Here is a 113215-nt window from a genome sequence, read left to right as displayed (position 1 = left end):
GCCGAGGCGAAAATGGTCTCCTTACGCCGCCGGCGCTCCTCGCTGCGCTCCCAGGAGTCCTCACCGGCGGACCGTGCGGCCGCACGTTTCCCGCGCACCACCAGCGCCGCGGCCGCGAACACGCCGACGAGCAGCAGGGCGCCGGGAACCAGCCAGTCCAGCGGTATGTCGGTCATTCTCATTCTGGGATCCCTTTGGCTCGGATACGCGATTTCCGCGACATCCTGGCGGAAACCACAGCCGTAACCGAGGCATTCAGAACAAGAGGCCGCCAAGGGGTGCGAGGGAGTCACCCTGCCTTCGAACTGCCGCACGCAAAAGGAAAACAATTTCGAGGGAAATCGGCCCGTCGGGTGGCGTGGAAGGCCGAAGTGCAACGGGAGAGCCGAGACCTGTCCGTGTGGCGCCCCGTCGGCCGGTCTTGTCGCGAGCGACCGCACATCCCCTGCGCGGTCACCTCCGGGCGTCCTTGGCGGACCTCATGTCAACCTTCATGTTCGACCTGAGGGCCGCGTTGAAGCACTTTCGTGGTTTGCGCGATACCGGGACAGGTTGCGCTTCTCCGTACCCGTGCGGGCCGGCGGAGCGTCGACGAACTCCTATTTCGGTGGATCTCTGGACGTCAGCCGGGCAGCGGGATCTCGAAATGCACGGTGCCGAAGCCGGCTCCGTGTTCGCCGGTGGACCTGGCGTCGAAAACCTGCTTGGCGATGCTGTTCCAGAAGCCCTGTGCGCCGGGGATGTTGACGTTGGTGTGGAGGTAGACGCAGTCGTATCCCGCCGTGGCGGCGGCGAATTCGCAGGCCCTCCGCACCATGGCGCGGGCGAGTCCATGCCGCCTGTGCTCGGGACGGACGTAGACGCGTACGAGCTGCGCCGCGGAGGCGTAGCGCTCGGCCAGCCACCGGGGATGCGGCGGATGCGCCGGTCCGCGGGAGAGCAGTCCGGTGGTGGCCACCACCTCGCCTTCCGACAGGGCGACGATCAGCTGATGCCGCGGGTGGTCCAGGTAGGTGCCCTGGATGTCGATGACGTCGGGGTGCCATGCGGGCACATATCCGTAGTCGAATTCGCGGTAGAAGGTGTCCAGCATGACGCTGCGCGCGCCGTCGCAGTCCTGAAGTTCGGCCGGGCGGATCGTGTAGGTGCCGATCCCTTGCTGCTGTGGTCGTCGATCGTGCATACCTGTCCATGGGGGATTCGAGGCTCGGGTTTACGGCCTTGGGCGTGCGGGTGCAGGCGGTCGGCCGCTTGCCGACTGTCGCCCCGGGCTGCACGTCCAGGATACCGTAATGGAAATCATTTTCAAATGGGTCGGCGGTTCAAAGGGAGCGGAGGAGTCGGCCAACTCCCTGGTGCAGGGGGTCGGTTGGGTCCGCGTGGGCTGCCCTGAACGGGTGCGTCGCCGGTAACTTGGGGGTCAGGCGGTTGTCGTGAGGCGCTTGACGCGGTCCTCGTCGCGGGTGCGGGGGCAGGTGACGCAGGTGTCCTCGGGGCGCAGGGTGTAGAACATGCAGCAGCTGGCGCGGTCCCGGGTCGCCAGGGCCTCGCCGCAGGGGCCGGTCAGCGCACGGAATCCCGCGCTCCCGACGTAGGGAGCGGTGGCGCCCGGCAGCAGGCGCTCCAGCGCGGCCCTCGCACGCGGTTCCTCGCCCAGCAGCTGTGCCACGTACCAGAGGCCCTCGACGATCTCGTCGGACGCCATCCCCCACAGTGCCCGCGGCCCGCGCCGCATCCGGGTGCGGAAACCGTCCAGGACGGGCCCGAGATGTGCGGCCACCGCCGCCCGGACCTCCGCGCGCAGCGCCTCCTCGTCCGGGACGACCCGGGCGCCGGGCAGTGTTGCCGCCGGATCGTCCGGGAGGCAGGCGAACGAGCTGATGCGCACTGCCATGCGGCCCAGTTCGCGCTGGAACGAGACGTCCTGTACGGGCAGCAGCGGGACCCGGCGGTGCAGGAACCAGGGGACGGTGATCAGCAGGCAGGCGGGCCAGGCGTAGCGGTGCAGCGCGAAGCTCGCGACCACGTCCGGCCGGCCCCGCTGACCGTAGTCCCGGAGGATCTGTGCGTTGTCCCAGGAGAGAAAGGCGTCGAGGGCCTCGCCGCCGGCCGCGAGCCCGGCCGCGCACACCCAGCCGTCGCCGCTGGGTGGCGCCGCATGCCAGGTGGTCACCTGCAGACCGGGAAATGCCTCGGCGAGCCGGGCGTAGGCCTCGGCGACGGGGTGGGTCGCGGCCGGGGCGGCGAGAGCAGAAGTCATGGGAGACCACCGAATCGCGATCGTTGACAGGTAAGCCTTACCTTACTCGAAGACTTTACCCGCGCGCGATCGGCGCCAGTCCCGCCGGACCGGCGAGGTTCCGGGACCGGTGCACAGATTTGTACTGTGGCCCGCGCCGCCTATGGTGCTGGGATACGTCAGGAGGATCCGTCATGGAACAGGGCACAGCGGAACAGGAGCCGGTCGCGCGGGCGTGGGTGCCCGCGCAGCCCGGACCTGCCGGGCCCCGGCGGCACTCCGTCCGCGGCCAGGTGCTGGCCGCGCTGCGTCATGCGCTGGTCGGCGGGGAGCTGACCCCGGGCGAGGTCTACTCCGCCCCCGCGCTCGCCGAGCGCTACGGCGTCTCCGCGACCCCGGTCCGTGAGGCCATGCAGCAGCTCGCGGGCGAAGGCGCCGTCGAGGTCGTGCCCAACCGCGGCTTCCGGGTCGCCGAGTGCAGCTCCCGTGAACTCGCCGAGCTGGCCGAGGTCCGGGGGATGCTGGAGGTGCCCGCGATCATCCGGCTGGCGCGGGCGCTGGCCCCGGAGCGCTGGGAGGAGTTGCGCCCGCTCGCCGCGGCGGGTGTGGCGGCCGCCGCCCACGGGGACCGGGTCGGCTACGCCGAGGCCGACCACGCCTTCCACGTCGCCCTGATGTCGCTCACCGGCAACCGCCGGCTCACCGAGGTGGCCGGCGATCTGCTGCGCCGCACCCAGTGGCCGGCCGGCGGCTCCCGGTTGCGTACGGCCGAGCTGCTGGCCGACGCCTCCGAGCACACGGCGCTGCTCGACGCCCTGGTGGCCCAGGAGTACGCGGTCGTCGAGCGGATCGCGCGCGAGCATGTCTCGGCGGCGCGGCATCCCCACTAGGGGGTGTCTTCCCGATCAGGCCGGGCTCGCGGGGTGTGGCACGCACGCTCGCGGCGTTGTCGTCACTCGCCGACGCTCCGCGTCGACTCCCTCCTCCGCCTTGCGATCGCACGCACCACACCCCGCTCCCTGATCCGGCCTGATCGGGAAGACACCCCCTAACACCTGTCCGGCGGGTCATGGCCGGGGTCGCGGGACAGGCCCTGGGCCCTCGCGAGCGGCTCAGTCGGGGAGCAGTTCCTCCAGTGGCAGCGCCGCGACATCGGCGGCGGGCCGGGAGAGATAGAGCTCGGCGTGGTAGAAGCCGTCGGATTCCTTGCCTGCGGTGGACAGGCCGAGGCCGGCCAGGGCGTCGAAGGTCGCGCGCCGTTCGTCGCCGTCGGCGAACCGGCGCTGCCGGAACGTACGGGTGGTGAGCTTCTCCGTCACCAGCCCTGCCCGGGCCAGCAGTGCGGAGACGGGCTGGTAGGACACCGTACGCAGCACGAACGCGGCGACCCATGGCGGTGCGGACACATTGTCGACGAGGTGGCCGAAGGTGCGCGCGGTGATGTAGCCGACGCCGCCGGTGACGGTGATGAGATCGGTGCCGGCCAGGACCTGCCGTAGCTCCGGGCTCGGCTCGTCGAGTTCCAGGTTCTCCGCGAAGCCGTGGTCGAGGAGGCCGACGGATCGGGCATAGCCGACCGCGCGGTCCGCCGAGTCGATGCCGGTGATCCGGAAGGGTTCGGCGCGCCGGCGGGTGGCGAAGAACGTACGGTCCTCTTCGATGAGTTGGCCGGTGGTCGGCATGCCCGGACCGGGCGCGGCGTAGCGGCCGTAGAGGTCGGAGAGGGACAGCCGGTGGTTGAGCAGAGCGGCGTTGACCCCGTACGAGCAGCAGAGGTCGACGACGTTCAGTGGCGGGCGGTCGCTCCGGTGCCGCTGGAGGGTCTCGGCCACGGCGCGGAAGACCGCTTGGCCGTGGTGTGGAATTTGGTAGTCCAGGGGGTTCAGTGTGGTGAAGTACCGACGGGGATCCGGGCAGTTGTAAATCGCCTCGAAATCTGCCTTGCCCCAGTCGGTTCCAGCGGTTGTGTTCGTCACTCCTGCTGTCATCTATGGCCTCCTGTAAAGGCTGTGCCAGTGGGTGAGGGTCTCAGCTGGTCCCGGACCAGCATCCAAGTCCCTGCCGCCGCCTCACAGTGCGACTTGCGGCCATTCTCGGGGCCAGTGGGGCGTGATGGAACACCACTGCCCCCTGCCTCCGCCCATGGTCCCACCTCATGGTTCGCCCGGCTCGTCGACCGTTGGGGGGTACCGCAACCATCACGCCCCGGCCGATCCGCCGCGGGGACCGTCCAGATCCAGCCAATCGCAGCGCGGGCGGGCATGGCCGACGACGGGGGGTTGACGGGGAGGGGCGGGAGCGGCAAGGGAGGTGGCGGACGGGCGACGGCCAACCACCCGCAGCAGGCGGGTGGCTGGCCGTGGTGTACGAGCGGTTCCCAGGAGGAGAACCTCCCTAGGTCGCCGTGACGGCGGCGGACAGATGGTCGGCGAGCCAGGTGGGGACGCCGCCCATGAGGCGGAACAGCCGGGCGGCCTCGGCGCGCAGCCGGGGTGCGTCGGTGTCCGGGACGGCGTCGGCCAGCGCCGCGAGGGCCGGTGCCGTGCCGATGAGGAAGCCCAGCTCCTCGCGGATCCGCAGGGACTCGGCGAAACCGTGCCGGGCCTCCGCCAGTTCGCCGTCGCGCAGGGCCAGCCCGGCCAGATGGCGCCAGGTGAAGGACAGCAGCAGGGTGTCGCCGTGTGCGGTGGCGCCGGCGTGCGCACGGCGGTAGGCGGCGCGCGCCGCATCCGGGCTGTCGGCGACATGCTCGGCCATCAGCCCGCGGCGGAGGTCCAGCAGCGGGCGGCCGGGCGCGGCGGGCGCCAGCAGCGCGGCGGCCCGGCCGAGCGCCGAGCGCGCCTCATCGGCCCGGTCCCGGACGCCCAGGACCGTGGCGGCGTAGGCGAGATGGCCCCGCTCGCAGGCCGCGCCGCCCCGCTCGTCGTCGTCATGCGCCAACGCCTCGGCGGTGCGCAGCGCGTCCTCCGCCGCGGCCCAGCCGGTGGCCGTGAACATGCAGCGCTCCACCAGGAGCGCGGCGCGACGCAGCGCGGACGGGGCGTGATGGACGGAGTGTGGTTCCAGCAGCGCGGCCGCGTCGTCCCAGCAGCCGCGGGAGCGCAGACGCCAAACGGCACGGTCGAGGGGAGTGTCCCCCTCGACCGTGCCGTGTGCCGGTGCCTCCGGTGCGGATGCGGGTGCCGGTACCGCGAGCGGTACCGGATCCGCAGAACTGACGGGATCCACGGGATCCGCGGATCCTGACATGGCGGTATCCGCCACATTGCCCTCCCCGAGCGCGCCATTGAGCTGGAAATTGGAGACCGTGGGCGAATCTCAGCACGGATTCCGTAGCGGGGCCAAGGGGGCGGGTGAATGTTTTCACAATCGCTCGGGGCACGGTTCAGACAGGGGGCGCGGCGTTGATCGGGTGCGCCGTGGCGCGCCGCGCCCGGCCGGCGCCCGGACGCCGTGCACGCGATGCCGCCCGATCGGATGACCCCGAACGGCGCAGTCCGGGCGGGCCGAGTCGAATCCGCCCGGCGGAACCCGCGGGCGCACGCCTCCGACACCCGGGACGGGACCGGTGGCGCCCCGCCGTTGTCAGCTCATCCGCAGCGCGAGGAAGAAGTCGAGCTTGTCCTCCAGGCGGGCCAGATCGCGGCCGGTGAGCTGCTCGATCCGGCCCACCCGATAGCGGAGCGTGTTGACGTGCAGGTGGAGGCGGGTGGCGCAGCGGGTCCAGGAGCCGTCGCAGTCCAGGAACGCCTCCAGCGTGGGGATCAGCTCGGCGCGGTGGCGGCGGTCGTAGTCGCGCAGCGGGTCCAGGAGGCGGGCGGTGAAGGCCCGGCGGACGTCGTCCGGCACGAACGGCAGCAGCAGCACATGCGAGGCCAGCTCCTCGTGACCGGCGGCGCAGACCCGGCCAGGGCGGGCGGCGGCGACCCGGCGGGCGTGCCGGGCCTCCTCCAGCGCGCCGCGCAGCCCCTCCGCCGAGTGCACCGACGCGCTCACGCCGACCGTCAGCCGCCCGTCGTCCGCCAGACCGCGGCCGAGCGGCTCCTGGACGACGGAGAGCAGCTCATCGGCGTGCAGACCGGCCGCCGAGGCGTCCCCGGGCTCGTCCGGGACGGGCAGCGGCACCAGCGCCACCGCCTCGTCGCCGGTGTGGGCCACGGCGATCCGGTCGGAGGGCTCCGGCCCGAAGGTGCCCGGGTCGACCAGCATCTCCTCCAGCAGGCTCTGTGCCACCGGGCCGCCGGGGACGTCGCCGTCCTCCCACTCGACCCGGGCCACCACGATCTGCCAGTGCGGCGCGGTGCCCAGCCCGGGGAGCAGCACCGGGGCCGCCACCCGCAGCCGGGCGGCGATCTCGGCGGGCGGTGCGCCGGTCTGGACGAGCTCCAGCACCTCCTGGGCGAGCCGGCGGCGGACCGTACGGGCCGCATCGCGCCGGTCGCGTTCCACGGCGATCAGCTGGGTGACACCGTGCAGCAGGTCCAGGCGCTCCTCGGGCCAGTCGCCGGCGTCCGCCTCGACGGCCAGCAGCCAGTCGCTGAGCAGCGTCTGGCGCAGGTCACGGCCGTCGTGGCGGATCGGGAACAGCGAGAACGTGGCGCCTCCCGGTGCGCCGGCCGCCTCGATCGTGACCCGGTGCGGGCCGCGGCGGCCACTGCGGGCGGCCGCCAGATGCTCGCCCGCGAGCCGGGCGGCCGTCCCGGCGGACAGCTCGGGTCCGGCACCGGCCAGCGTCGAACCGGCGATCTGCCGGCCGGTGGGGGAGAGCACCCAGGCCCGCAGATCCAGATCGGAGCCGAGCAGGTCCAGGACCACCTCCGGGCCGCCGCCGGTGGGGCCGGAGGTCATCAGACGCCGGTGACGGTCCACCACGGCGGCGAGGTCACCGGCCCGTTCGCTGGAGACCTGGCGGACGACATGCTCGGTGATGGAGGCGAACGAGACGTCCTCGACGACCGAGAACAGCGGCAGCCGGTGCTGGGCACAGGCCGCCACCAGGTCGTCCGGGACCGAGCCCAGCTCCGCCTCGCCCGCGGCGAGCCCGGCGACCCCGGCGGCGGCCAGGATGCGGACGAACCGCTCGGAGTCCTCGGGCGCGCGGCGCCAGGCCAGCCCCGTCAGCACCAGTTCGCCGCCGGAGAGGTAGCGGCTGGGGTCGCGCAGGTCGGTGGTCATCACGCCGCGTACGGTGCGGTCCAGCTCGTCCTCGCCCCCGAGCAGCCGAAGGCCCAGGGATGGGGTGTCCAGGAGTGCGCGGAGCCGCATGACCTCGCCCGCCGTTCTTTGCTGTCTGGTATTGCCGGTGGAATGCCGCGAGGTTTCAGAGCCTCGTCTTTCGTTCGAATCTACAAGACAGGTGGCTTGGCCAGCCAACCGCTTCATGGTTTCGGTGACTGCACCGGGCGGGTCCGGGGCGCGTTCACTAAGCCTCAACCGTTAACGAGACATGAACGGCTCCATGGCGATGTGAGCGCAGCGTCCTCACCATGAGTAACGAACGACCGATTTCGTAGAAGAGGCCAACCATGGACTTCCTTCGCCCCGCCAGCTGGGAGGAGGCGCTCGCCGCCAAGGCCGAGCACCCTACCGCTGTGCCCATCGCGGGCGGCACGGATGTGATGGTCGAGATCAACTTCGACCACCGGCGCCCCGAGTACCTGCTCGACCTGAACCGCATCGGTGACCTGAGCGAGTGGGAGGTCGGCGAGAAGACCGTGCGCCTGGGTGCCTCCGTCCCCTACACCCAGATCATGGAGCATCTGCGGGCCGAACTCCCGGGCCTGGCCCTGGCGTCGCACACGGTCGCCTCCCCGCAGATCCGCAACCGCGGGGGCGTCGGCGGCAACCTGGGCACCGCCTCCCCGGCCGGTGACGCGCACCCCGCGCTGCTCGCCTCGGGCGGGGAGGTCGAGGTCGAGTCCGTACGCGGCCGCCGGATGATCCCGGTCGACGACTTCTACGTGGGCGTCAAGCGCAACGCCATGGAGCCCGACGAGCTGATCCGGTCGGTGCATCTGCCGAAGGCCGACGGGCCGCAGCAGTTCTCCAAGGTCGGCACCCGTAACGCCATGGTGATCGCGGTGTGCGCCTTCGGTATCGCGCTGCACCCCGCGACCCGCACGGTGCGCACCGGCATCGGCTCCGCCGCGCCCACCCCCGTACGGGCCCGCGAGGCCGAGGAGTTCCTCACCGCGGCGCTGGACGAGGGCGGCTTCTGGGAGTCCGGCAACCCCATCCCGCCGTCCGTCGCCAAGCAGTTCGCGCAGCTCGCCTCCGGCGCCTGCAACCCGATCGACGATGTGCGCGGCAGCGCCACCTACCGCCGGCACGCGGTCGGCATCATGGCGCGCCGCACCCTCGGCTGGACCTGGGAGTCCTACCGGGGCAACGAGAGGAGCGCACAGTGCGCGTGACATTCACCGTCAACGGCCGCCGCCAGGAGGCCGACGACGTCTGGGAAGGCGAGAGCCTGCTGTACGTCCTCCGGGAGCGGATGGGCCTTCCGGGCTCCAAGAACGCCTGTGAGCAGGGCGAGTGCGGTTCCTGCACGGTCCGGCTGGACGGCGTGCCGGTGTGCTCCTGTCTGGTCGCCGCCGGTCAGGTCGAGGGCCGCGAGGTGGTGACCGTCGAGGGCCTGGCGGACTTCGCCAAGCAGCGCGCCGAGGGCGGCTGTCCCTCCGGCGCCTGTGGCACCTCCCTGCAGGCCGCGCAGCAGTGGCAGGCCAAGGGCACCGACTCGCAGACCGGCGAGGGCGGTGAACTCTCCCCGATCCAGCAGGCGTTCATCGACGCGGGCGCCGTCCAGTGCGGCTTCTGCACGCCCGGCCTCCTGGTCGCCGCCGACGAGATGCTGGAGCACAACCCGCAGCCGACCGACGCGGACATCCGCGAGGCGCTCTCCGGCAACCTCTGCCGCTGCACCGGCTACGAGAAGATCCTGGACGCGGTACGGCTCGCGGCCGCCCGTCAGGGCCAGGAAGAGACGGTCTGACCATGGGAACCACCGGCACCCCCACCAAGATCACCCAGGGTTCGCAGACCAAGGGCGGCATCGGCGAGTCCACCCTGCGCCCCGACGGCACGCTGAAGGTCACCGGCGAGTTCGCGTACTCCTCGGACATGTGGCACGAGGACATGCTGTGGGGCTTCACGCTCCGCTCCACCGTCGCGCACGCCGAGATCGTCTCCATCGACACCTCCGAGGCGCTCGCACAGTCCGGCGTCTACGCCGTGCTGACCTACGACGACCTGCCCACGTCGATCAAGAACTACGGCCTGGAGATCCAGGACACCCCAGTCCTCGCGCACGGCAAGGTCCGCCACCACGGCGAGCCGGTGGCCCTGGTCGCCGCCGACCACCCGGAGACGGCGCGGCGCGCGGCCGCCAAGATCAAGATCGAGTACAGGGAACTGCCCGTCGTCACCGACGAGGCCTCCGCGACCGCCGACGGCGCGCCGCTGCTCCACGAGGGCCGCGACGACCACCACGCCGGGCACGTCGCGCACCCCAACATCGTCCACCGTCAGCCGATCGTCCGCGGCGATGCCGGCGCGGCCGCCAAGAGGGCCGATGTCATCGTCTCCGGCGAGTACGTCTTCGGCATGCAGGACCAGGCGTTCCTCGGCCCGGAGTCCGGCCTCGCGGTGCCCGCCGAGGACGGCGGGGTGGACCTCTACATCGCCACCCAGTGGCTGCACTCCGACCTCCGTCAGATCGCCCCGGTCCTCGGCCTGCCCGAGGAGAAGGTCCGGATGACGCTCTCCGGCGTCGGCGGCGCGTTCGGCGGGCGCGAGGACCTGTCGATGCAGATCCACGCCTGTCTGCTGGCGCTGCGCACCAACAAGCCGGTCAAGATCGTCTACAACCGGTTCGAGTCCTTCTTCGGCCACGTCCACCGGCACCCGGCGAAGCTCTGGTACGAGCACGGCGCCACCAAGGACGGCAAGATCACGCACATGAAGTGCCGGATCGTGCTGGACGGCGGTGCCTATGCCTCCGCGTCCCCGGCCGTGGTCGGCAACGCCGCCTCGCTGGCGGTGGGTCCGTACGTGATCGACGACGTCGACATCGAGGCCGTCGCGCTCTACACGAACAACCCGCCCTGCGGCGCCATGCGAGGCTTCGGCGCGGTCCAGGCGTGCTTCGCGTACGAGGCACAGATGGACAAGCTGGCGGCCAAGTTGGGCCTGGACCCGGTCGAGTTGCGCCAGATGAACGCCATGGAGCAGGGCACGATCATGCCGACCGGGCAGCCGGTCGACTCGCCGGCCCCGGTGGCCGAGATCCTGCGGCGCGTCAAGTCCCGCCCGCTGCCGCCGGAGCGCCAGTGGGAGTCCAGCGAGGGCGCCGACGTCCGTCAGCTGCCCGGCGGTCTGTCCAACACCACCCACGGCGAAGGTGTCGTCCGTGGTGTCGGCTACGCGGTCGGCATCAAGAACGTCGGCTTCTCCGAGGGCTTCGACGACTACTCCACCGCCAAGGTGCGCATGGAGGTCATCAACGGCGAGCCGGTCGCCACCGTGCACACCGCGATGGCGGAGGTCGGCCAGGGCGGCGTCACCGTCCATGCGCAGATCGCCCGCACCGAGCTCGGTGTCGCCCAGGTGACGATCCACCCGGCCGACACCCAGGTGGGCAGCGCCGGTTCGACGTCGGCGTCCCGTCAGACGTACGTCACCGGCGGTGCGGTCAAGCACTCCTGCGAGCTCGTCCGCGAGAAGGTCCTGGAGCTCGGCCGCCGCAAGATGGGCACGTACCACCCGGCGTGGGCCACCGCCGAACTCCTCCTGGAGGGCGGCAAGGTCGTCACCGACGGCGGCGAGGTCCTCGCCGGCCTGGTGGACGTCCTGGAGGGCGAGGCCGTCGAGATCGAGGCCGAGTGGCGGCACCGGCCGACCGAGGCCTTCGATCTGGTCACCGGCCAGGGGCACGGCCATGTCCAGTACTCCTTCGCCGCCCACCGCGCGGTCGTCGAGGTGGACACCGAACTCGGCCTGGTCAAGGTCATCGAGCTGGCCTGCGCCCAGGACGTCGGCAAGGCGCTCAACCCGCTGTCCGTCGTCGGCCAGATCCAGGGTGGTACCACCCAGGGCCTGGGCGTGGCGGTGATGGAGGAGATCCTCGTCGACCCCAAGACCGCGAAGGTGCGCAACCCCTCCTTCACGGACTACCTCATCCCCACGATTCTCGACACCCCGACCATCCCGGTCGATGTGCTCGAACTCGCCGACGAGCACGCCCCGTACGGGCTGCGCGGTATCGGCGAGGCCCCCACCCTGTCGTCCACTCCGGCCGTCCTCGCGGCGATCCGGAACGCGACCGGGCTGGAGCTCAACAAGACGCCGGTGCGCCCCGAGCACCTCACCGGCACATAGAGAGCCGTCCGGGGGCGACCCCGGACACCGGCCTCCGGGCGGTGCGTGTCAGGGGTGTCCCTGTCCGTCCTCCTCCGCGTACCGCCCGGAGACCATCCCCCGCAGTACGCAGTCGCTGCTCCGCCCCGGCGGAGCCAGTACCCCTACGTTCGTCTCGGGCCGTCCCCCGGGTCGTGCAGCCGAAGTTTCATCCCAAATCTCGCACCTGGTGCGAGTGCCCCTGTGAACCTTGGGAGTAAGGCACCATGACCCAGCAGTCCACCGAGCCGAGGACGACGGCGGAAGACGCGGGCGACGGCTCGCGCCAGCCCGCCGGCCGCTCCTGGCTCGACCGGTACTTCCACATATCCGACAGAGGATCGACGGTCGCGCAAGAGGTGCGCGGCGGCATCACCACCTTCATGGCGATGTGCTACATCCTCCTGCTCAACCCGCTGATCCTCTCGACACCGGATGTGGAGAAGCACACTCTCGCGCATGCGGGCGTGGTCACCGCGACGGCTCTCGCCGCGGCGGTCTCCACCCTGCTGATGGGCTTCATCGGCAAGGTGCCGCTGGCGCTGGCAGCCGGCCTGAACGTCTCCGCCGCGCTGACCGCCCAGGTCGTCCCGAACATGACCTGGCCGCAGGCCATGGGCATGTGTGTGGTGTACGGGGTGGTCATCTGTCTGCTGGTGGTCACCGGACTGCGCGAGATGATCATGAACGCCATCCCGCTCGCGCTCAAGCACGCGATCACCATGGGCATCGGGATGTTCGTCGCGCTGCTGGGGCTGGTGAAGGCCGGTTTCGTGGGCAAGGGTGAGGGCGGCCCGGTCACCCTCGGCCTTTCCGGGCAGCTGTCCGGCTGGCCGGTCCTGTTCTTCTGTGTCACGCTGCTCTTGATCTTCATGCTGCAGGCCCGCAAGGTGCCCGGCGCCATCCTCATCGGCATCGTCGTCGGCAGCGTCCTGTCCATCGCCGTGACCAGGATCGGCGGGCTGACGGCCAAGGACTGGGGCGGTACGCCCCCGGAGCTGAACGGCGGCGCGGTCGCGATGCCCGACTTCGGTCTCTTCGGACATGTGGAGTTCGGCGGCTGGGGCTCCATCGGTGCGCTGAGCGTCGGCATGATCGTCTTCACCCTGGTGCTGGCCGGCTTCTTCGACGCCATGGCCACCATCATCGGCGTCGGCACCGAGGCCAAGCTGGCCGACGACAAGGGCCGGATGCCGGGCCTGTCCAAGGCGCTGTTCGTGGACGGCGCGGGCGGTGCCATCGGCGGCGTCACCGGCTCGTCCGGTCAGACCGTGTTCATCGAGTCGGCGAGCGGTGTCGGCGAGGGTGCGCGTACCGGCCTGTCGTCCGTCATCACCGGCCTGTTCTTCGCGGCCTGCCTGTTCTTCACCCCGCTCACCCAGCTCGTCCCGGCCCAGGTGGCCTCGGCCGCTCTCGTCGTCATCGGCTCGATGATGATGAGCGCCGCCGGACATGTGGACTGGCGCGACCGCTCGGTGTCCATCCCGGTCTTCCTGACCGTGGCCCTGATGCCGTTCACCTACAGCATCACCGCGGGCGTCGGCGCCGGTGTCATCTCCTACGCCGCCATCAAGGCGGCGCAGGGCAAGTGGCGCGAGGTCAGCGGCTTCATGTGGGTGCTGACCGCCATCTTCGTCGTCTATTTCTCGCTCCATCCGATCGAGCAGTGGCTGGGCGTCAAGTAACCGCCCGTCTGCTTCCCCCCGTCCGTGAGGAGACCGACATGCTGGACATCGCCGAAGAGCTGCACCGGTGGGTCGAGCAGGGCCGTGAGTTCGCGGTGGCCACCGTGGTGGCCACCAACGGCAGCGCGCCCCGCCAGCCCGGGGCCGCGCTGGCCGTCGACAGTGACGGCACGGCGATCGGGTCGGTCTCCGGCGGATGTGTGGAGGGGGCGGTGTACGAACTGTGCCAACAGGCGCTGCAGACCGGTGAACCGGTCCTGGAGCGCTTCGGCTACAGCGACGAGGATGCCTTCGCCGTGGGCCTGACCTGCGGTGGCATCATCGACATCCTCGTCCAGCCGGTCCGGACGAGCGCCCCCGCGAGCGCTGACGACGGCGGCTTCGCGGGGGAGCGGGCGGACAGCACCGCCGCCACGCTCGCCGCCGGGCTGGCCGCCGCGGCCTCGGGAGAGGCGGCGGCGATTGCCCGGGTCATCCAGGGCCCCGCCGGACTCCTCGGCCGTGCCCTGCTGGTGCGCGCCGACGGCAGCCACACCGGCAGCCTCGGCGGCCACCCCGCCCTCGACCGCACCGCGGTCGAGGAGACCCGCGCCCTGCTGGACGCCGGGCGCACCACCAGCCTGGAGATCGGCACGGGCTTCGCGCCCGGGGAGGAAGCGGAGAGCGACGACGACACGCAGCGCAGCGGGTCGCGCTGCGGCCAGCCCGTCGTCCTCCTCGTCGAATCCTCCGTCCCCGCGCCCCGCATGATCGTCTTCGGCGCCATCGACTTCGCCGCCGCGCTGGTCAGGGTCGGCAAGTTCCTCAACTACCACGTCACGGTCTGCGACGCCCGCCCCGTCTTCGCCACCAGGACCCGCTTCCCCGACGCCGACGAGATCGTCGTCGACTGGCCGCACCGCTACCTGGACTCCCAGCAACTCGACTCCCGCACGGTGCTGTGCGTCCTGACCCACGACGCCAAGTTCGATGTACCCCTGCTGGAGCGCGCGCTCAAGCTCCCGATCGCCTACGTCGGCGCGATGGGCTCGCGCCGCACCCACCTGGACCGTCTGCAACGGCTACGCGACATCGGTCTGACCGAGCTCGAACTGAACCGGCTGCGCTCGCCCATCGGACTCGACCTCGGCGCCCGCACCCCGGAGGAGACCGCCCTGTCCATCGCCGCCGAAATCGTCGCCAACCGCCGCGGCGGCACCGGCATCCCGCTGACCGGCGCACACACCCCCATCCACCACGACACGGGGCGGCCGGTGGGGCGGATCGGGTCGGTGGCGTGAGGGCCTTGGCGGAGACCGCCGGGGCCGGTGGGGCAGCGGAGAGCATCTTCGCGGCCGTCCGGTTCGTGACCCGGCCGAGGCCATCGCCTTCTTACTCCTCCTTCGGCCGGCTGACCGAGCCGGTGCCCGCCGGCTCGGTGGAACCGCTGGGGCGTGTCCGCCGACCGCTCCGTACCGCACGTCCGGGCCGCCGTTCACGCATCCCCAGCACCCCGATGAGCAGGGCGATGACGACCGCTGCGGTGGGGACGACCAGGCCCGCACGGTAGCCCCCCAGCGGTGTGAAGGGCACGTTGCCGCCGCCCGCGGCGGTGGTCACGGCAGTGACCGCCGACAGCCCGAAGGCCGCGCCGAACTGGACCGAGGTGTACAACAGGCCACCTGCCAGGCCCTGTTCACAGGACGCGATGCGGTCCGTGGCGACGATCGCCAGCGGCCCGTGGACCAGCGCGAAGGCGATGCCGACCAGCAGCAGACTCGGGAACATCGCGGCATAGGTCCAGTCCGCGCCGACCGGCAGGAACAACGCATAGCCGAGCGCGGCGAGCAGCAGGCCGGCGACGATCACCCGGGCATGCCCGAAGCGCCGTACGAGGCGTGGGGTGAGCGTCGGCGCCAGTACCGCATCGGCGCCCATCGGCAGCAGCGCAAAGCTGGTCTCTGCGGCCGACCAGCCGCGGAACTCCTGGAGGTAGAGCACCGCGAGGAACTGGAAGCCGAAGAAGCCGGCGGTGAACAGCAGCCCCATGACGCCGGCGCGCACCAGCGGCCGGGAGCGGAGGATGCCCAGACGGAGCAGGGGTGTGGGAGTCCGCCGTTCGACCGCGACGAAGGCGGCGAGCAGGGCGAGGGCCGTGGCGAGGGTGCCCATGGTCCGTAACGCCGGCGCGTGAGCTGCCTGTTCCACAGCCATGACCAGAAGCAGCACCGCCGCGGTGACGGTGATCGCGCCGGCCACATCCACCCTCGGACGGGGCCGCCGCGGGACGGAGTCCTTCGGTACGAGCGGGAGCGCGGCGAGCAGCACCAGCAGGGCGGGCGCGATCGGGGCGAAGAACACCCAGCGCCAGTCGGCGGCGGTCAGCAGCCCGCCGGCCACCAGCCCGATCGAGAAGCCACCGCCCCCGGTGCCCGAGTAGATCAGCAGTGCACGATCGCGGCGCGGCCCGGCCGGGAAGCTCGTGGTGATGATCGACAGCCCGGCCGGCGCCATGAACGCGGCACACACGCCGGTCACGAAGCGGGCGGCGATCAGCATCCAGCCCTCGGTCGCCAGCCCGCCCAACCCGGAAAAGACCAGGAACACGGTCAGCGGCACCAGGAACATCCGACGCCGGCCGAACAGGTCGGCGGCCCTCCCACCCAGCAGCATGAACCCGCCGTAGCCCAGCACGTAGCCGCTCATCACCCACTGCAACGCGCCCGTGCTGAGACCGAGTTCGGCACGGATCGGCGGGAGGGCGACATTCAGCATGCCGATGTCGAGCCCCTCCAGGAAGATCGCCCCGCACAGGACGAGAAGCAACGCCCAGGACGGTGCCGCGGATCGGGACATCACAGTGCTCCTCGGTCAATGGGGGGGCTCGGTGCTGGACACGCACTCGGTTACCTCTTGTTACTGACCGCATCGTGCGGCACCGTAAAGAGCTATGGAAGAAGGCACTTCGAAGTCACTGACGCACCCCGGGGGAACCAAGGCGGCCGCCCCCGCCGACCACGACAACGATGCGCGCCAGTGGGACGTCCGCGAGGGCTGCGAGGTCCGCCAGATCCTCGACCGGGTCGCGGACAAGTGGTCGCTGCTCGCCATCGCCCTGCTCGACCGGCGGGTGCTGCGCTTCACCGAACTCCGTCGCGAGATCGACGGCATCAGCCAGCGCATGCTGACCGTCACCCTTCGCCAGCTGGAGCGTGACGGGCTCGTACGCCGCACCGTGCACCCCGTCGTGCCGCCGCGGGTGGATTACGAGTTGACGCCGTTGGGCGTCACCTTGCACGACACCATTCAGGCCCTGGTGACGTGGACCGAGGAACACCAGGCGGAAATCGCGGCAGCCCGTGCCGCCTACGACGAGCGCGACGCGGAGTCCGGCACGCCATGACGAACCGGCGGTTCCACGGGGGATTGCCGCGGGACCGCACCGGCCGCCGCCGCCCTGTGGTCCTACCTCGCCTCGATCGACCTCACCTCGACGGTACGGATCCAGGCCCGCCCCGCCGACGACCCGCTCCTGCACCTCGCCGCCGACCGCGACCAGGTACGCGTCACCGGCCAGGAACCCTCCCTGTGGATCCGGCTCGTGGACGTCCGGGCCGCGCTGACCGCCCGTTCCTGGGCGGCTCCCGTCGACCTCGTCCTCGAACTGCGCGACACCGCGCTACCGGTCAACGCGGGCCGCTTCCGGCTGACCGCCGGCGCCGACGGTGCCACCTGGCTGCCCACCGACGACGCACCTGATCTTTCCCTGGACGTACGGGAGTTGGCGTCCTGCTACCTCGGCGGTACGCCGCTGCGCCGCTTCGTTCACGCGGGGCTGGTCACCGAGCACACCCCGGGCGCGGTCCGCCGCCTGGACGCCGCGCTGGAGACCGAGTGGCTGCCCTTCACCGGGGGGAATGACTGAGCGGCGGGCGCGGGCCGGCCGGGGCGTCCGTCGTCCCGGTCCTCAGCCCGCGTCCCCGGCCCGCCCCGGCCGCAGCACCGCCATCACCAGCACGTCATGCCACGCGCCGTCCCAGAAGAGGGCCTCGCGCATCCGGCCCTCCACCGCGAAGCCGCACTTCTCGTACGCTCGCCGGGCGCGCGGGTTGTAGTCGTAGACCTCCAGCTGGACGCGGTGCAGGCCCACCCGGTCGAAGGCGTGGTCGAGCAGCAGCCGGGTCGCCTCGCTGCCGATACCGCGGCCGGTGGCGTCCGGGACGAGGGCGATCCGGAAGCTCCCGTGGGCGTTCGGCGGATCGATCTGGCTCAGCGCGAGTTCGCCCAGGAAGTCACCGCTTTCCCGGTCCTCGATGGCGAGGTCGAGACGGTCCGTACGGTCGGCGCTGCCGGCGCACCATGCCTGCAACTCCGCCAGTGTGAAGTCGTGGTGGGTACCGGTCAGCCGGCGCGTCTCCGGGTCCTGGCACGCGGCGTGAAACGCGGCCGCATGCCGTATCGACAGCGGTACGAGACGGATCCGGGCGCCGGTGAGCACCGGCTTCTCGGCGAGTGCGGTGGCATCGATCATGGGGGGATGATGTCCGGGCGGCGGCAGGGCGGCAAGGGAATTGACCTGGCGGGGAGCGCCGCCGGGCTCAGGGGGAGCGGGCCTGACCCCACCGATGCGTTCGTGGACGCGTACCGGATCCCCGCCGAGAGCGTGACGGTCTGGATCCAGGAAGTACCCACCCGACAGCTGGGCCTGTGAGTCAGCCGGGGCAGTGCCACCGCAGGTGATGAGCGGCTGGCGGGATTCACTGTTCCGCCGGCCACGCTCCTGTATGAAAGTGCTTCATAGCGACGCGTCTGCCTCGCCTGTAGTCGTTCTCCTTATCCATGAGACCAATCGCCGTAGGGTCTTGGTCATGCGGCTCCGCTACAACTACCGGGCCTACCCGGATGCCACCCAGCGCCGTGCGCTGGCCCAGGCGTTCGGGTGCGCCCGGGTGGTGTGGAACGACTGCCTGCGCGACCGCAAGAAAGCGCACGCGGCGGGGCTGCCGTATGTGACGTCGGCGGAGTTGTCCCGGCTTCGCATCACCCAGGCCAAGCGCACCGAGGAACGCGCCTGGCTCGCCGGTGTGTCAGCGGTCGTCCTGCAACAGTCCCTTAGGGACCTCGACACCGCCTACCAGAACTTCTTCGACAGCCTCAGGGGCAAGCGGCAGGGCCGGAAGATCGGGCCGCCTCGGTACAAGTCGAAGAACGACACCCGGCAGTCGATCCGCCTCAACACCAATGCCTTCTCCCTCCAGGAGAACGGCATGGTGTATGTGGCCAAGCTCGGCAATCTCAAGGTCAAGTGGTCCCGCCGGCTGCCGTCCGCGCCCACGTCCCTGACCGTCACCAAGGACAGCTGCGGCCGGTACTTCCTCAGCTTCGTCGTGGACACCGAGCCGGACATCCTCCCCGAGCTGGAGGCAGAGGCCGGTATCGACCTCGGCCTGTCAGCCTTCGCTGTCCTGTCCGACGGCCAGAAGATCGACAGCCCCCGCTTCCTGCGCCGGGCGGAGAAGAAACTGGGGCGCCTTCAGCGGGAGCTGTCCCGCAAGGCCAAGGGATCGAAGAACCGGGCCAAGGCCCGCATCAAGGTCGCACGCCAGCACGCCAAGGTGGCGGACCGGCGCCGAGACTGGCACCACAAGGCATCCACACAGATCATTCGCGACAACCAAGCGGTGTTCGTGGAAGACCTCGCGGTGTCCGGCCTCGGCCGCACCCGGCTCGCCAAGTCCGTGCACGACGCGGGATGGTCCGCGTTCGTCGGCATGCTGGAGTACAAGGCGGTCAAGCACGGCCGCACCTTCGCCAAGGTGGACCGCGCTTTCCCGTCCTCTCAGATCTGCTCCGCCTGCGGATTCCGGGACGGCCCCAAGCCCCTGCACGTCCGGGAATGGACGTGCAGCGGGTGCGGCACCGTGCATGACCGCGACCACAACGCAGCACGCAACGTCCTCTTCGAAGGACGCCGTATCGTCGCCGCCGGACGGGCGGAGACGCTAAACGCCTCGCAGAGCGCCGGTAGGACCAGGACGAAAGTCCCGGCACAGCGCGTTGAAGCAGGAAGCCCCCGGAAGGGTCAGACGACCCAGGCCGGAATCCCTGGACTTTAGAGCCGGGGAGCACGTCAAACGATGGCAGGTAGCGGTGCGGCGGTGCGGCAATGAGGAGGACATATGACGGAGACGGAAGCCGGGGCGACGGGGCGCGCACCGGACGCCACCGAGGAGTTCCGGGCGGCGCGGGACCTGCTGCTGCGGCACCGGGAGGACTATGACGCGGCTCGTACGGCCTTCCGCTGGCCCCGCCCGGAGCACTTCAACTGGGCTCTGGACTGGTTCGACACCCTCGCTCACGGCAACGACCGCACCGCGCTGCACCTCGTCGAGGAGGACGGCAGCGAGACGAAGCTGAGCTTCGAGGCGATGCGCCGCCGCTCCGACCAGGCCGCCAACTGGCTGTCCGCCAACGGGGTACGGGCCGGCGACCGCATCGTCATGATGCTCGGCAACCAGGCGGAGCTGTGGGAGACCGCACTGGCCGCGATGAAGTTGCGCGCCGTCGTCATCCCCGCGACCCCGCTGCTCGGCCCCGCCGATCTCGCCGACCGGATCGACCGTGGCCGGGCCCGGCATGTCATCGTGCGCGCCGCGGACACCGCCAAGTTCGACGGCGTGGTGGGCGACTACACCCGGATCGCGGTCGGTGGTGCGCCGGACGGCTGGCTGGCGTACGAGGACGCCTACGACAGTCCCGAGACCTTCGAGCCGAGCGGCCCGACCCGGGCGGACGACGCCCTGATGCTCTACTTCACCTCGGGCACCACCGCCCGCCCCAAGCTCGTCGAGCACACCCATGCCTCGTACCCCATCGGCCATCTCGCGACGATGTACTGGATCGGTCTGCGGCCCGGCGACGTGCATCTGAACATCTCCTCGCCCGGATGGGCCAAGCACGCCTGGTCCAATCTCTTCGCGCCCTGGAACGCCGAGGCCACCGTCTTCATCCACAACTACACCCGCTTCGACGCAGCCCGGCTGATGGCGGAGATGGACCGGGCCCACGTCACCAGCTTCTGCGCCCCGCCGACCGTCTGGCGGATGCTCATCCAGGCCGATCTGACCGCGCTCCGCCATCCGCCGCGGGAGATCGTCGCGGCCGGTGAACCGCTCAACCCGGAGATCATCGAGCAGGTGCGGCAGTCCTGGGGCGTCACCATCCGGGACGGCTTCGGACAGACCGAGACCGCCGTCCAGGTGGCCAACACCCCCGGCCAGACCGTCAAGCCGGGCTCCATGGGCCGCCCCACCCCCGGCTTCGACGTCGTCCTTCTCGACCCGGTCAGCGGCGCCCCGGCCGACGAGGGGGAGATCGCCCTCGACCTCTCCGCCCGGCCGGTCGGCCTGATGACCGGCTACCACGGGGACCCGGTACGCACCGCGGAGGCGATGGCCGACGGCTACTACCGCACCGGCGACATCGGCATCCGCGACCGCGACGGCTGGATCACCTATGTCGGGCGCGCCGACGATGTCTTCAAGGCGTCCGGATCAAGGGGCATTCCTTTCCAATTGCGGCTGGCTGCTTGACGGTTGCCGTCGCGGAGTCCGCCGCTCCGCCCCCGGCAGCCGCCACACTCCCACTTCAGACGCGTGAGTTCCTATAGATCCGAGCACAGGAGAGAGCATGCGGACACCGATGACGATCGCGGATTTCCTCGACCGGGCCGAACTCGGCTTCCGCGACAGCCCGGGGGTGGTCGACGAGCCGCATCAGCCCGCCCCGCCGGTGCCCGTGTCGACGTACGGGCGGTTCGGCGAGCGAGTCCGTGCGTGGCAGGCGGGGCTGGATGCGCTCGGGGTCGGCGCGGGGGAGCGGGTGGCGGTGGCCAGCCATAACTCCGCGCGGATGCTGGAGCTGCTGTTCGCGGTGCCGATGAGCGGCCGGATCTGCGTGCCGGTGAACTTCCGCCTCAAGCCGGAAGAGGCCGCATACGTGGTACAGCAGAGCGGGGCCTCGGTCCTGGTCGTCGACCCGGAGCTGGATACCGCACTGTCCGGAGTCAAGGTGCGTCACCGGTTCGTTCTCGGCGAGCAGACCGAGACCGAGCTGATGCGGTTCGGTGTCGAGCCGAGTCCGTGGTCGAACCCGGACGAGGACGCCACTGCGACGATCAACTACACCTCGGGTACGACCGCCCGTCCCAAGGGTGTGCAGCTGACCCACCGCAATATCTGGGTCAACGGTCTGACCCTCGGCCTGCACACCCGGGTGTGGGAGCGCGATGTGTATATGCACACGCTGCCGATGTTCCACTGCAACGGCTGGGGCATGCCGTATGTGATGGCCGGACTGGGCGTCAAGCAGGTGGTGCTGCGCAAAGTCGACGGCGCTGAGGTCCTGCGGCGGGTCGACGAGCACGGCGTCACGCTCATGTGCGGTGCGCCGATTGTGTGGAACATGGTGCTGGATGCAGCGGCGACGTGGGAAGGCGAGATCCCGGGCCGCGACCGGGTACGCGTCATCTGCGCCGGTGCCCCGCCCCCAAGCAAGGTGATCCAGCGGATAGGGGAGGAGCTGGGCTGGGAGTTCATGCAGATCTACGGCCTTACCGAGACCTCGCCACTCCTGACCTTCAACCGGACTGGGCCCGCCGACGCAGAGCTTTCCGCGGAGGAGCGGGCGCGCAAGCTGTCCCGGGCGGGGCTGCCCGCGCTCGGCGTCAAGATGAAGATCTCGGACTCCGGCGAGGTCCTGGCCCGCTCGAATACGGTGCTCGACGGGTACTGGAACAAGCCGGAGGAGACGTCGGCAGCTCTTGAGGACGGCTGGTTCCACACAGGCGATGGCGGAACCATCGACGACGCCGACGGATATCTGACGATCTCGGACCGGAAGAAGGACGTGATCATCACCGGCGGTGAGAATGTGTCGTCGATCGAGGTGGAGGACACGATCTTCAGTCACCCGGCGGTCGCCGAGGTCGCCGTGATCGGCGTGCCGCACGAGAAGTGGGGCGAGACGATCAAAGCCCTGGTCGTTCTCGCCGAGGGCGCGTCAGTGCCGGAGTCCGACATCATTGCCCACTGCAAGCAGCACATGGCCGGCTACAAGGCCCCGACTTCCGTGGAGTTCCGTGACAGCATTCCGCGGACGGCCACGGGAAAGATTCAGAAGTTCAAGCTCCGGCAGCCGTACTGGTCCGGGGGTGAGCGAGGAGTCAACTGACTGGCTCGCCGCAAGGCAGCGGGCGCTGAGGCCAAAGCCCACGGTTCAGGAGGCGCCCGGCGGCCTCTGGTTCTGACGAACGTAGGAAAGGCACGCAGCGCACAGCGGATTCTCTGGGGCGGCGAGTGTGGCGCGAGGCAGGTTGCGCAGCTCAGCGCCGGTTCCGCAGAGCATATCGAGTGCAACAGGTGTCGCACCGTCGCCGCGGTGCCCGACGAGGGGTGAACCTGCGTAGCCCCGGATGACGCCCGGGGCACGAACATCGTCAGCGCGCCTCCCACGAGCTACCTAATCGAGCACCATCGCCCTCGACTGCCGACCCAGGCCCTGGCCCGGCTCGCCGCCTTGCATGAAGAGATCACCCGGCTCGGTGAAACCGCCACCGGGACCAGCCCCGTGAGCCGCCTTCCCAGATCACGAACCGCAGTGATCGGAACCTGCAGCTGTCAGCCCGGGACCCGCTGTTCGGCACTGTCGGAAGCAGGTTGATCGAAAAGGGTTTGCGGACGAGGGCTGCGGTTGGATAGACGTTGCTGCTGGACCCCCACCACGAGGGATGAGGGGCCACGACAGCGAGAGGAGGGATAAGCCCATGATCCCCATGATCACCGCGCTTGTGTCCTCCCGGGGTGCGGACCGCGTCTGACCCCGGAGCGAGCGGGCGCCTTCACCGGAGCGTGCCTTGACCGTGAAAACGAACGACCTGACCATGCGTCCGATCACCGGATGCGAAGAACTCGACCTCTTCTCCCAACTGCCTTACGTCCTCAATGACGAATTGGCGGACGACCTTGCCGCCGGCCGCCGACGTCCGGAGTGGATGTGGGCCGCCCTGCGCGGTGACCGACTACTGGCCAGGGCAGCTTGGTGGAGCCGATCAGCCGGTGACAAACCACTCACCCTGGACGTCGTCGACATCGAAGACAGCGCCTCGGGCTCCGATCACGTGGACATCGGGGTGCAACTTCTGCACACCGCGATGGCCGATACTCTCCCGAACGGGTCGCGTCACCCTGAGTACAGCCGTTTCGTCCCGCCGGACTGGCGTGAGAACGCGGTAACGAGGCAAACCGTCGAAGACCGCATGACGGTACTCGAACGGACCGGTGCCCGGTTCTTCGTCGAACGACTACGTCTGGAATGGCGTCCGGAACCGCCGGTCCCCGAGCCCAGCAGGCGCCTCGTCTTCCGGCCGGTCCACGATGGCGACGAACTCGTGGCTTTGATGGCCTCGGTTCTGGACGGGACGTTGGACGCACATGGTCGTGACGACCTGACCCGGATGTCAGTGCACGAAGCGGCCGTCCGGCACTACGAGGACGAGCTGGCGCGTTACACGAGTCCACGGGACTGGTGGCGCATCGCAACACTGCCCCACGGAGAACCAGTGGGGTTCGTCATCCCGGCCCGCAACGACTACAACCCGATCATCGCCTACATCGCGGTCCTGCCTTCACACCGCGGCAACAGCTACATCGACGACATCCTCGCCGAGGGCGCCCGAATACTCGCCGAGCAGCACGTCCCCCGCATCCGCGCGTCCACAGATCTCGGCAACACCCCAATGGCGAACGCCTTCCAGCGCGCTGGATACATCAATTTCGAGCGTCAGATCAACATGACCTGGAGCTGATCGAGTATTGGGTGGGGGCCCGGCCTCTGCGGACACAAGTCCCCCTAAGGCGAGCAACGTCGCGGACGCCGGCGGCACCCTGGACGAGGTGGCGGCCCTGCTCGATCGCGGCTGTCCAGCGCCGAGCCGTATCTGCACCCAGACCAGGATCGGCTGCGGGATGCGGTGGATCGGGTGCCCTCGCCCCGCGAGCTGGCGGGAGGGCACCCGATGACCGCGGCGATGCCGCTGCCAGCGGCGCCGCGGCCCCGGGCGCCTCCATGGAGGAGAAGACCGCTTTCCTGTGGTGGCTGATCGAGCCGGAGTTCTTCAAAGAGGTCGGCTGGGACGGCGATCGACGCGTCCTGACCGTTCCGGTCGACCACCCCACGCTGGGCATGCGGGCCTGCCCTGTGCCGGGATGCGCCCTGCCGTCGAAAGCCCGCGGTCTGTGCCGGACCTGCCAGGACCAGCACCGCGAGTCGGGACTGCCGCTCCAGGAGTTCATCAAGCTCCCGCGCACCGCCTCGCGCGTCGTCCCCGGCCAGTGCCGGGTCGACGGATGTGAGCGGACCTGGATCGCAGGTTCACTGCCTCAGCGTCATCCGCGTTGGTTCAGTGCCCGGGGCAGCTCGCGGTTGGCGGCGCGCGCGGCCTCCAGTTCGGCCTCCCGTTCTTCCAGGCGTGATGCCAGCTCGACGTTTTGCTGTTCCAACTGGGTGATCGTCCGGCGGTGTTCGTCGATGTCCGCCGGGGCGCCGAGCCCCGACTCGCGCCAAGCCTGCTCTCCGAGGGAGTGTGAGAGGCGTTTCTCCAGCTGCTGGACGCGGGCGGCAAGGCATGCTGCGCGGGCGCCCGCATTGGCCAGGTCGGCTTGGAGGGACGCCTGGGTGATGGTCGGCCCGTGCGCTGGGGTGGGGCCGGTTGGTTCGCGGGCGGCGGTGTGGAGTTCCTCCAGGAGGTCGCGGTGGCGGTAGAGGAAGGTGCGGCCAACGCGCGCGGTGCGGGTGATGGCGGAGGCGGTCAGGGCGGTGCCGTCGCGGGCGGCGCTGGTGAGGGCGGCGCGGACGCGTTGGCGGCGCCGTTCGGTCTCCTGGTAGCGGCCGTTGTTCATGGGCGTGGTCACAGCGGGTTCCTCGTCGGTCGGACGTCGGGCAGGGGCTGTCCGACGCGGGGCATGCCAAGCAAGACGGTGCGGCTGCGGCGTACGACGCCGACCGCCTGCTCGGTCTGGGCGCGGTCTTCGGGGGTGAGGTCGTCGAGATCGGTCTTGACCCGTTCGATGAGGCGGCGGACACGCTGGATCTCCTCTTCGGCCGGCATGGCCTGGGCTCTCGCCCAGTCGTCGGCCTCGAACGCGGACATCAGGCGTTCGCGGCTGCGGAGCAGATCGGCGAGGTGGGCCTGGAGGTCGGGCAGGTAGGAGACGTCGGTGGAGAAGTGCTCGCAGCCCAGGCAGCGGAACCGCAGGGGGCAGGCGTGGCCGCCGGCGGCGACGTTGGAGGGTTCGCGGCAGACGCCGTAGGGGGTGGCGACCTCGCCGATCGAGCGACGGACGTGCTCGGAGTCGAGCAGGCTCTTCGCGGCGCGCCACACGCGGTTGCCATGGCGGTCGAACTGCCAGGCGGTGACACGGTCCACGGCTTCGCGGCGCCGTTCTGTGCTGACGGTTAATGGTGGAGTCGGGTATTGGAACCGTCCGAATGCCTCAGCCGCTGCGGACCCAATCGCCCGGGCCGGCTGTCGAATCGCCTCACTTGGTGCCGAATGTGAGGACGTCTCCGGGTTGGCAGTGGAGTTCGCGGCAGATCGCGCTGAGGGTGCTGAAGCGGATCGCCTTGGCGCGGTCGTTCTTGAGAATGGACAGGTTCGCAACCGTCACTCCGACGCGTCCCGCGAGTTCGGCGAGGGTCATGCCGTGGTCGGCCAGCAGTCGGTCCAGGTGGCAGTGGATTTCGTGCGGGTCCTCCGGAGGCATCAGACCAGTCCCTCCGTGTCTTCGCGCAGTCGCGCCCCCCGGCGGAAAGCCGCAGCCGCGGCTGCGGTCAGCAGGGCCCCGAACACTGCTGCGGTGCTCATGGCATAGGGAGTGAGGACAGCCTGTTCCACCGGCGAGCCCTCGACCAGGAGTTTCGTCGTCAGGACATCCAGGGCCGGGGGGAGCGTACCGACCAGGAGAAGGACCCCGGCGATGACGAGTAGGCGGCGCGTGTTCTGCGGGACGAAGAAGTCCCCCGCGTGGAAGGTGCGGGCTATGAGGAGGAGGACGTAGAAGATCACGACCAGCAGGACCGCGTCGGTCAGGCCGGGCAGGATCAGTAGCAGCCGATCGCCAAGGCCCGGGTCATGGAAGACGAGGTTGGCCTGGCCGGTCCCATGCAGTGTCACCGGCCCCGAGGCCGTCGCGTCGGACGCGGATGCGGCGACGCTGACCGCGCGGGTGTCGATGACGGGTGGGAGCGGGCCGACGACCCCGAGGATCGGGAACACGACCTTGAACAGGCCCACCAGTAGCAACCCCAACCCCAGGGCCATCTCCAACACATGGTTGTTGGCCCGCACCCACCAGGGCGATGTTTCGGACATGAGGATCCCCCTTGCTCGGTCAGTTACATATCGCTATTCGATGCTATCGATAAACGATATGGGACTGTCAAGGTAGGCCGTGCCTCGCTCGGGTCAGGCCAGGGCGCCCGGGGGCGGCGTCTCGCCGGACCGCCTTGGCAAGTGCCTGCGCGGAAAGTCATGATCGGACGGGAGCCCCGCGTGGGCGTTGGCTGACGTCGGCGGCATAGGCGGCCCAGTCTCCGGCGGCGGCTCGCTGCCATTTGACGGCGACGGTGATGTCGATGCCGAGAGTGCGGGCGAGGACCGCGGCGGGCAGTTCGGTGGCGAGTTGGAACAGCGCGGTCGAGCGGGCCTCCGCGAGCCGGATGCCGAGTTTGCGGAGCCGTTCGCCCATGGCCCAGGCACTGATCGGGCGGCCGGGCTGGCCTCCGGGGAAGAGCCAGGGCGAGTCTGTGCGGTCGAGGACGGCATGGCTGCGGCGAGCCTCGACCTGCTGGAGGGCCAGTTCAGCGACGGGTGCGGGCAGGTCCACTGGGACGGCGCCGAGGCGGATGCGGACCGCTCCGTCCGTCTCCTCGATGTGGTCGACGGTGAGTCGGGAGATCGCTGCGGGCCACTGGGCATAGAGAAGCAACAGCAGGCCGGCGAGGCGGTCTTCGGACTTGAGGGTGTCGTCGTGCAACAGGCGGCGGGCGGTGGCCCAGCGGGCTTCCTCGTCCATCGGCTGGGAGGGGCCGTTCCATCGCTCGGCCGGGAAGGTGAGATCGCGGGCGATCTTCTGGGCCAGGGCCCATCGCACGAAGTGGCCTGCCTCCTGGCGAAGACGGGCGTCGTCGCTGGTCATCCAGCGTTCGATGTCGGTCTGCCGGCAGGTTGCGAGGGTCAGGTTCTGGTCCTCCAGCCAGTTCAGGAGATAGACGGCCGCCCGCAGATGTTGCCGGGCGACCGTGAGCTGGCTGTGCGTGATGTCCTTGCCGCGGCTGCGTCGGCGAAGCCGTCGCAGGAGGTGCCAAGTCGCGTATCGGTGCAGGATTTTCCGTCCCTCAGCCGTCGCATGGGAGGTGACGAGGTCCTTCACGTGTCGTTCGAGGCGGACCATCTGCTCGTCCCGTTTCGGCAGGGCACCGGTGGCCACCAGGACGCTGCGGATGTGTTCGACGACCTTGCCTTCCGGGAGCTCGTCCAGGGCCTCGTGGGTGAGGGGTCGGCGGCCGGAGCCGAGATCGGACAGGACGGTGGAGACGATGCCCTTGGAGAGCCAGCGCATCGCGGTGCCGGCCCGTTCGGTGCTGGCCAGGGCGTCGTGGAGGGGCTGCAGCTTCGGGGGTATGGCGCCGGTGCCATCGGCGAGGAGGTCGTGGAGCCGCTGCTTGAGGGTGCAGCGCGGGCACGGACCGGAGGCTCGCAGCCGTTCAGCTTGTCCGCAGGTGGGACAGGGGCGCCAGAGCTCGGCGTCCGGTGCGGTGCAGGGGCCGCAGACGGGGGCGTCGGCAGTGCCGGAGTGGATGCCGCGGAGTCGCCCGCAGACGGTGCAGTGAGCCGGGCGTCTGTCGCAGCCGCCGCAGCGGGGCAGGCCGGTCAGACGGGAGTGGGTGCAAGGTGCGGTGCGTCCGCAGATTGAGCAGACCAGGACCGGCAGGGGGCAACAGGTGGGGCAGAGGGGGCCTTCGGCGGTGCGGTTCTGTACTCGTCGACGTCTGCCGCAGCCGATGCAGACCTCGACGTTCGCGGGGTCGGTGACCAGGCAGTTCGGACACAGCGGCCGTCCCTGCGCGTCGCGGATGGCCGGTTCGCGCCGGGCACCACAGCGTACGCATTCCTCGATGCGGGACTTGGCGATGCAGTTGCGGCAGACCCGCTGCCCATCCAGCGGCTTGTCGATGCGGACCACCCGGTGGCAGCGAGGGCAGGCCGGCCGGACGATCCCGGCGACACCGGCCTCGTGCAGCAAGTCGATGAACCGCAGGATGGCGCGATGCGGCGCCAGATAGCCCTCCCCGGTCAGCAGACGAGGGTTCTCCTCCAGAGCCCAGACCAGTCTCTGTCGATAGGTGGGACGCTGGGGTGCCGTGCGGCGGAGGGCTTCGGCGATCACGTCGCGGTCAGCGTCCGGGGCGATCGCGTTGATCATCTCGTGGACGACCGTGACTGGATCGCGGCCGTCGTTGTCCGGACACATCTTGCAGCGCGGCAGGCCCTTGCGGTCCCGGAAGCCGACGCGTCGGACGTTGCCGCAGACGGTGCACTCGGTGGTCTCCTGTCCGCAGACCGAGCAGTACCAGTCCAGGCCCTGCCGCTGGAGGGTTCGTAGCGTCTTGCCGCACTCGGCGCAGACCGGTGGTGCGATCGCCGAGGCGCCGGCCTTGCGGAGCTCGATGAGCAGATCGCCGACGGCCCGGGGTGCCGGGGACCGGCCGTCGGTCAGGACGGCGGGCCGCATCGCCAGGGCTTCCGCCAAGCGCCGTGACTTCGCGCGGCCGCCCGCGACCGCGGCGACCACGGCCCGGATGGTCTCAGAGCCGAGTCCCGTCTCGACGTCGGCGACCAGGTCTGTGATCAGGCCGATCGGGTCCGAAACGGCGCGGCTGAGATGGTCAGCAGTGCTCACGACCGGTCAACACCCCTGATCCGGGCCCGCTTTGGCCGCAGTCCGCCAAGTCCCTCCGAACCGGATGCCGTGCCGCCGCCGACGGCCGCCTTCTTCGGCTTCTTCACGGCCCCGGCCGCCGCGATGGGCTCGATGAGGTCGTCCATGGCGCAGTCGAGGATGTCGAGCAGGGCCATGAGGATCTTCAGGCTCAGTCGCTCGGGTCGCTCGACGACGAGCCGGTAGACCTGGCTCGACGACAGGCTGATGCCGCGCTCGGCGAGCGGAGGGATGAGGTCGGTGGTGGAGAACATCCCGCGGTCCGCCATGACTTTGCGCAGGTGCCAGTGGTAATCGAGCTTGGCGGCCATCGCCGGATCCCTCCTGTCAGGCCCCGGCGAACGCCGGAGCCAGTGCCTTGTGCAGGGAAGTGTTCATGAAGTCGTCGCTGACGTGCGTGTAGATGGCCAGAGAGCTGTCGCACTCATGGCCGACCTGCTGCTGGATGAACCGGCGGTCGACCCCGTCCTCGGTCAGATGTGTGACGTAAGAATGTCGGATTGAGTGGGGAGTTACGTCTTTTGAGAGCTTCAGGGCGTCGCGGTATGCCTCGAACCGGTCGTTGATGGAGCCGGGCTGAAGACGGCCCCCGCGCTCGGTGATCCAAAGCCGGGTGATCGGGGAATCCGAAGCGCGGCCGGACGTTCTCGACATAGACGCCATCTCATTTGGGTGGCTCACTAGACTGTCGGTCGTGGTGGGGATCGTTGAGCGGCTGGTGCCGGAAGAGTTGTGGGAGTTGTTCCAGCGCGTGGTGCCGGAGGCGCCGTCACGGCCGCAGGATGGTGGGCGACGCCGGCACGGCGACCGGGAAGTGCTGGCGGCAATCGTGTTCGTGGCCACGTCGGGATGTACGTGGCAGCAGTTGCCCGCTGCGTCGTTCGGGCCATCCGGAGCCACGGCCCATCGGCGCTTTTCCGAGTGGACCAAGGCGAGGGTGTGGGCCAAGCTCCATCGCCTGGTCCTCGACGAGCTCGGCTCCCGTGGCGAGTTGGACTGGTCCCGCTGTGCGATCGACTCGGTGAACATGCGGGCCCTGAAAAGGGGGACCTGACGGGTCCGAATCCTGTGGACCGGGGCAAGTACGGTTCGAAGATCCACTTGATCACCGAGCGGACCGGTCTGCCCCTGTCCGTCGGAATCTCGGGGGCGAACCTGCACGACAGCCAGGCCCTGATCCCTCTGGTCAAAGGCATACCGCCGATCCGGTCCCGCCGAGGACCCCGACGACGCAGGCCAGGCAAGCTGCACGGCGACAAGGGCTACGACTACTCCCACCTGCGGCGATGGTTACGCAAGCGCGGCATCACCCACCGCATCGCCCGCAAGGGCATCGAGACCTCCCAGCGACTGGGTCGGCACCGCTGGACCATCGAACGCACCATGTCCTGGCTCGCCGGCTGCCGCCGCCTTCACCGACGCTACGAACGCAAAGCCGAGCACTTCCTCGCCTTCACCAGCATCGCCTGCACCCTCATCTGTTACCGCAGACTCGCCAAATGAGATGACGTCTAAGGGGGCTCGATAGCCGTTGCTTCCTGACCGTCTCAGGTTCAGGGCAGGTACTGGCGAACGGACGCCCACCTTGCGAGTTGATCCTTGATCGGTCCGGGCGGAAGACGGGGCATCAGCCGGTTGATGTGAGCGGTGAGGTTCTTATGACGACGCAGGTCGCCGATCTTCTCCTTTGGAAGATCTCGCCACCCTGCCGTGACCGACTCCGCCTGACACGGCTCAAGACTGAGCGCGGCGAGGGTGTCGGTGGCTAGAGCTTCAGGATTCCAGTCCGGGTCAGCATCGGCGCCGAGGCGTTCGATGACCCAGGTCCGAAGTTCGAATTCTTGGCTGCGCATACGGGCCTGTTCCCACGGACCGTCACCGTGAAACCGCCTGTTCGCCGCCAGGGACAGCTTGGCCCAGCGGAGGCGGTCAACACGCGGGAGTACAGAACGATAGACGCGAGACTGCGCCTCTACGCGGATCCGCTCCAGCTCCTGCCCACGCTGAAGCCCAGCCATGTGAGTCTCAAGCCTCTCGATGCTCCACGAACTGAAGTCGAGATTCGGCTGGTCCATATGATGCCTCCGTTCAACATCCGCGCCTGCGGGGAGCGGCCTGCTCGGCAGCATCCGCCGGGGCCGTGGGGACTATCCCCGCGCGTGCGGGAAGCAGCCCAGGGTGTGCCGGGCGTAGCCGAGGTAGACAGGGGCCATCCCCGCACCCGCGGGGATGGCCCTTGTATGTGGACCTGTCCGCGGCGTACGAAGCAGGCAAGTGGATGACGGTGCTTTTCCTCCTCACTCGGGCGCCATGGGAGGAACCAGCCTCGGGGCGCCTTCCCAGCGCTGACTGCGACAGGTTGCAAGCGATCCGGAAGGCGTACCAGGATCGGAAGGACGCCACGGCGCGAGAGCTCGTGCGCCTAGTCGAGATGCACCAGAAGCCGGCTACCCGCGCATAGTCAGCGTCCGCCCCTGGCCAGCCAGGCTTGCGCGCGACTCAGGAACGATGGACGGGGCGCGTTCCTCCCTTCACTGTCGCCCGTGCCCGGCTCCAAGCCGTCCGCGACAACGATGGACCTGCCCGGTCCGCCACGACGTGGCGCCAGCGCTGGCTGAGGATCTTGACGGGCAAGCCCGTCCCAGGCAGGTTCGAGCTCGGCCTGAACAACCAGGGCCACCACACCCCGCTGCAGGGAAACCGGTTGCCTGGCGGGGGATGCCCGCCAGGCAACCGGTGGGTGTCAGAGCCCAGCCGGCAGACGGTTGTCGGTCAGGGACTTCTGCGGCCTTCTGTCCAGGGAGCGGGCGAAGCCCTGGGCGAGGTCGGATGAAATGCGTACTGGCACCGGTAGGTGCACCTCGAGACGAAGCCCACCAGGCGCGCCATCGCACGCCACGCTCGGGCTTCGTGCCAGGGGCCGACTGCCGCGTGATGGACCGTCAGCAGATGGGCAGCCAGTTCGTCGCCCCCTGCGGCAGTTGCGGAGCGGACGGCGCACGCCCTGGCCGCTGCCGCCACCGGTGCGGCGCTGCCGGGGCTTGCTTCGGCTACGCGGACGCCGACGGGACGCCGCGGTTGCCCGAGGTCGGGCGGCATCCATCGCCGCCCGACTGCTGATGGATCACCCGCCCATCCGACTTCGCGGACTCGATCGCTCCAGCGTGCGGCCTGACCGGAAGACGGGTGCAGGGCACTTCGTGCCTGGTGGTCACCAGTCGGTGAGGTCGACCACGCGTGAACAGTGCGGGTCGTCGGTGTCGGTCGTTGTGAGCCGCTGTTCGTCGAGCAGGGATGTCAGGGCCGCCAGCAGCGCTGTGAGGGCGCCACCCGGGCGTACGTCGGCGGCTGTGATCCCGGGAAGAGCCTCCTCCTCGGTGTCGACGTAGAGGCGGAGCCGGTCTGGGGCCAGGAACAGAAAGCCGCACAGGCGTGCCTGTGGGCGTTCTTCGGTGGAGGGGGAGGCCAGGCAGCGCAGGAGCGTGAGGGTCCAGTCGTCGTTGGTGAAGGGGGCTGGAGTCACGGTCGTGGGGTCCACGGTGAACAGGGTCATTCCCATGACGGTGCTGACCTTGTCGCGGGGGTAGATGTGGGTGCCCGTGTGGACAGTGCGCAGGAGGGCGGCGACGTCGTGCGGTGTGCGCAGTTCGTCGCCCGTGCGTAGGGGGATCTCGTAGGCGGTGAGCTGGTTGGGGGCGTACTCGTCCTTGTCGCCCAGGACCACGCGCACGGCGTCCGTCGCGGGGGGTGCGGGGAGGACGCCCCGTACGTGTTGGTCCTCGATGAGAGGTGCGTAAACGTGGTGGAGCAGCAGGCCTGTGATGTCGGCCTGCTGTTCCACAATCTCGTCGTTCTCGTTGGTCACTGGTTTACCCAATTCGGGCACTTCTGCATGCCCTTGCAGTATGCGGTGATCACGCCGATCGTATTGCCCTTGCCGGCGTCGTAACGCCCGTCGTCCGTCTTCCGTGCGTACCGGGCCTTGACGACGATCTTCACGGATCCGTACTGGCGGTTCGTGGCGACGCCCCAGTACTCCAGGTTGGCCCCGCTCTTCTTGTCGACCGGGCCTCCCATGGGGATGTTCAGGATGTTGCAATTGCGGATATTGTGCCGGCCGGTGAAGTGGTTCCAGCCCAGTTCAGCGTTGCCGATGCGCGTCGGTATCTCCCGACCGTCGGGGTCGACCGCGCTGCACCTTTCCTTCTTGTTCCACCACGGTGCCGCGCTCGCGGGCGCCGCGGCTCCAGCGACGAGGATCGTTGCTGCTGCGAGGGGCGACATGACCGCCATGATCTTTTTCATGACCCGACCATGACATACATACCTGCTGATGGTCCGTTTGATTCCGCCCGAGGCTACGTTCGGGTGGCGAGGCCGCCTGGAGGCGGACGTGGACGTTGGCTGCGCTGGCCGAATGGCTGCACACCCGCGTCGCCCACCGCCGCGCCCGCTGGACTCTGCGACGACTTCACCGCCTTGCACGACGCCCTCGGACCGCGTCCTCGGCCCGGCGCCCCGTATGCGCCGGCGGGGCCGGACATGTGACCGGTCGCGGCCAGAAGAGGCGGGCGCGCATGTGCTGCGTGAGGTTCCAAGGATCTCGCGCAGCCCCGGGCTGCGGACGGCCGGCAGCCGGACCAGGGTGTCCTGGAACGCTCCCTGGTCGGCTCGGAACAGGTGATGGGGGCGCGGCGCGGGCGGATCGTCGCGGAGGACGCCGTCAGGCATGCCGCCCGACGCGGGAACGGGCAGGTACGGCTCGGGGAAGGCCAGCCACCGACAGCATCGCCGCCGGCCGCACGGCAGCACCGCCCCTTGAGCCGCAGCCGCCGGTGGACCTGATGGCCGCATCCGTACGCGACGCCCAGCGCGCTCGTAACGGGGGGGCATATCTAACAGAGTTGCCCGCGAGGCGCTTGTTCGTCTCCCGCTCCCTGGTGGAGGCTAAGGGGTGTCCCGTAACTGCTGGTCATAGGTGAGATGATCTTGCTGTGGCTGGTGTGATCACGGCGTCGGAGTCGTCCTGGATAGCTCCGTTCACCGGGTTGAGCCCGCGTGCCTTCGGGAAGCTGGTGACTGTTCTGCGGCGCGAGGGTGCGGACGCGGTCCGTAAGGGCCGGCCGTGGAGCCTTCCGCTGGAGGACCGGGCACTGCTGGTCGCGGCGTACTGGCGCACGAACCTGACGATGCGGCAGCTCGCCCCGCTGTTCGGGGTGTCCAAGTCGGCGGCGGACCGCATCATCAACTACCTCGGGCCGATGCTCGCGCTCCAGCCCCGCAAACGGTTCGCCAAGGACACCGTGCTCATCGTGGACGGCACCCTGGTCCCCACCCGCGACCACACCATCGCCGCACAGTCGAAGAACTACCGGTACTCCACCAACCACCAGGTCGTCATCGACGCCGACACCCGACTGGTCGTCGTGGTCGGCCGGCCGCTCGCCGGAAACCGCAACGACTGCAAGGCATGGGAGGAGTCCGGCGCCAAGTCCGCCGTCGGCAAGACGCTCACGATCGCCGACGGCGGTTACCCGGGCACCGGACTCGTCATCCCACACCGCCGTGAGCGCGGCCAGACCGAACTCCCGGCCTGGAAAGAGGAACACAACAAGTCCCACAAGCAGGTCCGCGCCCGCGTCGAGCACGCCTTCGCCCGAATGAAGACCTGGAAGATCCTCTGCGACTGCCGCCTCAAAGGCGACGGCGTCCACCACGCCATGCTCGGCATCGCCCGGATGCACAACCTCGCCCTCGCCGGATAGTTCGGCGGCCCGTACTGCGGCCACCCACGCCCGAGGTGACTCGAAGATCATTTACGGGACAACCCTTAGCCTCTGTTATCTCGGGTCTGGCGGTCCAGGAACTCGACCAGCAGCGATTCCGAACGTGCAAGCCGTTCCCGTTGCTCACGGGGAAGCGAAGCGAGGGTGTCGACGAGGACTCGCTTCCGGAGGACGTGCACCATGTTGCCGGAGTAGATCCGGCAACCGGAACACCAGGCGAGTCCGACGCACCGTTCGAACATGGCTGACTCGGGCGGATGGCAGCGGTACTGGTACGAGCGGACGGGTCTTCCGCAGGTGGCGCAGATCCGTCGATCCCCGTCGGAGACCGTGTCCCAGGTCCCGACCTTGCGCCAGTGCTTCCGCCCGGCCGGTGCTCTTCAAGTCGTCATGCCGAGCATTCTCTCCCACGGCGAGTCGCCCGGGACCTGCTCCGGGTCGTGGCGCTGCTCTGCCAGTAGGGGTATCACCGTCCCACGCGCTGTTCGGCGGGCAGAGCGCCCGCCGAACAGCAGGGGGTTAGTGCGTGACGAGGTCGCGCGGTAGGTGGTTGTGCTCGAAGAAGGTCTGCAGGTTGCTGTCGATGGAGCTGGCGAAGCCTTCGGCGAGGTCGGAGGATCCGCGGACGGGGACCGGCAGATGCTGATCGATTGCGAATCGCATCATCCGGGCCATCGCGCGCCATAGTCGCGCGTCGGGCCAGGGACCGACTGCGGCGTGGTGCAGTGCCAGCAGGTGGGCGGCGAGTTCGTCGCCGGCGCCTGCTGCGAACCGCCACCAGTACAGCGCTGCCTCCCATTTTCTGAGTGTGTAGAGCAGGCAGGCGAAGGTGCGGGCGCCGACGGGGTCGTAGTCGGCGGCGAATGCGCCGAGCGCGTCGATGTCGTCGCTGCGCAGGACGATATGGCACAGGCGCCGTACTTCGGCAAGGACGGCTGCGGGGGCCACTGCTGGGGTGACGATGGGGGTGGGGCGCCGACGGCGTCCGCGGTGCAGGGCGGGGCGGACCGGGGTCGGGCGGACTCCGTTGATTACAGCTCGGGTGACGCGTTGGGGCCGCTGATGGGCGTGTTCGGTGATGCTTTCGGCGAGGCGCTGGGTGAAGGCTTCCACGTCGTGGTCGGCGAACTCGTGGCGGATCTCTGCGGCCTGTTGTTGTAGGAGGTCTTCGAGCATCACTGGCCCCTTCTCGTCATGATCGCTTTGAGGCGTTGCAGACCGATGCATGTGCTGGATTTCGCCGCGCCAGGAGTGGCGCCGAGCCGTTCGGCGATCTCGTCGTAGGAGAGCCCTGTCAGGTGGCGGAGGCGTACGGAGTTGGCCTGCATGGGGGCTTTGGACTCGAGTTCGTCCAGGGCCAGGTCGAGCGCCTCGTGGTGGCCCAGTTCCTGCAGGTAGGTGCTGTCCGGCAGGGTCGCGGCAGGGTCGGCGAAGGGCTGTACGCGAGCGGCGCGGAACTCGCGGCGGTAGAAGCCGCCGATTACGCCGTTGAGGATGGTGTAGGTCATGGCCACCGGGTTGGCGTGAGCCAGAATTCTTTCCCACTTCGCGTACATACGGCGGCCGGCCTCAAGGACGGCCTCTTCAGCGTCGCGGCGATCTCGCAGCCGCGAGACGGCGAGTGCAAGGAATGATTTTTGCTCCTGCTGAAAGAAGACTTCGAAGTCCGCCGGCAGGTCGGCAGCGGGGCGCGTTGCGGGGAAGCGCTCGTTCATCGGCCCTCCCCGCGGCGGGGGGCCGACGGCGGCCGCGGCGGCGCCGGCGGACTGGCAGGGGTGGGACGGGTGGTCAGCAGCTCGCCCACCACATGGAGTACGCCCATGGCCGAAGACCCACTCGCTCAGAGCGAGCTTGCTGCGCTGACCCGCCGGTTCGAGGAAAACGCCCAGACGACCGACCGCGAGTTCGGCATCGTCAAGAGCGACTTGACCGCCCTGCGCCTTCAGGTCGGCAACCTCGACCAGAAGGTCGACCGCCTGGGCGAGAAGCTCGATGGCTTCATCACCGAGCAGCGGCGCGTGAATGCCACTCTTGTGGAACTGCTGTCGTCCCTCACGGGCAAGGACCCGAACGCCGGCTGAGCCCCTGGGCCCCGGGCCCGGAATGTGAACTCGTGCGAAGCGATCACCTCACGAGGCAGCGATCACCGCTGACGAATCGGAGTTAACCCTGCTCCGTTCCTCTGAACTGCTTGAAGTGGATTCTCGTGGGTCCGGTCTCGATGACAGCTTCCGAGAAGGCAAGCTGCAAATCGGCCCCGGAAGGGAGTGAGGCGATCTCGTGGGGGACTTCCACGACATGAACCTCTTGTCCGGCAAGAGGCCTGACGCTCACCTGAATCTGCTCCTGCGCTCCTTGCTGCCGGTTCTCCTCGAACTCCTCTATATCTGCGGCTCCCACGACCTTCCCCTTGTCGTCGGTGACGATAAGCATTCGCCGCCCTTGCTTGTGTGGCGTTTCCTTCATTGAACGCCGCCTCCCTGGAGGCTGAACCGGACGCCGTAGCTGCCTCGGTTACAAATGGTTACGTAGTAGACGTAGTAGACGGAGTCGTAGTCCCAGCCGTAAGAACCGTCGGATCGCACCCATGCAATCGAATAGTCAAGGGCTTTACTGATTTCATTCACTTGGAGTTCCGTGGGTGCTTCTCTCTTATTTGCGTGTGCCATAATCCATTGTGGTCCTTTGTCCCCCGGCGGTGGCCAATGAACCACAATTCCCATGCATGTCCCTGGCGCGAGATAGAATGATCCCGCATTTTTCCATGCCATCTGCTCACCCACTTCTGGAGAGGGCGCCCTTCTCGCGCAGCGGCGCCGGCAGAGGCAGAGTTCCCTTGGTGTGGATTGGCTGCACGGGACTTGACCGAACCTCACACGAACGACACGGCAGACCACCCACTCTCGACGACGGCCGAACTCTGCCCCTCTGACGGAATGCTGTGCTGCTAAGTGCTCACGAACCGTTCCTGCTCCGCCGTCCGACCGCGGCATGGACGTCGGCCTGCTCAGCAGCGCTCTCAGCGGGCACCCCCAAGACACCGCCTGCGCGGCGAACCTGCAGAAGATCAGCCACCAGCTGCGCCGGTCGGCGCGTGGCGAGCTGCTGGGCTACGGGATCAAGGTCATCGGGGACAAACGCTTCATCACCGAACGCGCCTGGTGGCCGGATCTCAAAAACCGGTGAACGCACAATGCACAAAGCGCTGACCCGCCGGTTCGAGGAAGACGCCCCAGACGACCGACGGCGAGTTCGGCATCGTCAAGAGCGACCTGACCGCGCTGCGCCTTTCAGGTAGGCAATCTTGATCAGAAGGTCGACCGCCTGGGTGAGAAGCTCGATGGGTTCATCGCCGAGCAGCGGCGCGTCAACGCCACGCTCGTGGAGCTGATGTCCTCCCTCGCGGGCAAGGACCCCAACGCCAGCTGAGCATCCGGGCTGTGCCCGGAAGATGGAGTCGTTGTGGCTCCGCCGGATCCGGCGGAGCCACAGTGCGTTACGGGGTGGTGCGCAGGTGACCGCGCCTGGCTGTGACCAGGCTGCACCAGCAGACTCCAGGTCGCAGTGCGTCCGGTCCCCGATGTCCTCGAAGGTGTCAAGCAAGATCACCGGCGTGACCGTCTTGCCGGCTGGAAGCTGGGCGAGCTCCCATACCAGCAGGTGTGGGTAGAACGACAGGGCGTCGAGGTCGGGTTCGGCCTCCAGCAGGTCGGCCAGGCGTGCGCAGCCAGCGAGGGCGCGGACCCGTCTGCCGGTGCTCCCGCAGCGCGCACGAGGGAGCCAGTCGCCTGGCCGATCGCGGATCCGGCGGTGCCGGGCAGGAGAAGGGCCTGCGTGACGTCGGACAGTGCGGACTGCATCTGCTGCGGCAGCGCCCGCCCGAACCGGGCGGCCAACCTTCCCGAGTGATGCAAACCACACGGTAACTCATCGTCACTCCATGCCGATGAAGCTGTGCATCTTTGTCATGATATCTACCGCATAAGATTAGCTAATCGCTACACGTATTCGAAAATCCGACGTCCGGGAATCTTTTACCTGGGCGTTTCGCCGGCCCGACGGTGTAGATTCCTGGCCGATCGCGAGGCTGCCCTGACTCGCGTGAACCGGGGGGTTCACCAGGGCGGAGCTCCCTTGCGATTTCATCATTTCGTGATGCTCCCAGGGGGGAATTCAGTGATCAACACCGTCGTCAAGCCCGCGAGAAGTTTTGCCGCAACAGTCGCCGCCTTAGCGTTAACGGGACTGATCGCGCCGCACGCAGTTGCCGCTGACGCAAACGCGGAATCGGGGGTACGGATTTCTGCGCAAGCGAAATCCGAGACGCGTGTAATTGCCGCGAAAGACCCACAGGCCGTGAATTCTGCGGCAAATCTCTGTGGGTCAGGGTACGAACTGTTCACGGCAGAGCGACTTCCGAATGCGACGCGCCTTGGCACCCTCTTCACGTACACCAAGTCCGGATCATCGGGACTTACGAGTTCCTGTGCAGTATTCGACAACAACTCTGGCAGCAGCGTGTACATGAAACTCAAACTCTGCCCGAACAGCACCGACGCCAAGTTGTGCAAAACGGACGAGGGCACGTTCAGTCAGTACGCTGGCCCCGTCCGCGTCACAGGATCCAACGCTTCCATCCTCTGTTCCAAGGTGACCGCCATCATGAAGTACGAGGGCGGCACGGTCATCAATCGCGTCACGTACGCAGCTCCCTGCAACTGATGGGACAGCGAGCTGCGCACTCCGATGCGAATTCCGCCCGGCGTCGGGCCCTGATAACTGCCGTACTGCTGGCCGCTGTCGCGGGGTTGGTAGCTATCGCTCTCTTCGCGTTCCGCGATACGGGGATCAACGGGCAGTCGGCACCGGAGAAGCAGTCTCCTGGGCGGGCCGGTAGCACTCCCTCCAGTTCTGCGTATCAGCCGGGTACTCCGCGGCCTTCAGAGAGCGCACCAAGCTCAGAAGGCTCTGAACTCAGCCCCTCTCCCCAGAAGCGCGAGTCACGCGAGCCGGAATCGTCGAAAAAGACTGACGCCAGCTCCGGAGTATCCCAAGCCATCGCCACCAGGGACGGCGTAACCGTAAAACGCCCAGTGGCAAAACCGTCCGGAAGCGGGATGTGGGTAGCCGTCGACATCGCCAATCAAGGGCAGACGCCGGCAACCTACGAGGTTGAGATCCGCATCACTGGACCGCACGGGTTTTCAGCAACCGTACGGGCCACCACGCAAGTACTCGGGCCGGGCGATAAGGCATCTCAGGCGCTTACCGCAATGGATACGTCCGGGGCTCCCGTGCCGAAGCAGCCAAAAGTCCAAATCATTGACGTAACCCGGACGCCTGCCTAGGTATTTGCAAATGACGTGTTCGGGAACGGTCCGTGTACGTGCCCAGAAAGGTATACGTAGTTCAAGGAACAGCCGTGGCGTGCAGCGTAGATACGCCACGGCGTGAGAAGAAACAGAACCAGGGGGGTAAAAGCAGTGCGGGGAAATAGGTTCAGACGCAGTCGATTACCTGTGACCGTGGGGGTCACACTGGCGCTTACCGCCGGCATCGCCGGCAACCAGGATGTCGCCGCAGACAGCCCCGGCGTGCCCAAGAAGGCAGCGCAGGGCTGGAGTGGCCCAGGGGCTAGCGGAACGTCCATGGCCGAGTCAGGAGATAAGCCGCGATCGCTTCCGGTAAAGGAGAGGGCGGCAACGCTCGGCAGGAACTATCAGGCTTCGAAGGACATCGCCTGGACCACCTCGGGGGACGGCACGGGCTTTCACCTCCTGACTGGTGCTGAGAAGGACGGCTACCGGTGGAGGACGGCCGCGACGCTGTCCGAGACCGGGTTCGACACCGATACCTGGATAGGCAACGCATGTGTGACCGAGTCCGGGAAGCACGCGGCCGTCGCCTACGCTCCACGCACCTTCACAAACAAGCCCGAGATGATGTCGCGAGGCGCGTTCACCGCGGTCGTTGACCTGGAGACCGGAAGAATCACGAAACTGCCGTTCCAGGCAACGCTCGGCTACTTCTCACCTGGCTGCGGCCAGGGGGAGGATGCGGTGTTCACCGCTCTGACGGACGACACTGCGAAGTCGCCGGAAAGCCGCCTTGTCACTGTCGCCGCCGCGACCGGCAAGGTGAAGTCGAAGGTCACCGTCGCCGGCCAAGTGACCTCGGCGATCCCCGTCAGAGGGGGCCTCGCGGCGGCGCGCGGCAACCACATCGTCAAGGTGACCGGCGGCAAGGTACGCGAGGTCGCCACGACGAAGGCGACTCCGTTCCAGCTCAAGGCCGATGCTGACGGCGGTGTGACGTTCATCGACCGCGTGCCCCAGAGAGCCAAGGCTCGCCCCGGCGCACAAGAGGCAGCGACCGTATCCCGAGTGCCTGAGCGCGACCTACAGAAAGCGAGCGGCAAGGCCCAGCCGACCGCACTCGCCCGGGGCGACCTAACCGGCTTCGATCTCACCGCGACACCGTCCGGCGAGGTGTACATCACCGGCAAGACCGCCTCCACAACAAGCCGGGCCGCTGGCGGCGTTGTGCACAATCCGGGCGGGCTGGCCAAAGGGGCCCTGGTCTCCAGCCACGGGCAAGCCGCGGTCACGTCACGATGGGCGGATGGGAAAGACTCCCGCATTCGCCCCGAAGAGGCACTCACCCAGCGGACCGTCCGGACCACGCTGAAGACGATCGACACCGGCAAGACCGCCGTCCTGGACGCTGCTCCCGGCGACCTGATCGGCGGTGCAAAGTCAGCGCGCGCGGGAAACGAGACCTCCCCGGTGCTCACTGCCCGGAGCGCGGGGGCCGCCACACGGGCCAGCGGGCCCGTCGATGACGACCGCTATTGCTCCGTGCCGCGCGGCGATGCGAAGAAGCAGGCATTCCAGCCCACGCCCCGCCAGATCGAGTGGGCCGTGGACCAGGCCGTCGTGGGCAAACTGAACAAGGGAGCTACCCGCGGGGCGAACTGGAAGAACACCGGCATGGCCGCGTATGCGCCCCAGTCACTGTTCCCGCTGACTCCGCTCAAGGGCGGCTCGGGTGCGGACTGGCACGTTCCCGCACAGGTAATGCTCGGCATTACCGCGCAGGAGTCGAACATGTGGCAGGCCGCCCGCACCGTCGTCCCCGGCGTCACCGGCAATGCTCTGATCGGCAACTACTACGGCATCAAGTACAGCGCGGACGGCGACCAGAAGGACCCGTGGGCGATCAACTTCGCTGAGGCCGACTGTGGCTACGGCGTCACGCAGGTCACCGACGGGATGCGCATGCACGGCAAAGAGAAGGAGGACGAACACCCTAAGACCACCGTGCAGCAGGAGGCCGTCGCGCTGGACTACGCAGCGAACATTGCCTCCGGCGTGAACATCCTGATCGGGAAGTGGAACGACACCCGCGACGACGGGATGACCATCAACGGCGGCGATCCGAGGTACATCGAAAACTGGTTCTACGCCCTGTGGACCTACAACTCCGGCTATCACCCTAAGTCCACAGCTGGCAGCAACTCCGGTAAGTGGGGCGTGGGCTGGACCAATAACCCGGCCAACCCACTGTGGAAGGAGAACCGCACCCCGTTCCTGGAAAACGCATCAGGCGATGACGACTACACCCACGCTTCGCACCCCCAGGACTGGCCCTACCAGGAGAAGGTAATCGGCTGGGCTGCACGGCCTATCTCCGCGATGTTCGGCCCCGGCGACTTCCAGGCCGGCTACCGACCCTCCTGGTGGATTAACGTGCAAGAGCGGACCCAGGCAAAGCCACCGATCGGACTGTTCTGCGACGCCTCCAACAAGTGTGACCCCTTCTCGGCCGGCGGCGGCGCCTCCAATGAGACGGGCAAGGGCCCCTGCATGCTGCCCGGTGACCCGGACACGCACAACCCGCTGTACCTGAAGTGCTGGTACACCAAGCCTGCCGCGTGGAAGAAGTGTGACAACGCGGAGTGCGGCAACGCCGTCCACCGGTTTGACGACACCTACCCCGAGCAACCGGACGTCAACTCGTATCCGCCGCGTTGCAACACGGGTTTGCCAGCGGGGTCGCTGATCGTCGACGACCTGCCCAACGGCACGACCCCAGCGGGATCGTCCAACCGCTGTTCAGGAGTCGCCTCCCAGGGATCATTCACGTTCAACTTCGCGTCGCCATCGGCTCGGATCGACCTGCACCAGCTCGGGGCAGGCAATGGCAACCACTTCTGGTTCTCGCACACCCGCTCCAAGATCAGTCACGATGATGGGGCACGCCTGTACACCAAGGGCACCTGGACCCTCGGTTCGTCCAAGCGCGGTTGGATGCGCGTCTACGCGCACCTGCCCGACCATGGTGCTCACACCCGCCAGGCCACGTACACGATCGGTGGGACGGACTCCAGCAGCCCCTTCCGGGTCCAGCCCCAGCGGGTGATGGAAAATAAGTGGGCGGACCTCGGCGTCTTCAACTTCACCGGCACACCGACCGTGTCGCTGGACACGGATACACAGGACGGCACCGGGGACGAGGACGTCGCGTGGGACTCGGTGGCCTTCCAACCGCTCGGTGCGAAGCCGAAGAACTTCGTTGTGGCGATGGGCGACTCCTACTCCTCTGGTGAGGGCGCGACAGCGCCGGGAGGCAAGGACTACTACGCGGAGTCGGACTACTACGACAAAACGCAGCCGAAGGCGAAGAACACCTGCCATCGCTCGAAGCTCGCCTGGTCGCGTCAGGCGACTCTGCCGGGCTACAGCAAGTCCATCGGTGCAATGGCTGATGGGCGGGACGCAAACATGGATTACCACTTCGTCGCGTGCTCTGGCGCCCGCATCTACAACGTGGTGAGCTTCGGACAGAACAGCGAACTGCCACAGCTCAAGCAGGGGTACCTCGATCAAAACACCACACTGGTGACCCTGTCCGTGGGCGGCAACGACGCCCGGTTCACAGACATAGTCACGGAGTGCGTTCTGCCCAATCTGGTGAACTGCCAGGCGAGCTCAATGGACAACGTGAACCCGGACAACGGCGATCCCGTTGATGGCGATACAGGACGGCTCGACGAGTGGGCTCCGAAGTGGCTCCATGATCAGATCCGACCACGCATCACCGCGATGGTGAAGATGATCCACGACAAGGCACCCAACGCGAAGATCGTCCTCATGGGCTACCCGAAGCTCTTGGAAAGCAACGGCTCATGCATCCCCGCCATCGAAAAAAGCGAGGGGCAGTGGCTCAATACCGTTGCCGACACCCTCGCCACCGAGATGAAGGGTGCGGTCGACGACGCCAACAGCAAGTACGGTGCGAAGTCGGTCTTCTCCGATCCACGCGCGGCGTTCGCCGGCAAGGCAATCTGCGGCGATCCCGAGTCCGTACACGGCATCGTGATGACAGGACGGTCGCAAGCGGACAACGACGTACCAGCGCCGTCGATGCAGTCGTTCCATCCCAAGCCGGCGGGGGCACGCCTCTACGCAGACTCCCTCGAGAGCACCCTCAAGGGCTAGCAGCACTCATCCTGGAACAGTGGGGAATCACGGGAGGATGGTGAAGAGACGGCCGTCGAGCCGCCCGAAACGGCAAGATGGCCGGCATCCCGCTTCTCCTCTGACCGCCCTGAGGTTGTAGGGGTCCTGAGTGCAAATACTCAGGACCCCTGAAGCCTCTTTCGAAAGTATGTGTCCTATGACCAGTTCCCGAGCTGCGCGGCCCCTCAAGGGAGCGGCAGTCACTGCGTTCGCCATCCTTGTCTGCCACGTCATCCTCAGCGTCGGATATGCCGCCGTGAGGGCCAAGAAACGCGCAAACCCGAGCAGTGCCTGGGCGGATGCCGATTTACGCCTGGCGACCTTCGCTCTGGGGGTTGTGATCGTGATGCCTCTGATTTTGTGGATAGGCATGCGGATCATGGGAGAGAAGGACAACTACGCGCTCGTCATTGGCGGCGGTCTGGCCTGGTTGTTCGGCGCCGGCTACAACCTCAGTTACATCAAGTACACGCCAAGTACGCACCTGCCGGTGCCGTTGCTCGTCGCCATGGTGGCTGTCGGGGGACTCCTGTCCGTCGACAACGTGGCGCACCGACTGACGGGGCGTGCGAAGAGCTGAGGGGCGTCGGGTCAAGTTCCTCAACTTCCACGCAATGCGGGCGCAGCGGCTGCCATAGATGGTCGTGTGTGCACTCTGCGCGGTCGCGGAGGATAGGGACGACCTTCTCGTCCAATGTGGCCGATGTCCTCCCTCGCGGGCAAGGCCCCCAACGCCAGCTGAGCATTTGCCTGTGCCCGGAAGATGAATTCGTGTGGCTCCGCCGGATCCGGCGGAGCCACAGTGCGTTACGGGGTGGCGCGCAGGTGCTCGCGCCTGGTGGTGACCAGGCTGTGCCAGCGGGTGCGGGTGGCGTGCTCGCCGTCGAGCCACTGAGCCGGGGAGCCAGAGTCAGTGGGGGAGTGGCGGTCGGCCATGAAGTGGGCGATGTCGGTGTAGTAGGCGTAGTCGCCGCTGCTGGTCAGCTCGCGCAGCCGGCCGATGCTGGCGGCGATTCCAGCATGCGCTCTGCGGCCTGGACTTCTTCGTCACTGGACAGGACCTGAAAGCAGTTCCCTTCCGGGTCAGTCATCAGAGCAAAGCCGACGTGTAGCTCTTCATCGACGTTCCATTTTCTCTTGATGACGACAGCCCCCAGCTTCACAAGACGGTCTGCTTCTTCGTCCAGGGTCGCATCCGCTGCTGCCACGCACATGAACGGCTCATGCCCGCGGCTAGGGCGACCGGAGCCTTCGATGATGTAGAGAAGCTGTTCACGGTGCTGGCCGAACCTGATGACCACACCGTCTGTGCCCGAATCGATCGACGATTCCAGGACGGCGCTCCAAAAGGCCCCCAGGGCCACCGGATCGGGCGACTCGATCACCACAGCTCGCAGGGAAACGCTCACAGCTACTCCTTAGGTCCGAGCCCCTCGCCGGAAGGCGGGGGCATCACGCTTGATATCTCGGTCAACGAGCTGATTGCAGGTAGCGGCGCCGGGACATCACCAGGTCGTGCCAGCGCTGTCGGACGGTGTGCGCGTCGTCAAGCCACTGGATGGCGCTGTCGGCGGGCTGGGGCAGGTCGCCCATGGCGGTGGCGATGTCGACGTAGTAGGCGAAGTCGCCGTTGGCGGTTTCCTGGCGCAGGCGGTCGATGGTGGCTGGCAGGTCGTCGTGTGCGCCGCGTACGGCGTGGTGAAAGGCGACGGCGGTCTCAATGAGCGGGGTGAGCCAGGGCAGGCCGGCGACGGTGCTCTCGGCGTGCAGGACGGCGGCGCGGTCGGTGACATCGCCGTCGGTGCCGGCATCGCGCACAAGGGCCGCGACGGCGGCGTAGAAGGTGGTGGCGCGCTGGTCGAGGTGGGCGAGGTACTGGTGGGCGAGGGTGAGTTCGTCGTCGGCGCGCAGCGGGTCGGTGAAGGCGGTGACCAGGGCGAGGAGGGTCTGGGCGATGGCCCGCTCGCCCGGCGCGTTGTGCTGTTCGGCTTCGGCGCGTGCGGCTTCGAAGGCGGCCGCGGCACGCTCGATATCGCCGTGGGGGAGGTGGATGTGGGCCAGGACGCGGTGGTGGCGGCCCTTCCAGCCCAGGGTGGGCACGACGGCCAGAGCGGTGGGGAAATCTCCGCGGATCCGGGCGAGTTGGGCCAGGCCGCGGCGGGCGCGCGGGGCGAGCCGGCCGTCGGCCTCGGCGACCCGGCGCATGCCGTCGAGGGCTTCGTCGGTGCGGGCGAGGTCCTTGTGAGCCTTGGCCCGGTAGTACAGGGCGAGTTCGGCGAGTTCACCGGACAGCAGGCCGGTTGTCAGGACGGCGGTGAGGCGCTCAGCGGTGCGTTCGCGGTGCTCGTGCTGGCGGCGGGCGATGGCGACGAGGAGCTCGGCCAGGGCGTCGGCGGGTGTGTCCAGGCCCGGCTGCGGCTCGGTGCCGGGGGAGGGGGCGGTGTGGGCGGGTGGGGCGAGGGGTTCCCAGACGGAGTCGGAGGTGTAGGCGAAGGCGGCATCGGTGAGCCAGCCGAGGTCGTCCAGCTGGTGGTCGCGGGCCAGGCGCAGGCCCTGGCGCAGGCACGCCAGGAGCAGGGCCCTGCCGGTGACGCGGCCGTCGGCGTCCTGCCACTGCCGGCCGAGGGCGGCGAGGGTGCGTTCGGCGGCCTGGTGCCAGTCGGCGGGGGTCCAGCGGTCCTCGGTGTGGTCGTCGGCCCCGCGCAGCGCGGTGCGGATGGCGCCGTGCAGGTGGTAGGGCCAGATCGCGTACGGATCCTCGGTGACCAGCGGCCGCTCGACGAGCCGGCGGGCGGCCGCCTGGTGGGCCAGGCCCGCCGCCTGGGTGGCCAGGTCCAGGTCGAAGGCGTCCAGCAGGCTGGCTGAGCGCAGGACGTGGCGTTCGTCGGCAGTGAGGTCGGACAGGGTGCGGGCGATCAGGGCGGGGAAGGTGTGGTCGAAGTCTGCGGGGGCTGGGGTACGGCCGGTGCGGCGGATCTCCAGGAAGCGGGCGACGGCCAGGTCCAGGTGCAGGGGCAGGCCGTGAGAACGCGCGGCGATGACGGCGCGGATGTCAGGACCGATCAGCGGCTGGCCGTCCTGGGTGAGCCGGCAGGCGAGGTAGGCGTCGCAGTCGCGTGCGGAGAAATCTCCGATCAGGTGCTGGCGGGTGCCGCCCTGCCCGGCGGCCCGAGCCGGCTGCCCTGCCTGGGCGGTGAGGCCGGGCCAGGCGGCCGGGCCGGTGAAATCCAGCTGGCCCTGGAGAGCATCGTCGGCCCAGGGCAGGCGGTTGCGGCCGCTGATGACGAAGAACGCGTTCGGCATCAGCCACACCAGACGCTGCAGCAGTCGCTCGGCGTCGCGGTGGCGGTCTCCGGTGTCCTCGAAGGTATCCAGTAAGATCACCGGCACCACCCCGCTCTTCGTGGGCAGGCGGCTGATCTCCCACGCCAGGAGGTGCGGGTAGTAGGAGAGCGCCCCCAGGTCGGGTTCGGCCTCCAGCAAAGCCGCGGTCCGGGCGCAGCCGGCCAAGGCCCGGGCCTGTTCGCGGCGCTCGCGCAGAGCCTGCACGAACGCCGTGGTGATCTGTCCGGCCGCCGAGCCGACCAGGCCGGGCAGCGCCAAGGCGCTGACGGTCTCGCTGACCGCGGCCTGCATCTGCTGCGGCAGCACCTGCCCGAACCTGCCCACCAGCCCGGTGCGCCGGACGTACTCCTCCAGCGGCTCACCAGGGTGCTGGGCATCCCAGTAGCGGCGCAGCACCAGGTCGAAGCTGGGCAGGGGGCGGCCGACAGCGGCGGCCAGGGCGAGCCGGATCGTCAGTACGACGCGTTCGAAGTCCGAGCCGGTCGACGCCGAGCGGGCCAGGTCGATGCGGATGGGCAGGATCTTCTCGCCCGCCCAGGTGGGGGCACCCCACTGCTGGGGGCGCTGTTCAGCTGAGGTGAGCGAGGCTTCGAGCTTGCGCAGCAGGGTCGACTTGCCGACGCCGCCCACCCCGTGGAACGTGATCACATTGTTGCGCGGGGCTTCGAGGTCCTCCACATCGAAGCCAGGATCGGCGATGTGGCGCAGGTGCTCCTCGATGGCGGTGGCGACGAGGTTCCACTGGATCTGCCGGTTGGTGAACGCCTCGCTCGTACCCACGGGGTCGTTGGAGCTGAACAGCGCACGAAGGTCGGCCATTGGAATCCCCCCCCACAAAGTGATCACCTGCGGGCCCAATCTATGCCGCGTACCGTGCCGGCCACAGCCATGGTTCCGGCCCACTGGTATGGGCGGCACCATGGACACCGGCCGGCACCATCCATGCACTCGACGTCGCCGGAGGACCCGTGGACCGACGCGGATTTCTGACCGCCGCCACCACCACAACCGCATCGGTGCTCGCCCAATGGGCCACCGCCCCCAACAGCACCGCCAGCACCACCTCAGGCCAGCGCATCGGCACCCGCGCCGCAGACCTGATCGACTCCCGCCTCAGCGCCCTCAGACACCTTGATGACGAACTCGGCGGCGGACGCGTCTTGGACGCCGCCCTCACTGAACAGCGAATGATCAAGGGCTTGCTGAAGGAAAAAACCTTCAACGAGACCACGGGACGGCGCCTGTTTGCCGCGGCCAGCGAGGCATCCCGGCTCGCCGGGTGGTGTGCCTACGACAGCAACTACATAGCCGCAGCGGAAGGCCACTTCGCCACAGCTCTTCGCGCCTCCGCCTCCAGCGGCGACGCCGCCCCAGGGCTCATCGCCACCGCCTTCTGGGCCAACACCCGCTACGCCTGCGCCCAACCCGACCCACACAGCGCCCTCGACATGCTCGACGCCGCGCTGTCCACCGCCGGGCGAGCCGGAACCCCCCGTACCATCACCCTGCTGCACATCCGACGGGCCCGCGCACATTCCGTAGCCGGTCAGCCCACCGCCGCCTATCGGGCGATCGATTCAGCTCTGGCCACCTACCAGAGAGCCGAACCTCCCGCCGCGGACCTGCCCGCCCTCTACTGGGTGAACGAAGGCGAAATCTACGAAGCCGCCGCCTCCTCAGCACTCGACCTCGGCGACCCCGCCCGTGCCCTGAGCTACTTCGGCAACGCCGCGTCCACCTCCGACCCGTACGACCCCGAGCGCGAACCCCGCGGCGCAGCCATCTACCAAGCGCGCATAGCCTCCGCCCACCTCGCCCTCGGCAGCCTCGACGCCGCCCTCGACGCCGCTCACCGTGTCATCGCCCTGATGGGAGGTGTCGACTCCACTCGCGGAAGTACCACCGTCACCGAACTACGCCGCGCCCTCGCCCGGCACCGCTCCGCACCATCGGTAGCTTCCTTCCTCGACGCCACTGCCACGTAGTTCTGCGCCGCAGCGACGTTCCGAGCATCAGCTGGCCGCTGTCGGCGCGTCAGCTGTGTCCCAGTCTCGTGCCGTCTGTCCGCGCTGCCCTCACTTACGACACCGCACGCCGCCCCCAATAGATGGAGCAGGATGGATACCCCCGCCCACAGTGCATCGGCCGCCACACCCGAGCAGCCGAAGTTGTCCCAGGAGGAGTACGCGCGCTCGCGGCACGCTGTCTGGCTCAGCGCAGCTGCGCTGATGACCGATGAGCTCGGCCGCGTCCTGCTGGTCAAGCCGACTTACCGCACCCAGTGGCTGCTGCCGGGCGGCGGCGCAGAGCCGGGTGAAAGCCCTGAGCAGACCTGTCGGCGCGAGGTGCACGAAGAACTCGGCATGATGCGGACACCCGGCAGGATCCTGGCAGTTCACTGGCTCACCCCAGGCCATCCGGACGTCGCCAAGGGCATGCCCTTCCCCGGCGAGGTGCGCTACGTGTTCGATGGCGGAACCCTCACCGGACGGGACAACGAGGCGCTCCGATTACCCGACGACGAACTGGCCGGATTCGAATTCCTCGACTCCCGGGCGGCAGCTGACCGGATGATTCCGGTGGACGCGCAGATCACACTGGCCGCGCTGCGCGCCCGCCTGACCGGTACCACCGCCCACCTCGATGGAGGGCAGCACGTCGGCACGGTACCCCCGCTGGACCAGCACCAGGTGCATACCCGGCCCCGAGCCGGCCGCCGGTGGCCCTGGCACCCCGGGCGGGTCCCCGATGCCCTGCCGATCCCGCAGGCGTCAGGGTGGCTGTTCGCCCCCGACGGTCGGGTGGTGCTGGTCATCGATCCCGCTGAGCCGTTGGCCATGCTGCCCGGCGGTACCGTCGAGCCCACCGACGAATCCCCGGAAGCGGCACTGGTGCGCGAGGCCGCCGAGGAAGCGCAACTGTCCCTCGGAACGGTGGAACGGCTGGGGTGGGTCTACGACGCCACCGGAAACGTCTACGGCGGGATCGGCGAGTGCGCCCGACTGCGGCTGGCAGCGCCGATCACGTCGGCCGGCCCCTCAGAGGCCAATCCGGCCAGCGGACGACAGTTCGCACGCCTGCTGGCCACGCCCCAACAAGCGGCAGCCCTGCTCGGCTGGGGCGAACAGGGCTACCAGCAAGCCGAGCAGGCCACACGAATCGCCCATCAGCGATGGGGCATCCCGATCGCCCCTCCCACACCGATCACGGAACTCCCCATCGAAGGAGGTGTGTCGTGACGACCCGGTCATACGCCGGGCCGAACTACACGGCTCGGAGGGAGCGATCGCCGACAGCCGACCAGCGCGGGCCAGTCTCGGCATTGTGCGCCTGCGTCCTGCGTCCACCGGTGCCAGGGACTCCTGCCGCTCAGTCAGAGTTGGCCAGGAGTGTTCCGGTAAGACGTTGAAGTCCGCAGCTGCATAGCGGCGCTCATGCGGCGTGAGCGCATCGATTGCCCGCTTCAGCGCGGCTCCCAGGCGTGTGCTCTCGCTGATGGCATGGGACAGCGACGGTTGACCAGCCAGCAACAGCGCGCGGAGCTGGCAGCTGAGGCCAGTCACCGCGCCGGGGTGGCCGAGGGCGGGGCCCTGGCGCAGTCGGATCAACTGCCGGCGTACCTCGCCAACCGTGAGCCGCGGGGGCCCGTGGATGTCCGCGCTCTGGCGCATGCTCTCCTCCATATCGGTGGTTGGGCGGAGGGCCGGGGCGCCTGTCCCGAACCCTCCGCCCTTGGTTGCCGGCCCGCCGACGGGCGGCTGGGCCGACAGTATGCATCCCGGTGCGCTTGGCCCTCACGGGAGGCGGCCTGCCGCCGTTTCACAGGGGTGGCGGCAGGGCCTGGGTGTCAGGCGGCGTTCACTTCCGGGTTGATGGTGTGCTGGTAGGCCTTCTCGAACACCGTGTTGACATCGCGGTCGAAGCGATCACGTTCCTCGCCCTTGCGGGGCACGCGTACCTGCTCGAGCAGGGTGTGGAACGAAGTCTGCGCGTTGCTTGAGGACCCGGACCGTCTGGTGGCCATGGCTGAGGATTGGATCGATTTCGGTCAGGTGGGTCAGGTGGATTACGCACGCCGGATTGCCGACCTGGAAAAGCAGGTGGCGGCAAACGACTCTGCCATTTCGGCGGCTGTGGTCGCGGCTGCCAAGCAGCCGGATGCCAAGGTCGCCATCGAGCAAGCAGTTCTCACGTTGGCCAAGGAGCGGCAGCACACCGTACAGCTTCTGGAGGACACCAAGTTGTGGCGGCAGGAAGCTGAGGATGCCGCGCAGCGAGGTCGTGACCTTCAGAAGCTGGTCGAACTGGCCCGGCACCGGCTGCGCGACATGGGGCCGGAGCAACAGGCCATGGTTCTCGACCTGTTGGAGATCCAGGTCACCATCCTGGGCGGGATCCCGAGGAAGGTGCGGAGCGATGACGGCGTCAGTGCCTGGCTCCGTGAGCGTGCTCGTCGCGTTCCTCTGCTGACGGACGGGGCGTGGGCGAAGATCGAGCCCATCTTCGTAGATCGAAAGGGTAGGCGGCTGAGAGACCCTCGCGGCACTCTGGACGCCATGCTGCATAAGGCGCGCACCGGGTGTCCTTGGAGTGGCCTGTCCGCTCCGGCGGGCAACCTTGCGAGTGTATGGCAGCGGTGGCTGACGTCGGGCTTCTGGGAGCGGCTGATGGACGCATTGGTGGATGTGCCGGGGGAGGCGCCCCCGGAGGGCGGGGTGATGCTTCCGCCCCTTGAGGTCCGGGGACGGGTTGATCCCCGGATGATGATTGGTGAAGATCTGTCCCCTGAAAAGGGCGGTCTGTTCAAGGCGTCCGACTACAAGATCTCCCCGTTCGAGCTGGAGAGCGCCTTGCTGGAGCACGAGGCGGTCGCCGAGGCCGCCGTGGTGCCGGCCCCCGACCCGCTGCGGCTGGCCGTCCCCAAGGCGTATGTGGTGCTGGCGGCCGGATGGTCGCCCGGCCCGGAGACCGCAAAGCTGATCTTCGAGCACTCCCGCGCGGTCCTGGCCCCCTACAAGCGCATCCGGCGGCTGGAGTTCGCCGATCTGCCGAAGACCGTTTCCGGCAAGATCCGCCGTATCGAGCTGCGCGAGCGCACCGCGCAGGGTGACGGCGGTGCCGAGTACTGGGAGGAGAACCACCGATGAGCCAGCAGCACCAGGAGCTGTCGTACGCCAGCGGGGCCTCCGGGCGACCGCTGCTCGGCCACACCATCGGCACCGATCTGGCCCGCACCATCGCCCGGTTCGGCGACCGCGAGGCGCTGGTCGAGGTGGAGAGCGGCCGCCGCTGGACCTACACCGAACTGGGCCGTGCGGTCGACGAGGTGGCGCTCGGCCTGCTCGCCAAGGGCGTCTCCAAGGGCGACCGGGTCGGCATCTGGGCACCCAACTGCGCCGAATGGGTCCTCGTCCAGTACGCCACCGCGCGGATCGGGGCGATACTCGTGAACGTCAACCCCGCCTATGGCGTCCATGAGTTGGCCTACGTCCTGCGGCAGGCCGGCATCAGCCTCCTGGTCTCCGCGACCCACCACAGGACCAGCGACTACCGCCGGATGATCGAGCAGGTCCGCGCCGAGAGTCCCGCGCTGCGCGAGGTGGTCTACATCGACGACCCGACCTGGGGCGGGCTGCTGGCCGCCGGCGCCACCGTCCCGCAGCACCGGCTCACCGACGGCGAAAAGGCGCTCACCGCCGACGACCCGGTCAACATCCAGTACACCTCGGGCACCACCGGCTTCCCCAAGGGCGCCACTCTCTCCCACCACAACATCCTCAACAACGGCTACTGGGTCGGCGAAACCCTCGCCTACACCGAACAGGACCGGGTGTGTCTGCCGGTGCCCTTCTACCACTGCTTCGGCATGGTCATGGGCAACCTCGGCAGCACCTCGCACGGCGCCTGCATCGTCATCCCGGCCCCCGCCTTCGACGCCGCCACCACCCTGCGGGCCGTCCAGGACGAACGCTGCACCTCCCTCTACGGCGTCCCCACCATGTTCATCGCCGAGCTCAACCACCCCGACTTCGCCTCCTACGACCTCTCCTCCCTCCGCACCGGCATCATGGCGGGCTCGCCGTGCCCCGAGGAGGTGATGAAGCGGGTGGTCGCCGAGATGCACATGACCGAGGTCTCCATCTGCTACGGCATGACCGAGACCTCACCGGTCTCCACCCAGACCCGCCGTGGCGACGACCTCGCCCACCGCACCGCGACCGTCGGCCGGGTGCTGCCGCACATCGAGGTGAAGGTGGCCGATCCGACGAGCGGGGTGACCGTGCCCCGCGGCACCCCCGGGGAGCTGTGCACCCGCGGCTACAGCGTGATGCTCGGCTACTGGGAGGATCCCGAGCGCACCGCGGAGGCCATCGACGCGGCCCGGTGGATGCACACCGGCGATCTCGCCGTGATGAACGACGACGGCTATGTCCGGATCGTCGGCCGTATCAAGGACATGATCATCAGGGGTGGTGAGAACGTCTACCCGCGGGAGATCGAGGAGTTCCTCTACTCCCACCCCAAGATCGCCGATGTCCAGGTCGTCGGCGTCCCCGACGAGAAGTACGGCGAGGAGATCGCCGCCTGCGTCATCCTCCGCGACCCCGAAGACCCGCTCACCCGCGACGAGTTGGCCCGCTACTGCCGCTCCCGGCTCGCGCATTACAAGGTGCCGCGCCATCTGGAGATTCTTGACGCCTTCCCGATGACCGTCAGCGGCAAGGTCCGCAAGGTCGAACTGCGCGAGCGGCTGGCGAGGGAGCTGGGGCGGGTGCCGCAGTGATCCCGGGGCGCCGGGCGCGGGGGGCTCAGCGTGGTTGCGCCCCCGCGCGCGGTGCCTCGCCGGGTGTCGGCCGCGGACCGGCGGTGGTTCAGGCCCGCCGCTCTCCGGGCCAGTCGAGCAACAGGCGCTGTGCCTTGGGCAGCGAGGCGACCACGAGGTCGTACGAGTCCTCGATCATGTCCAGCACGAGCCGGTCGGGTAGGCCGCCGTCCAGGGAAACGGTGTTCCAGTGCCGCTTGTTGAGGTGGTAGCCCGGCACCACCTCGGGGTGCGCCGCCCGCAGCCGCTCCGCCAGCTCCGGCTCGCACTTGAGGCTCACGGTGAGCGGGGCGTCCGTCAGCGTGGTCAGCGCGAAGATCTTGCCGCCGACCTTGAACGTCGACACATCCGGGTGTCGCGGGAAGGGGAATTCCTCGGCCGCACCATTGAAGTCCAGGCAGACGGCCCGCAGGGCCTGCGCGTCGATCATTCCTGCATTATGTCGGGCACGCGACTGCACCTGAACTCTTCGCTCCGTGAACCATTCCGGTTCCCCACCGGTCAGCGCCCGCGCTCATTGCCTGTCGATTGCGGAGGGGCAAGCCAAGGGGCTCACCGTCGCTGAACGGTGCGGCCGCAGCCGCCACCGCAGCCGCCACAGCCCGTCCCCATGGACACGGCCTGTGGCGGCCGAATGGACTGATCAGCGGAGGTAGGTCTGCTGCCACTCGATCGACGACATGTTCAGTGCGGCCTCCGCGAGAGCCTGCGCCGACGCGGTCTTGAGGCTTGCCAAGCTGGTGTCGATCCAGTTCTGAACGATGCTGCATCCCTGCTCGCGGTATTCGACGGCCTGTACCAGGCATTCGAGCTTGTCGGCATCGTGGGCGACAACGACCTCAATCGAGTCACCGTTCTCATACTCTTCGACGACGCGCTGCACTCCGGAGGCGACGGCGGGGTGCGCAGCAGAAACCTGGTGGGCGGTGACCTTTTCGTTCGAGGCCGCTTCCAGGTAGCGCCGACCGATGTGCGGGATGTCGCCAACGCGGGTTTCCTGGGTGTCGTGGAACAGACACATCAGGGCGACCTTTGCCGGGTCGGCCCCTTCCATCATGGCCAGCACCGCGCCAATGATGCCCACCCGGAACGAATGCTCGGCGATGCTTTCGGGGTCTTTGACTCCGGCGATCCACCAGCCGGACCGCTTGGCACGCTTGAGCATCCCCATTTCCAGGAGGTACCCCGCCGTGCCCCGTGCGTTGTTCGTCTCGTCCGCCATGGTGCCCTCCGGTGTCATCGCTCGTGATCGCGTAGAACGTAATGCACGGCGCCCAGTTCGCGCCGGGACCGTGGGGAGATCGAGCCCGTTTCGAGTATCCGCGCGACGTGTCCGGCGAGGGTGCGCGCGAGTGCGGGCGACGCCTGCGGGAGCCACTTGTGAGCTGTCAGCAGGGCCCATAGGGAGTGGGCGTACAGGTCGACATAACCTGGTGACTCGTGAAACCCCTGGGCCAGTCCCCGAAGCAGGGTCATCGGGTCCCAGCCGGTCAGACCGCGGTCGGCCATGAACGCGTCGCTGGGCTGCGGCTCCCTGAGAGCACCCATCCAGTAAGCCCAGTAGTTCAGGTTCGCGGCCTCTGCCGCGTCGTCGTCGGCAATCGACCGGTCGATGAAGTCCAGTAGCGGCACGGGGTCACCACGGCGGGCGAGTGCGGTAGCGGTGGAGCGGGCTCCTGCCCAGCGCGGTGACCCTCCCTCCACGGCGATGCGGCCCCGTCGGGCATGGAGGGCGTGCGCGGTCCAGGAGTTGGCCTCTGAGCTGCAGTCGTAGCTGGTGAGATACAGCGCCTGCCGGTGGAGGAGCGCACGTCCGTCACCTGCTTTCTCGGCCATTTCGACCGCACTCCTCAGGTGCGAGAAGAACGCGTTCCGTTCCTGCGTACCCATGAGGGGGGCCGCTGCTACGGGGCCGCGCCTGGAGGGAGAAGGGCGACGCAGGGCCGGCGGTGGGGTCCCGCTCACGGCCCAGGCGATCATGTGGGCTGTGTCGCGGGTGTGCACCCATCCGGCGAGCGGGTGGAGTTCGGGCTGCTCCGGCGGATCGAGCGCCGCGCCGATGATTCGGTCGGCGTCCATGGCGGCATCGAGTAGGCCAAGAGCCGTGTGGTCAGCGCCGAGGGTCAATAAGCGGCGGCGCAGGTCAAGGAGCGCACCAGCTTTCATGTTGGCCAAGGGGCGACGCCCGGATTCCCTCCCCTGTACGGTTCCGAGATCTACGCCGATTACTTCAGCCATTCCCGTCTGCGTGAGCGGGATCGATTCCCTGGTCAAGCGCAGCACAAATCCCGTGATCAGGCCTGTAGCCCTGTGATGTCGCGCGGATGGTCTGGCTGCCATGAAGCCCCCGAGTGCGATCCACTGCCTAACACGTACCCGCGGTCAGTCCTATCGCACCGGTCCCAGCCCTACGTTCGGGATGTGCAACTTCAAGGCCCTGTCCGTGCCCGGTAGTTGACATACGTCGGGTCGGGCCGCAGTCCACAGGCATCCCGATCGGCGTAAGGCCCCGCACAAGCCTTCACCCGACAGGGTGGGTGGGGCTCTCCACTTGGCCCTCGATGAGGAGAAACACCGTGATCTCACACATCACGATCGACCAGCGGGACATTACCTACGACCCGCGCGCCCAGCAGGCCGCGTTGCCCGTGACCATTCACCACCGCGAAGGGGCCACAGAGTCATCCGTCCTGGTCATGGACCCGGGACAGGTGGAGTTGTACGCCATCCAGCTGGAACGGGCTATTGCGAAGCGGAAAGCCGCGCAGGAAGGGACGGCGTGGTGAATGCGGCCGCATGGCCCAAGCCTGCAGAGCGTCCCGTGCCGGATGTCGGCGATGAGGTGGAGTACGCGCCCGACCGCTTTGCTGTCGTCACCGATATCCGGAAAGGCGTTCCCTACCTCCGGAGTTTCGGGTGTAGGGAGTGGCCGGCCCCGAATCTCAACGAGTTGCGGGTGACTCGGACGCGGGTTCAGCGGATCGCGGACGGTGACCTGCGATGAAGCGGGGTGATCGAGTCGACAAGCCCACGGCACGCGACGACGGCCGGTGACCCCGCTGGTTCATGGCCGGGAGTCCGACCAGCCCGGCTCCCGGCGCATCGCGGCCCGTGGCCAGCGGTCGAGTCCCAGGGTCGCCTCATGGGCGCGGATCGCCCGTAGTCCCGGGGTGAGTTCGGCCTCGGGGAGGATCCGGAATCCGATACGGGCGTAATACGGCGCGTTCCACGGCACCTCGGTGAAGGTGGTCAGGGTCAGCGGGACCGGGCCGCCGTCCCTCCCCCATTGCCTTGAGGGCATGGGAGGTACCCCCATCGCCCGGTCGATGAGGGCCCGGCCGATGCGGCGGTGGGCCTGGTCCGGGTGGACCGACACCTGCTCGATATGGGTGCAGCCGTCGACCGGTTCCCAGAGCAGATAGCCGACCGGGCGGCGGCCCTCGCCGCCCGGCCCTGGTTCCTCGTATGCGGCCAGCACCCGCCCCGCCCGCTGGAACTCCGTCAACTGTTCCAGCGAGGGCGGCTCGTCGTCGGCGACCGAGGGCATGCCGAGTGCGCGGAAGGGCTCCCCGGCCGCCCGCTCGATGGCGCGCAGCGCGGGCAGTTCGCCGAGGGCGGGTACCTGGATGATCACGAGGTCAGTGTCGCGGGTTCCGGGGGCGGGGGCGAGCGGTTTCCGTGTGGAGAGCGGTGAGTTCAAGGAGCTCTGGGCGGCCCACCCGGTGCGGACCTGCGCGACCCACACCCGTGCCTACCGGCACCCGGTCGTCTCGCTCCTCACGCTGACCGACGAGCTGCTGACGCTGCCGGACGACCCGGGGCGGCGGGTGGTGAGCTGTCACGCCGAGCCCGGGTCGCCGTCGGCCGGCGCGCTGCGGCTGCTGAGGGCGGCGGCCGGGGACGGCCCGGTCACCGTCCTGTCGCGCCGTACTTGATCAGCTCGTCGGCCGGGTCGTTGACCGGCTGCGGGGTGCCCGTGAGGTCCATGACGAACAGCGGGATGTGCAGTTCGTCGGCGCGGGCACGGGCGTCACGGGCATAGCCGGCGAGGGAGAAGAAGACCGCGACGGCCGAGTCGTTGAGGCCGTTGAGCCAGACGCATTCGATCTCGCGCAGCTTGGTGGCGTGGGTGGTCGGGTCGACCTGGGCGACCACACCCGTCCCGCGCAGGTCCACCCCGGAGGCGGTGCGCTCCCGGGTCCGTGCGGCATCGGCGTAGCCCAGCCACTTCAGATACTGCTCGGCGGCGGTGACACAGTCGCGGGCCGTGCGGATCGTGACCGGGCGGAACGCGGGCCGCAGGGCGGCGCGCGGAGGGTCGGCGGCGGGCGGTGGCGCGGGCCTCGGCGCGGGGCGGCCGGAGGACGGGAAGTTCGGCGGCGGCAGAGGGGGCGCCGGGGCGACGGGGACCCGGACGACGGTGCCGCAGGCGCAGCCGGACTCCGGCGCCGGCCACTCGTCCTGCCGTCCGCAGACCTCACAGCGCACCTCCACCCAGGAGGCCTGCCAGGTGCGGTGCAGTATCTCGACGGGTACCCCGCCGCGCAGCACGGGCAGGGTGAGCGGGGCACCGCAGGCGCACGGGAAGGTGGGCGGGGTGAAGGCGTTCTCGCGGCGGCACGTGGGGCACCGCACCGGCACGCTCTCGGCCATGGTCGGCTCCTGGCAGGTCGGGCGGCAGACAGGTCGGATCTGCTGCTGCCTCCATGGTCCCTCCAAACCCGGCCGGCGGGGGCCGAATTGCGGCGGAGAGTCTCAGCGGGGGAGAACGCCGGGGGAGCCACGGTGCACGGAGGGAGCGCACCGCGGCGCACAGGGGCCGCTCTCGTACGGGTGACACCGCACAGGGCCCGGCATCCGTGACCGTACGGATGCCGGGCCCTGCAGTGGTTTCCGTCCGGCAGCGCGGGCAATCGGGCGCGACAGGACATCGCACCGCCGGACGGAGATGGGGGGAGGAGGCGGGCTCCGCGGCGGGGGAGCGGCTCACCCTTCCTGTCGGGCGAGCGCTGCCACCGCACTGCATGCTCCCCGTATGCCGCGGAGCCCACGCTCCCGCTCCGTACCGGCCGGCCACCCCTCAACGGGCCGGGCCGGTACGGACGCACAAGGAACTGACCTCCCGTCAGTCCTCGCGCAGTTCGCGGACCCTGGCCTCGACGCGCTTTCCGTAGTCGGGGTCGGCGGCGTGGAAGTGAGCGAGGTTCTTCTCGATCACATCGTCGCGGCTGACCTGGGAGAGACCGCCGGCGATGTTGTTCACCAGACGCTTCTTCTCGTCCTGTGACATCAGCCGGTAGAGCTCACCGGCCTGGAAGAAGTCGTCGTCCTTGGTGTGCGCGGGGGCCTCATGGGTGCCGACGTGGCCGTTGACGGCGAGCGGGGCGGAGAGCGGCCGGTCGGTCTGCACCGGACCGCTGTAGGAGTTGGGCTCGTAGTTCTTGGCGTACCGGTCGTAGCCGTTGGTCGCCATGAGGCCGTCCCGGCCGTAGTTGGCGGCCGTGGTCGCCTTGGGGGCGTTCACCGGCAGCTGGGTGTGGTTGACGCCCAGGCGGTAGCGGTGCGCGTCGGCGTAGGCGAACAGCCGGCCCTGGAGCATCTTGTCCGGGGACGGGCCGATGCCCGGCACGAAGTTGTTCGGGGAGAACGCGGACTGCTCGACCTCGGCGAAGACGTTGTCGGGGTTGCGGTCCAGGACCAGCCGGCCCACGCGCTGCAGCGGGTAGTCGCTGTGCGGCCACACCTTCGTCAGGTCGAACGGGTTGAAGCGGTAGTCGGCCGCCTCGGCCGCCGGCATGATCTGCACATACAGGGTCCAGGAGGGGTACACGCCCCGCTCGATGGACTGCAGCAGATCGGTCTGGTGGCTGTTCGGGTCCTTGCCGGACAGCTCGGCGCCCTGCTCGGCGTCCAGGCAGCGGATGCCCTGGTTGGTCTTGAAGTGGTACTTGACGAAGAAGGCCTCGCCCTCGGCGTTCGTCCACTGGTAGGTGTGCGAGCCGTAGCCGTTCATGTGGCGGTAGGAGGCCGGGATGCCGCGGTCGCCCATCAGCCAGGTGATCTGGTGGGTCGCCTCGGGGGCGTGCGCCCAGAAGTCCCAGACGTTGTCCGGCTCCTGCTTGCCCGTGAAGGGGTCGCGCTTCTGCGAGTGGATGAAGTCGGGGAACTTGATCGGGTCCTTGATGAAGAACACCGGGGTGTTGTTGCCGACGAGGTCGTAGTTACCCTCCTCGGTGTAGAACTTCAGGGCGAAGCCCCGCGGGTCCCGGGCCGCGTCCGGGCCGCCGAGGTTGTCGGCGACGGTCGAGAAGCGGATGAACGTCTCGGTCCGCTTGCCGACGGTGTCGAGGAAGTCGGCGTGGGTGAAGCCGGTGACGTCATCGGTCACCTCGAAGTAGCCGTACGCCCCGGAACCACGGGCGTGCACGACGCGCTCCGGGATGCGCTCACGGTTGAAGCGGGCGAGCTTCTCCAGCAGGTGCTGGTCCTGGAGGACGATCGGGCCGCCGACGCCGGCGGTGGCGGAGTTCTGGTTGTCGGCGACGGGGGCGCCAGCCTCCGTAGTGAGAAAGCGCGCCGTCAGCGTGGGCTTCGACATGGTGACCTTCCGTACGAGAGCGCGGAAGTTGGCTTCCGCATTGTCGGAGCGTAAGAAGCACTCCGACCAAACGTCAACAGTTTGTTGAAACAAACCTGGGGGGTGTCCGAGGGTGTTCCGGACGGCGGCCACACCTGGGCGCGACAGGACAAGTGTCGGCGCGGCCGCCGCCCGGAAGCGGAGGGGAGGCGTCTAGACGGCCCGGACCTCCAGGAGGACCGGCCGCCGCGTGGAGACGGCTTCCTTGAACGCCATGTGTGCGGCGGCCTCTTCGCGGCGCACCGGCAGCCGCCCGATACCGCCGGCCTCCATCGCGGCATACAGCGGGAGGAGGGCGGCGCCGGAGCAGCCGAAGACGGTCTCGACGCCCTCGTCCTTCATGATCTGGACGGCCGCCCGAACGGCGGGAATCCGCTGCACCGCCATGGACTCAGCTTTCGGTGGTGTGTCCGGAGAGGCGTTCGACGCCGCGTAGGAGGGCGGAGTGGTCGAGGCCGCCGTCGCCCTGGGCGCGGAGGGCGGCGACGAGTTGGGCGACGACGGTGCCGACGGGCAGGGCGGCGCCGACGGCGCGGGCGGCGTCGGTGACGATGCCCATGTCCTTGTGGTGCAGGTCGATGCGGAAGCCGGGCTTGAAGTCGCGGGTGGTGAAGTTGTCCTTCTTGCGGGCCAGGACGGTGGAGCCGGCCAGTCCGCCGCCCAGGACGTCGAGGGCGGCGGGCAGGTCGACGCCGGACTTCTCCAGGAAGACGACGGCTTCGGCGCAGGCCTGGATGTTGACGGCGACGATGAGCTGGTTGGCGGCCTTGACGGTCTGGCCACAGCCGTGGGGGCCGCAGCGCACGATGGTTTTGCCGAGGGTTTCCAGGAGGGGGCGGGCGGCGTCGAAGTCGCTCTGTTCGCCGCCGACCATGATGGACAGGACCGCTTCGATGGCGCCGGCCTCGCCGCCGGAGACGGGGGCGTCCAGGACCCGGATGCCCTTGTCGGCGGCGGCGTGGGCCAGGTCGATGGAGGTCTGTGGGGTGATCGAGGACATGTCGATCAGCAGGGCGCCGCGGCGGGCGTGGGCCAGGATGCCGTCGGGGCCGTAGGCGATGGCCTCGACCTGGGGGGAGGCCGGGACCATGGTGATGATGACGTCGGCGTCGGTGACGGCCTCGGCGATCGAGGCGGCCGCGTGGCCGCCGTTCTTGGCGAGCCGCTCCAGCTTGTCGGTCTCCAGGGTGTAGCCGGTCACCGAGTAGCCGGCCTTGATCAGGTTCTCGGCCATGGGCGAGCCCATGATGCCCAGACCGATCCACGCGATCTTGGGAAGATTGCTCATGAGGTGCCTCTTTCGAAGAGCTTGCGGCGGGTCAGGAGTGGGCTGCGCGCCGGGCGGCCGGGAGCCAGTCGAAGGCCTCGGCGCCGGTACCGTCGCCGGACTTGTACTCCAGGCCGATCCAGCCGTCGTAACCGGCCTTGGTGAGGCGGTCGAGCAGCGCGGTGAAGTCGAGGTCGCCGGTGCCGGGGGCGCCGCGGCCGGGGTTGTCGGCGATCTGCACATGCGCGGTCCGGTCGGTGTAGCGGTCGATGACCTCGTCCAGGTCCTCGCCGTTCATCGACAGGTGGTAGAGGTCCATCAGGAAACGGGCGTTGTCCAGGCCCGTCGCCGCATTCACCGCGTCCACGACCTCGATCGCCTTCGGCGCCGAGACGATCGGGCAGCGCGGCGACTCGGGCGCGTTGAGCGCCTCGATCAGCAGGGTGCCGTCCACCTCCGCCACCGCCCGCGCGGCGAACACCAGGTTCTCCAGGGCCAGCCGGTCCTGCTCGGCCGGATCGACGCCCTCGACACGGTTGCCGTACAGGGCATTGAAGCTCGTGCACCCCAGCGAGCGGGCGAACTCCACCGCCACCGGCACATTCGCCCGGAACCTCGCCGACTCCTCACCCGGAACCGACAGCGCACCACGGTCCGGGCCCGGCAGCTGCCCGGCGTAGAAGTTCAGCCCCACCAGCCGCGTCCCCGCGTCGTTGAGCGCCGCGCGCAGTGCGTCCAGCTCCGCCTGCTCCGGCACCGGGGCATCCACCCACGGCCACCACAGCTCCACCGCCGTGAAACCCGCCGCCCGCGCGGCCGCCGGCCGCTCCAGCAACGGAAGCTCGGTGAACAGGATCGACAGATTGACGTTGAAGCGCGTGTCCGGGAAACCCATAACGGCGGCGCTCCTTCCGGATAGTGGAACTGTTTTTCTGCTTAATGGAACACTGCCTGGCGGGCTCGGAGGCTGTCAAGGGGGCCCCGGGGCAATTTCTGGTGGCCGGGCCGAACCGCGCGTAGGTTGAGCGGCGTGCGATTGAGAGTGGAATTCACGACGGAACCGTTCGACCTGGACGAGGCGCCGGCGCATGCGGTGGTGGCGCGGGACGTCGTCACCGGCGCCGAGCTGGACGCCGTGGACGTCGGCCCGTTCGGCAATACGGCCGAGGGCGACGCCGACCGGGTGCTCGATGCGGTGAACGCCCTGCTGCGCGAATCCCTGCAAGCGGGTGCCACCAGGGTCTCCCTGCAGGTCAATGTCATCGGTGAGACCGGGCCGGGCGAGGGGGACGCGACATGACGGATCCCGCCGACCACCCCTTCGTCCAGGCGGTCAAACCGCTGGTCGACGCGATGGGTGGACAGATGGTCGCACCCGACCTGGCCGAGGGCGACGATGTCGTCCTGGCCTGGGAGGGGCAGGACCGGGTTGCCGTACGGCTCCCGCATCTGTCGGACTCGCTCGATCACCTCCTCGCCGAGCTCCAGCGCAGGCACGGGGTGCCGCTGGCGGAGCTGGACCGTAAGACCAAGCAGTCGGTCGTGCGGATTCTGGAGTCCCGCGGCGCCTTCTCGGTCCGGCACGGAGTGGAGACGGTCGCCGGCGCTCTCGGGGTGAGCCGCTTCACCGTGTACAACTACCTGAACAGGGAGAACGCCGCGAAGGACGCCGACTGAGGGCAGTCGGTCCGCGGCCCCGTCCGGGCCGCCGGAGCCGCCGTCCCGCAGCACCGGACGGCGGCTTTTGTGTCGCCGAGTTTTCAACAAAGTGTTGACGTGATGTTGCCAGGGGTCTTAGCTGTTTCCAGCCAAGCAGAGCTGTCCAGCACCACCAGGCCACGGAGGCTTCCCGTGTCTTCGAGTTCACCGCGCTCGACGGGGGACACCCCCGTGCCCCCCGCGGGGCTCACCCGCTTCAACACCGCCGACGACGGTACGGCGCGTGCCGCACTGCACGAGGTGTGCGCCAGTCGGGCATGGGGCGAGCGGATACTCACCCGGCGCCCCTACGCCACCACCGACGCCCTGTTCGCCGCGAGCGACGCCGCGATGGCCGAGCTGACCGCGGCGGATCTGGCCGAGGCGATGGCCGGGCACCCGCCCATCGGCCGGCCGAAGCCGGGCGACCCGACCTCGCGCCGCGAGCAGAGCGGGATGGCGGGCGCCTCCGACGCGCTCAAGGCGGAGATGCTCGAACTCAACCTGGCCTACCAGGAGAAGTTCGGGCATGTCTTCCTGATCTGCGCCTCCGGCCGCACCGGGGAGCAGATGCGTGACGCGGTCCGTAACAGGATCGACAACACGCCGGAACAGGAACGAGAGATCGTTCGTGCGGAACTCGGCAAGATCAACCGCATTCGTCTGACCCGTATCGCGGAGCACGCAGAAGGAGACGCAGCATGAGCAGCGAGACGGCTGCACCGACGTCGGTGTCCACCCACATCCTGGACACCAGCGTGGGCCGCCCCGCGGAGGGCGTCGCCCTCACGCTCTCGGTGCGCTCCGGCAGCGACGGCGTCTGGACCGCCCACGGCGCGTCCACGACCGACGCGGACGGACGCTGCAAGGACCTGCCGGCCCTGCCGGACGGCACCACCCATGTGCGCCTCGACTTCGCCGTCGAGGAGTACTTCGTTTCAAACAAGCACCGCGCTTCACACCAGCAAGCCGAGGAACAGCAGGACGCCCCCCGCGTAAGGGACAGCGGAGCTTTCTTCCCGGAGGTGGCAATCACCTTTGCCGTCCAGCCGGGCGAGCACTATCACGTACCGCTGCTGCTCAACCCGTTCGGCTACTCCGTATACCGAGGGAGCTAGCACCGACATGACAGCCCATTCCCGCCCGGCCCGCCCGGTGATGCTCGGCCAGAACCAGTACGGCAAAGCGGAGAACCGCGTCGTCAAGATCACCCGTGACGGCGACACCCACCACATCAAGGACCTGAACGTCTCGGTGTCGCTCTCCGGCGACCTGGAAGAGGTCCACCTCTCCGGCTCCAACGCCCACTGCCTGCCGACGGACACGACCAAGAACACCGTGTACGCCTTCGCCAAGGAATACGGGATCGAATCGGCCGAGCAGTTCGGCATCCACCTGGCCCGGCACTTCGTCAGCAGCCAGGAGCCGATCCACCGGGCCCGCATCCGGATCGAGGAGTACTCCTGGGAGCGGATCGCCACCTCCGACGCCAACTCCCGCTTCATCGGCGCCGACGAGGTCCAGCACTCCTTCGTCCGCAAGGGCCAGGAGACCCGCCTGACCGAGATCACCTACGACGGTGAGCAGTGGCAGGTCATCTCCGGCCTGAAGGACCTCGTGGTGATGAACTCCACCAACTCGGAGTTCTGGGGCTACATCAAGGACAAGTACACGACCCTGAAGGAGGCCTACGACCGCATCCTCGCCACCGAGGTGTCCGGCCGCTGGCGGTTCAACTGGACCGACGACGAGCAGCGGATGCCGAACTGGGAGCGTTCGTACGAGCAGGTCAAGAAGCACATGCTGCAGGCCTTCGCGGAGACCTACAGCCTCTCGCTCCAGCAGACCCTGTACCAAATGGGGGCGCGCGTCATCAACAACCGTTCCGAGATCGACGAGATCCGCTTCTCGCTCCCGAACAAGCACCACTTCCTGGTGGACCTGGAGCCGTTCGGGCTCAAGAACGACACCGCCGAAGGAGCCGTGTACTACGCGGCCGACCGACCGTACGGCCTGATCGAAGCCACTGTTCTGCGCGACGGTGTCGAGCCCAAGATCCCGGTGGATCTGACGAACCTCTGAGCGGCTCCGACGCAACGCCGTGCCGTGCGTTCCCCTCCCCACCCCGCAGCGGGGAGGGGAGCGCACATCCTGAGGGGAACGACCCATGGCACAGCACTCGCACGACCCGCACCACTCCGTGTCCCCGGTCCATCCGGTGGACGAGAAGCCGGCGGCCAGGCGGCTCGTCCCGGCCGCGCTCCAGCACATCGCGGCCATGTACGCCGGTGTCGTCACCCCTCAGCGCCGGAGCCCTGACCGCGGTCAGGGCTCAACCTGTTCTTCCACCATCTCGGCACCCGGAGCACCCCACGGGCAGCGGTACTGTCAGCCGCCTCGTCCGGCTCCGGCACTCAAATCCCCTAGGGCCATGCCGTGCCCACCGCCAGTACCGAAAGAAGGAACCGCACCATGGCTGCACCGGCATCCCCTGACAGCGCGGTGAAGCAGCGCCTCGTCATCGAGAACTGCGCCATCGCGACCGTCGACGCCCACGACACCGAGTACGCCACCGGCCATGTGGTCGTCGCCGACCGCGTCATCGAGTCGGTGGGCGCCGGTCCGGCCCCCGAGGGCCTTCAGAACGTGGTCCGCCGGATCGACGGCACCGGGCACCTGGTCACGCCCGGTCTGATCAACACGCACCACCACTTCTACCAGTGGATCACCCGGGGCCTGGCCACCGACCACAACCTGTTCAACTGGCTGGTCGCGCTCTACCCGACCTGGGCCCGTATCGACGCCCCGATGCTCGCCGCGGCCACCCAGGGCTCGCTCGGCATGATGGTCAAGGGCGGCGTCACCACCGCCTCCGACCACCACTACGTCTTCCCCCGGGGCTCCGGCGACCTCGTCGGCGCGGAGCTCGCGGCGGCCGCGGAGATCGGTGCCCGGATCACCCTGGCCCGCGGCTCCATGGACCGCAGCGAGAAGGACGGCGGGCTGCCCCCGGACTTCGCCGTCGAGACCACCGAGGGCGCGCTGCTGGCGACCGAAGAGGCCATCGACACGCACCACGACGCCTCCTTCGGCTCGATGGTGCACATCGCCGCCGCACCCTGCTCACCGTTCTCCGTCTCCACCGAACTCATGCGGGAGGGCGCCGCGTTGGCCCGCCGTAAGGGCGTACGGATGCACACCCACGGCTCGGAGACCGTGGAGGAGGAGAAGTTCTGCCATGAGCTGTTCGGCACGGGCCCGACCGACTACTTCGAGTCGACCGGCTGGCTCGGTGACGACGTGTGGATGGCGCACTGCGTCCATATGAACGACTCCGACATCGCCGCCTTCGCCCGCACCGGCACCGGCGTCGCGCACTGCCCGTCCTCCAACGCCCGCCTCGCGGCCGGGATCGCCCGGGTCCCCGACATGCTCGCGGCCGGCGTCCCGGTCGGCCTCGGCGTCGACGGCACCGCCTCCAACGAGTCCGGCGAACTCCACACCGAGCTGCGCAACGCGCTGCTCATCAACCGCCTCGGCGCCCACAAGGAGGCCGCCCTCAACGCCCGCAAGGCGCTGCGGCTGGGCACCTACGGCGGTGCGCAGGTCCTCGGCCGGACGTCCGAGATCGGCTCGCTGGAGGCCGGCAAGCTCGCCGACCTGGTGCTGTGGAAGCTGGACGGCCTCGGCCACTCCTCCATCGCCGACCCGGTCACCGCGCTGGTCTTCGGCGCCGCCGCGCCGGTCACCCTCTCCCTCGTCGGCGGCCGGCCGGTCGTCGAGGACAACCACCTCAGCAACGTCGACGAGGACGCCATCGCCCGCACCGCGCGAGCGGAGGCACAGCGTCTGGCCCGGATCGCCGCCGAGGGCTGACCCCCACGGCGCGGTCTCACGACCGGCGCACACCCCAGACTCGGCCGGGAGGGACGGCTCCCGGCCGGGCTTGTGGATCCGAGCGGGATCCACAAGCGCCGGACCCCGGGGGTGCGGGAACTCCCGTACCCCCGGGGCCGGTAGGCCCGGCCACCACCGTTCACGCGCCACAAGCGCGCCCTGCCGCACCACGCTCACCAGGCGACTTCCCGCGGTACGCACCACATGGCAAGCCCTCCGTGACAGCCTCGCTCGCCGGCCCCGGCGACGCAGAAAACGAAGGAGGCCCGCAGTGGCCGCAATGACCGGGCAGAAGTCGGAGGGGGACCGGAAGCATCCGGTCGACGAGACCCTCCCGCCCTTGAAGATGTTCACCAGCGGCCTCCAGCATGTGGCCGCGATGTACGCGGGTGTGGTGGCCCCGCCGATGATCGTGGGCCCGGCCTGCGGGCTGAACGCCACCGAGACCGCCTTCCTGATGGGCGCCAGCCTCTTCACCGCGGGCATCGCCACCCTCCTCCAGACCCTCGGCTTCTGGAAGGTCGGCGCCAAGCTCCCCTTCGTCAACGGTGTCTCGTTCGCCGGTGTCACGCCGATGGTCGCCATCGGCAAGGCCCAGGGCCCCGGCAACGCCCTCCCGGTCATCTTCGGCGCGGTGATCGTCGCCGGTGTGCTGGGCTTCCTCGTCGCGCCGTACTTCTCCAAGCTCGTACGGTTCTTCCCGCCGGTGGTCACCGGCACCGTCATCACCCTGATCGGCGTCTCGCTGCTGCCGGTGGCCTTCAACTGGTCCCAGGGCGGCAACGACCGGGCCCCGGACTACGGTTCGCTGACGAACATCGGGATGGCCGCGCTGACGTTCCTGATCGTGCTGGTGCTGCGCCGGGTGCTGCGCGGCTTCCTCCAGCAGATCGCGATCCTGCTCGGTCTGATCGCCGGCACGCTGATCGCGATACCCGTCGGCATCACCAACTTCTCGGCGCTCTCGGAGGCGTCCCTGGTCGGCTTCCCGACGCCGTTCCACTTCGGCGCCCCGCAGTTCGACATCGCCGCGATCGTCAGCATGTGCATCGTGATGCTGGTCTGTATGACCGAGTCGACGGCCGACATGCTCGCCCTCGGCAGGATCGTCGGCCGCCCGGCGGACGAGCGCACCATCGAGGGCGGACTGCGCGCCGACACCCTCGGCACCGCCCTCAGCCCGCTGTTCAACGGTTTCGCCAACAGCGCCTTCGCCCAGAACATCGGCCTGGTCGCGATGACCAAGGTGCGCAGTCGCTTCGTCGTGGCGACCGGCGGTCTGATCCTGATCGTGCTGGGGCTGTGCCCGGTGGCCGCCTCGGTCATCTCGCTGGTCCCGCTGCCGGTCCTCGGCGGCGCCGGCATCGTGCTCTTCGGCTCGGTGGCCGCCAGCGGTATCCAGACGCTGGCCTCCGCCGCGATGGAGAAGGGGGACAACGCCCTGATCGTCGCGGCGGCCGTCGGCATCGGCCTGATCCCGATCGCCGCCCCGGACTTCTACCACCACCTCCCCAAGGACCTGCTGGTCGTCCTGGACTCCGGCATCAGCACCGGCTGTCTGGTCGCCATCGTCCTCAACCTCGCCTTCAACCACTTCGGACGGAAGACGGCGGACGGGGACGCCGCGGACGACACGGCCGTGGACGCCCATGGCGCCCCCGAGTCCCCACCGCAACCCGTCCCCGGCACCACGGACGAGGCCGGCGCACCCGCGGCGGCGCCCGCCCACTGACGCCGGGGCGGACCGACGGCCCGTGGGGGAGCGGCATGCGGCGCTCCGCCACGGGCCGTCGGGCGTGACGGGGGCGGTGTGCGGGGGTGCGGCCTGCGGCCTGCGGGCATTCAGCCCAGCAGTCCGCGCAGCAGCTCGCGGATGCCCGGTCCCGGGTCGAAGTCCTCGGTGGGGAAGGCAAGTTGGTGGAAGGCGACACCGTCCATGTAGTCGAAGAGGATCTCGCAGTGCCGCCGAGGGTCCGGTGAGCCGAAGCGCCGCAGCCACTCCGCCCCCCAGCCGACGACGGTCTCGCGGCCGCGGGTGAGCGTCGGGCGGAGTTCGGGCCGGGCGGTGGCCTCCAGGTAGAGCGCGAAGCGGGCGGCGGTCCTGGCCCGCTCGGGTCCGGTCGCGTACTGCAGGAACCGGGTGACGGCGTCGGCGAGTTCACCGGCGTCGGCCGGGGCGGCGGCCGCGGCGAAGTTCTCCCAGTCGCGGCGCTCCAGGACCTGGAGGTGGTCGACGATGCCGTCGATCAGGGCCGCCCGGTTGCGGAAGTAGTTGGAGGTGGTGCCCGACGGCACTCCCGCTGCCGCGTCGACGGCCTGGTAGGTCAGCCGCCGCGCCCCCTCGCTCCCCAGTACCTGGATTCCCGCGTCCAGTACCTGCTCCCGCCGTCGTGCCACCCTGAGCGCCCTTCGCCGTGACTTTTTACTATGTTTGTAGTGTCGATCTACTACAGACATAGTACCGTGCCGGTATGACCCGGAAACAGCGCACGGCGGCCGTCGTCGGCGGCGGCATCGGCGGGCTCGCCACCGCCCTCTCCCTCCGTAACAGCGGCTGGTCGGTCGACGTCTTCGAACGCGCCCGCCGGCTCCCCACGGCCGGTACCGCCCTCGGGCTGTGGCCCACCGCGCTGGGCGCCCTGGACGCCCTCGGGGTCGGCGCGCAGGTGCGCTCGCTGAGCCGGCCGCAGACCTCGGGTGCCTTCCTGCGGCCCGACGGTGGCCGGATCGCCACCCTCGACGTCGACGCCATGAAGCGGCGCACCGGTGAAGTGGGCCGCCTCATCTCCCGGCCCGATCTGCTCTCCCTCCTGCAGGAAGCGGCGGGGGAGGTCACCTTTGGTGAACGCATCGAGGACCTCGGCGCGCTGGACGGCTCGTACGACGTGGTGATCGCGGCGGACGGCCTCAACAGCGCGGCCCGTACGGCACTCTTCGGCCCGCGCCACCGGGCCCGGTACGTCGGCGCGTCCTCCTGGCGCGGCACGGTCGACGGGGAGATCGGGAGCATCACCGAGACCTGGGGCGAGGGCCGCCGCTTCGGCATCACGCCCAGCTCGGGCGGCCGGACCAACTGGTTCGCCTGTGCCGTCGTGCCCGAGGGACAGCGCGACCCGGGCCGGGAGGCCGCCACACTGCGCGAGTGGTTCGGCCACTGGCACACCGGAGTGCGCGACATCGTGGACCGGCTGACGGAGGCCGAGGTGCTGCGCCTGGACCTCTACTACCTCGATCCGCCGCTGCCCTCCTACGTCCGGGACCGTACGGTCCTCATCGGCGATGCGGCCCACGCCATGACCCCGGACCTCGGCCGCGGCGCCTGCGAAGCGCTCGTCGACGCCGTGGAGTTGACGCGGGCCCTGACGGCCGCGCCGGATGTGCCGGCCGCGCTGCGTGCGTACGACCGCGCCCGGCGCCCGGCGACCCAGCGGCTGGTGCGTACCGCGCGGCTGATGAACCGGATGGCCCACGCCCGGCGGCTGCCCGGCCTGCGGAACGCCGCGATGCGGACCGCGATGACGGTCGGCGGTGCGCTGGGCTGAACCGGGCCGCCGTTCCATCCGACGGCCCGGCACGGCGGATCGTGTCAGGGGCGGGGCGCGGCGAGCACCTCGGCGAGCTGCTCGGTCATCCAGTCGAGTTCGTCGGCCGCGATGACCAGGGGCGGGGCCAGGCGGATCGTGGAGCCATGGGTGTCCTTGGCGAGGATGCCCCGGGCCAGAAGCCGTTCGCAGGCCTCGCGCCCCGACATGAGCTGCGGGTCGATATCGATACCGCTCCAGAGCCCACGGCTGCGGACGGCGCGCACACCGTGGCCTATGAGCGCTTCGAGACGCTCGCGGTGCTGCGCGCCGAGCCGGGCTGCCCGCGCCTGGTACTCGCCGGTCCGCAGCAGTTCGACGACGGTGTGGCCGACGGCGGCGGCCAGCGGGTTGCCGCCGAAGGTCGAGCCGTGGTTGCCGGGCCGGATGACGCCGAGGGTCTCGCGGCGGGCGACCACGGCGGAGAGCGGCACGATGCCGCCGCCGAGGGCCTTGCCCAGGATGTACATGTCCGGGGTGACCCCTTCGGCGTCACAGGCGAAGGTGGTGCCGGTCCGGCCGAGACCGGACTGGATCTCGTCGGCCACGAACAGGACGTTCTCCCGGCTGCACAGCTCACGCACGGCCGGGAGATACCCCTGCGGCGGGATCACCACGCCCGCCTCGCCCTGGATCGGTTCCAGCAGCACCGCCACCGTGTGCTCGTCCACCGCGGCGGCCAGCGCGTCGGCGTCTCCGTAGGGGACGGTACGGAAGCCGGGCGTGAACGGGCCGAAGCCCTCCCGTGCGTCGGGGTCCGTCGAGAAGCTCACGACCGTGGTGGTGCGCCCGTGGAAATTTCCGTCGGCGACGATGATGTTCGCCCGGTCCGCGGGTACGCCCTTGACCTCGTAGCCCCACTTCCGGGCCACCTTGAGCGCGGTCTCCACGGCCTCGGCACCGGTGTTCATCGGCAACACCAGGTCCATCCCGGCGAGTTCGGCGAGGTCCCGGCAGAACGGGCCGAGGCGGTCGTTGTGGAAGGCGCGGCTGGTCAGGGTGAGGCGTTCGAGCTGCTCCCGGGCCGCGGCCAGCAGCCGGGGGTGCCCGTGGCCGAAGTTGAGCGCCGAATAGCCGGCCAGGCAGTCCAGATAGCGCCGTCCGCCGACATCGGTCACCCATGCGCCCTCGCCGGAGGAGAGGACCACCGGCAGCGGGTGGTAGTTGCGGGCGGTGACGGTCTCGGCGAGGTGCAGGTGCTGCCGGGCCTCGGGGGCGAGCGAAAGGTCGCCGGTGGTGTCGGTGGCGGTCATGTGCGGGTCCTCGTTCCTGAATACGCGGGTGCGGGGGGCGGGAGGTGCCAAGGGCGTGGGGGTGTCAGTGCTGTGGGATGAACTGCTCCGCGGCGGCCAGATAGCCGGCGAGCAGGGCGTGGGCGACGTCCCGCACCCGTTCGTCGGGCGGCAGGAACGTCGGGGAGTGCAGTTGCTCGGTGCCGCCGTGCGTCCCGACGAACAGCATCAGTGCGGGCATCCGTTCGGAGAAGTACGAGAAGTCGTCCGCTCCGGCGGACCGCAGGTCGGCGTCGACCTTCAGGCCGAGTGAGGCGAGCAGCGGCCGGGTCGCGGCGGTCAGCGTCGCGTCGTTGTCGAGTACCGGCTCGCCCCGGGTGATCCGGACGTCCGCGGTGCAGCCGTACGCCTGGGCCACCAACTCGGCGGTCTCCACCAGCCGTTCATGGATGACCTCGCGGTCGGCCGTCCGCATCGCGCGCAGGGTGCCGCGGGCCTCGGCGGAGCCGGGGACGACGTTCGCCGCGGTCCCGGCGGCGAGCGTGGTGACGCTCAGCACGACGGAGGACATCGGGTCGATCCCGCGGCTCACCAGGCTCTGCAGGGCGACCACGACATGGGCGAGGGTGACGACGGGGTCGCGGGTGAGGTGCGGGTAGGCCGCATGGCCGCCGCGGCCCCGGACGGTCACGGTGAACTCGTCCGCCGAGGCGTTGACACCGCCGGCGGTGCAGGCGACGGTGCCCGCCGCGAGCAGCGGCTGGACATGCGCCCCGATGGTCGCCCGGCACTGCTCCCGTTCGAGGATCCCGTCCTTGGTGACGTCCTGTGCGCCGGAGGGATAGGTCTCCTCGCGGGGCTGGAGCACGGCGAGCAGCGGGGCCGGGCCGCCGGCCCGGTCCACGGCCCGCGCGAGGGCGACCAGCGCGGCCAGGTGCACATCGTGACCGCAGGCGTGCATCACACCGGGGTGCTGCGACGCCCAGGGCACACCGGTCTCCTCATGCACCGCCAGGGCGTCGAGTTCACCGCGGACGGCGACGGCCGGACCGCTGCCGCCGACGCGGACCACGGCGCCGGTGCCGGCGACCTCGGCAGCGGTGTGCCCGCCGGGCAGCGCGGCGAGCACCAGCTCGCGGGCCGCGGCCTCGTCGCCGGACAGACAGGGCCGGGAATGGAGCTGATGGCGCAGCTCGACGGCGTCGTCCAGCTCCCGTTCGAGTTGTGCGGCGAGCGCGGTCAGCGTGTGGTCGAGGCTCATGCGCCGTCCTCCAGACCGTAGACCCGGCGGGCGTTGTCGTGTCCGATCATGCGGGCCACCCGGACCGCCTCATCGAGGTCCCATTCGCCGCTGCCGACCCACGGTGCCATCGCCCGCAGCATCCCGCGCCGCCACAACAGCGCGCCCAGATGGTGCAGTTCGGGCGGTCCCCAGGCGTCGCTGGAGAAGAGGATCTTGGCGAACGGGGCCAGCTCCAGCGACTCGGCCACCACGGCGTCGGAGCGCACACCGGTGTAGTTCACACCGAGCCCGACATCGAAGTAGACATGCGGGAAGACCTGCGCCAGATAGCCGGCGTTGCGGTGGAAGGGGTAGCAGTGCAGCAGCATCAGGTCGACCCCGTACGGCTGCACGCTCCTGATGAACCGGGTGAGCAACAGCGGGTCGCAGCGGTGCAGTTCCACATCCGGATCGCCGTAGCCGGCGTGCAGCTGGATGGGCAGCCCCCGGTCGACGCCGGACCACAGGACGAAGCGGAGCAGCACCGGGTCGGTGACCCGTACTGTGCTCGTGCGCGCGCACTCGGCCAGCCACTGCCCGGCCGCTGCGGCCACCTCGTGGTCGGTCGGCCGCCCGGGGTCGAAGTCGAAGCCGAACCGGTAGGCGACGATGCTCTTGAGGCCGACCGCGTCGGTGGTCCGTGCGGCGAGGGTCTCGCGGAACCGCTCGGGCAGCTCCGCCGCGGCCACACCGCTGCGGGCCACGTCCTCCAGCACGGACTCCAGCCGTACGACCTCGTCGACGGGGCGTCCGGAGGCACTGGCCATCTCGTCGGTGCCGAGGATCTCCGCACCCCCGTAGCCGGTCTCCAGCAGGTAGTGGCCGATACCGGAGGCCGCGAGCAGTCTGCGGGTGACCTCTGCCGCTCCCAGCTCCCGGCGCCGGGCGAGATAGGCCTCCGGCGCGGCGTGCGCGGCCAGGCCGAGGACCGGGGCGCACCAGCGCCGCACCGCGAAGCCGATCTGCGAGTCGAACTGGGTCATCCACGGCGGGACCGGACGGTCGGACTCGGTGAGCATCAGCTCCAGTCCGGCGCGGTCGGTGTCATCGCGGAGCGCGCCGTGGACATGGTGGTCCACGAGCGGCAGTTCGGCGATCGCCGCCGCCAGGGCATCAGTAGACATCAGCGACCTTCCGGATACGTGCGGCGTCGTCCAGCCCGGCCAGCTGCGCGAGCTCGGACCGCTTGACCGACAGATGGGTGGCGAGGAGCCGAGGGTCGAACCACGACCGCACGACATCGTCCGATTCGAGCGCGTGCAGGGCCTCTTCGAGGGAGGAGGGGAGGGCGGGGACACCGTCGAGTACCGAGGCGTCGGTGTCCTCCGGCCACACCGTGGGCTCGTCGTAGTCGCGGACCAGGCCTTCCAGCCCGGCGCGGAGGAGCACGCCCAGGGCGAGCCAGGGATTGGCGGTGGCGTCCGCCGCGCGGTACTCCAGGTGGAACTGCCCGGCGGCGTCGCCCCCGGCGAGCTGAGTCGTGGGGCAGATCCGCAGCAGCGACTCCCGGTTGCGCTCGGCCAGGAAGATCCCTCCGGCGCTCCACCGGTGGGGGGTGAGCCGGAGGAAGGAGACCGGGCTCGGTGCCGTCCAGGCGGTCAGGGCCGGTGTGTGGCGCAGGATGCCGGCGGAGAACCGGGCGCCGAGCGCGGAGAGGCGGCCCGGACGCGAGGGGTCGAAGAGGAGCGGACGGCCCTCGGCGTCCTTCAGGCTCAGATGGAGGTGGACCCCGTTGCCCACCCCGTCGGGGGCGAGGAGGGGCGCGAAGCTGACCGGCAGACCACGGCGGCGGGCGAGGTCGCGCACCAGCTCCTTGAGCAGCACGGCGCGGTCGGCGGCGGACATCGCGGTACCGGGGCGCAGGGTGATCTCGAACTGGCCGTCCCCGTATTCCGGGAGCCAGTTCTCCGGCTGCAGCCCGGCCTGCTCCAGGAGCCGTACGAGGTCCGAGCCGAAGGGCTCCGCCTGGCGGAAGCGCTGCAGCGAGAACGGCGGGCTCGTCGGCAGTCCGCCGAGCACGAATTCGTGCTCGATCGCGGCGACCACCTCGATCCCGGTGCGCTCCCGCAGCTCCTCGACCGTGTCGCGGAGGAAGGTGCGCGGACAGCAGGGCCAGGGCTCCCCGTCGGGCAGGGTCTGGTCGGCGAGGTAGAGCCGGAGGGCCGGGGTGTCGCCGTCCGCCGGGATGTCGATCCCGGTGGCCGGATCGGGGACCAGCCGCAGGTCGCCCCGCGAACCGAAGACGTTATCGGGCGCGATCGGACCGAACGCGGAGATCGCGAGATCGGCCGGGACCCATCCGGTGCCGGAGCGCAGCGCGGAGGCCTGTTCCGAGGAGGGCACGGCCCGCCCCCGCACCTGCCCGGCCAGATCGCAGGTGGCGACGAAGACGGTGGCGGCGTCGGTCATCGGGGGTTCCTCGGGTGCGGCGCGGAGGGTGGGGGAGGGCTCGGGGACGGTGGCGGGACCGAGGAGTCCCGGCTCCTTCCCCGTCGTGTGCACCAGGGTCATGAGGGCACCTTTCGGTTCGGGTCGGTCGGGTGCGCGTCGGTGACCAGCACGCTGGTCATCCGGGCGCCGATGCGCCGGGTGAGGGAGGGCGCCGCGAGGACGACCGCGACACCGGTCAGACACCAGGCTGCGGCGATCCAGGGGAAGTAGGTGTACGGCGCACTCTGGCCGGTCGACTGCTGGAGGAAGACGAAGCCCAGATAGCCCAGCCCGGCGACCGGCACCACCAGTTCGTAGCGCGGGATGCGGCCCCGGCCGGAGAGCGTGAAGACGATCACCCCGACCCCGGCGACCGCGTACACCACCAGGACGCACAGCACGCCGATGGTGGCGTACCAGTAGTACGTGTCGAAGGCGGCGGCCCCGGTGCCGTACATCACCGCGGTCAGCGCCGCCGCGACGGCGCCGCACACCCGCAGTGCCGTGGTCGGGGCACCGGTGACGGGATGGGTACGGGCGAGGGCGCGCGGCCCGAAGCCGTCCCGGGCCAGCGCCTGGACCATACGGGCGGCCGCCGCCGAGGAGGACAGCGCGGCGGCGAAGGCGGAGGCGACCGCGGTGAAGGCGATGACGAGCGCGAACCAGGTGCCGATGTACTGCCCGGAGAGCGTCGAGAGGGCCGACTCGGCCTCGCCGAACTCGCGCACCCCCTGGGCGTCGGTGCCGAAGCCGATGGTCTGGGCGAACATCATCAGGACGTAGAGGCAGCCGGTCAGCAGCACGCTGCCGGCCAGCGCGCGGGGGATGTTGCGCTTGGGGTCGGCGGTCTCCTCACCCAGTGACGCGCAGGCCTCGAACCCGGCCCAGGACAGGAAGGCGAAGACGGTGGCCGTCATGACCGCGCTGTACGTGGTGCCGCCGGCGGTGAACACCGAGAGGTCGAGGCTCTGGTGCCGGGGCGCCGATCCCGTGGTGGCCCGCCCCATGATGACGGCGGCGAGCACCAGCATGGCGAGGATGCCGATGCCCTCCACGATCAGCAGGGTGCGGGCGGTGGTGCGGCCGTCCCGGGAGTTGAGCGCGGTGACGCCGAGGGCCGCGAGGAACGCGACGGCCACCCAGGGCACGGTGGACCGGATGCCCATCGCGTGCAGGAAGGCCTGGGCGAAGACACCGGTCGCGGCGAGAGTGCAGACGAGAAAGGCGAGATAGGTGCCCAGCAGGGCGAAGCCGCCGAAGAATCCGGCGCGGGGGCCGATGGTGGCCCCGGCCAGGGCGTAGACGGAACCGGCCTGGTTGAAGTGCTGGGTCAGCCGCCAGAAGCCGTAGGCGACCAGGCCGACACCGAGCAGGCCGAGCAGGAAGACGAGGGGAACGGCCTTGCCGACCGTGGTTGCCACTCCGGCCCCGTTGAGGCCCATGGCGAGTGTCGGCCCCATGAGGCCGACGGAGAGGGTTAGCGCTTCCCACAAGCGCAGCTTGCGTGTTCGAGGGGGATTCGACACAGGGCGCTCCGAGGAGGAGACGGGGCTGAGTCCACAGCAGCCCGAGCCCCGTCATGAAACATACGTTCCAGGGAGCGCGTCAATAGGAGTGCATGAAATATTCATTTCATGGCCGTCATTCCATGGTGCGATCGCCCGACGCCTCCTCAGCGGCCCTCATCCGCTCCTCCGCCGCCGTTCCCAGCCGTACATGCACCGCGGCCACCAGCGCCTCCACCACCGCCACGGGCGCCACGATGCTGTCGAACGGACTGGGTGCCTCGACCCGCACGGGCAGCACGACATCGGCGAACTCGGCCACGGGCGACAGCCACGGATCGGTGAACAGCACGACCCGCGCACCGCGCTCCTGCGCGAAGCGGGCGAGCTCCACGGTGTCGCGCTGATAGCGCCGGAAGTCGAAGACCACACACACCTCGCGCCGTCCGAGATCCACTCGGAAGCCGCCGTCCCCGCCCGGGGCCGGTATGTGCACCTGCGTACCCGGGCGCAGCAGCCGCAGATGCAGATCCAGGTACTCGGCCAGAAGACGGGAGAACCGCCCGCCGAAGCTCACGATCCGCTTCGCCGGGTCACAGATCAGCTCGACCGCCCGGTCGAACTCCTGCTCCGGCAGCGCGGCGAAGGTATGGCTCAAGGCCCCCCGGCCGACCTCCGCCGCCGCCTCGACCAGGTCCGAGGTCGGCGAGGTCTTGCTGATCACCGGCCGCAGGGTCAGCGGGGAGGCCCGGCGCGCCTGCACCTCGTCCCGCAGCGACTGCTGGAACTGCCGGTAGCCCTCGAAGCCGAGCCGGGCGACGAAGCGGACCACGGTCGGCGGGCTCACCCCCGCCCGTCCGGCCAGCCCGGACGTCGACTCCAGGCCCGCCGCGGGGTAGTGCGCCATCAGCGCGCGGGCGATCTTGCGCTCCGCGGGCGACAGGGAACCCTGGACCTGCCGCAGACGCTCGGCCACCGTCATCCCCGGCTCCTGGCCCGCGCTCGCATCCCCGCTCGCGTCCCCGCCCGTGGCCGGCGGCTCACCGTGATCTCCTGGCCGGTCATCCATCCGACTGCCTCTCCACTTGGTGATCACATGACACCACACCGTCCGGGGGCACCCGCTGTGTCGGGCGGCGGCGGCCGGAACGCCGTTGTGCCGCGGCTCCAATACGGAACCGCGGCACAACCGGGATGACGGATGCCGAGCCGGCTCAGACCAGCAGCTCGTACGCGGGCAGCGTCAGGAACTCCGCGTAGTCCGCGTCCAGCGCGACCTTCAGCAGCAGGTCATGGGCCTGCTGCCACTTGCCCGAGGTGAAGGCCTCCTCGCCGACCTCGGCGCGGATGGCGGCCAGTTGCTCCGCGGCGACCGTGCGCACCAGCTCCGCGGTGGCCTTCTCGCCGTTCTCGAAGACGACACCGGCGTCGACCCACTGCCAGATCTGGGAGCGGGAGATCTCGGCGGTCGCGGCGTCCTCCATGAGGCCGAAGATGGCGACGGCGCCCAGGCCGCGCAGCCAGGCCTCGATGTAGCGGGTGCCGACCTGGACCGCGTCGATCAGGCCCTGGTAGGTGGGCTTGGCGTCGAGGGAGTCGATGGCGATGAGGTCGGCGGCCGACACCGAGACGTCCTCGCGCAGACGGTCCTTCTGGTTCGGCTTGTCGCCGAGCACCGCGTCGAAGGAGGCACGGGCCACCGGGACCAGATCGGGGTGCGCGACCCAGGAGCCGTCGAAGCCGTCGCCGGCCTCCCGGTCCTTGTCGTTCTTGACCTTGGCGAGCGCCTTCTCGTTGGCCTCGGGGTCGCGGCGGTTGGGGATGAAGGCCGCCATACCGCCGATGGCGTGCGCACCGCGCTTGTGGCAGGTGCGGACGAGGAGTTCGGTGTAGGCGCGCATGAACGGCGCCGTCATCGTGACCGCGTTGCGGTCCGGGAGGACGAACTTGGCGCCGCCGTCACGGAAGTTCTTGACGATGGAGAAGAGGTAGTCCCAGCGGCCGGCGTTCAGACCCGAGGCGTGGTCGCGCAGCTCGTAGAGGATCTCCTCCATCTCGTACGCGGCCGTGATGGTCTCGATGAGGACGGTGGCGCGCACCGTGCCCTGGGGGATGCCGACGTAGTCCTGGGCGAAGACGAAGATCTCGTTCCAGAGGCGGGCCTCCAGGTGCGACTCGGTCTTCGGCAGGTAGAAGTACGGGCCCTTGCCGAGGTCCAGCAGGCGCTGGGCGTTGTGGAAGAAGTACAGCCCGAAGTCCACCAGGGCGCCGGGCACCGGCCGCCCCTCGAACTGCAGATGACGCTCTTCGAGGTGCCAGCCGCGCGGCCGCATCACGACGGTGGCGAGCTCCTCGGCGGGCTTGAGGGCGTACGACTTGCCGGACGCGGCGTCCGTGAAGTCGATGCGGCGCTCGTAGGCGTCGATCAGGTTGAGCTGCCCGGAGACGACGTTCTCCCAGGTCGGCGCGGAGGCGTCCTCGAAGTCGGCGAGCCAGACCCTGGCGCCCGAGTTGAGCGCGTTGATGGTCATCTTGCGGTCGGTGGGGCCGGTGATCTCCACCCGGCGGTCATTGAGGGCCGCGGGCGCCTCGGCCACCTTCCAGCTGTCGTCGGCGCGGATCCGCTCGGTCTCCGGGAGGAAGTCCAGCGTGCTGGTCCGGGCGATCTCGGCACGGCGCTCGGTGCGGCGGGCGAGCAGCTCGTCGCGGCGCGGGGTGAACCGGCGGTGGAGCTCGGCGACGAAGGTGAGCGCGGCGTCGGTGAGGACCTCGCCCTGCCGTTCGGGGGTGTGCGCGGGGTCGACTTCGACGATGGCCAGCGGGGACGGCGCTGGTGCGGACATGAGCTGTCACTCCATTCAGCGGCGGTGCCCGGCGGCCGCCGGGACACCGGGCGGCACGGGGTGCCGCGGGCTCCCGGATACGGTCGCGGGCGCCGACTGGGTTCAGGGCGCTTCTGACCAGTGGAGACTAGTTTCCTTATCGCGGAACTTCAATGGTTTGTTGACGTCGAGATTCTCAGGGTCGACACAAGTGGTGATCGAATGGCTCTCGGTGCCACGCCGGTCACTCTGCATTACTTCCACCCCGGGTCCGGAGACCGCCGGCCGGTACCCGCTCTCACTCCAGACGGTGAAGATCCTCCGGCGTGTCGATGTCGTACGGCTCGGCGATGTCGGCGCACTCGACGAGGGTGAGGGCGTCCGCATGCCGCTGGAGGTAGCCGCGCGCACCGCGGTCGCCCTCCGCGCCCGCCGCGATGTCCGCCCAGTGGTCGGCACCGAAGAGCACCGGGTGGCCGCGCCGGCCGCCGTACGCCGCGGAGGCGAGCGAGGCGCGGCCCTCGTACGCCGCCACCACCCGCGCCACCGCCGCGGCGCCGATGCCCGGCTGGTCCACCAGGGACACCACCACCGCATCCGCCCCGGACTCCGCCAGCGCGGCCAGGCCCACGCGCAGTGAAGAGCCCATGCCCTGGGCCCAGTCCGGGTTCTCCGAGAGGCCGTACGCCGCGAGCTCGGCCCGTTCACGCACGGCGGCGGCGGCCGCACCCAGCACGATGTGCACAGGGTGGCAGCCGCCGTCCCGCAGGGCCCGTGCGGCGTGCTCGACCAGCGGCCGTCCCCGGTGGTCGAGCAGCGCCTTGGGCCGTCCCCCCAACCGCCGCCCGCCGCCCGCGGCGAGCAGCAGGCCCGCCACCCTCCCCTCGGGCCGCCCGGCGTTCCGCGCCCCCTCAGGGGCGTCCGGCCGGGCCCGGTGCGGCTGTTCTCGTGGGTCTCTCGGTGCTGTCGGTGCCATGGGGACTGCTTACCCCATGGCACCGTGCCCCGCGGCCCGTTGGGGCGTGGCCGGCCGGGTCAGGCCGCGTCACCGGCGGCCCGTGGCCGGGGGATGTGCGGTCGGAGCCGGTCGCGCAGATGATGCGTGCGTTCCTCCGCCCGCCGGCGCTCGGCGACATAGCGGTCTATGTGCTCCATCGTGATTTCCGATGCGTCGGACAGGCCGTACGCGCGGCAGATGAGTTGTACGACGCTGTCGCGGCGAGGGTTCGAGCCGTTGTCGGGGCCGGAGTTGGGCTCCATGGCATTCTCCGATCCAGTGATATGCCGGATATTTCCTTGAAAGGGAGAATGCTCCGCCGTGTCCTGCCATACGCACCGGATCGCGTCTGCCCACACCAAAGGGTGCCTGGGGGAACGTATGTGCCGACGCGTCATCAAGCCATTTCTGGGCACCGCGTGTCAGGGCGGTTTGCGGGTGGTACCGGCCGCCAAAACCCGTGGCGAAACCGGCCCTTCGGGCAAGGCGCCACGTTCGTCACCGGCGATGTGAGGGAGTGGCACCTGGCCGGATAAGGTTCTTCCCCGTTGCGGACATCGTGGCTGTCGTGCCGAAGTGGCGGGCCTTTTTGAGTCGGGGGACGTAGTAGTGGTGAACAGTGCGGGCGGATCCGGAATCTTCCAGCCACTGGAAGGTGACGATCCGCGGGCGATCGCGGGCTATCGCCTCACGGCGCGGCTCGGCTCCGGTGGCATGGGGAAGGTCTATCTCTCCTACACGCCCGGCGGGCGGCCGGTGGCCATCAAGGTGATCCGCCCCGAGTTCAGCGAGGACGCGGAGTTCCGCCGCCGCTTCAAGCAGGAGGTGCAGTCCGCGCAGCGCGTGCAGGGCCTGTACACCGCGCCGGTCATCGACAGCGACGCCGAAGGCCCCAGCCCCTGGCTCGCCACCGCGTACGTGCCCGGCCCCTCGCTCGCCGCGGCGGTCACCGGGCACGGCAAACTGCCGGTGCCGGCCGTGCTGCTGCTGGTCGCCGGGATCGCCGAGGCGCTGCAGGTCATCCATGGCGCGGGCATCGTGCACCGCGATCTGAAGCCGTCCAATGTGCTGCTCGCCGCCGACGGCCCGCGCGTCATCGACTTCGGTATCGCCCGCGCCGCCGACGCCACGTCCCTGACCAGCAGCGGCGTCACCGTCGGCACCCCCACCTTCATGGCGCCCGAGCAGGCCGCGGGCAGCACCATCAGCCCCGCCACCGATGTCTTCGCGCTCGGCCAGGTCGCCGCCTACGCGGCCATAGGCACCCCGGCGTTCGGTGAGGGCACCTCGCACGGCGTGCTCTACCGCATCGTCCACGAGGAGCCGGATCTGACCGGACTCCCCGACGAGCTGCGGGAGTTGGTGACCCGCTGCCTGTCCAAGGAGGCGTCGGAACGGCCCTCCGTCGCCGAGGTGATCGCGCTGTGCGGCGCGGCCTCCGGCCAGACGCAGCTGCGCCGCCCCGAGGAATGGCTGCCCACCGCCGTCGCCGCCGACATCACCACGCGGGCCGCCGCGCCCGCTCCTGCGCAGACGCCGCCGCCCCCGCTGGAGGCGCCCACCGCGGCCGCTCCGGCCCAGCCGCCGAACCCGCCCGCGCCGTCGCCGGGCCGGCCGACGCAGCCGCCGGTCCCGCCCACGGCGCCGGCCGCACCGGTGCCGACCGAGCTGAATCACCCGCAGACCCCGCCGCCCGGGTTCGGCCCGGCGGCCTACGCGCCGACCGTCGCCGGGACCGGCGCACCGACGGCCACCGGACCGACCGCCGCCGTACCGACGGCCACCGGACCGGCGGCGGTCGGCCCGACCGCCGCCGTGCCCGCCCCGCAGCCGCCGAAGAAGAAGCGCAAGGGGCTGATCGCGGTCCTGGCGCTGGTCTGTCTGCTGGCCTTCGCGGGCGCCGGCGGTGCCCTCGTCTACACCTTCATGAAGGGCGAAGGCCAGAAGAAGGGCAACCAGGCCGCCGGCGACAGCAAGACGGCGAACAAGGACTCCTCGCCGGCGCCCACCGGGGACCCGACCGCGAGCCCCGGTGACGGCGGGAGCGGCGCCCCGGTGAAGGACCCGACCCCGGTCGACTACAAGACCGTCAACCTGCCCGACGACTACCACATTTCGCTGTCCGACGAGCCGGTCCATCCGAGCGACTCCGACAACGACACGGACATCGACTTCTCGTACACGGACAACTCCTACACGGACGACGAGGTCGACACCGAGACCGGCAAGCTGGTGCTGCTCAACGCCGGCCAGGAGGGCACACTCGCCACCTGCCGCAGCGAGACCCGGTTCACCGACAGCATCCTGACCAAGCGGCTCTCCAAGGGCGCGCAGATGTGCCTCACCACCAAGTACGGCCATGTCGCCCTGATCACCTACAAGGGCTGTGCCCCGAAGACGGACCCCAGCAGCTACATGACCATCGACGTCCGGGTCTGGCGCAACGCGGTGGAGCCCGAGCAGGAGTCCTGAGGCGGGTTGCTGCGCATGGCGTGGGGGGCGCGCTGCGCGGCTCTCGGGGGCCCCAGCGTGCCGTCAAGGAGCCGTCAGGCGTCGGCCACGCCCACCGGATTCACTCGGTGATCCGGTTTTTTCGCTCTCCGTATGGCGCGATCAGCGCAGAGTGGCGTTAACTGGCCCGCATTGTGGAACGGGCAACGGCTTTGGAGGACGCCGTCGTTGTGGAACAGCTGCAGAGGGACAGACGAGTGACCGGGGTCGAGGGCGACGACCCACGGGTCAAGGAACTGCGCGGGGCGGTGGCCCGGCTGCGCCGCCAACTGGCGGTACTTCCCGGGGAGTTACCGGATCGGGTGGCCGCCGATGATGAGCTGGCCGCATTGGACGCGATGGTGAGCCACGGGATGCCCGAAGTGCCCCGGCTGCGCCGTTCGCTCCTGCTGATCGCCGGGGCGGTCGGATCGGTGAGTGCGCTGTCGCCCGCACTGGCAGAGGTGCGCGAGGGTATCGACCGTTTCGGCGAGCTGCCGCACGCCCGGTGATCACCACCGCGCAGCCCGGAACGGACCCCGGCGCACCGGTGTGCCGACCGGCTCGCGAGCCGGGTGGTTGCGCGCCACGGCGGAGTCGTGCGCGGACCAGCGCCGTACGCTGCCTGCCCGCTCGCCCGTGAAGGGCCCGTACGCCCTGCCCGCCCGCGAAGGAGCCGTACGCCGCCTGCCCGCTCCGCGCGAAGGGCCCATACGCCGCCCGCCCGCGAAGGCCCCGCCCCGCTACTACGCCGGCGTCTGATTCGCGAGTGCCACCGACAGCTGCGCCGCGACGTCCTGCAGGACCGGCACGATCTTGTCCGTCGAGGCCTCGGTCACCCGGCCCGTCGGACCGGAGATGGAGATCGCCGCCGAGGTGGGGGAGTTGGGCACCGGTACCGCCAGGCAGCGGACACCGATCTCCTGCTCGTTGTCGTCGACCGCGTAGCCGAGACGGCGGACGTCGGCGAGCGCTTCGAGGAAGCGGTCCGGGTCGGTGATCGTCTTCTCGGTCGCGGCGGGCATGCCCGTACGGCCGAGCAGCGCGCGGACCTCCTCCGGGGGGTGGTTGGCCAGCAGGGCCTTGCCGACGCCGGTGGAGTGCGGCAGCACCCGGCGTCCGACCTCGGTGAACATCCGTACCGCGTGCCGGGACGGGACCTGGGCGACATAGACGATCTCGTCGCCGTCGAGCAGCGCCATGTTGGCGGTCTCGCCGGTCTCCTCGACCAGACGGGCCAGGAACGGCCGGGCCCACGTGCCCAGCAGCCGTGAGGAGCTCTCGCCGAGCCGGATCAGACGGGGGCCCAGCGCATAGCGGCGGTTGGGCTGCTGGCGGACGTAGCCGCAGGCGACGAGCGTGCGCATCAGGCGGTGGATGGTGGGGAGGGGCAGCCCGCTGCTGGTGGAGAGCTCACTCAGGCCGACCTCGCCACCGGCGTCGGCCATCCGCTCCAGCAGGTCGAAGGCGCGCTCGAGGGACTGGACGCCGCCGCTGGCGCCTGGCTTGGCTTCGGCGGCGGAGGTGCTGGCGCTGGACGGCGGCACGGAGCGTTCCTTTCGGGGCGGGGCAGATCGGTCTCGGCTGGCACGTGCGGGCGCCGGGCCCGACCGGAGAAGCCTACCGGTCCCCGTACGCCCGCACACGGACTCTCGCACACTCGTTCCCACCGGTCAGGCTTGCTTTGTCCCACGGAGTGAACCGCCGGGCACACACCTAGCCGCGATCTCTTGACGGTGCCAGTGGCCATAGCTACGTTCTGCTGCGCGAAACATATTGTCCATTCTGTGGAATCCTCCAAATCGCTGGAGCGTCATGCGCATTCTCGTCATGAACCCGAACACCACGGCTTCCATGACCGCTTCGATCCGCGCCACCGCCACCGCAGCCGCCGCCCCGGGCACCGAGATCATCGCCACCGAGCCCCTGTGGGGGCCGGAGTCGATCGAGGGCCACTTCGAGGGCTATCTCAGTGCCGCGGCCGTACTGGACCGGCTCGCCACCCTCGACCTGACCTTTGACGCGCTGGTCATGGCCGGATTCGGTGAACCGGGCCGGGAGGGTGCCCAGGAGCTGCTGGACGTGCCCGTACTGGACATCACCGAGAGCGCCGCCCAGATGGCGATGATGCTCGGCCACGCCTACGGCATCGTCACCACCCTCGACCGTGCCGTACCGCAGATCCAGGACCGGCTGCTGACCGCGGGACTGCTGCAGCGCTGCGCCGCGGTCCGGGGCACCGGGCTCGGCGTCCTGGAGCTGGAGGAGGACACCGAGCGCACCGTCGAGGTGATCATTGAGACCGCTCGTGACACCGTCCGGGCCGGCGCCGAGGTGATCTGTCTGGGCTGCGGCGGGATGGCCGGGCTCCAGGAGAAGGTCGCCGCGGCGCTGGGGGTGCCGGTGGTGGACGGCGTCGCCGCGGCGGTGAAGTTCGCGGAGGCGGTCGTCGGCCTCGGGCTGACCACCAGCATGGGCCGCAGTTTCGCGCCGCCCCGCCCCAAGGCCATCGGCTCGTGGCCGCTCAGCGCCCATCTGTCCCCCGGGTGCGCTCAGGGCTCCCCACGGCCCGCCGAATTTTTTTCCGCACAGACATCAGGCATCTGACAACTAACCCCCTAAGCTCCACCCAACTGCCTGGGAGGACTCGTGACCACATCCCCGAAGGCCCCGCAGCCGGACCCGCGCCTCTTCAACGAGGACCTCGCACCGGCCCCCGAGCGCAAATGGGGCACGTACAGCATCTTTGCGCTGTGGATGTCCGACACCCACGCGATCAGCAATTACGCCTTCGCCTCCAGCCTGTTCGTGCTGGGCCTGCCGGCCTGGGAGGTGTTCGTCGCGCTGCTGGCCGGCATCTCGATCGTCTACTGGCTGATGAACCGCATGGGGCACGCCGGGCACCGGACCGGTGTGCCCTATCCGGTGCTCGCCCGCGCGAGCTGGGGCGTCTACGGCGCCAACATCCCCGCGCTGCTGCGCGCCATCATGGCCGTGGCCTGGTACGGCATCCAGACCTGGCTGGCCTCGACCGCCGTGGTCCTGCTGACCCTGCAGCTCGCGCCGGGCCTGGAGGTCTACCACCACAACTCGGTGCTGGGGCTGTCCACCCTGGGCTGGATCGCGTTCATGGTGATGTGGGGGCTGCAGGCCGTCCTGCTGACCCGCGGGATGGAGTTCATCCGCAAGGTCCAGGACTTCGCGACCGGACCGGTGGTCTGGCTCGTGGTCCTCGCGCTCGCGGTGTACCTCGTCGTCAAGGCCGGCGGTGACATCTCGCTGACCCGCAGCCTCACCGGCCTCAGCGGCTCCGCGCAGCTCGAACAGAGCCTCATCGCGGTCAGTCTGACCGTGGCCACCTTCCTGACCCTGGTCCTCAACTACGCGGACTTCGCCCGCTTCACGCCCGACCACCGCTCCTACCGGCGCGGCAATCTGATCGGGCTGCCGGTGAACTTCACCGCCTTCGCGATGGTCGCCGTGCTGGTCACCGCGGGCACCATCTCCGTCTTCGGTGAGGCGATCTACGACCCGGTGAAGGTGATCCAGAAGATCGACAACCCGGTGGTCACCGTCATCGGCGCGCTGTCCTTCATCGTCGCCACCATCGGCATCAATGTCGTCGCCAACTTCGTCTCGCCCGCCTACGACTTCGCCAATCTCGCGCCGAAGTATCTGAACTTCAAGCGCGGCGGCATGATCACCGCGGTGCTGGCCATCGTCGTCATGCCCTGGAAGCTGTACTCCTCGGCGCTGGTGATCCAGTACTTCCTGGGTGCCCTCGGCGCCTTCCTCGGGCCGTTGGTGGCGATTCTGCTCGTCGACTACTACCTGGTGTGCCGGGGCCGGATCGATGTCGATGCGCTGTTCTCGGCCGATGCCCGGGGGGCGTACTTCTACCGCCGGGGCTACAACCCGAAGGCCGTCATCGCCTTCCTGCCGGCCGCCGCGGTCTCCGCCGCGCTCGCCCTGATGCCGGCCTTCGACGTGGTGGCGCCGTTCTCCTGGATCTTCGGAATGGGGCTCGCCGGCGGGCTCTATGTCCTGGTCTCGGGCCGTGACCGGTCCGCGGCGAGCGCCGCCCCGGTCCCGGACGAAATCATCCCGTCGCAGGTCAGCGCCGCTGTGGCGACGGATCCTGCGGCCTCCGAGGGAGCCGGGGCGGTCGTCGTGCCGGTCCCGGCCGAGGGGTCTTGACGGGCCGGGGTCCGGAGTGAAGACTCATTCAACAGACTGTTGAAACCGCATGTCGCTCCGGCGTGCAGGAAGCGCTCCGGTGCACGGCCCCTCCGGCGGCCGTGCACCCCACGCGCCCGCACGCCACGATGAAAACAGCTACGAGGAGGGGACCGGGTGTCCGAAACAGAGCTGGTGCTGCGCTCCAGGCGCGTCGTCACCCCACAGGGGACGCGCGCCGCGTCCGTCGCCGTCAAGGACGGCAGGATCGCCGCGGTGCTGCCGTACGACGCCCCGGCTCCGGCCGGGGTGCGGGCCTGGGACTTCGGTGATGACGTCCTGCTGCCCGGCCTCGTCGACACCCACGTCCACGTCAACGACCCCGGCCGCACCGAGTGGGAGGGCTTCTGGACGGCCACCCGCGCGGCCGCGGCCGGCGGGGTCACCACCCTCGTCGACATGCCGCTCAACAGCCTCCCGCCCACCACCACGGCCGCCCACCTCGACACCAAGCGCGCGGTCGCCCGCAGCAAGGCGCATATCGACGTCGGTTTCTGGGGCGGTGCCATCCCCGGCAACGTCAAGGACCTGCGCCCGCTGCACGACGCCGGCGTCTTCGGCTTCAAATGCTTTCTGTCGCCGTCCGGTGTGGACGAGTTCCCCGAGGTCGACCAGGAGCAACTGGCCGCGGCCCTCGGCGAGATCGCGGGCTTCGACGGCCTGCTGATCGTGCACGCCGAGGACCCGGGCCACCTGGACGCGGCACCCGAGCCGCACGGCCCCAAGTACGCCGACTTCCTCGCCTCCCGCCCGCGCATCTCCGAGAACGACGCCATCGCCGGGCTGATCGTGCTCGCCCAGCGCCTCGACGCGCGGGTCCATGTCCTGCATCTGTCCTCCAGCGACGCGCTGCCGCTGATCGCCGCCGCCAAGCGCGAGGGCGTCCGGATCACCGTCGAGTCGTGCCCGCACTTCCTGACCCTGACCGCCGAGGAAATCCCGGACGGCGCAACGGAGTTCAAGTGCTGCCCGCCGATCCGCGAGGCCGCCAACCAGGACGCGCTGTGGGAGGGCCTGGCCGACGGCACCATCGACTGCATCGTCTCCGACCACTCGCCGTCCACCGCCGACCTCAAGACCGCGGACTTCGGCGCGGCCTGGGGCGGTATCTCCTCCCTCCAGCTCGGCCTGCCCGCCATCTGGACCGAGGCCCGCGAGCGCGGCCACACCCTCGACGACGTGGTGCGCTGGATGGCCACCGCACCGGCGGCGCTGGTCGGCCTCGACCGGAAGGGCGCCATCGAGCCTGGCCGGGACGCGGACTTCACGGTCCTCGCCCCCGAGGAGACCTTCACCGTCGACCCGCAGGCCCTCCAGCACCGCAACAAGATCACCGCATACGCCGGCAAGACCCTGTACGGCGTCGTACGGTCCACCTGGCTGCGCGGCCGCCGGATCAACGACGGCACCACCCTCGCCGAGCCCACCGGCGCGCTCCTCGAAAGGCCGCACCGCGCATGACCGCCGCCGGCCTTCCCCGCTACACCGGCGACGCCGCCCCGTACCAAGGCGGCGACCCGTACGCCGACTACCGCACCCCCGGCCCTGACGGCTTCCCCTTCACCCAGCTCCCCGACCTGGCCGACCGGCGGCTGGGCGCGGGCGTCATCGCGGCGAACGACGAGTTCTTCGCCGAGCGGGAGAACCTCCTCACGCCCGGTCCCGCCCGTTTCGACCCCGAGGCCTTCGGCCACAAGGGCAAGATCATGGACGGCTGGGAGACCCGGCGCCGCCGCGGCACCGGCAACGACTGGGTCCGTTACCGTCTCGCCGAGCGCTCCGTGATCCGCGCGGTGGAGATCGACACCGGCTGCCTCAAGGGCAACTCGGCGGGCTGGGCGGCCCTGTTCGGCCGTGACGGCGAGGGCGGCGACTGGACCGAACTGCTGCCCCGCACCCGCCTGCAGCCCGACACCGTGCACCGCTTCCTGCCGGCCGGGGCACCGCCCGTCACCCACGTCCGGATCGACATCTTCCCCGACGGCGGCATCGCCCGGCTGCGCCTGCACGGCTCACTCACCGCGGACGGTATGCGCCGCCTGGCCGCGCGCCACGAGGAGCTGAGCGGCTGACCACGACGGGCCCAGCAATTCTGATGCCCTGTCAGAGTCGCCGGGCGGTCATCCCCGGCCGGAGGGGATCGGCGGCACCGGCCGTGGGAACCCGCGCGCACGCCCCGGCGGCTCACTCGGCTCACTCGCCTCACTCGGCTCACTCCGCGACGGAGTCCCAGAACATGAGCTCGTACGACTGGAGCAGCCGGCCGTAGCGGTGCGCCGTGGCCGGCTGCGCCTGGCCGGTGTCGAGGCCGTGCTGCACCGCCTCGCGCGCCTTCTCGTCGACGGCCGGCGCCGGCTCGGCGAAGAACGCGAAGAAGCCCCGGGCCGCTTCGGGGAAGCCGTAGTGGTCCCGCATCGCCGCCGCGACGATCGCGCAACAGCCGCCCCAGGAAGCGAAGTTGGCGGTCAGCGCGATCGCCACATCGGCCGGCTCGCCGCTCAGCGCGAGCCGCGCCGCATAGGACGGGTACGCCTGACAGCCGGGCCGCGGCTGGTACTCCGTGATCTCCCGCTCGCTCAGCCCACAGGCGTCCGCCAGCCCGGCCAGCCGCTTCAGCGCCCGCGTCTCGCCCTGGGCGAGCAGATCGAAGAAGTCGGCGACGGGCGGGTCACCGTCCGCCCGCCGCGCCAGATGCTGGAAGCTGACGCGGTCGGCCGCGATCACCTGGTGCTGTTCGAGGGCGAAGGTGGCGAACACGGAGCGCGGCGCCGCACCCGCCTCGATCTGCGAGACCAGCCGGTTGGCGGCGGAGTCCGGGGCGAGCGCGCGGACCGCGTCGTCCAGCACGGCGGCCGCGGTCGGGCGGGGGGCATCGGGAGCGGTTCGGGCCATGGGGCGGTCTCCTCCGGGGCGAGGGCGGCGGCCAGCACCTCAGATTAGGGCGCGGGGCGGGGCCGCGGGGGAGATGGCGCGACGCCACCGGGTGGAACGCCGCCCGCCGCCGCACGGGAAACGCGGCACACCGCCGGGCGTGCCGCGTCCCCCGTGCACCGGGCGGGGCCGGCGCGCCCCCACCTCCCGGCGCACAAGCACCCCTCAGGGCACAAGCCCCCCCCCAGGGCGCAAACGCCCCTCAGCGCACCACCACCTCATTGACCTCGGGCGCCGCCGTTCCCTCCCGCCATGTCAGCCGGACGCCCTCGACCGGGCCGTCGCCCGCCGCGAGCCGCGTATAGGCGCCGGACAGTGTGCCGAGCGTGCGCCAGGTACCACCCGTACGGACCTCGACCTTCGCCGCCCCGGCCGGCGCGCCCCGCGGCCGCAGCACGACCACGGAGTGCGCCGTACGGGGCGCCTCGGGCGTGAACTCCAGCGCCTCACCGGGCTGTGCCGCCCGCGCCGCGCGGTAGACGGTCGCCGGATCACCGTCCGCCGCCGACCGCAGCGCGCTGCCCTCCGCCGCGGGCGGGCCTCCGGCCACCGTCACCGCTTCGGCCCCGGCCACCGCGAACTCCCGCACCACCAGCCAGTTGTCCTGCGCCTGAGTGGCCCGTGCGCGGACGTACCGGGCCCGGGCACCGGCCGGCGGCTCGACCCGCACCTCGGCCTTCCCGTCGAACGCGGCCAGCCGCTGCCAGTTCTTCTGGTCCGACGAGTACTCCAGGACGCCGTGCCGCAGATAGTCGTCCGGGCTGCCGCTCTTGCCCATCGCCAGGGTGACCGTGCCCAGCGGACGCTCGGCCTGCAGATCCAGCGCCACGGAGGAACCGGCCTTGGGCGCCGCGCCGCTCCAGAAGTACGTGGCGTCATCACCGTCGGTCATACGGGAGACCGCGTTGTCCTGGTAGACGGAGAGATCCGTCGACGCCTTGGGGCGGCCGGTGACGCCCAGCGCCCGGTCGTGCGCGGCCACCGCGTCCTCGACGAAGGTGTCCAGCACCCCGTCCGCCACCAGTACCGGAATCCTCTTCCCGGCCATGTCCACATACACGAACGACCTGGCCGTCTTCACCAACTCCGGTATCCGCTGCCGCAGTTGCCAGGCCTGCGCGCCGTCGCCCGCCTTGGTCGCCTCGATCAGCCGCAGCGCCGTACGCGCCGCGACACCCCAGGCCCGGGTCGCGTCCAGCCACGGCTCACTGTCCTGCACGAAGCCCCGGTCGGCGAGCCGGTCGCGCAGCACCGCGGGCGCGTCCTGCAGGTTTTGCAGCACCGCATCGAGCCGCCGTGCGTCGCCGTCCTTATGGAACTCCTCGATGGTGGCAGCCAGTTCGGGTGCCTGCTGCGGATTGAGTGACGAGGAGTAATGGGCGTCCGCGAAGGCCCGCAGCGCCCGTGCCGTACGGGCGTCACCACCTGCCAGCTCCTCGATCGCCGCGCCCCAGGACGTCCGGGCGTCGTACGCCGTGTCGTTCCACGTGTAGTCGGCGACCGTGTACAGCGCGAGCTTGGACGCCGCGGGCTGGATCATCGGGTTCGCGGTGATCCCCGCCAGCTGCCCCGGCAGCCCCTTCTCCCGGCCGTTGAACGGCCCGAGCAGCAGCCGGTTGGTCACATAGTCATTGACCGGGTAGTTGTCCCACGTCAGGATCCGGTGCCCGAAGACCTCCCGGGCCTGCCGGGCCTGGGCGACGGTCATCGTCGGCGCGATCACCCCCACCCCCGTCCACTCCACCAGCACATCCTTGTCCAGCTGGGTGGCCAGCGCCTTCTTGTACGGCGACGGCTTCACGTCGTAGTACTCGGTCGGCACCATCTGCAGCGGCTCGGCACCCGGATGCCCGGCGATGAACTCCTGGTTGACGCGGTTGAGCAGATGCGCCTGCGCGGCACCCGCCGCCCCGCCGCCGGTCCCGAACCGGTCCTTGTCCGCCGCACAGTTCCAGTCCGTGTAACTGATGTCGTCCAACGGCACCGCGAAGGTCCGCACACCGATGTCCCACAAGGTCTCGAACTTGGCGGTCAGCGCCCGGAGATCCGCGTCGGAGCTGTAGCAGACGGACAGCCCCGGGGAGAGCGCATAGGTGAACTCCACATGCCGCTCGCGCGCCCGGTCCACCAGCTCCTCGATCTGCGCCAGTTGCTCCGGGGGATACGGGTCCCGCCACTTCTCCCGCAGATAGGCATCGTCCTTCGGCGAGTACACATAGAGGTTCATCTTGTGCGCACCGTAGAAGTCGAGCTGGTCGAGCCGGGCCCGGTGCGACCACGGGGTGCCGTAGAACCCTTCGATGACGCCGCGCAGCGGGGTGGCCGGCCAGTCCCGTACGACGGTGCCCGGCACCTGGGCGCCCGGCCGCTCCCGCTGCGGCAGCAGCTGCCGCAGCGACTGCGCGGCGTAGTACGTGCCGGTGGCGTCCTTCCCGGACAGCGCGATCCGCCCCTTGCCGACGGCCAGCGCATAGCCCTCGGCGGGCAGCCCCTCGGGGCCGCGCGCGCCCAGCTCCGTCAGCGCCCGCGCCGCGCCCGCACCGTCCACATACACGGTCAACTGCCGGCCGTCCGGCTGCGGGCCGCCCGGCGCCCGCTCGGCCCGCACGACCCGCTGCGCACCGGCGTCCTTCAGCGACTTCTCGACGACGGCCAGCGCCCGCGCATCGGCGCGCGGCCCGGCGACGACGGTCACGGACGGGGTGACGGTGACCCGGTCGGACCGGCCGTGGACGGACCGGGGCGTGGGGGAGATGGCGCGGGAGGCGGAGCCCCCGGGACTGTCCCGGGCGCCGTCCCGTCCCGCCTTCCCTCCGGCGCCCGGCGGCCCCGCCATGCCCGTCAGGGGGAGCACGGCCAGAGCCATGGCCAACGCGGTGGCCGCCGCGGTGCGCTTACGGTGCATCCTTCGGTCCTCCTCGGTGCGGCGAGGTTCAGGGACGAGAGTCGTGCGACCTCTTCGCGCCAGCAGGCTTCACCTGGCCACCACACCGGGGCAATGGACTTTCGGGCCGAAGGGATGGACGTTGCCGCTCCCCGGAGCACCCCGAGCACCCGCGGGGCGCCCCCTACCGGGAATTCGCGGCGATCACCACAAGGCTCATCATCGCCAGCAGCACATGCGTCGCAATGACATAGATGAACACCCGCACATACAGCCCGCGCGGCGGCTTGTTCTCGACGTACTTCCGCGTGGGCACCGCCTCGGACTGCGGTTCCGACGACGGGGGAGTGGCAGGAATGGTCTGATCGGGCACGACGTGGGGTCCTTCCCTCAAGAACGGTGCCGAGGGCTCACAGCCCGCGGCGCCTCGTGTCGTCGCCGAGGCACAGCTCGGCGGCCCCGCTCTGCAGCAGCGTGTGGACGAACAGCAGCTCCACCCCGCCCGGCGAGGCGGCGGCGATACGGTGCGGGGTCAGCGAGTCGAAGTGCGCCGCGTCCCCCGGCTCCAGCACCTGTACGGCAGCGCCGAGCGTCAGCCGCAGCCGCCCCTTGAGGACGTACAGCCACTCCTCGCCCGGATGGACCCGCACCAGATCGCCCTGCGCCCGCTGCGGCACCCGCACCCGCAGCGCCTGCATCGCCCGCCCGGCACCGCCCACGGTCCAGTACGTCCAGCCGCCGGCCTCCGACGCCTCCGCCCGCCCGGCCCGCACGATCGGGTCCCGCTCCGGAGCGGTCTCGCCGAGCAGCTCGGATACCGTGGTGCCGTAGGTACGGGCCAGCGCCAGCAGCATCGGCAGCGAAGGCTGGCGCTGACTGGTCTCCAGCCGCGACAGATGCGCGGGCGAGAGCCCCACCAGCCGGGCCGCGGTCTCCAGTGTGAGACCACTGCGTCGCCGCAGGTCACGCAGGCGCGGCGCAACGGTGGACAGCTCGTCCGGCGGATCGCCGGCGGGCTCGTCGGGGAGCTCGGTCATATCCCCGGTATAGCGAGCTTTCACCCCTCGGGCAAAAGATTTACCTCAGAGGCAAAAGAGCTCTCTCGTGCCGGGGCGGGGCTGCCGCCCGGGCGGGCGGGCCGTCCGAAGCGCACGGGGACGCCTGGCGAATAGAGCACGCTCGCCGGTGTCCCGCACGGCTCGGGCAGGCCCGCGGCCGTCACCAGGCTCTCGTGGCACTCGATCAGCTCGGCCCGGTGCAGGGGCCACCTCGGGTGGGTGTTCGGCAGATACACCGGCCGTCCGAAGAAGCTGCTGTGCATGCCCCAGCGTGCGGTCAGGAAGTGTTCGAGCGCGGTGGGCTCCTCGATCTCTTCACCGAGCCGTATCGTCAGCCTGCTGTGGGCGCCACGCGGGCCGGGCCAGCGGCGACGGCTGTGGTAGCTGATGGTGTCGGCCCGGCGGCTGATGCTCATGCGGGACCACAGATACGGCAGTCGGAGAAAGGTCCGTGCGATCGCCACGGGGATGAGGCGGGAAGCGTCGAGCGAGCGGAAGACCACGCCTCGGCGCCCGGAGGCATCCACGGTGTAGAGGCGCACGTTCGTCTCCGGGAAGGTGCCCAGATACGGCACGCCGGGCAGCCGGAACCATCCGACGCGGTGCATACGAAAGGCGACCAGGCCGACGTAGGTGGCGCCGTCGAGCGTATCGGGGACCGTACCCGCGGGCAGGAGCGGCGTGACGTCGGCCGGGTCGACGGCCCAGTGCACAAAGGCCAGATCCAGCCACGACTGAGTGAGAAGAGGGCGCGGTGTCGCGTGCACGGGGGCCGGCGTTATGGGTTCCGGGGCGAGGGGCGTAGGCGGCACGTCGGCAGCATCGCACACCCCCCTGTGCGGCTCTGGGGGTGGGGCCGCGATATGCGGATATGTGCGGCAGTTGGTGGGGTGGTCTTGTGAACTCCCGGAAAACTTCCGCCTGTTGGCATTGACAGGATCATGTCTACGCGCGTCATTCTGGAGGGCATGAGAATCCCCCCACGGATCACCAGGTTCGGCGCCGTCGGCGCCCTCGCTTCGGCCCTTCTCATCGGCGGGACCGCGGTCACCGCCACCCCCGCCGTCGCCACGACGCACACGGCCACCTCGTACGCCGCGACGGCGCATGTGGCGTCCGTGCACGTCCAGGACGTCGGCAAGGTCTGCTACTCCAAGCTGCCTTCGCAGGCCCATGACACCCTCGACCTGATCGAGAAGGGTGGGCCCTACCCGTATCCGAAGGACGGCACGGTCTTCGATAACCGGGAGGGCATCCTCCCGTCCCAGGGCACCGGCTACTACCACGAGTTCACCGTCATCACTCCGGGCTCGCCCGACCGCGGTGCGCGTCGCATCGTGACCGGCGAGAAGAAGGAGGAGGACTACTACACCGCCGACCACTACAAGACGTTCGACCTCGTCGACCGCGGCTGCTGAGGCCGACCGGACCGACGGGCCTCGGCCGGCCGGCCGAAGCCCGGCAGGTGAGCGGCCGGCCGGATGTCAGGGCACCGGCCGGCCGTCAGGACAACAGAACAGCAGGGGTGGCGGGCCGAGTGGGCCCGTGACCCGAACCCGCGGCGGCCGGGGTGCACACGCACCCCGGCCGCCGCCGTGCGTGCGCGCTGGATGCCCGCGCTGTGCGCCCCCTCCCACCTCCCTCTTCTCCCCATTCTCGGCAGAAGGGGCGCACGGGGCGCACCCCCGAGAGAGGATTGTCAGTGGCTCCCGGTAGCGTTTCGGTGAAAACGAGGAGCGGGCGGGCATCGGCGGAAAAAGACCATGTGCGGTCAGCTGCTGCGGCACGCCCCGGAAAGTGCCGTATCCGCTGTAGGCCATGGCGAGGCGGCATGGAGCGTCGGAGACAAGGAAGGACGGCGAACTGCCGTGTATCGCTGGGAAATCACCCGGGCCGCACTGGCGCAGCGTGTTTTCGCCATCGTCCGCAGCCGGACCTATGACGAGGCCAGCGCCACCGCCGACACCCTGCTGTCGGCGGGCATCACCAGCCTGGAGATATCCCTCACCACCCCCTTCGCCCTGGAAGCGGTCACCACGCTCACCCGGGAGCTGGGCGACGACGCGGTCATCGGCGCCGGCACGGTCCTTGACGCGGTATCGGCCCGGATGGCGGTCGACGCGGGCGCCCGTTTCCTGGTCTCGCCGAGCCTGGATGTCGAGGTCATCCGTACGGGCCACCGCTATGGCGTCCCGGTCTTCCCCGGGGTGTCGACGCCGACGGAGATGGTCCGCGGTCTGGAGCTCGGGGCGGACGCGCTCAAGCTGTTCCCCGCCTCGGCGCACGATCCGTCCTGGCTGACGGAGGTCCGTGCCGCGCTGCCGCAGGTGCCGCTGCTGCCGACGGGCGGGGTGACGGTCGACAGTGCGCCGGAGTGGATCGCCGCGGGCGCCGTCGCCGTCGGAATGGGCGCGGCCCTCTCCGACGGCGACCGCGACACCGTTGCCAAGCGTGCCGCCGATCTGCTCACCCGCCTTGAGGAAGCCGCCCCGGACCGTCCGACGATCCGGGGTACCGCGGACTTCTGAGAGGGCGGACGGCGCGTCCGGTGCGGAGACTGACGGCGCGTCGGTGCGCCGCCGTCCCGGCCCCTGACCGGCCGTCCCGCCGGCCGGTCAGGGGGTTCACCCGCACCCCGGGCTCTGCCACCCTGAGCACTTCGATCATGCGACCACGCCGCCGCGTAACGGAGTCACAGGAGTCCCCATGAAGCGCGCCGCCACCCTCTCCGCCCTCGCCTGTCTGCTCGCCGTCACCGCCGCCGCCCCGGCGGCCCCGGACACCCCCGCCGCGGCACGAGAAGCCACCACCGCCTCCGTGGGGAAGCAGTCGGCCCTCGACACCGTCCCCCGGCGCAAGGTGCTGCGCGTCTGCACCACCGGTGACTACCGTCCCTTCAGCCACCTCGACCCCGCGACCGGCAAGTACAGCGGTGTGGACATCCAGATGGCCGGGGATCTGGCCAAGAGCCTGGGCGCCAGGCCGCGTTACGTGGCCACGACCTGGGCCGGGCTCGTCGGCGATCTGACGGCCGGCCGCTGCGACATCGCCATGGGCGGAGTCTCGGTCACCCTCCCGCGTGCCCGCTCCGTGTACTTCAGCGAACCCACCCGCACCGACGGCAAGACGCCCATCGTGCGCTGCACGGACAAGGACAAGTACCGGACACTGCAGCAGATCGACCGGCCAGGAACGCGCGTCATCGTCAACCCGGGCGGCACCAACGAGGAATTCGCCCGTGCCCATCTCCACCGGGCCGCCCTCACGGTCCATCCGGACAACACCACGATCTTCGACGAGATCATCGCGGGCCGCGCCGATGTGATGATGACCGACGCCGGTGAGACCCGCTACCAGGCCAAGATCCACCCCGAACTCTGCCCGCTCCACCCGGACAAGCCCTTCTCCTTCTCCGAGAAGGCCTATGCGCTGCCCCGCGGCGACGACGAGTTCAAGGCGTATGTGGACCAGTGGGTACACCTGGCCACCCACGACGGGACGTACCGGAAGTACGAGGACGCATGGATGAAGTAGCGGGCCGGTGGCGGCGCGCCGTTTTGATAGCCGGTGCGCGGCGGCTCAGCCGTCGGTGTCGGTCTCGGCAGCTGCGGAATCCCCGGTGCCGGGCGCCGACGCGCGGTGGCTGAGGACGTTGACGACCCGGCCGTTCGGGTCCTCGACGAAGAAGCGGCGGACGCCCCACTCCTCGTCCTGGAGCGGGCGGACGATCCGCGCCCCGGAGGCCAGGACGGCGGCGTGGACCGCGTCCACGTCGTCGACCTCGATGCTCAGGTCGGGGGTGACGGGGGCGGTCTTGTCGTGGGTCATGAAGATGAGCTGGGCGGTGGGGTTGGCGGGGGAGGCGAGGGTCATGACCCAGCCCAGGTTCATGACCTCCTCGAACCCCAGCAGGCCGTAGAACGTGCGGTTTCCGTCCAGGTCGTCGGAGTGGATGTCGGGGACGACGCGGCGTACGGGCATGGTCGCTCCGTAGGTTGTTGGGTGGCCCGGGAGGGCCCGGTCCGGCGGGCGGTCACGGCCGCCCCGGCAACGTACTCCGGTGTACGGCAAGACCTCATGAGCCCGCGCCCGGTTCCCCGGCCGGGCGGGCAACGGATGGCCCCCGTCACCCACCTTGTCCGGACAATGTGACCTCCGGACTTCCCGTCATCTGCCGGGGCGGATACGCTCGCGAGCGTGGGGAAACGCGAGACAGAACAAGCCCTGGGCGCCGACGGCCCCGTCCAGTTCAGCGTGGACCGGAGCAGTCCGGTCCCGTTGTATTTCCAGCTGTCCCAGCAGCTGGAGGCCGCGATCGAGCACGGCCGGCTGGCTCCCGGCAGCCTGCTCGGCAACGAGATCGAGCTGGCCGGCCGGCTCGGCCTGTCCCGGCCGACGGTGCGGCAGGCGATCCAGTCGCTGGTCGACAAGGGCCTGCTGGTGCGCCGCCGCGGTATCGGCACCCAGGTCGTCCACAGCCAGGTCAAGCGCCCGCTGGAGCTGAGCAGCCTCTACGACGACCTGGAGGCGGCCGGGCAGAAGCCGGCCACCCGGGTGCTGCTCAACACCACGACCGAGGCCGACGCGGAGGTCGCCGCCGCCCTGGGGATCGCCGAGGGGGCGGAGGTCGCGCTGGTCGAGCGGCTGCGGCTGGCCCACGGCGAGCCCGTCGCGCATCTGCGCAACCACCTCCCCGCCGGGCTGATCGAGCTGAGGACCGCCGAGCTGGAGGAGACCGGTCTGTACCGCCTGATGCGGTCCGCCGGGATCACTCTGCACAGCGCCCGTCAGGCCGTCGGGGCCCGTGCCGCGACCGTCGAGGAGGGCGAGCGGCTCGATGAGCCCGAGGGTGCCCCGCTGCTCACGATGCAGCGGACGACCTTCGACGACACCGGGCGCGCGGTCGAGTTCGGCTCGCACGTCTACCGCGCTTCCCGTTACGCCTTCGAGTTCCAGCTGCTGGTACGGCCCTGAGCGGAGCGGGCGGGCCTCACCGCCCCCGAGGGCTGCCGGACCGGTCATCGCGTCCCCCTGAGTGCGGCTGGGCGCGCCTTATTGCCCGGAATATCCCGTTATGCAGGGCCCGCGAGACCCCACTTCGTCAGAATGTTCTGACAAAGTATTGACGTGGCTCCGCGCGCGCCGTTACAAACTCCTCCAACCGCATTCCGGCGGCCGGGAGAAAAGGCGGTCCCACGATGATCGGCGTGCGTACGACTGGCCCCTTCACTGTCCGCAGCGTCGCTGTGCGCAGCGCGGCCGCTTTACTGGCGACCGTCGCACTGGCCACCGGGTGCAGTGCCACCGGCGGCCAGGACGCCCCTGGCGAGGACTCCGGCACCCCGCGCATGACCATCGGCATGGTCAGCCACTCCGGCGACGGCGACACCTTCTGGGACATCGTGCAGAACGGCGCCCAGCAGGCCGCCGCCAAGGGCAAGGTGAAGTTCCTGTACGCCCACGACAAGGAGGGCGGCCAGCAGGCCGCGCTGATCCAGTCGTACATCGACCAGAAGGTGGACGGGCTGATCGTCACCCTCGCCAAGCCGCAGGCCGTCAAGGCGGTCGTCCGCAAAGCCGTGGCGCGGGGCATCCCCGTCATCACCATCAACTCCGGTGGCGAGTTCTCCGCGGCGTACGGGGCGCTCACCCACATCGGGCAGGACGAGTCGGTGGCCGGCCGCGCGGTGGGCGACGAGCTGAACGCGCGGCGGGCGAAGAAGGTGCTCTGCGTCATCCACGAGCAGGGCAATGTCTCGCTGGAGGACCGCTGCGCCGGTGTCCGCAAGGCCTTCCGCGGAACGGTCGAGAACATCGACGTGGACGGCACCAACGCACCGAACTCGCAGTCCTCGATCGAGGCCAAGCTCCAGTCCGACACGTCCCTCGACGCGATCGTCGCGCTCGGTGCGCCGATGGCGGCGATCTCGCTCAAGGCCAAGGAGGAGGCGGGCAGCCGGGCGCGGATCGCGACCTTCGACCTGAACTCCGCCGTCGTCAAGCTGCTCAAGGCCAAGGACCTCAGCTTCGCCGTCGACCAGCAGCCCTTCCTCCAGGGCTACGAGGCGGTGGATCTGCTCTGGCTCCACAAGACCAACGCCGATGTCCTCGGCGGCGGCAAACCGGTGCTCACCGGGCCCGCCCTGGTCACCGAGAAGGACGTACCGAAGCTCACCGAGTACACCGGGCGAGGCACCCGGTGAAGCCACAGGGAAGACGGGACCCCATGAACCGGGACAGATCACCGGTAACGGATACTTGGCCGGTCGGTCCCGGCCGGCCGGTACCGGTTTACCACACCACACAGCGGCCGGCCGGGCCGGCCGGACAGCGAATACAACCAACGCAGCCGACACGGCAAGATCAGCGGGAAGGGCGAGTCCTCGTGGCACGGGTTCGGAGAAGGGGACGCGTCATAGGCGCCGTGCTGGCGGCGGCGCTGGGCGCCTCCCTGGCGGGGTGCAGCAGCACCGGAGGGCTGCGCGCCGAGCAGGAGCGTGCCGCGAAGGCCGCCGGCGGCAAGGCCGCGGTGAACACCCCCAGGTGGACGTTTGCGATGGTCACCCACTCGGGAGACGGCGACACCTTCTGGGACATCGTGCAGAACGGCGCCCAGCAGGCCGCCGTCAAGGACAACATCAAGTTCCTCTACGGGCACGACAAGGAAGCCCAGCGGCAGAGCCAGCTGGTGCAGACCTACATCGACCAGAAGGTCGACGGGCTGATCGTCTCGCTGGCCAAGCCCAACGCCATGAAGGACGTCGTCGCCAAGGCCCGGAAGGCCGGCATCCCGGTGATCACGGTGAACTCCGGCGCCGAGGAGTCCAAGGCGTTCGGTGCGCTCAGCCACATCGGGCAGGACGAGACGGTGGCCGGCGAGGCGGTCGGCGAGGAGCTGAACAAGCGCGGCCGCAAGAAGGCGCTGTGCGTCCTGCACGAGCAGGGCAATGTCGGCCACGAGCAGCGCTGCGACGGCGCCAAGAAGACCTTCAAGGGTGATCTGCAGAAGCTGTATGTCGAGGGCACCAACATGCCCGATGTGCAGTCCTCCATCGAGTCCAAGCTCCAGTCGGACAGCGCCGTCGACGCCGTCGTCACGCTCGGCGCGCCCTTCGCCCCCACCGCCGTCAAGGCCAGGGAGCAGGCCGGCAGCAAGGCCGAGATCGACACCTTCGACCTCAACGCCCAGGTCGCGACCGGCCTGAAGGACGGCACCCTCGGCTTCGCCGTCGACCAGCAGCCCTACCTCCAGGGCTACGAGGCCATCGACCTGCTGTGGCTCTACAAGTACAACTCCGATGTCCTCGGCGGCGGCAAGCCGGTGCTCACCGGACCCCAGGTGATCACCAAGAAGGACGCCGCCGCGCTGCAGGAGTACACGAAGCGGGGGACCCGATGAGCCACACGGACGCACCACCGCTGCAGCCCGCCGGCCCGTCCAAGAGCGGAGGCGACGAACGGCTGCTGCACCGCTCCCTGGCCCGCCGGCTGATGGGCCGCCCCGAACTGGGCTCCGTCGTCGGTGCCGCCGCGGTCTTCCTCTTCTTCTCGATCGCCGCCGAGCCGTTCCTGCGGGCCTCCAGCCTCTCCACCGTGCTCTATGCGTCCTCGACGATCGGCATCATGGCGGTGCCGGTGGCACTGCTGATGATCGGCGGGGAATTCGATCTGTCGGCCGGTGTCATGGTCGTCAGCTCGGCTCTGATCTCGTCGATGTTCAGCTACCAGATGACGGCCAACACCTGGGTGGGGGTCGGGGTGTCGCTGCTGGTCACCCTCGCCATCGGGGCGTTCAACGGCACCCTGCTGACCCGTACGAAACTGCCCAGCTTCATCATCACGCTCGGCACCTTCTTCATGCTGACCGGCCTCAACCTCGGCTTCACCAAGCTGATCAGCGGCACCGTCTCGACGAAGACCATCGCCGACATGGAGGGCTTCGAGTCGGCCCGCACGCTCTTCGCCTCGCATCTGACCCTGGGCAGCGTGGACATCCAGGTCACCATCCTGTGGTGGCTGGCGCTGGTCGCGGTTGCCACCTGGATCCTGCTGCGGACCCGCGTCGGCAACTGGATCTTCGCGGTGGGCGGTAACGCCGACGCCGCACGGGCCGTGGGTGTCCCGGTCACCAAGACCAAGATCGGCCTCTACATGGGCGTCGCCTTCGCCGCCTGGGTTTCCGGACAGCATCTGCTGTTCTCGTACGACGCGATCCAGTCCGGCGACGGCGTCGGCAACGAGTTCCTGTACATCATCGCCGCGGCGGTCGGCGGCTGTCTGATGACCGGCGGCTTCGGCTCGGCGATCGGTGCCGCCGTCGGCGCCTTCATCTTCGGCATGGCCAGCAAGGGCATCGTCTACGCGCAGTGGAATCCGGACTGGTACAAGTTCTTCCTCGGCGCGATGCTGCTGCTCGCCACACTCCTGAACGCATGGGTCCGCAAGCGGGCGGAGGAAAAGGCATGACAGCGCTGGTCGAGCTGACCGACGTCAGCAAGTACTACGGGAACGTCCGGGCCCTGGAAGGCGTCTCGCTGGAGGTGCACGCGGGCGAGATCTCCTGTGTGCTCGGCGACAACGGCGCCGGCAAGTCCACCCTCATCAAGATCATCGCGGGGCTGCACCGGCACGACGCCGGCTCCTTCACCATCGACGGTGAGGAGACCGCCCTCTCCTCACCGCGCGAGGCCCTGGACCGCGGGATCGCCACCGTCTATCAGGACCTGGCCGTCGTCCCCCTCATGCCGGTGTGGCGGAACTTCTTCCTCGGCTCCGAGCCGACCACCGGCACCGGCCCCTTCAAGCGGCTCGATGTCCGCACGATGCGCGAGACCACCCGCAGCGAGCTGCTGCGGATGGGCATCGACCTGCGCGATGTCGACCAGCCCATCGGCACCCTCTCGGGTGGCGAACGGCAGTGCGTCGCCATCGCCCGCGCCGTCTACTTCGGTGCCAAGGTCCTCGTCCTGGACGAGCCGACCGCGGCGCTCGGCGTCAAGCAGTCCGGCGTCGTCCTCAAGTACGTCGCGGCCGCCCGGGACGCCGGGCTCGGCGTGGTGTTGATCACCCACAATCCGCACCACGCCTATCTCGTCGGCGACCGCTTCGTGCTGCTCAAACGGGGCACGATGGCTGGCAGCCACGCCAAGTCGGAGATCGCGCTGGAAGAGCTGACCCGTCAAATGGCGGGCGGCAGCGAGCTGGAACAGCTCAGCCATGAGCTGGCCCGCACCGCGACCCCGGAATTCCCCGGAGGTCACCGGCCCGAGTGATCTCCACCGCGCCCCGCGCAGGCTTCCCAGCCGCGCGGGGCTCGTTACTCTCCGTCGCGGTGCGCGGAACGGTGCGGGTGATGCACAATCGCAGCGAACCAGCACATCGAGGCCCCGGCCTCCCGAGACCCGCAGGGACGAGACGACTCTTGCGAGCACACAGCCGCCGCATGGGGGTACCACCCACGCCCACCGGGCAGTGGGGGAGTACCGGCGAAGAGGTGGGTCGATGAGCATGTACCGGGACCGGGTGCACCGAGGATCCGCCGGCGCCACCGTGCTGCGCACGGTCGGCACCCGCGAGCGGCGCTCGCATCTGACCGCCCCCCGGGTGCCCACCGTCGGTATCGACATCGGCGGCACCAAGGTCATGGCGGGCGTGGTCGACGCCGACGGCGCCATCCTGGAGAAGGTCCGCACCGAGACGCCGGACAAGTCCAAGAGCCCCCGGGTCGTCGAGGACACCATCACCGAGCTGGTGCTCGACCTCTCCGACCGGCACGACGTCCATGCGGTGGGCATCGGCGCGGCCGGCTGGGTCGACGCGGACCGCAGCAAGGTGCTCTTCGCCCCGCATCTGAACTGGCGCAACGAACCCCTGCGCGACCGGCTCGCCGGCCGCCTCGCGGTGCCGGTCATGGTCGACAACGACGCCAACACCGCCGCCTGGGCGGAGTGGCGCTTCGGCGCCGGCCGCGGCCAGGACCACCTCGTCATGATCACGCTCGGTACGGGTATCGGCGGCGCGATCCTGGAGGACGGCGCGGTCAAGCGCGGCAAGTACGGCGTGGCCGGTGAATTCGGCCATATGCAGGTCGTCCCCAGCGGCCACCGCTGCCCGTGCGGCAACCGCGGCTGCTGGGAGCAGTACAGCTCCGGCAATGCGCTGGTGCGCGAGGCCCGCGAGCTGGCCGCCGCCGACTCCCCGGTCGCGTACAACATCATCGAGCGGGTCGGCGGCCGCGTCGGTGACATCACCGGACCGCTGATCACCGAGCTGGCCCGGGAGGGCGACGCGATGTGCGTCGAGCTCCTCCAGGAGATCGGCCAGTGGCTCGGCGTCGGCATCGCCAACCTCGCCGCCGCCCTCGACCCGTCCTGCTTCGTCATCGGCGGGGGCGTCAGCGCCGCCGACGACCTGCTGATCGGCCCGGCCAGGGACGCCTTCCGGCGCCATCTCACCGGCCGCGGCTACCGTCCCGAAGCCACCATCACCAAGGCCCAGCTGGGCCCCGAGGCCGGCATGGTCGGCGCCGCCGACCTGGCCCGCCTGGTGGCCCGCCGCTTCCGGCGCGCCAACCGGCGCCGCGTCGAGCGCTACGAGCGCTATGAACGGGCCGGCCGCCGATGACCGACACCGATCTGCACACCGTGCACGACGACCACCACCCGTCCACGCCGCCCCGCGCCAAGCGCCGCCGCCCGGTGCTGATGGCGCTGATCATCTTTCTGCTGATCGCGATCCCGGCCGGCTATATCGTCATCTCCGCCGAGCAGAGCCGGGACAGCGGTGAGGGCAAGGAGCTGGAGGCCGCCGCCACCGGCCTGACCAACGCCTTCCCCTCCAAGGTCCAGCAGCGGATCTACAACGTCCCGGTCCCGGTCGGCTCCACCCCGGTCTACTACTACGAGACCAACTCCTGGCAGACCAGCTCGCTGTTCGTGCAGTTCCGGACCAACGAGTGGGGCCTGGAGCACTATCTCGCGGCGGTCGGCACCAGCACCGCAGCCCTCAAGAAGGACCAGAAGACCATCCCGCCCGGACAGGCTGCCAAGGTCGGCTGGGACCTCAACACCGACGGTCCCTGGGCCGGCACGACGACCACGGACCGGGCACCGCACCCCAACCAGCGGATCATGGTCAGCTACGACGAGCCGGGGCACCCGGTGGTCTACACGGTCTCGACCGTGAAGTTCTGAACGGGCACCGGGCCCGGCCGCGGCCGCCTTCCGGCATCGGGTGCGTACCGGTTGCGTACCCGTTCCGACGCCGTCGGCCGCCGGTTTCCGGCCCGGAGGACGGCCCGGTTCGGGCGGCGGCCCTGCGCCTGCCCGGGGCGGACCCGACGCCGCTGGGGGCGGCCACCCCGCTCGGAAGCCCACGGGCCCCCTTCGGGGAGTTCTCGGACACCCGCAGCCGGCCCCCGGACGGGAGGGCTCCTGAGTGGGAGAGCCCCGGCCGGGCGGGCCGGCTCAGCGCCGCAGTGCCCACTTCTGCACGGATTCCAACGGACCGGTGGAGAACCGGCGCAGCCATAGCGTGGAGCCCACCATGAGGACAGCGCACACCCCGGCCCACAGCCCCATCACCCACCAGGGGCGGCCCGTGTCTCCCCAGCGGGTGGCGAGGCCGAGTCCGATGCCATAGCAGAGCAGCATGCACAGCAGGTTCTGCAGCACGTACGCGGAGAGAGCCGTCCGGCCGACAGAGGTGAGGCCGGTGGTGAACGGGCCCGGGCGGCGCATCCGGCTCACCACCGCACCGATCAGAGCGATGTACCCGACGGCCATCAGCGGAGCGGCACAGTACCGGTCCAGCAGGATGAAGTCCCTGCCGCCCACGGCGGTCGCGGCGGTGAGCGGTGCCCCGAGGCCCAGGCCCCAGCCGAGCATCCGCGCCCGGATCCGCCGGCCCGTCCCGTCCATCGCGAACGCGCCGGCCCGGAACAGCCGTACCCCGAGCAGGAACAGAAAGACCATGAGCCCGAAGGAGAGCACCGGCTCCAGGCGCAGCGCGATGGCGGTCTCCAGCCGGAACGCGATCTGCTCGGGGTAGCTTCCGTGCGCGTACAGGTCGACGATCCGCCGGGACACGCCGCCTCCGCTGCCGTCTTGGTTCCGGCCCACCCCGACCAGCAGCGCGGTGAGCGCACACATCAAGGCCAGGTGCAGCCCGGCCGCCCACCCCATGACGCGCCGTCGTGTGCGTTCCGACCGGGCCAGCAGCCAGGCGACGAGGAGCGCGGTGACCGCGTAGCCCATCAGGACGTCCCAGGCGAAGACGAGGACGAAGTGCACGGTGCCCTCGGCGAACAGGAACAGCGCCCGCCACCGGTAGCGGCCCGGCCAGGGCTGTCCGCGCCGGGCGGCGGCGTCGAACTGGATCGCGAGGCCGACCCCGAACAGGATCGTCAGCATCGAGAAGGACTTGCCGTTCGCCACGAGCTGGAACAGGCTCTCGGCCGCCGCCGGTACGGACCCGTATCCGGCGTGCCCGGAGCCGCTCTGCAGGAACCCCCACTCGGCGCCGGGACCGGCGAAGACCCAGACGTTGGTCATCAGCGTGCCGAGGATCGCGGTTCCGCGCAGTACGTCGAGCAGGGGGAGCCGGCCACCCCCGGTTTCGGAAGAATGGGTTGGTGAGGGCAGTGTCTGGGTCATGCCTTCATCTTCGGTGCGGCCCGGCCGGTATTCCTCGTGAGTGCAGACGAAATGCAATACATCGAAAGATGCACCCGCGGGGAGAAGGATTCCCTCTGTGGTCGGACAGGCGTGGACGCTTTCGCAATTCGTTCGCCCCGACATCTTGTCCCTGTCCGAACCTCGGTGATCCGGCGGCAAACTTGGAAGGGCGCTGGAATCGTCCGCCAGGCTAATGAACCGCGTCGAAGGCTATTACCCCGAACTCGTGAAATGCACAGAACAAGCCGCCGGTGAAATACGCGGTCGTGACCAGACCCGCTTCAAGGGAATCAAATGCGCCCTGTCCCTCAGCCTGGAAGGGGATACGGACGAATGGCCATCCATACAGAGTCGTGACCCGCGAAGGGGTATGGGACCAGGTTTCCTTCGTTCCGCAGGAGGCCCGGGTTACCTTCGGGCCGCGGTGTCGGAGGGGAGTTCGGCGAAGCGGTCGCGATACGCGCTCGCGAAGCGGCCAAGGTGGGAGACGCCCCACCGGTAGGCGATCGCGCCGATGGGGTCGGTGGAGGCGAGGATGTCCGCACGGATCCGGTCGAGCCGCAGGTTGCGGACGTAGGACAGGGGCGAGAGGCCGAGCCGGTTGCGGAACGCCGAGCTGATGGTGCGAGGGCTGCAGTGGGCGGCCTGAGCGATGTCACTGAGGCTGATGTGCTCGGTGAGGTTCGCCTCGATGAACGCGAGGGCTGCGCGCACAGCACGCGGGTGGCCGGGTGGAGGACCGTCGCGCAGCTCGGCCGTGTGCGAGTGCGGCTGGGCCAGGAGCAGGGCGGTGACGATGGACCGCAGCTGGCTGCGCTGCACGTCCGGGCGCTGGAAGAGGGGGTCTCCCGAGTCCAGCTGTTCGAGGAGGGAACGGACCAGGAGCCGCACCGCCCGGCCCTTGGAGGTGGCCAGGTCCAGGGCGAAGTCAAAGCGTATGGGGGACAGCGGCGGGTGCCCGGTCAACGCACTGAACTCCTGCTCGACCAGGGCGGCGTCGATGCGCAGCCCCAGGAACCGCGTCCCGCGGGCACGCACGGGCCGCAGCTCCTGGGAGTCTCCGGGGTTGACGACTCCCGCCGTCGACTTGTCCAAGGTCGCCCGCAGGCTGCCGCGCGCTGCCGAGATCGCGCCGGAGACGCCGATGTTGACGAAGTAGGACCTGCGGCCCTCGGCCGAGGCGACGCGCACATCGAGCGGCGAGGCGAAGTAGCCCACTGCGAAGTCGTGGGCGGCCACGCCGCGCAGTTCGTGATCTCCGCTGCACAGGCCGTCCAGCGGCGATGTGGCGATGGAGCCGCCGAAGAGCAGGGTGGCGGCGTTCAGTAGGTCGACGGGGTTCCGGGATTTGCTGATGAGGTAGGTGCGCAGTGGCTCCGGCACGGCGTTCACCTCCCTTGGTGCGTCCGCCGCGGTGCTGTGGAGCGTATGTGGCGGGCGGGCGGCCCGAGTCCGGCGTCAGTGTCTCAGCCATGGTTCTGCGGGCGCGCTCACATCGGTGGGGCGACTAACAGCCCCGGGTCCACGTCATTGTGGGACTTGACGGCGATGAACTCGTCCATCTCGTTGGCCGTGCCCCACTGATCCGCGTTGGCGGGGTCGCGCAGGTCGTAGATGTGGGGGTGCCAGGTGTCCTCGTCCAGGATTTCCAGCTCGGTGGTGTACTCGACGGTGTTGCCGGCCCGGTCGAGGAAGTAGCTGAAGGAGTTGTCACCGGCACGGTGCCGCCCCGGCCCCCACAGCCGCTCGATGCCCATGCGCCGCATCCGGCCGGTGCCGCGCATGAATTCGTCGATTCCGCGCATCTCGAAGGAGGCGTGGTGGAGGGCCGCGTGCGGCCCGCGCACGATGCCGAAGCTGTGGTGGAAGGTGTTGCACCGCAGAAACCACATGATCTCGCCGCGGCCGCCAAGGCACATGGTGTCCGAGAGACGGAACCCCAGGTGCCTGATGTACCAGGCGACCGTGGCCTCGGGGGTGGGGGAGTTCATCAGGACGTGGGAGAGGCGCACGGGGGTCGGCTCGCGGGCCTCGATCCTGCGGTGCCGGCGCGCCGCGACGTCGGCGGAGACCTCCACCACGCGGCCCTCGTTGTCGAAGAAACGGACCGCGTAGCCGCCCCCGGGTGTGTCCAACGGCTTCGGTTCGTGGACCAGCCGCACGCCCCGCGCGATCAGCTGTGCGGCCAGGGTGTCGACATCGCGAGCGCCGGCAGCGCCGAAGGCGATCAGGTCGGTGCGCTTGTGGGCGTCCTCGCGCAGTCGCACCACGTACTGCTCCGGGGAGCCTTCGGCTGCCAGGAACGAGACACCGGTGTCACCGGCGGTCTCCGTCAGCCCCCACAGCTCGGTGTAGAACTGACGCTGCTCGGCGAAGTTCGGCATGGCGACATCGATGTGCCGCAGGTGGGTGATCAGACTGCTGCTGTTGCTCATGGTGAACTCCCTTGAGGTGCGCTGGTCAGCTCAGTCGTTCGGTCGGCTCAGTCGTCCTGTGATCCAGCCGGGGACGGTGGGCGGCAGCACGGGCCCCTCGCCCACGGGGCGGCCAGGGAACTCCCTGGTCTCGTAGGTCACTTCGCGCCGGATGGTCAGGCGGGCTCGGCCATGAGCCGGTGACCGGCATCCGTCAGCGGATACGCTTCGCGATGGCGCTGCGCATGTTCCAGCCCGGCGATCGCCACCGAGGTCTCCACGAGCGTTCGGCACCGCTGCCTGCGCCGGCTCACGAACGCTTCAAGCCCCGCCCCGACCGATCTGTGCCGCTCGAGCTCTTTGGCCAGCACAAGCCCGTCCTCGATGGCCAGAGCCGCGCCGCTGGCCATCTGCGGTGCGGGCGCGTGCGCGGCGTCACCGATGACGACGCCGCTGCCCCGGCTCCAGGCGCCCTCCAGGAACGCAGTCAGCACCGGGCGGCGCACCACCGACTCCGACACGGACACCAGAGGGCGGATCTCCTCCACCCGGCCCGGGAAGGCTTCCAGTATCCGCTGCAGGCGCGGGGCGAGTTCGGCCTCGGGCAGGACGCTCTGCTCCACTCCGTTCTCCGTCAGGAACACGTACGCCTGGCTGACCGAGATGGGCACGAGGCCCGCCGTGTCGGCCTTCCCGGCAAACTGGTGGATCCCGGTGGCCCACTGCGGACGGGGCACCAGAGCCCGCCAGACCATCTGCCCGTGATAGTCGAGCGCGGTCTCAAGGCCCAGCAGGCTCCGCGTCGATGAGCGGATCCCGTCCGCGCCCACCAACAGCGCGACCTGCCGGACTGTCCCGTCCGACAACTGCACGCGGACCAGCTCCCCCTCCTGGTCCACCGCCGTGACGGTCAGCCCCTGGTGTACGACGACGCCGCGCTGCCCGGCTTCCGCGTGCAGGATGCGGTGCAGCACGGGGCGCGCCATGCCGGCCATCGCCGGTCGCCGCGCACCGATCAGGCGCGGTAGCCGGGCCTGGCCCGCGGGTTTGCCGTCCACGTCCACGTGCGTGATCACGCTCATGCCGTAGCCCTCGGTCAGACAGTCGTCCGCGAGACCCAGCTCGGCCAGCGCGCGCAGCGCAGGACCGGTCAGGCACAACCCCCAGCCGGAAGTCGCCCTTGACGGGTTGACCTCAGCGATTTCCACCTGCCACCCCGCGCCTGCCAGGGCAGTGGCCGCTGTCAGACCAGCGACGCCCGCGCCCACGATCATGGCCGTACGCGCACCGCGATAGCTGTTCATGTACGCCTCCAGAGCACCTGATTTCTTCGAAACCGTAAGGTCCGTCGGAGTTCCGCCTTATCCGAATCAGGCGGCGACCATCCGCTGTCCGCAATCGACTACCGGATCGGCGACTGCATCCGGTGTCGAGGCGTCGATGGGGAGGTGGCCCGAGAGATGTTCCACCTGGTCCGGCCCGCACCCGGACGCCCCCGGGACGGCCAGGACTCTCGATCGCGCAAAGTGGTTTACTGAGTGCGCAGCGTGATCGGCGTGGATGAGGTGCCGTGACACCTCCTTGCGTGCCGCAGATGTGCAGGAATGGCCGCCAAGAGTTTCGAAGATGTTACGGACCAGACATCGACAGCGTGCCTACTATGGCCAACTTGTTCAGACGAGTTATTCGCCCAAGTTCTCACCCCCCACGCGAATCCCGTGTGTCCCCTGTGTCCCCTTGTGTACCCCTCTGGAGAGACCGTGACCGAGATCCTGCCGAGATCCGTCGTCCTCACCGGCGGCCTCGTCGCCGCCACACTCGTCCTCAGCGCCTGTGGGGCGTCGACCAACGCCGACGGAGAGAGCGCGGCCACCGCGATCACGGCCAAGGACTTCGGGGGCATGGACGCGCTCGTCAAGGCAGCCAAAGAGGAAGGCACGCTGAACGCCATCGCGCTTCCCCGCGACTGGGCCAATTACGGCGCGCTGATCGACGGCTTCGAGAAGAAGTACGGCATCAAGGTCGTGGTGGAGAACCCGGACGGCGCCAGCCAGGACGAGATCAACGCGGTCACCTCCCGCAAGGGCCAGGACCGGGCGCCCGACGTCCTCGACCTCGGCAGCTCCTTCGCGTACAGCGCCGCCCAGAAGAATCTGCTCGCGCAGTACATGGTCGCCGATTTCATTGACATCCCAGACGGCCAGAAGGACTCGATGAGCCGCTGGTACAACGGCTACGGCGGCTATATCTCCATCGGCTGCGATGCCAATCGCGTGAAGACCTGTCCGACCACCTTCAAGGAACTGCTCAAGCCGGAGTACAAGGGGCTGATCGCGCTCAACGGCAACCCC

At 69.6% G+C, this 113215-nt stretch carries 104 protein-coding genes and 5 pseudogenes (2 of these 109 only partly in view); 53 read left to right on the top strand and 56 right to left on the bottom strand.

Annotated features, from left to right (window positions below):
- The 3 genes from SLV14N_RS08525 to SLV14N_RS08515 form a co-directional block, all read right to left on the bottom strand.
- Window positions 1-182, bottom strand: partial view of a DUF2637 domain-containing protein gene (locus SLV14N_RS08525; protein ID WP_208680410.1) — the 5' end (the start) only. The gene continues 910 nt to the left of window position 1, outside the view; the window shows 182 of its 1092 coding nt (coding positions 1-182); the start codon lies at window positions 180-182; its stop codon lies off the left edge, out of view.
- A 440-nt stretch (window positions 183-622) separates the two neighbouring features.
- Complete coding sequence (locus SLV14N_RS08520; protein WP_263268879.1) at window positions 623-1183, bottom strand: GNAT family N-acetyltransferase; 561 nt, start codon at window positions 1181-1183, stop codon at window positions 623-625.
- A 237-nt stretch (window positions 1184-1420) separates the two neighbouring features.
- Window positions 1421-2260, bottom strand: a complete 840-nt coding sequence (locus tag SLV14N_RS08515) for a (2Fe-2S)-binding protein (protein ID WP_263268878.1) — start codon at window positions 2258-2260, stop codon at window positions 1421-1423.
- Between the two features lie 173 nt (window positions 2261-2433).
- Between SLV14N_RS08515 and SLV14N_RS08510 the strand changes: the two genes are divergently transcribed.
- Window positions 2434-3129: a GntR family transcriptional regulator gene (locus SLV14N_RS08510; protein WP_208680407.1), complete on the top strand. Its 696-nt coding sequence runs from the start codon at window positions 2434-2436 to the stop codon at window positions 3127-3129.
- A gap of 222 nt (window positions 3130-3351) precedes the next feature.
- Here SLV14N_RS08510 and SLV14N_RS08505 read toward each other — a convergent pair whose 3' ends face one another.
- From SLV14N_RS08505 to SLV14N_RS08495, 3 genes are all read right to left on the bottom strand, one after another.
- The gene (locus tag SLV14N_RS08505) at window positions 3352-4215 is read right to left on the bottom strand and encodes a hypothetical protein (RefSeq protein ID WP_208687772.1); all 864 of its coding nucleotides are present in this window, start codon (window positions 4213-4215) and stop codon (window positions 3352-3354) included.
- 418 nt (window positions 4216-4633) lie between these two features.
- Window positions 4634-5503, bottom strand: a complete 870-nt coding sequence (locus tag SLV14N_RS08500; RefSeq protein WP_263268876.1) for a hypothetical protein — start codon at window positions 5501-5503, stop codon at window positions 4634-4636.
- A 321-nt stretch (window positions 5504-5824) separates the two neighbouring features.
- Complete coding sequence (locus SLV14N_RS08495) at window positions 5825-7504, bottom strand: PucR family transcriptional regulator ligand-binding domain-containing protein (RefSeq protein WP_208680406.1); 1680 nt, start codon at window positions 7502-7504, stop codon at window positions 5825-5827.
- A gap of 260 nt (window positions 7505-7764) precedes the next feature.
- On the opposite strand from SLV14N_RS08495, the gene SLV14N_RS08490 reads away from it, so the two are divergent.
- From SLV14N_RS08490 to SLV14N_RS08470, 5 genes are all read left to right on the top strand, one after another.
- Complete coding sequence (locus SLV14N_RS08490; RefSeq protein WP_018089055.1) at window positions 7765-8652, top strand: xanthine dehydrogenase family protein subunit M; 888 nt, start codon at window positions 7765-7767, stop codon at window positions 8650-8652.
- Window positions 8643-9230 (top strand): (2Fe-2S)-binding protein, encoded by a 588-nt coding sequence (locus SLV14N_RS08485; RefSeq protein ID WP_263268874.1) that lies wholly within the window; start codon window positions 8643-8645, stop codon window positions 9228-9230. The genes SLV14N_RS08490 and SLV14N_RS08485 overlap by 10 nt, the downstream gene beginning before the upstream one ends.
- 2 nt (window positions 9231-9232) lie before the next feature.
- On the top strand, window positions 9233-11614 hold the full coding sequence (locus tag SLV14N_RS08480) for a xanthine dehydrogenase family protein molybdopterin-binding subunit (protein WP_263268872.1): 2382 nt from the start codon (window positions 9233-9235) through the stop codon (window positions 11612-11614).
- 245 nt (window positions 11615-11859) lie between these two features.
- The gene (locus SLV14N_RS08475) at window positions 11860-13317 is read left to right on the top strand and encodes an NCS2 family permease (protein WP_208680403.1); all 1458 of its coding nucleotides are present in this window, start codon (window positions 11860-11862) and stop codon (window positions 13315-13317) included.
- A gap of 38 nt (window positions 13318-13355) precedes the next feature.
- Window positions 13356-14597 (top strand): XdhC family protein, encoded by a 1242-nt coding sequence (locus SLV14N_RS08470; protein ID WP_263268870.1) that lies wholly within the window; start codon window positions 13356-13358, stop codon window positions 14595-14597.
- A gap of 91 nt (window positions 14598-14688) precedes the next feature.
- On the opposite strand, the gene SLV14N_RS08465 is transcribed toward SLV14N_RS08470, so the two are convergent.
- Window positions 14689-16152 (bottom strand): MFS transporter, encoded by a 1464-nt coding sequence (locus SLV14N_RS08465; protein WP_263268869.1) that lies wholly within the window; start codon window positions 16150-16152, stop codon window positions 14689-14691.
- A gap of 94 nt (window positions 16153-16246) precedes the next feature.
- On the opposite strand from SLV14N_RS08465, the gene SLV14N_RS08460 reads away from it, so the two are divergent.
- Window positions 16247-16699 carry a helix-turn-helix domain-containing protein gene (locus SLV14N_RS08460; RefSeq protein WP_263268867.1) on the top strand — a complete coding sequence of 151 codons (453 nt, stop codon included), beginning with the start codon at window positions 16247-16249 and terminating at the stop codon, window positions 16697-16699.
- Window positions 16700-16735: 36 nt separating this feature from the next.
- Window positions 16736-17221, top strand: a pseudogene (locus SLV14N_RS08455) (sterol carrier protein domain-containing protein); the annotation flags it as partial.
- 42 nt (window positions 17222-17263) lie between these two features.
- Here the strand turns inward: SLV14N_RS08455 and SLV14N_RS08450 are convergent.
- Window positions 17264-17827, bottom strand: a complete 564-nt coding sequence (locus SLV14N_RS08450; protein ID WP_263268865.1) for a GNAT family N-acetyltransferase — start codon at window positions 17825-17827, stop codon at window positions 17264-17266.
- A 6-nt stretch (window positions 17828-17833) separates the two neighbouring features.
- Here SLV14N_RS08450 and SLV14N_RS08445 point away from each other — a divergent pair, with 6 nt between their 5' ends.
- The 5 genes and pseudogenes from SLV14N_RS08445 (at window position 17834) to SLV14N_RS08425 (ending at window position 24160) form a co-directional block, all read left to right on the top strand.
- Window positions 17834-18007: a tautomerase family protein gene (locus SLV14N_RS08445; RefSeq protein WP_263268863.1), complete on the top strand. Its 174-nt coding sequence runs from the start codon at window positions 17834-17836 to the stop codon at window positions 18005-18007.
- Window positions 18008-18164: 157 nt separating this feature from the next.
- Window positions 18165-19412 carry a transposase gene (locus SLV14N_RS08440; protein WP_263268861.1) on the top strand — a complete coding sequence of 416 codons (1248 nt, stop codon included), beginning with the start codon at window positions 18165-18167 and terminating at the stop codon, window positions 19410-19412.
- Window positions 19413-19475: 63 nt separating this feature from the next.
- Window positions 19476-20873 (top strand): annotated as a pseudogene (locus SLV14N_RS08435) (AMP-binding protein); the annotation flags it as partial.
- A gap of 112 nt (window positions 20874-20985) precedes the next feature.
- A complete protein-coding gene (locus tag SLV14N_RS08430; RefSeq protein WP_263268860.1) occupies window positions 20986-22527 on the top strand; it encodes an AMP-binding protein in 1542 nt (513 codons plus the stop codon).
- A 709-nt stretch (window positions 22528-23236) separates the two neighbouring features.
- On the top strand, window positions 23237-24160 hold the full coding sequence (locus SLV14N_RS08425) for a GNAT family N-acetyltransferase (protein WP_263273070.1): 924 nt from the start codon (window positions 23237-23239) through the stop codon (window positions 24158-24160).
- Window positions 24161-24740: 580 nt separating this feature from the next.
- Here SLV14N_RS08425 and SLV14N_RS08420 read toward each other — a convergent pair.
- From SLV14N_RS08420 to SLV14N_RS08390, 7 genes are all read right to left on the bottom strand, one after another.
- Complete coding sequence (locus tag SLV14N_RS08420; RefSeq protein ID WP_263268858.1) at window positions 24741-25265, bottom strand: hypothetical protein; 525 nt, start codon at window positions 25263-25265, stop codon at window positions 24741-24743.
- Window positions 25262-25780, bottom strand: a complete 519-nt coding sequence (locus tag SLV14N_RS08415; protein ID WP_263268856.1) for a hypothetical protein — start codon at window positions 25778-25780, stop codon at window positions 25262-25264. The genes SLV14N_RS08420 and SLV14N_RS08415 overlap by 4 nt, the downstream gene beginning before the upstream one ends.
- Window positions 25781-25892: 112 nt before the next feature.
- Window positions 25893-26117, bottom strand: a complete 225-nt coding sequence (locus tag SLV14N_RS08410; protein WP_263268854.1) for a helix-turn-helix transcriptional regulator — start codon at window positions 26115-26117, stop codon at window positions 25893-25895.
- Complete coding sequence (locus SLV14N_RS08405; RefSeq protein WP_263268853.1) at window positions 26117-26725, bottom strand: DUF2975 domain-containing protein; 609 nt, start codon at window positions 26723-26725, stop codon at window positions 26117-26119. Before SLV14N_RS08405 ends, SLV14N_RS08410 begins: the two co-directional genes overlap by 1 nt.
- Window positions 26726-26882: 157 nt before the next feature.
- Window positions 26883-29315, bottom strand: a complete 2433-nt coding sequence (locus SLV14N_RS08400) for a site-specific integrase (RefSeq protein WP_263268852.1) — start codon at window positions 29313-29315, stop codon at window positions 26883-26885.
- A complete protein-coding gene (locus tag SLV14N_RS08395; protein WP_263268850.1) occupies window positions 29312-29665 on the bottom strand; it encodes a helix-turn-helix transcriptional regulator in 354 nt (117 codons plus the stop codon). Before SLV14N_RS08395 ends, SLV14N_RS08400 begins: the two co-directional genes overlap by 4 nt.
- Before the next feature lie 16 nt (window positions 29666-29681).
- Window positions 29682-30008 carry a tyrosine-type recombinase/integrase gene (locus SLV14N_RS08390; RefSeq protein ID WP_263268848.1) on the bottom strand — a complete coding sequence of 109 codons (327 nt, stop codon included), beginning with the start codon at window positions 30006-30008 and terminating at the stop codon, window positions 29682-29684.
- Window positions 30009-30057: 49 nt separating this feature from the next.
- Between SLV14N_RS08390 and SLV14N_RS08385 the strand changes: the two genes are divergently transcribed.
- Window positions 30058-30857, top strand: a protein-coding gene (locus SLV14N_RS08385) for an IS5 family transposase (RefSeq protein WP_263273068.1) whose coding sequence is annotated in 2 segments (ribosomal slippage) — window positions 30058-30397 and window positions 30397-30857 — 801 coding nt in all. Because the reading frame shifts where the segments join, the coding sequence is not laid out codon by codon here.
- 50 nt (window positions 30858-30907) lie between these two features.
- Here SLV14N_RS08385 and SLV14N_RS08380 read toward each other — a convergent pair.
- The 4 genes and pseudogenes from SLV14N_RS08380 to SLV14N_RS08365 all read right to left on the bottom strand — a co-directional run.
- Window positions 30908-31429 (bottom strand): hypothetical protein, encoded by a 522-nt coding sequence (locus SLV14N_RS08380; protein WP_263268846.1) that lies wholly within the window; start codon window positions 31427-31429, stop codon window positions 30908-30910.
- Window positions 31430-32565: 1136 nt separating this feature from the next.
- The gene (locus tag SLV14N_RS08375) at window positions 32566-33219 is read right to left on the bottom strand and encodes a hypothetical protein (RefSeq protein WP_263268844.1); all 654 of its coding nucleotides are present in this window, start codon (window positions 33217-33219) and stop codon (window positions 32566-32568) included.
- Window positions 33216-33659: a hypothetical protein gene (locus tag SLV14N_RS08370; protein ID WP_263268843.1), complete on the bottom strand. Its 444-nt coding sequence runs from the start codon at window positions 33657-33659 to the stop codon at window positions 33216-33218. Before SLV14N_RS08370 ends, SLV14N_RS08375 begins: the two co-directional genes overlap by 4 nt.
- Before the next feature lie 256 nt (window positions 33660-33915).
- Window positions 33916-34133, bottom strand: a pseudogene (locus tag SLV14N_RS08365) (hypothetical protein); the annotation flags it as partial.
- A gap of 215 nt (window positions 34134-34348) precedes the next feature.
- Here SLV14N_RS08365 and SLV14N_RS08360 point away from each other — a divergent pair.
- Complete coding sequence (locus tag SLV14N_RS08360) at window positions 34349-35119, top strand: transposase (protein ID WP_263268841.1); 771 nt, start codon at window positions 34349-34351, stop codon at window positions 35117-35119.
- A 540-nt stretch (window positions 35120-35659) separates the two neighbouring features.
- On the opposite strand, the gene SLV14N_RS08355 is transcribed toward SLV14N_RS08360, so the two are convergent.
- Window positions 35660-36316: a hypothetical protein gene (locus tag SLV14N_RS08355; protein WP_263268840.1), complete on the bottom strand. Its 657-nt coding sequence runs from the start codon at window positions 36314-36316 to the stop codon at window positions 35660-35662.
- Window positions 36316-36855, bottom strand: a complete 540-nt coding sequence (locus tag SLV14N_RS08350; RefSeq protein WP_263268839.1) for an RNA polymerase sigma factor — start codon at window positions 36853-36855, stop codon at window positions 36316-36318. Before SLV14N_RS08350 ends, SLV14N_RS08355 begins: the two co-directional genes overlap by 1 nt.
- Window positions 36856-36960: 105 nt before the next feature.
- Between SLV14N_RS08350 and SLV14N_RS08345 the strand changes: the two genes are divergently transcribed.
- A complete protein-coding gene (locus SLV14N_RS08345) occupies window positions 36961-37221 on the top strand; it encodes a hypothetical protein (RefSeq protein ID WP_263268838.1) in 261 nt (86 codons plus the stop codon).
- 82 nt (window positions 37222-37303) lie between these two features.
- Here SLV14N_RS08345 and SLV14N_RS08340 read toward each other — a convergent pair whose 3' ends face one another.
- On the bottom strand, window positions 37304-37573 hold the full coding sequence (locus SLV14N_RS08340) for a hypothetical protein (RefSeq protein ID WP_263268837.1): 270 nt from the start codon (window positions 37571-37573) through the stop codon (window positions 37304-37306).
- A gap of 558 nt (window positions 37574-38131) precedes the next feature.
- On the opposite strand from SLV14N_RS08340, the gene SLV14N_RS08335 reads away from it, so the two are divergent.
- The 4 genes from SLV14N_RS08335 to SLV14N_RS08320 all read left to right on the top strand — a co-directional run bounded on the left by SLV14N_RS08335 (window position 38132) and on the right by SLV14N_RS08320 (window position 45241).
- The gene (locus SLV14N_RS08335; protein WP_263268835.1) at window positions 38132-38326 is read left to right on the top strand and encodes a hypothetical protein; all 195 of its coding nucleotides are present in this window, start codon (window positions 38132-38134) and stop codon (window positions 38324-38326) included.
- A gap of 990 nt (window positions 38327-39316) precedes the next feature.
- Window positions 39317-39862, top strand: coding sequence for a hypothetical protein (locus SLV14N_RS08330; protein WP_263268833.1), 546 nt, complete (start codon window positions 39317-39319; stop codon window positions 39860-39862).
- Window positions 39863-40665: 803 nt separating this feature from the next.
- Window positions 40666-44640 carry an SGNH/GDSL hydrolase family protein gene (locus SLV14N_RS08325; RefSeq protein ID WP_263268831.1) on the top strand — a complete coding sequence of 1325 codons (3975 nt, stop codon included), beginning with the start codon at window positions 40666-40668 and terminating at the stop codon, window positions 44638-44640.
- Window positions 44641-44818: 178 nt separating this feature from the next.
- Window positions 44819-45241: a hypothetical protein gene (locus SLV14N_RS08320; RefSeq protein ID WP_263268830.1), complete on the top strand. Its 423-nt coding sequence runs from the start codon at window positions 44819-44821 to the stop codon at window positions 45239-45241.
- A 227-nt stretch (window positions 45242-45468) separates the two neighbouring features.
- On the opposite strand, the gene SLV14N_RS08315 is transcribed toward SLV14N_RS08320, so the two are convergent.
- The 3 genes from SLV14N_RS08315 to SLV14N_RS08305 all read right to left on the bottom strand — a co-directional run bounded on the left by SLV14N_RS08315 (window position 45469) and on the right by SLV14N_RS08305 (window position 48825).
- Window positions 45469-45597: a hypothetical protein gene (locus SLV14N_RS08315; RefSeq protein ID WP_263268829.1), complete on the bottom strand. Its 129-nt coding sequence runs from the start codon at window positions 45595-45597 to the stop codon at window positions 45469-45471.
- A 44-nt stretch (window positions 45598-45641) separates the two neighbouring features.
- Window positions 45642-46070 (bottom strand): VOC family protein, encoded by a 429-nt coding sequence (locus tag SLV14N_RS08310; RefSeq protein ID WP_263268828.1) that lies wholly within the window; start codon window positions 46068-46070, stop codon window positions 45642-45644.
- A gap of 61 nt (window positions 46071-46131) precedes the next feature.
- Window positions 46132-48825, bottom strand: a complete 2694-nt coding sequence (locus SLV14N_RS08305; RefSeq protein WP_263268826.1) for an ATP/GTP-binding protein — start codon at window positions 48823-48825, stop codon at window positions 46132-46134.
- A gap of 149 nt (window positions 48826-48974) precedes the next feature.
- Between SLV14N_RS08305 and SLV14N_RS08300 the strand changes: the two genes are divergently transcribed.
- Complete coding sequence (locus tag SLV14N_RS08300) at window positions 48975-49991, top strand: transcriptional regulator (RefSeq protein ID WP_263268824.1); 1017 nt, start codon at window positions 48975-48977, stop codon at window positions 49989-49991.
- A gap of 132 nt (window positions 49992-50123) precedes the next feature.
- Window positions 50124-51245, top strand: coding sequence for an NUDIX hydrolase (locus SLV14N_RS08295; protein ID WP_263268823.1), 1122 nt, complete (start codon window positions 50124-50126; stop codon window positions 51243-51245).
- A 608-nt stretch (window positions 51246-51853) separates the two neighbouring features.
- Here the strand turns inward: SLV14N_RS08295 and SLV14N_RS08290 are convergent.
- Window positions 51854-52030, bottom strand: a complete 177-nt coding sequence (locus tag SLV14N_RS08290; RefSeq protein WP_263268821.1) for a hypothetical protein — start codon at window positions 52028-52030, stop codon at window positions 51854-51856.
- Between SLV14N_RS08290 and SLV14N_RS38785 the strand changes: the two are divergent.
- From SLV14N_RS38785 to SLV14N_RS08275, 3 genes and pseudogenes are all read left to right on the top strand, one after another.
- Window positions 52029-52664: pseudogene (locus tag SLV14N_RS38785) on the top strand (transposase); the annotation flags it as partial. The gene SLV14N_RS08290 and the pseudogene SLV14N_RS38785 sit on opposite strands and share 2 nt — an antisense overlap.
- Before the next feature lie 141 nt (window positions 52665-52805).
- A pseudogene (locus tag SLV14N_RS08280) lies at window positions 52806-53153 on the top strand (AMP-dependent synthetase); the annotation flags it as partial.
- Window positions 53150-54790 carry an AMP-binding protein gene (locus SLV14N_RS08275; protein WP_263268820.1) on the top strand — a complete coding sequence of 547 codons (1641 nt, stop codon included), beginning with the start codon at window positions 53150-53152 and terminating at the stop codon, window positions 54788-54790. The pseudogene SLV14N_RS08280 and the gene SLV14N_RS08275, both read left to right, overlap by 4 nt.
- Window positions 54791-54878: 88 nt before the next feature.
- Here SLV14N_RS08275 and SLV14N_RS08270 read toward each other — a convergent pair whose 3' ends face one another.
- From SLV14N_RS08270 to SLV14N_RS08260, 3 genes are all read right to left on the bottom strand, one after another.
- A complete protein-coding gene (locus SLV14N_RS08270; protein WP_263268818.1) occupies window positions 54879-55259 on the bottom strand; it encodes an MmcQ/YjbR family DNA-binding protein in 381 nt (126 codons plus the stop codon).
- 213 nt (window positions 55260-55472) lie between these two features.
- Window positions 55473-56051 carry an HD family hydrolase gene (locus SLV14N_RS08265; RefSeq protein ID WP_263268816.1) on the bottom strand — a complete coding sequence of 193 codons (579 nt, stop codon included), beginning with the start codon at window positions 56049-56051 and terminating at the stop codon, window positions 55473-55475.
- A 14-nt stretch (window positions 56052-56065) separates the two neighbouring features.
- Window positions 56066-56665: a hypothetical protein gene (locus SLV14N_RS08260; RefSeq protein ID WP_263268815.1), complete on the bottom strand. Its 600-nt coding sequence runs from the start codon at window positions 56663-56665 to the stop codon at window positions 56066-56068.
- A gap of 740 nt (window positions 56666-57405) precedes the next feature.
- On the opposite strand from SLV14N_RS08260, the gene SLV14N_RS08255 reads away from it, so the two are divergent.
- Window positions 57406-57615 carry a hypothetical protein gene (locus SLV14N_RS08255; protein ID WP_263268813.1) on the top strand — a complete coding sequence of 70 codons (210 nt, stop codon included), beginning with the start codon at window positions 57406-57408 and terminating at the stop codon, window positions 57613-57615.
- On the top strand, window positions 57609-57833 hold the full coding sequence (locus SLV14N_RS08250; protein WP_263268811.1) for a hypothetical protein: 225 nt from the start codon (window positions 57609-57611) through the stop codon (window positions 57831-57833). The genes SLV14N_RS08255 and SLV14N_RS08250 overlap by 7 nt, the downstream gene beginning before the upstream one ends.
- Before the next feature lie 60 nt (window positions 57834-57893).
- Here the strand turns inward: SLV14N_RS08250 and SLV14N_RS08245 are convergent, their stop codons facing one another.
- Window positions 57894-58463: a GNAT family N-acetyltransferase gene (locus SLV14N_RS08245; RefSeq protein ID WP_263268809.1), complete on the bottom strand. Its 570-nt coding sequence runs from the start codon at window positions 58461-58463 to the stop codon at window positions 57894-57896.
- Between SLV14N_RS08245 and SLV14N_RS08240 the strand changes: the two genes are divergently transcribed.
- Window positions 58456-58764 carry a hypothetical protein gene (locus SLV14N_RS08240; RefSeq protein ID WP_265872944.1) on the top strand — a complete coding sequence of 103 codons (309 nt, stop codon included), beginning with the start codon at window positions 58456-58458 and terminating at the stop codon, window positions 58762-58764. The two genes, SLV14N_RS08245 and SLV14N_RS08240, sit on opposite strands and share 8 nt — an antisense overlap.
- On the opposite strand, the gene SLV14N_RS08235 is transcribed toward SLV14N_RS08240, so the two are convergent.
- The 5 genes from SLV14N_RS08235 to SLV14N_RS08215 form a co-directional block, all read right to left on the bottom strand.
- Complete coding sequence (locus SLV14N_RS08235) at window positions 58739-59482, bottom strand: hypothetical protein (protein WP_208680393.1); 744 nt, start codon at window positions 59480-59482, stop codon at window positions 58739-58741. The two genes, SLV14N_RS08240 and SLV14N_RS08235, sit on opposite strands and share 26 nt — an antisense overlap.
- A 472-nt stretch (window positions 59483-59954) precedes the next feature.
- Entirely contained in the window at window positions 59955-61412 is a 1458-nt protein-coding gene (locus SLV14N_RS08230; protein ID WP_221174746.1) for a catalase, read from the bottom strand.
- 207 nt (window positions 61413-61619) lie between these two features.
- Window positions 61620-61853 (bottom strand): thiamine pyrophosphate-binding protein, encoded by a 234-nt coding sequence (locus SLV14N_RS08225; RefSeq protein ID WP_259670183.1) that lies wholly within the window; start codon window positions 61851-61853, stop codon window positions 61620-61622.
- Window positions 61854-61857: 4 nt separating this feature from the next.
- Window positions 61858-62754 (bottom strand): 2-hydroxy-3-oxopropionate reductase, encoded by an 897-nt coding sequence (locus SLV14N_RS08220; RefSeq protein WP_263268804.1) that lies wholly within the window; start codon window positions 62752-62754, stop codon window positions 61858-61860.
- A gap of 31 nt (window positions 62755-62785) precedes the next feature.
- On the bottom strand, window positions 62786-63628 hold the full coding sequence (locus SLV14N_RS08215; RefSeq protein WP_263268802.1) for a TIM barrel protein: 843 nt from the start codon (window positions 63626-63628) through the stop codon (window positions 62786-62788).
- Window positions 63629-63763: 135 nt separating this feature from the next.
- Between SLV14N_RS08215 and SLV14N_RS08210 the strand changes: the two genes are divergently transcribed.
- The 7 genes from SLV14N_RS08210 to SLV14N_RS08180 all read left to right on the top strand — a co-directional run bounded on the left by SLV14N_RS08210 (window position 63764) and on the right by SLV14N_RS08180 (window position 70060).
- A complete protein-coding gene (locus tag SLV14N_RS08210; protein WP_263268800.1) occupies window positions 63764-64033 on the top strand; it encodes a hypothetical protein in 270 nt (89 codons plus the stop codon).
- Complete coding sequence (locus tag SLV14N_RS08205) at window positions 64030-64410, top strand: helix-turn-helix domain-containing protein (RefSeq protein ID WP_127153685.1); 381 nt, start codon at window positions 64030-64032, stop codon at window positions 64408-64410. Before SLV14N_RS08210 ends, SLV14N_RS08205 begins: the two co-directional genes overlap by 4 nt.
- Before the next feature lie 213 nt (window positions 64411-64623).
- On the top strand, window positions 64624-65136 hold the full coding sequence (uraD, locus tag SLV14N_RS08200) for a 2-oxo-4-hydroxy-4-carboxy-5-ureidoimidazoline decarboxylase (RefSeq protein WP_208687769.1): 513 nt from the start codon (window positions 64624-64626) through the stop codon (window positions 65134-65136).
- On the top strand, window positions 65133-65549 hold the full coding sequence (gene uraH / locus SLV14N_RS08195; RefSeq protein ID WP_127153687.1) for a hydroxyisourate hydrolase: 417 nt from the start codon (window positions 65133-65135) through the stop codon (window positions 65547-65549). Before uraD ends, uraH begins: the two co-directional genes overlap by 4 nt.
- Window positions 65550-65556: 7 nt before the next feature.
- Complete coding sequence (gene pucL, locus SLV14N_RS08190; protein WP_208680389.1) at window positions 65557-66513, top strand: factor-independent urate hydroxylase; 957 nt, start codon at window positions 65557-65559, stop codon at window positions 66511-66513.
- Window positions 66514-66903: 390 nt separating this feature from the next.
- Window positions 66904-68307: an 8-oxoguanine deaminase gene (locus SLV14N_RS08185; RefSeq protein WP_263268797.1), complete on the top strand. Its 1404-nt coding sequence runs from the start codon at window positions 66904-66906 to the stop codon at window positions 68305-68307.
- A 301-nt stretch (window positions 68308-68608) separates the two neighbouring features.
- Window positions 68609-70060: a nucleobase:cation symporter-2 family protein gene (locus SLV14N_RS08180; protein WP_263273065.1), complete on the top strand. Its 1452-nt coding sequence runs from the start codon at window positions 68609-68611 to the stop codon at window positions 70058-70060.
- A 110-nt stretch (window positions 70061-70170) separates the two neighbouring features.
- Here the strand turns inward: SLV14N_RS08180 and SLV14N_RS08175 are convergent, their stop codons facing one another.
- Window positions 70171-70725, bottom strand: coding sequence for a TetR/AcrR family transcriptional regulator (locus SLV14N_RS08175; protein ID WP_208680387.1), 555 nt, complete (start codon window positions 70723-70725; stop codon window positions 70171-70173).
- A 74-nt stretch (window positions 70726-70799) separates the two neighbouring features.
- Here SLV14N_RS08175 and SLV14N_RS08170 point away from each other — a divergent pair, with 74 nt between their 5' ends.
- Window positions 70800-71870: an FAD-dependent monooxygenase gene (locus SLV14N_RS08170; protein ID WP_263268796.1), complete on the top strand. Its 1071-nt coding sequence runs from the start codon at window positions 70800-70802 to the stop codon at window positions 71868-71870.
- Between the two features lie 44 nt (window positions 71871-71914).
- On the opposite strand, the gene rocD is transcribed toward SLV14N_RS08170, so the two are convergent.
- From rocD to SLV14N_RS08125, 9 genes are all read right to left on the bottom strand, one after another.
- Window positions 71915-73162 carry an ornithine--oxo-acid transaminase gene (rocD, locus tag SLV14N_RS08165; RefSeq protein ID WP_259670182.1) on the bottom strand — a complete coding sequence of 416 codons (1248 nt, stop codon included), beginning with the start codon at window positions 73160-73162 and terminating at the stop codon, window positions 71915-71917.
- Window positions 73163-73226: 64 nt separating this feature from the next.
- Window positions 73227-74402 carry a M20 family metallopeptidase gene (locus SLV14N_RS08160; protein ID WP_208680385.1) on the bottom strand — a complete coding sequence of 392 codons (1176 nt, stop codon included), beginning with the start codon at window positions 74400-74402 and terminating at the stop codon, window positions 73227-73229.
- A complete protein-coding gene (locus SLV14N_RS08155) occupies window positions 74399-75547 on the bottom strand; it encodes an amidohydrolase family protein (protein ID WP_208680384.1) in 1149 nt (382 codons plus the stop codon). Before SLV14N_RS08155 ends, SLV14N_RS08160 begins: the two co-directional genes overlap by 4 nt.
- Entirely contained in the window at window positions 75537-76934 is a 1398-nt protein-coding gene (locus SLV14N_RS08150; RefSeq protein WP_263268794.1) for a glutamine synthetase family protein, read from the bottom strand. Before SLV14N_RS08150 ends, SLV14N_RS08155 begins: the two co-directional genes overlap by 11 nt.
- A complete protein-coding gene (locus tag SLV14N_RS08145) occupies window positions 76931-78379 on the bottom strand; it encodes an APC family permease (RefSeq protein ID WP_263268792.1) in 1449 nt (482 codons plus the stop codon). Before SLV14N_RS08145 ends, SLV14N_RS08150 begins: the two co-directional genes overlap by 4 nt.
- A gap of 115 nt (window positions 78380-78494) precedes the next feature.
- Window positions 78495-79340: a MurR/RpiR family transcriptional regulator gene (locus SLV14N_RS08140; RefSeq protein WP_208680381.1), complete on the bottom strand. Its 846-nt coding sequence runs from the start codon at window positions 79338-79340 to the stop codon at window positions 78495-78497.
- A gap of 232 nt (window positions 79341-79572) precedes the next feature.
- Window positions 79573-81201, bottom strand: coding sequence for a malate synthase A (gene aceB, locus SLV14N_RS08135; protein WP_208680380.1), 1629 nt, complete (start codon window positions 81199-81201; stop codon window positions 79573-79575).
- A gap of 277 nt (window positions 81202-81478) precedes the next feature.
- The gene (locus tag SLV14N_RS08130) at window positions 81479-82057 is read right to left on the bottom strand and encodes an NTP transferase domain-containing protein (protein WP_263273063.1); all 579 of its coding nucleotides are present in this window, start codon (window positions 82055-82057) and stop codon (window positions 81479-81481) included.
- Window positions 82058-82215: 158 nt separating this feature from the next.
- Window positions 82216-82440 (bottom strand): hypothetical protein, encoded by a 225-nt coding sequence (locus SLV14N_RS08125; protein WP_208680379.1) that lies wholly within the window; start codon window positions 82438-82440, stop codon window positions 82216-82218.
- Window positions 82441-82786: 346 nt separating this feature from the next.
- On the opposite strand from SLV14N_RS08125, the gene SLV14N_RS08120 reads away from it, so the two are divergent.
- Together SLV14N_RS08120 and SLV14N_RS08115 are read left to right on the top strand one after the other, a co-directional pair.
- Window positions 82787-84649, top strand: coding sequence for a serine/threonine-protein kinase (locus SLV14N_RS08120; protein WP_263268790.1), 1863 nt, complete (start codon window positions 82787-82789; stop codon window positions 84647-84649).
- Between the two features lie 236 nt (window positions 84650-84885).
- Window positions 84886-85179, top strand: a complete 294-nt coding sequence (locus SLV14N_RS08115; RefSeq protein ID WP_208680377.1) for a DUF5955 family protein — start codon at window positions 84886-84888, stop codon at window positions 85177-85179.
- Between the two features lie 234 nt (window positions 85180-85413).
- Here the strand turns inward: SLV14N_RS08115 and SLV14N_RS08110 are convergent, their stop codons facing one another.
- Entirely contained in the window at window positions 85414-86214 is an 801-nt protein-coding gene (locus tag SLV14N_RS08110) for an IclR family transcriptional regulator (protein ID WP_208680376.1), read from the bottom strand.
- A 268-nt stretch (window positions 86215-86482) separates the two neighbouring features.
- Between SLV14N_RS08110 and SLV14N_RS08105 the strand changes: the two genes are divergently transcribed.
- The 4 genes from SLV14N_RS08105 (at window position 86483) to SLV14N_RS08090 (ending at window position 90975) form a co-directional block, all read left to right on the top strand.
- The gene (locus SLV14N_RS08105) at window positions 86483-87274 is read left to right on the top strand and encodes an aspartate/glutamate racemase family protein (RefSeq protein ID WP_263268789.1); all 792 of its coding nucleotides are present in this window, start codon (window positions 86483-86485) and stop codon (window positions 87272-87274) included.
- A 42-nt stretch (window positions 87275-87316) separates the two neighbouring features.
- Entirely contained in the window at window positions 87317-88864 is a 1548-nt protein-coding gene (locus tag SLV14N_RS08100) for an NCS1 family nucleobase:cation symporter-1 (RefSeq protein ID WP_263268788.1), read from the top strand.
- Between the two features lie 156 nt (window positions 88865-89020).
- Complete coding sequence (gene allB / locus SLV14N_RS08095) at window positions 89021-90364, top strand: allantoinase AllB (protein ID WP_263268787.1); 1344 nt, start codon at window positions 89021-89023, stop codon at window positions 90362-90364.
- A complete protein-coding gene (locus SLV14N_RS08090) occupies window positions 90361-90975 on the top strand; it encodes a hypothetical protein (protein ID WP_263268786.1) in 615 nt (204 codons plus the stop codon). The genes allB and SLV14N_RS08090 overlap by 4 nt, the downstream gene beginning before the upstream one ends.
- A gap of 139 nt (window positions 90976-91114) precedes the next feature.
- On the opposite strand, the gene SLV14N_RS08085 is transcribed toward SLV14N_RS08090, so the two are convergent.
- From SLV14N_RS08085 to SLV14N_RS08065, 5 genes are all read right to left on the bottom strand, one after another.
- Entirely contained in the window at window positions 91115-91795 is a 681-nt protein-coding gene (locus SLV14N_RS08085; protein WP_263268785.1) for a transcriptional regulator, read from the bottom strand.
- A gap of 241 nt (window positions 91796-92036) precedes the next feature.
- Window positions 92037-94739, bottom strand: a complete 2703-nt coding sequence (locus SLV14N_RS08080; protein WP_263268784.1) for a beta-N-acetylglucosaminidase domain-containing protein — start codon at window positions 94737-94739, stop codon at window positions 92037-92039.
- Between the two features lie 163 nt (window positions 94740-94902).
- The gene (locus SLV14N_RS08075) at window positions 94903-95091 is read right to left on the bottom strand and encodes a DUF6126 family protein (protein ID WP_263268783.1); all 189 of its coding nucleotides are present in this window, start codon (window positions 95089-95091) and stop codon (window positions 94903-94905) included.
- Window positions 95092-95128: 37 nt separating this feature from the next.
- Window positions 95129-95755, bottom strand: coding sequence for a helix-turn-helix domain-containing protein (locus SLV14N_RS08070; RefSeq protein ID WP_208680368.1), 627 nt, complete (start codon window positions 95753-95755; stop codon window positions 95129-95131).
- A gap of 20 nt (window positions 95756-95775) precedes the next feature.
- On the bottom strand, window positions 95776-96588 hold the full coding sequence (locus SLV14N_RS08065; RefSeq protein WP_263268782.1) for a YqjF family protein: 813 nt from the start codon (window positions 96586-96588) through the stop codon (window positions 95776-95778).
- 156 nt (window positions 96589-96744) lie between these two features.
- On the opposite strand from SLV14N_RS08065, the gene SLV14N_RS08060 reads away from it, so the two are divergent.
- The 3 genes from SLV14N_RS08060 to SLV14N_RS08050 all read left to right on the top strand — a co-directional run bounded on the left by SLV14N_RS08060 (window position 96745) and on the right by SLV14N_RS08050 (window position 99310).
- On the top strand, window positions 96745-97194 hold the full coding sequence (locus SLV14N_RS08060; RefSeq protein WP_208680366.1) for a ribonuclease domain-containing protein: 450 nt from the start codon (window positions 96745-96747) through the stop codon (window positions 97192-97194).
- Between the two features lie 450 nt (window positions 97195-97644).
- Window positions 97645-98304, top strand: a complete 660-nt coding sequence (locus SLV14N_RS08055) for a bifunctional 4-hydroxy-2-oxoglutarate aldolase/2-dehydro-3-deoxy-phosphogluconate aldolase (RefSeq protein WP_263268781.1) — start codon at window positions 97645-97647, stop codon at window positions 98302-98304.
- Between the two features lie 178 nt (window positions 98305-98482).
- Complete coding sequence (locus SLV14N_RS08050) at window positions 98483-99310, top strand: transporter substrate-binding domain-containing protein (RefSeq protein WP_263268780.1); 828 nt, start codon at window positions 98483-98485, stop codon at window positions 99308-99310.
- A 45-nt stretch (window positions 99311-99355) separates the two neighbouring features.
- On the opposite strand, the gene SLV14N_RS08045 is transcribed toward SLV14N_RS08050, so the two are convergent.
- Window positions 99356-99757: a VOC family protein gene (locus SLV14N_RS08045; RefSeq protein WP_208680363.1), complete on the bottom strand. Its 402-nt coding sequence runs from the start codon at window positions 99755-99757 to the stop codon at window positions 99356-99358.
- A gap of 216 nt (window positions 99758-99973) precedes the next feature.
- On the opposite strand from SLV14N_RS08045, the gene SLV14N_RS08040 reads away from it, so the two are divergent.
- The 7 genes from SLV14N_RS08040 to SLV14N_RS08010 all read left to right on the top strand — a co-directional run bounded on the left by SLV14N_RS08040 (window position 99974) and on the right by SLV14N_RS08010 (window position 106968).
- The gene (locus SLV14N_RS08040; protein WP_269470880.1) at window positions 99974-100750 is read left to right on the top strand and encodes a GntR family transcriptional regulator; all 777 of its coding nucleotides are present in this window, start codon (window positions 99974-99976) and stop codon (window positions 100748-100750) included.
- Between the two features lie 224 nt (window positions 100751-100974).
- Window positions 100975-101979, top strand: coding sequence for a substrate-binding domain-containing protein (locus tag SLV14N_RS08035; protein WP_263268779.1), 1005 nt, complete (start codon window positions 100975-100977; stop codon window positions 101977-101979).
- Window positions 101980-102191: 212 nt separating this feature from the next.
- Window positions 102192-103175: a sugar ABC transporter substrate-binding protein gene (locus SLV14N_RS08030; RefSeq protein ID WP_208687764.1), complete on the top strand. Its 984-nt coding sequence runs from the start codon at window positions 102192-102194 to the stop codon at window positions 103173-103175.
- Entirely contained in the window at window positions 103172-104242 is a 1071-nt protein-coding gene (locus tag SLV14N_RS08025) for an ABC transporter permease (RefSeq protein WP_109893804.1), read from the top strand. The genes SLV14N_RS08030 and SLV14N_RS08025 overlap by 4 nt, the downstream gene beginning before the upstream one ends.
- Window positions 104239-105048, top strand: coding sequence for an ATP-binding cassette domain-containing protein (locus SLV14N_RS08020; RefSeq protein ID WP_208680360.1), 810 nt, complete (start codon window positions 104239-104241; stop codon window positions 105046-105048). Before SLV14N_RS08025 ends, SLV14N_RS08020 begins: the two co-directional genes overlap by 4 nt.
- A gap of 229 nt (window positions 105049-105277) precedes the next feature.
- Entirely contained in the window at window positions 105278-106399 is a 1122-nt protein-coding gene (locus SLV14N_RS08015; RefSeq protein ID WP_020397769.1) for an ROK family glucokinase, read from the top strand.
- Complete coding sequence (locus tag SLV14N_RS08010) at window positions 106396-106968, top strand: hypothetical protein (protein ID WP_018092827.1); 573 nt, start codon at window positions 106396-106398, stop codon at window positions 106966-106968. The genes SLV14N_RS08015 and SLV14N_RS08010 overlap by 4 nt, the downstream gene beginning before the upstream one ends.
- A gap of 273 nt (window positions 106969-107241) precedes the next feature.
- Here SLV14N_RS08010 and SLV14N_RS08005 read toward each other — a convergent pair whose 3' ends face one another.
- The 4 genes from SLV14N_RS08005 to SLV14N_RS07990 form a co-directional block, all read right to left on the bottom strand.
- Window positions 107242-108429 (bottom strand): DUF418 domain-containing protein, encoded by a 1188-nt coding sequence (locus SLV14N_RS08005; protein WP_263268778.1) that lies wholly within the window; start codon window positions 108427-108429, stop codon window positions 107242-107244.
- Window positions 108430-108858: 429 nt separating this feature from the next.
- Window positions 108859-109833: an AraC family transcriptional regulator gene (locus SLV14N_RS08000; RefSeq protein WP_263268777.1), complete on the bottom strand. Its 975-nt coding sequence runs from the start codon at window positions 109831-109833 to the stop codon at window positions 108859-108861.
- Window positions 109834-109940: 107 nt separating this feature from the next.
- A complete protein-coding gene (locus SLV14N_RS07995; RefSeq protein ID WP_263268776.1) occupies window positions 109941-110885 on the bottom strand; it encodes a VOC family protein in 945 nt (314 codons plus the stop codon).
- A gap of 155 nt (window positions 110886-111040) precedes the next feature.
- Window positions 111041-112168, bottom strand: coding sequence for an FAD-dependent monooxygenase (locus tag SLV14N_RS07990; RefSeq protein ID WP_263268774.1), 1128 nt, complete (start codon window positions 112166-112168; stop codon window positions 111041-111043).
- Window positions 112169-112624: 456 nt separating this feature from the next.
- Between SLV14N_RS07990 and SLV14N_RS07985 the strand changes: the two genes are divergently transcribed.
- Window positions 112625-113215 carry the 5' portion of an ABC transporter substrate-binding protein gene (locus SLV14N_RS07985; RefSeq protein WP_263268772.1) on the top strand. It continues 549 nt past the right edge of the window, so 591 of the gene's 1140 nt are visible here — the first part of the coding sequence; it begins with the start codon at window positions 112625-112627; its stop codon lies off the right edge, out of view.

It is taken from the genome of Streptomyces sp. Je 1-4 4N24 (genome assembly GCF_026239515.1).
Taxonomy (GTDB): domain Bacteria; phylum Actinomycetota; class Actinomycetes; order Streptomycetales; family Streptomycetaceae; genus Streptomyces; species Streptomyces nigrescens.
Note: the sequence above shows the minus strand (reverse complement) of the source record. Positions and strands in the feature narration are given on the sequence as shown.

Coding starts and splice junctions, on each gene's coding strand:
- SLV14N_RS08520 (WP_263268879.1), bottom strand. CDS start 1,183: ATGCACGATCGACGACCACAGCAGCAAGGGATCGGCACCTACACGATC.
- SLV14N_RS08515 (WP_263268878.1), bottom strand. CDS start 2,260: ATGACTTCTGCTCTCGCCGCCCCGGCCGCGACCCACCCCGTCGCCGAG.
- SLV14N_RS08510 (WP_208680407.1), top strand. CDS start 2,434: ATGGAACAGGGCACAGCGGAACAGGAGCCGGTCGCGCGGGCGTGGGTG.
- SLV14N_RS08495 (WP_208680406.1), bottom strand. CDS start 7,504: ATGCGGCTCCGCGCACTCCTGGACACCCCATCCCTGGGCCTTCGGCTG.
- SLV14N_RS08490 (WP_018089055.1), top strand. CDS start 7,765: ATGGACTTCCTTCGCCCCGCCAGCTGGGAGGAGGCGCTCGCCGCCAAG.
- SLV14N_RS08480 (WP_263268872.1), top strand. CDS start 9,233: ATGGGAACCACCGGCACCCCCACCAAGATCACCCAGGGTTCGCAGACC.
- SLV14N_RS08475 (WP_208680403.1), top strand. CDS start 11,860: ATGACCCAGCAGTCCACCGAGCCGAGGACGACGGCGGAAGACGCGGGC.
- SLV14N_RS08470 (WP_263268870.1), top strand. CDS start 13,356: ATGCTGGACATCGCCGAAGAGCTGCACCGGTGGGTCGAGCAGGGCCGT.
- SLV14N_RS08465 (WP_263268869.1), bottom strand. CDS start 16,152: ATGTCCCGATCCGCGGCACCGTCCTGGGCGTTGCTTCTCGTCCTGTGC.
- SLV14N_RS08460 (WP_263268867.1), top strand. CDS start 16,247: ATGGAAGAAGGCACTTCGAAGTCACTGACGCACCCCGGGGGAACCAAG.
- SLV14N_RS08450 (WP_263268865.1), bottom strand. CDS start 17,827: ATGATCGATGCCACCGCACTCGCCGAGAAGCCGGTGCTCACCGGCGCC.
- SLV14N_RS08445 (WP_263268863.1), top strand. CDS start 17,834: ATGATGTCCGGGCGGCGGCAGGGCGGCAAGGGAATTGACCTGGCGGGG.
- SLV14N_RS08440 (WP_263268861.1), top strand. CDS start 18,165: ATGCGGCTCCGCTACAACTACCGGGCCTACCCGGATGCCACCCAGCGC.
- SLV14N_RS08430 (WP_263268860.1), top strand. CDS start 20,986: ATGCGGACACCGATGACGATCGCGGATTTCCTCGACCGGGCCGAACTC.
- SLV14N_RS08425 (WP_263273070.1), top strand. CDS start 23,237: ATGCGTCCGATCACCGGATGCGAAGAACTCGACCTCTTCTCCCAACTG.
- SLV14N_RS08410 (WP_263268854.1), bottom strand. CDS start 26,117: ATGCCTCCGGAGGACCCGCACGAAATCCACTGCCACCTGGACCGACTG.
- SLV14N_RS08405 (WP_263268853.1), bottom strand. CDS start 26,725: ATGTCCGAAACATCGCCCTGGTGGGTGCGGGCCAACAACCATGTGTTG.
- SLV14N_RS08395 (WP_263268850.1), bottom strand. CDS start 29,665: ATGGCCGCCAAGCTCGATTACCACTGGCACCTGCGCAAAGTCATGGCG.
- SLV14N_RS08390 (WP_263268848.1), bottom strand. CDS start 30,008: ATGTCGAGAACGTCCGGCCGCGCTTCGGATTCCCCGATCACCCGGCTT.
- SLV14N_RS08380 (WP_263268846.1), bottom strand. CDS start 31,429: ATGGACCAGCCGAATCTCGACTTCAGTTCGTGGAGCATCGAGAGGCTT.
- SLV14N_RS08370 (WP_263268843.1), bottom strand. CDS start 33,659: ATGAAAAAGATCATGGCGGTCATGTCGCCCCTCGCAGCAGCAACGATC.
- SLV14N_RS08355 (WP_263268840.1), bottom strand. CDS start 36,316: ATGCTCGAAGACCTCCTACAACAACAGGCCGCAGAGATCCGCCACGAG.
- SLV14N_RS08350 (WP_263268839.1), bottom strand. CDS start 36,855: ATGAACGAGCGCTTCCCCGCAACGCGCCCCGCTGCCGACCTGCCGGCG.
- SLV14N_RS08345 (WP_263268838.1), top strand. CDS start 36,961: ATGGCCGAAGACCCACTCGCTCAGAGCGAGCTTGCTGCGCTGACCCGC.
- SLV14N_RS08340 (WP_263268837.1), bottom strand. CDS start 37,573: ATGCTTATCGTCACCGACGACAAGGGGAAGGTCGTGGGAGCCGCAGAT.
- SLV14N_RS08335 (WP_263268835.1), top strand. CDS start 38,132: ATGGACGTCGGCCTGCTCAGCAGCGCTCTCAGCGGGCACCCCCAAGAC.
- SLV14N_RS08320 (WP_263268830.1), top strand. CDS start 44,819: ATGACCAGTTCCCGAGCTGCGCGGCCCCTCAAGGGAGCGGCAGTCACT.
- SLV14N_RS08315 (WP_263268829.1), bottom strand. CDS start 45,597: ATGGCCGACCGCCACTCCCCCACTGACTCTGGCTCCCCGGCTCAGTGG.
- SLV14N_RS08305 (WP_263268826.1), bottom strand. CDS start 48,825: ATGGCCGACCTTCGTGCGCTGTTCAGCTCCAACGACCCCGTGGGTACG.
- SLV14N_RS08295 (WP_263268823.1), top strand. CDS start 50,124: ATGGATACCCCCGCCCACAGTGCATCGGCCGCCACACCCGAGCAGCCG.
- SLV14N_RS08290 (WP_263268821.1), bottom strand. CDS start 52,030: ATGGCCACCAGACGGTCCGGGTCCTCAAGCAACGCGCAGACTTCGTTC.
- SLV14N_RS08275 (WP_263268820.1), top strand. CDS start 53,150: ATGAGCCAGCAGCACCAGGAGCTGTCGTACGCCAGCGGGGCCTCCGGG.
- SLV14N_RS08270 (WP_263268818.1), bottom strand. CDS start 55,259: ATGATCGACGCGCAGGCCCTGCGGGCCGTCTGCCTGGACTTCAATGGT.
- SLV14N_RS08265 (WP_263268816.1), bottom strand. CDS start 56,051: ATGGCGGACGAGACGAACAACGCACGGGGCACGGCGGGGTACCTCCTG.
- SLV14N_RS08260 (WP_263268815.1), bottom strand. CDS start 56,665: ATGGCCGAGAAAGCAGGTGACGGACGTGCGCTCCTCCACCGGCAGGCG.
- SLV14N_RS08240 (WP_265872944.1), top strand. CDS start 58,456: ATGATCACGAGGTCAGTGTCGCGGGTTCCGGGGGCGGGGGCGAGCGGT.
- SLV14N_RS08235 (WP_208680393.1), bottom strand. CDS start 59,482: ATGGCCGAGAGCGTGCCGGTGCGGTGCCCCACGTGCCGCCGCGAGAAC.
- SLV14N_RS08225 (WP_259670183.1), bottom strand. CDS start 61,853: ATGGCGGTGCAGCGGATTCCCGCCGTTCGGGCGGCCGTCCAGATCATG.
- SLV14N_RS08220 (WP_263268804.1), bottom strand. CDS start 62,754: ATGAGCAATCTTCCCAAGATCGCGTGGATCGGTCTGGGCATCATGGGC.
- SLV14N_RS08215 (WP_263268802.1), bottom strand. CDS start 63,628: ATGGGTTTCCCGGACACGCGCTTCAACGTCAATCTGTCGATCCTGTTC.
- SLV14N_RS08205 (WP_127153685.1), top strand. CDS start 64,030: ATGACGGATCCCGCCGACCACCCCTTCGTCCAGGCGGTCAAACCGCTG.
- uraH (WP_127153687.1), top strand. CDS start 65,133: ATGAGCAGCGAGACGGCTGCACCGACGTCGGTGTCCACCCACATCCTG.
- pucL (WP_208680389.1), top strand. CDS start 65,557: ATGACAGCCCATTCCCGCCCGGCCCGCCCGGTGATGCTCGGCCAGAAC.
- SLV14N_RS08185 (WP_263268797.1), top strand. CDS start 66,904: ATGGCTGCACCGGCATCCCCTGACAGCGCGGTGAAGCAGCGCCTCGTC.
- SLV14N_RS08180 (WP_263273065.1), top strand. CDS start 68,609: ATGACCGGGCAGAAGTCGGAGGGGGACCGGAAGCATCCGGTCGACGAG.
- SLV14N_RS08170 (WP_263268796.1), top strand. CDS start 70,800: ATGACCCGGAAACAGCGCACGGCGGCCGTCGTCGGCGGCGGCATCGGC.
- rocD (WP_259670182.1), bottom strand. CDS start 73,162: ATGACCGCCACCGACACCACCGGCGACCTTTCGCTCGCCCCCGAGGCC.
- SLV14N_RS08160 (WP_208680385.1), bottom strand. CDS start 74,402: ATGAGCCTCGACCACACGCTGACCGCGCTCGCCGCACAACTCGAACGG.
- SLV14N_RS08155 (WP_208680384.1), bottom strand. CDS start 75,547: ATGTCTACTGATGCCCTGGCGGCGGCGATCGCCGAACTGCCGCTCGTG.
- SLV14N_RS08150 (WP_263268794.1), bottom strand. CDS start 76,934: ATGACCCTGGTGCACACGACGGGGAAGGAGCCGGGACTCCTCGGTCCC.
- SLV14N_RS08140 (WP_208680381.1), bottom strand. CDS start 79,340: ATGACGGTGGCCGAGCGTCTGCGGCAGGTCCAGGGTTCCCTGTCGCCC.
- aceB (WP_208680380.1), bottom strand. CDS start 81,201: ATGTCCGCACCAGCGCCGTCCCCGCTGGCCATCGTCGAAGTCGACCCC.
- SLV14N_RS08125 (WP_208680379.1), bottom strand. CDS start 82,440: ATGGAGCCCAACTCCGGCCCCGACAACGGCTCGAACCCTCGCCGCGAC.
- SLV14N_RS08105 (WP_263268789.1), top strand. CDS start 86,483: ATGCGCATTCTCGTCATGAACCCGAACACCACGGCTTCCATGACCGCT.
- SLV14N_RS08090 (WP_263268786.1), top strand. CDS start 90,361: ATGACCGCCGCCGGCCTTCCCCGCTACACCGGCGACGCCGCCCCGTAC.
- SLV14N_RS08085 (WP_263268785.1), bottom strand. CDS start 91,795: ATGGCCCGAACCGCTCCCGATGCCCCCCGCCCGACCGCGGCCGCCGTG.
- SLV14N_RS08080 (WP_263268784.1), bottom strand. CDS start 94,739: ATGCACCGTAAGCGCACCGCGGCGGCCACCGCGTTGGCCATGGCTCTG.
- SLV14N_RS08070 (WP_208680368.1), bottom strand. CDS start 95,755: ATGACCGAGCTCCCCGACGAGCCCGCCGGCGATCCGCCGGACGAGCTG.
- SLV14N_RS08060 (WP_208680366.1), top strand. CDS start 96,745: ATGAGAATCCCCCCACGGATCACCAGGTTCGGCGCCGTCGGCGCCCTC.
- SLV14N_RS08050 (WP_263268780.1), top strand. CDS start 98,483: ATGAAGCGCGCCGCCACCCTCTCCGCCCTCGCCTGTCTGCTCGCCGTC.
- SLV14N_RS08045 (WP_208680363.1), bottom strand. CDS start 99,757: ATGCCCGTACGCCGCGTCGTCCCCGACATCCACTCCGACGACCTGGAC.
- SLV14N_RS08035 (WP_263268779.1), top strand. CDS start 100,975: ATGATCGGCGTGCGTACGACTGGCCCCTTCACTGTCCGCAGCGTCGCT.
- SLV14N_RS08025 (WP_109893804.1), top strand. CDS start 103,172: ATGAGCCACACGGACGCACCACCGCTGCAGCCCGCCGGCCCGTCCAAG.
- SLV14N_RS08020 (WP_208680360.1), top strand. CDS start 104,239: ATGACAGCGCTGGTCGAGCTGACCGACGTCAGCAAGTACTACGGGAAC.
- SLV14N_RS08015 (WP_020397769.1), top strand. CDS start 105,278: ATGAGCATGTACCGGGACCGGGTGCACCGAGGATCCGCCGGCGCCACC.
- SLV14N_RS08010 (WP_018092827.1), top strand. CDS start 106,396: ATGACCGACACCGATCTGCACACCGTGCACGACGACCACCACCCGTCC.
- SLV14N_RS08005 (WP_263268778.1), bottom strand. CDS start 108,429: ATGACCCAGACACTGCCCTCACCAACCCATTCTTCCGAAACCGGGGGT.
- SLV14N_RS07995 (WP_263268776.1), bottom strand. CDS start 110,885: ATGAGCAACAGCAGCAGTCTGATCACCCACCTGCGGCACATCGATGTC.
- SLV14N_RS07990 (WP_263268774.1), bottom strand. CDS start 112,168: ATGAACAGCTATCGCGGTGCGCGTACGGCCATGATCGTGGGCGCGGGC.